The organism is Mycobacterium sp. 852002-51152_SCH6134967 (assembly GCF_001667105.1).
In the GTDB taxonomy this organism is placed as follows: domain Bacteria; phylum Actinomycetota; class Actinomycetes; order Mycobacteriales; family Mycobacteriaceae; genus Mycobacterium; species Mycobacterium neumannii_A.
The window spans coordinates 56,373-171,715 of record NZ_LZIK01000025.1 but is presented as its reverse complement, the minus strand read 5'-3'; the positions used below and the strand labels follow the sequence as shown (position 1 = coordinate 171,715).

Sequence of the window (115,343 nt, the reverse complement as noted above, 5' to 3'; positions counted from 1 at the left end):
ATGTTTCTCGGCACCTACACGCCAAAGCTCGACGACAAGGGGCGGCTCACGCTGCCCGCCAAGTTCCGCGACGCGCTGGCAGGAGGGTTGATGGTCACCAAAAGCCAAGATCACAGCCTTGCCGTCTACCCGCGCGCCGAGTTCGAGAAGCTGGCCCGACGGGCGTCGCAGGCATCGCGTAGCAATCCGGAAGCACGCGCATTCCTGCGAAACCTGGCCGCGGCCACCGACGAACAGCATCCCGACGCACAAGGCCGAATCACGCTGTCGGCCGATCACCGCCGCTACGCGAACCTTTCGAAGGACTGCGTGGTGATCGGATCGGTCGACTACCTGGAAATCTGGGACTCCACCGCATGGCAGGAGTACCAGCAGACCCACGAAGAGAACTTCTCCGCGGCCACCGATGAAGCTCTGCACGACATCATCTGATTCGGCGGTCGACCGGCACAGGCATCCAGCCCGTGCATCGCGGCCTCTGCCCGAACCGGCCCTGGCGTACTTCCCCGACGCCAGGTCCGCGCTCTCGGACAGGGACCCCGGTGCAGGGGCGTGGGACGGAGGCAACGCGATGGAACGGCGCAGCGGCGACCACGGACACGTCCCCGTCCTGCTGGACCGCTGCGTCGAACTCCTCACACCCGCACTGACACGGCGGAGTTCCGACGGTGAGGGCGCGGTGCTCGTCGACGCCACCCTCGGAGCCGGCGGGCATGCGGAGCGCTTCCTGACCGAGCTGCCCGGTCTGCGGCTGATCGGCCTGGATCGCGACCCCAACGCGTTGTGGATCGCCGGCGAGCGCTTGTCGCGGTTCGGCGACCGGGTGATGTTGGTCCGCACGCGATACGACGGCATCGGCAGGGTCCTTGGCGACGACCGCTACTGGGCCAGCCATGCCGATGGAATCCTTTTCGACCTCGGCGTGTCCTCGATGCAGCTCGACCGCACCGAACGCGGCTTCTCTTACGCCGCCGACGCGCCACTGGACATGCGGATGGATCCCGACGCCGAGCTGACGGCCGCCGAGGTGGTGAACACCTACGACCAGAAATCGCTGACCCGGCTTCTGCGCGAATTCGGCGAGGAACGATTCGCGAGCCGGATCGCCGCCCAGCTCATCCGCAGGCGCGCTACCCAGCCGTTCCGCACCACCGGAGAGCTCGTCGAGCTGCTGTACCAGGCGATTCCCGCGTCGGCGCGCCGCACCGGAGGGCACCCGGCGAAGCGCACGTTCCAAGCGCTGCGAATCGCGGTCAACGGCGAATTGGACTCGCTGCGCGACGCGTTGCCTGCGGCGCTGAACGCTCTGGCTCCCGGCGGCCGCATCGTCGTGATGGCCTACCAGTCCCTGGAGGACCGCATCGTCAAGGCGGCCTTCGCCTCCGCAACGGCGTCCAGGACGCCGCCCGGCTTACCGGTGGAACTGCCGGGTCACGAGCCGGAGTTCGTCGCACTGACTCGCGGTGCCGAGCGTGCAGCTCCCGAGGAGATCGAACGGAACCCGCGTAGCGCGCCTGTGCGGCTACGAGCACTGGAGAAGGTGGGGGCACCCAGGTGAACGCCAAGCAGGCCAAGCAGACCAAACAGCGCAAACAGGCCAAACCGGCCAAGCGGGTAAAAGCGGTGCGCAGCGCCGACGAACGGCGGCGCACCGGCGCTCAGCGGCGCTCGGCCGACGCGCAGTCGCGGCGCAAGCCGACCCGCGAGCAGCGACCGCAGCGCTCAGCGCCCCAGACCAACCCCATCCCGCGCCCGACCGGCGCACCGAGCAGGCCCAAGAACGCAAGCCAGGCAAAGGCGCGCGCCAAGGCGCGGAAGGCCAAGGCGCCGAAGGTCGTTCGGACACCATTACGCCAGCGCATCATCGTCAAACTGGCCTCGGTGGAGCTCAGCCCGCGGGCGCTGGTGGCCCGGGTGCCGTTCGTGGTGCTGGTGATCGGCGCGCTGGGAGTGGGCCTGGGCACGACGCTGTGGCTGTCCACCGACGCCGCCGAGCGGTCCTATCAACTGGGTAACGCTCGCGAGACGAATCAGGCTCTGCTGCAACAGAAGGAAGCGCTCGAACGCGATGTGCTCGAGGCGCAGGCCGCCCCGGCGTTGGCAGAAGCCGCACGCGAGCTCGGCATGATCCCGTCCCGCGACACCGCACATCTCGTGCAGGACCCGGCGGGTAACTGGGTGGTGGTCGGCACACCCAAGCCGGCGGAGGGCGTTCCGCCGCCGCCCCTGAACACTCCGCTGCCCGACGCGACGCCGCAGGCGCCGCCACCGGGACCGCGGCCGCCCGCGCCGCGGGTCGTCGATCCCCGCGAGGTCACCGTCCGGATGCCGACGCGTACGGCGCCCACCCCGAATGCGGCCGTGCCTGCGCCCGGCGCCGCGGTGCCGCAGGCGATCCCGGCGGTGCCGCAGGCGCTTCCGGGTCAGCCGCCGGTGCCCGGTGCCGCACCGGGCCCGATGGTCCCGCCCGCGGCGCCGATGGCCCCGACCGACGCGCTGCACATCCCGAACCCGCAGGTGCTGCCCGGCCCCGTGCCCGGCGCCGAACAGTTCAGCCCGGCGGTCGTGCCCCCCGCCGTGGCGCCCCCCGCAGTCGTGCCTCCGGCGGGTCCCGGCGCATGAGCCGCGAGCGTCGGCCCCGCAAGGCCGCACCGGCCGCCGGCCCTCAGGAGCGCTCGGCCAAAGCGCGGCGGACTCGCGCTCCGATCACCGAAACCGGGCTGCGCAGTGCCTCTTTCGTTTTCCGGCATCGAGTGGGTAACGCGGCCATCTTCCTCGTGCTGATCGTCGCGGCGGGGCAGCTGTTCAATCTCCAGGTGCCCCGCGCCGACGGATTGCGGGCCGAGGCGGCCAGCCAGCTCAAGGTCACCGACGTCGACAAGGCCGTTCGCGGTGCGATCGTCGACCGCAACAACGACAAGCTGGCCTTCACCATCGAGGCGCGCGCGCTGACCTTCCAGCCGCAGAAGGTCCGCAAGCAGCTGGAGGAGGCCAGGGCGAAAAGTACCGAGGCGCCCGAACCCGACCGCAGGCTTCGCGACATCGCCGCCGAGGTGGCGTTGCGGCTGAACAACAAGCCGGACTCGGCCACCGTCCTCAAGAAGCTCAAGAGCAACGAGACGTTCGTCTATCTCGCCCGTGCGGTCGATCCCGCCATCGCCGAGACGATCACCAAGAAGTTCCCCGAGGTCGGTTCGGAGCGCCAGGATTTGCGCCAGTATCCGGGCGGCTCGCTGGCGGCCAACATCGTCGGCGGTATCGACTGGGATGGGCACGGCCTGCTGGGACTGGAGGATTCGCTCGATGCCGTGTTGGCGGGCACCGACGGGTCGATCACCTACGACCGCGGGTCCGACGGCGTGGTCATCCCGGGCAGTTACCGCAACCGCCACGACGCGGTCGACGGTTCCACGGTCATGCTGACCATCGACGACGACATCCAGTTCTACGTCCAGCAGCAGGTGCAGCAGGCCAAGAACCTGTCCGGCGCCAAGAACGTCTCTGCGGTCGTCCTCGACGCGAAAACCGCTGAGGTGCTGGCGATGGCGAACGACAACACGTTCGACCCGAGCCAGGACCTCGGCAGGCAGGAACACCGCCAGCTGGGCAACCCCGCGGTGTCCTCGCCATACGAACCGGGTTCGGTCAACAAGATCATCACCGCCGCATCGGTCATCGAGTACGGGCTCTCGCATCCCGACGAGGTGTTGCAGGTCCCGGGGTCGATCCACATGGGCGGGGTCACGGTCGGTGACGCCTGGGAGCACGGGACAATGCCCTACACCACGACGGGCATCTTCGGTAAGTCCTCCAACGTGGGCACGCTGATGCTGGCGCAGCGACTCGGCCCTGAGCGCTTCTTCGAGATGGTCCGCAAGTTCGGCCTCGGGCAGCGCACCGGGGTGGGCCTGCCGGGTGAGAGCGCGGGCCTGGTCCCGCCGATCGACCAGTGGTCGGGCAGCACATTCGCCAACCTGCCCATCGGACAGGGCCTTTCGATGACCCTGCTGCAGATGGCGGGCATGTATCAGACCATCGCCAACGACGGTGTGCGCGTCCCTCCGCGCATCGTCAAGACCACCATCGCTTCCGACGGCACCCGCAGCGACGAGCCGCGCCCCGAGGGCGTTCGGGTGGTGACGCCGGAAACGGCAAAGACCGTGCGGCAGATGTTGCGGGCCACGGTGCAGCGCGACCCGACAGGGGTGCAGCAGGGCACGGGTTCGCAGGCGGCGGTCGAGGGCTACCAGATCTCCGGGAAGACCGGAACCGCACAGCAGATCAACCCGGCCTGTGGCTGCTACTACAGCGACGTCTACTGGATCACGTTCGCAGGCATCGCCACCACCGACGACCCGCGCTACGTCGTGGCCATCATGATGGACCACCCGCAGCGCACGGCCGACGGCCAGCCGGGCACCACGTCGGCGCCGCTGTTCCACAACATCGCCTCCTGGCTGCTGCAGCGCGAGAACGTGCCGCTGTCGCCGGATCCCGACTCGCGGTTGACCCTGGTAGCCGACTGACGAGGGTGCCGACGGCCCCGATATGTCGCAGGAGTCGCCAGGACGACTGGGTACTGTGTCAACGCCATGAACCTGCGACCCAGCCATCCCGCCGGCGCGGCGCTTGCACCGCTGGCCGGGCAGGTCCAGGCGGTGCCCGCGGGCGGTGCCGTACCGGACGTCCGCGTCACCGGCGTCACGTTGCGCAGCGGGGACGTCGAACCGGGTGACCTGTTCGCGGCGCTGCCGGGGGCGTCGTCGCACGGCGCCCGCTACGCCGCCGAGGCGGTCGCTCGCGGTGCGGCAGCGATCCTCACCGACCCCGACGGGCTGGCACTGTTGGGGCCCGATGTGGAGATCCCGGTGGTGGTCCACCCGGATCCGCGGTCGGTGCTGGGCGCGGTGGCCGCCGAGGTGTACGGCCGGCCGTCCGAGCGGCTGCGGGTCATCGGCGTCACCGGCACCTCCGGCAAGACCACCACCACCTATCTGGTGGAGGCCGGGCTGCGCTCGGCGGAGCGGGCGGCGGGACTGGTCGGCACCGTCGGCATCCGGATCGACGGCCGCGATCAGGCCAGCGTCCTCACCACGCCCGAGGCGCCGGACCTGCAGGCGCTGCTCGCGGTGATGGTCGAGCAGGGCGTCGACACCGTCGTGATGGAGGTGTCGAGCCACGCGCTCACCCTCGGCCGCGTCGACGGTGTGCATTTTGCGGTCGGCGGGTTCACCAACCTGTCGCGCGACCATCTCGACTTCCACCCGACGATGCGGGATTACTTCGAGGCCAAGGCGCGACTGTTCGCTCCCGAATCTGCCAACCGCGCAGAGCTTTCCGTGCTCTGCGTCGACGACGACGCAGGCCGGGAGATGGCCAGGCTGGCGCGCGAGCCCGTGACGGTCAGCGCGACCGGCCGGGTCGCCGACTGGACTATCGAGGACATCCGCACGGTCGGCCGCAACGCGCAGGAGTTCTTCGCGGTGGACCCGGCGGGTGTGCACCACCACCTTCAGATCGGGCTTCCCGGCCGCTACAACGTGGCCAACTGCCTGCTCGCGATCGCGCTGCTCGACGCGGTCGGTGTGTCGCCCGAACAGGCCGTACCCGGTCTGCGCACCGCGACGGTGCCCGGGCGGACGGAGCCCGTCGAGTGCGGGCAGGACTTCCTGGCGGTGGTCGACTACGCGCACAAGCCGGGTGCCCTGCAGGCCGTGCTGGAGACGTTGGGCGCTGACACCGACGGCCGACTGGCGGTCGTGTTCGGGGCCGGCGGTAACCGCGATCCCGGCAAGCGGGGCCCGATGGGCCGCGTCGCCGCCGAACTGGCCGATCTGGTGGTGGTGACCGACGACAACCCGCGCGACGAGGACCCTGCCGAGATCCGCGCGGCGATCGTGGCCGGCGCGGTGGGCCGCGCGGAGGTCGTCGAGATCGGTGATCGCCGCGCCGCGATCGAGCACGCCGTGGCGTGGGCGCGACCGGGGGATGTCGTGCTCGTCGCGGGCAAGGGCCACGAGGCAGGGCAGACCGGCGCCGGGCTCACCCGACCTTTCGACGACCGCGAGGAGTTGGCGCGCGCCATCGAGGCACAGGGACCCCTGCCGTGATCGACCTGACGCTGGCCAGGATCGCCGAGATCGTCGGCGGCCGCCTCGCCGACATCTCCGAAGCCGAGGCCGCGACCACCAGGGTCACCGGCACCGTCGAGTTCGACTCGCGGGCCGTCACACCCGGCGGTCTGTTCCTTGCGCTGCCGGGAGCCCGCTCGGACGGGCACGACTTCGCCGCCGCGGCGGTGCAGGCCGGGGCGGCGGCGGTGCTGGCCGCCCGCCCGGTCGGGGTGCCTGCGATCGTCGTCGACCCGACACCGGAGACATCCGACCGCGCGGCAGGCGTGCTCGAACACGACGTCGACGGTTCGGGCGCAGCCGTGCTCATGGCGTTGGCGAAGCTGGCCGGTGCGGTCGCCGCGGAACTCGTCGCAGGCGGGCTCACGATCATCGGGATCACCGGATCGTCGGGTAAGACCTCGACCAAGGACCTGGTCGCCGCGGTGCTGGCCCCGCTCGGTGAGGTGATCGCGCCGCCCGGTTCGTTCAACAACGAACTCGGACATCCGTGGACGGTGCTGCGCGCGACGCGGTCCACCGACTTCCTGGTGTTGGAGATGTCGGCACGGCATCGCGGCAACATTGCCGCGTTGGCCGCGATCGCCCCGCCCTCGATCGCGGTGGTGCTCAACGTGGGCACCGCACACCTGGGTGAATTCGGGTCGCGGGAGGCCATCGCCGAAACCAAATCCGAACTGCCACAAGCGGTCCCATCAACAGGGGCTGTCGTCCTCAACGTCGACGACACCGCGGTGGCGGCGATGGCCGCCAAGACCGCCGCGCGCATCGTTCAGGTGTCGCGCGAGCCGGGCGGGCGCGATGTGGACGTGTGGGCGGAGGGGATCACGCTCGACGAGCTGGCCAGGCCGCGGTTCAGCATGCACACCGGCGCCGGGTTCGTCGACGTCGCGCTGGCCGTCCACGGGGACCACCAGGTGTCCAACGCGCTGTGCGCAGCGGCCGTGGCGCTGGAGTGCGGCGCCTCCCTCGAGCAGGTGGCCACCGCGCTGGCCACCGCCGGTCCCGCGTCCAAACACCGCATGCAGGTCGCCACCCGCAGCGACGGCGTCACCGTCATCAACGACGCCTACAACGCCAACCCGGACTCGATGGTCGCGGGCCTCAAGGCGCTGGCGTGGATGGCCCGCGTGGGCGGGGGCCGGCGCCGCAGTTGGGCGGTGCTCGGCGAGATGGCCGAACTCGGCGACGACGCGATATCCGAGCATGACCGCATCGGCCGGCTGGCCGTGCGCTTAGATGTGTCACGACTCATCGTCGTCGGAACCGGGAGGACTATGAGCGCCATGCACCACGGCGCGGTGATGGAGGGATCGTGGGGGGCTGAGGCCACCATGGTCGCCGACGCCGACGCGGCGCTGGACCTCCTGCGCGCCGAACTGCAGCCGTCCGACGTGGTGCTGGTGAAGGCGTCGAACGCGGCCGGCCTCGGCGCGCTGGCCGAAGCTTTGCTCGATCTTCGGCCCGCCGACGTCCGGGACCCGAACGCATGAGGCAGATCCTCATCGCCGTCGGCATCGCGCTGACGGTCTCGATCCTGCTCACGCCGGTGCTGATCCGGCTGTTCACCCGCCAGGGATTCGGGCACGAGATCCGCGAGGACGGACCGCCCACCCACGCCAAGAAGCGCGGCACCCCCTCGATGGGTGGCGTGGCGATCGTCGCGGGCATCTGGGCCAGCTACCTGGGCACCCACCTCGTCGGCGTCGTGATCGACGGCCGGGGACCGTCGGCTTCGGGCCTGCTCGTGCTGTTTCTGGCCAGCGCCCTGGCTGTCGTTGGATTCGTCGACGACCTGATCAAGATCCGGCGTTCGCGCAACCTGGGGCTCAACAAGACCGCCAAAACAGTCGGCATCCTGACCGCCGCCGTGATCTTCGGCGTGCTGGCGCTGCAGTTCCGCAACGCCGACGGGTTGACGCCGGGCAGCGCCGAACTGTCCTATGTGCGCGAGATCGCCACGGTTACACTGCCGCCCGCACTGTTCGTGTTGTTCTGCATCGTGGTGGTCAGCGCGTGGTCGAACGCGGTGAACTTCACCGACGGGCTGGACGGGCTGGCCGCGGGCGCGATGGCGATGGTGTGCGCGGCCTACGTGCTGATCACGTTCTGGCAGTTCCGCAATGCCTGCGCGACGAGCCCGGGCCTGGGCTGTTACAACGTGCGCGACCCTCTGGACCTGGCGATCATCGCTGCGGCCACCGCGGGCGCCTGCATCGGATTCCTGTGGTGGAACGCCGCGCCCGCCAAGATCTTCATGGGCGACACCGGCTCGCTCGCCCTCGGCGGCATCATCGCCGGGCTGTCGGTGGCCAGCCGGACCGAGATGCTGGCCGTGGTGCTCGGCGCCCTGTTCGTCGCCGAGGTGGTCTCGGTCGTCGTGCAGATTCTGGCGTTCCGCACCACCGGGCGCAGGGTGTTCCGGATGGCGCCGTTCCACCACCACTTCGAGCTGGTGGGGTGGGCCGAGACCACGGTGATCATCCGGTTCTGGTTGCTCACCGCGATCGCCTGCGGGCTCGGCGTCGCGTTGTTCTACAGCGAGTGGCTGACGACCGTCGGTGCCTGACATGACGCATCTCGAGCCGCTGGTCCCCGGCGCCCGGGTGCTGGTGACGGGCGCGGGCCTGACCGGCCGCTCGGTGAGCGCCGTGCTGGAGCCCACCGGCGTGCGGTTGACGATCTGCGACGACGATCCGCTGGCGCTGCAGCGGCTGATCACGCCCGCCAGGGTCGTCACCACCGCCGAGGCCCAGGCCACCATCGGCGATTACGCGCTCGTGATCACCAGTCCCGGGTTCGCGCCGACCGCTCCCGTGCTGGCCGCAGCGGCACAGGCGGGCGTGCCGGTCTGGGGCGACGTGGAACTTGCCTGGCGGTTGGACCGGGCGGGGTGGTTCGGGCCGTCGCGGCGCTGGCTCGTGGTCACCGGGACCAACGGCAAGACGACGACCACATCGATGTTGCACGCGATGCTGGTCGCCGCCGGGCGAAACGCGGTGCTGTGCGGAAACATCGGCAACCCCGTCATCGACGTCCTCACCGAACCGTCCGACCTGCTCGCGGTGGAGCTGTCCAGCTTCCAGCTGCACTGGGCGCCGTCGCTGCGGCCGGATGCTGGCGTGGTGCTCAACGTCGCCGAGGACCACCTCGACTGGCACGGCTCCATGGCCGCCTACGCCGCTGCCAAGGCCCGCGTGCTCAACGGCCGGGTCGCCGTGGTCGGACTCGACGACCCGGTGGCCGCTGGCCTGCTCGACGCGGCGGCCGCCCCGACCCGCGTCGGGTTCCGGCTGGCGGAGCCCGGCCCCGGCGAACTGGGCGTGGTGGACGGCGCGCTGGTGGACAACGCATTCGGCGATCCACCCGAAGGCGGTTGGACGCTGGCCCAGACCGCGTCGGTGCCGGTGGCCGGCCCGGTCGGGGTGCTCAACGCGCTCGGTGCCGCCGCACTGGCCCGCGCAGTCGACGTGCCACCGGCGGCCATCGCCGACGCGCTGGTCGGTTTCCGGGTCGGCAGACACCGCGCCGAGGTGGTCGGCACCGTCGCGGGCGTCACTTACGTCGACGACTCGAAGGCCACTAATCCGCACGCCGCGCGGGCATCGATCGCCGCTTATCCGCGGGTGGTGTGGGTGGCCGGTGGGCTGCTCAAGGGCGCCTCGGTCGACGAGCTGCTCACCTCGATGTCGAATCGGCTGGTCGGAGCGGTGTTGATCGGCCGCGACCGGGCCCTGATCGCCGAGGCGTTATCGCGACACGCCCCGGATGTCCCCGTCATCGAGGTTGTGACGGGGGAGGATTTTGGGGTGCAAGGGACAAATGGGTCGGATGTTAATCCTGTTACTCATGTGATCAGGCTCGAGGGAACGCAATCCGGCGACGCGATCATGGCCGCAGTGGTCGACGCCGCCAGCGGCCTCGCCCGGTCCGGCGACACCGTGCTGCTGGCACCCGCAGGCGCCTCCTTCGACCAGTTCAGCGGCTACAGCCACCGCGGCGATGCGTTCGCCGAAGCCGTGCGCGCACTGACCCGATAGTCGCCGATGACCACCATCCTGACCCGGCTGCGGCTTCGCAGGACGGGCGCCGAAGACAAACCGGCCGAGCCGGTGCCTGCGACCGCCGGGCATCGGACCCGGGTCGGGGCGTGGCTCGGCCGCCCGATGACGTCGTTCCACCTCATCATCGCGGTGGCCGCGCTGCTGACCACGCTGGGTCTGACCATGGTGCTGTCGGCGTCGGGGGTGTACTCCTACGACCAGGACGGCTCGCCGTGGATCGTCTTCGCCAAGCAGGTGTTGTGGACGGTCGTCGGGTTGTTCGGGTTCTACGTCGCGATGCGGATCCCGGTGCAGCTGATGCGGCGCATGGCCTTCTCCAGCTTCGCGCTAACCATCGTGCTGCTGATCCTGGTGCTGATTCCGGGCATCGGCACCGTGGCCAACGGTTCGCGCGGGTGGTTCGTGGTCGCGGGGTTCTCGATGCAGCCTTCCGAGCTGGCCAAGATCGCGTTCGCCATCTGGGGCGCTCATCTGCTGGCCGCGCGCCGCATGGAGCAGGCCTCGCTGCGCGAGATGCTGATCCCGCTGGTGCCTGCCGCATTCGTCGCGCTGGCGCTCATCGTCGCCCAGCCCGACCTGGGGCAGACGGTGTCGCTGGGCATCATCTTGCTTGGCCTGCTCTGGTACGCAGGCCTGCCGCTGCGGGTATTCGTGTCCTCGCTGTTCATGGTCGTGGTGTCGGCCGCGGTGCTGGCGATGGCCGAGGGGTACCGGTCCGCGCGGGTGCAGTCCTGGTTGAACCCCGCCGCAGATACGCAGGGTTCGGGCTATCAGGCCCGCCAGGCACGATTCGCGCTGGCCAACGGCGGTGTGTTCGGCGACGGCCTGGGCCAGGGCGCGGCGAAGTGGAACTACCTGCCCAACGCGCACAACGACTTCATCTTCGCGATCATCGGCGAGGAACTCGGCTTCATCGGGGCCGGTGGCCTGCTGTGCCTGTTCGGGTTGTTCGCCTACACCGGCATGCGCATCGCGCGGCGCTCCGCGGACCCGTTCCTGCGCCTGCTCACCGCCACCGCGACGCTGTGGATCATGGGCCAGGTGTTCATCAACGTCGGCTATGTGGTGGGCCTCCTTCCGGTGACCGGGCTGCAGCTGCCCCTCATCTCGGCAGGTGGAACCTCAACAGCGACAACGCTTCTGATGATCGGCATCATGGCGAGCGCGGCGCGACACGAACCCGAGGCGGTGGCGGCGTTGCGGGCCGGGCGCGACGACCGGGTCAACAGGCTGCTGCGGCTGCCGCTGCCCGCGCCCTACGTGCCGACGCGGACCGAGGCGGTGCGCGACCGGCTCAACAAGCGCGGCTCGGAGCGACCCGGCAAACCCCCGGCGGGAAAGCGCACCCGGGCGCCCAAGCCCGCGGCCAAACAGACGCCCAAGTCCGCCCGCAAACGCCAGACGGCCGGTAAGCCGGCCCGGGCGGCAAGGCATCATGGAGGCGGCCGCGCGGACAGCAGCCGGCGGCGCGCACTGGAAGGTCAGCGTTACGGGTGAACGACACGGGTCCCGTCCCTCGGCGGCCGGGGGACGACCGGGGAGTCTCCGTGGTCCTCGCGGGCGGTGGTACCGCGGGACACGTCGAACCGGCGATGGCGGTGGCCGACGCCCTGACCGAATTGGTGCCCGACGCGCGGATCACCGCTCTGGGCACCGAGCGGGGCCTGGAGACCCGGCTGGTCCCCGAACGCGGCTACCACCTCGAGCTGATCACGCCGGTGCCGCTGCCCCGAAAACTCTCCGGCGACCTCCTGCGCCTGCCCTTGCGGGTGCGGCGGGCGGTGCGCCAGACCCGGGCGCTGCTCGACGAGGTCGAGGCCGACGTGGTGATCGGCTTCGGCGGTTACGTCGCGCTGCCCGCCTATCTGGCCGCGCGCAGCGTGCGCAGAAGCAAGCGCGTGCCGGTGGTGGTGCACGAGGCGAACGCTCGCGCGGGCTGGGCCAACCGGGTCGGTGCCCGTTCGGCGCGACGGGTGCTCTCGGCCGTCGCCGACCCTGGGCTGGGCAGGACCGCCGAGGTGGTCGGGGTTCCGGTGCGCGCGGCGATCACCTCGCTGGACCGCGCGGCGTTGCGGGCCGAGGCGCGCGCCCACTTCGGTTTCGCCCCTGACGCCCGGGTGCTGTTGGTGTTCGGCGGGTCGCAGGGCGCGCAGTCGCTGAACAGGGCCGTTTCGGGAGCCGCCAAAGACCTTGCGGCGGCTGGCATCTCGGTGCTGCACGCCCACGGTCCCAAGAACACCCTCGATCTGCGCGAGCCCGCCGACGGTGACCCGCCGTATGTCCCTGTGCCCTACCTGAACCGGATGGACCTCGCATACGCCGCTGCCGACGTCGCGATGTGCCGGTCCGGGGCGATGACGGTCGCCGAACTGACCGCGGTCGGGTTGCCCGCGGTATACGTTCCGCTGCCGATCGGCAACGGCGAACAACGGCTCAACGCACTTCCCGTCGTCGAGGCCGGGGGTGGGCTGATCGTCGATGACGCCGACCTGTCGCCGGGTTTCGTCGCCGAGACCGTCGTCGAACTGCTCACCGACACCGGCCGATTGCAGACGATGACGGCGGGCGCCGCGCTGGCCGGTCACCGCGACGCGGCACGGCGGGTCGCCGAGATCGCCATCGAGGTGGCTCGAGCCGAACCCCGAAAGGGTATGCGGTGAAACCGAAGTCGTTGCCCGACGAGCTGCAGCGGGTGCACATGGTGGGCATCGGCGGTGCCGGCATGTCGGGGATCGCGCGCATCCTGCTCGACCGCGGCGGGCTGGTGTCGGGTTCTGATGCCAAGGAGTCGCGGGCGGTGGCCGCGTTGCGGGCCCGCGGTGCCGCGATCCGGATCGGACACGACGCCTCCTCGCTGGACCTGTTGCCGGACGGGCCGACCGCCGTCGTCACCACCCACGCCGCCATCCCGAAGACCAATCCAGAACTGGTCGAGGCCCGTCGGCGCGGTATCCCGGTGATCCTGCGGCCGGTGGTCCTGGCCAAGCTGATGGCGGGTCACACCACGCTGATGGTGACCGGCACTCACGGCAAGACCACGACGACGTCAATGCTCATCGTGGCGTTGCAGCACAGCGGGTTCGACCCGTCGTTCGCGGTGGGCGGGGACCTCGGCGAGGCGGGCACCAACGCCCACAACGGCAGCGGCGACGTCTTTGTGGCAGAGGCCGACGAAAGCGACGGCTCACTGCTGGAGTACAGCCCCGACGTCGCGGTGGTGACGAACATCGAGGCCGACCACCTCGACTTCTTCGGAAGCGCCGAAGCTTACGGCGCCGTCTTCGACGACTTCGTCGAACGCCTCAAACCCGGTGGCGCGCTTGTGGTCTGCACCGACGACCCCGGCGCCGCGGGGCTGGCCGAGCGCACCGAGGAGCTGGGCATCCGCGTGCTGCGCTACGGCAGCGACCCGAGCCGAGCGCTGCACGGCACCTTGTTGAACTGGGAGCAGCACGACACCGGGGCGGTGGCGCACATCCAGTTCGCCGACGAACCGCACCCGAGGGTGATGCGCCTCGCGGTGCCGGGACGGCACATGGCGCTCAACGCGATCGGCGCGATGCTCGCCGCGATCGAAGCGGGCGCGCCGGTCGATGCGGTACTCGACGGGCTGGCCGGTTTCGAAGGGGTGCGGCGCCGGTTCGAGTTGGTCGGAGAGGCGAACGGCGTGCGGGTCTTCGACGACTACGCGCACCATCCGACCGAGGTGCGCGCCACGCTCGGCGCGCTGCACACCGTCACCGAGCAGGCCGGTGGTCGTTCGATCGTCGTCTTCCAGCCGCACTTGTATTCGCGCACACAGACATTCGCCCGCGAGTTCGGGCAGGCACTCGACGGTGCCGACGAAGTGTTCGTGCTCGACGTCTACGCCGCCCGCGAGCAGCCGATCGCCGGGGTCAGCGGAGCAAGCATCGTCGAGCACGTCAGCGTGCCGGGAACGTATGTGCCGGACTTCTCGGCGGTCTCAGCGCGGGTGGCCGAGGCCGCCGCACCGGGCGATGTCGTCGTCACGATGGGCGCCGGTGACGTCACGATGCTCGGCCCGGAGATCCTCACCGCGCTGCGCGTCAAGGCCAACCGGAGCACACCGGGGTCGCGATGACCGGGCCGATCGACCGTGACCCGGAGTCCCCGGAGCCCTCGGCGGCACCCGAGCCGGGGGAGGAGGCGCCGCAGCCGCAGGACACGCCGCACGACGCGGAAACGCCGCACGACCCCGAAACACCCGACGAGACACCGGATTTCGAAGGCCCGCGTCGGCGCGCGCGCCGCGAGCGTGAGGAGCGCCGCGCGGCCCAAGCCCGCGCCATGGCGATCGAGCAGGCCCGCAGGGAGGCCAAGCGGCGCGCACTGGGCAAGCCCGCGGACGACACCCGCAAACTGCGCCGGGGAACGGTCCGCGGCCTGAAGGTGCTGATGTGGTCGGCACTGATCAGCGTGATCGTCGTCGGACTCGGACTGCTGCTGTACTTCACCCCGGTCATGGCGGTGCGCAACACGGTGGTCACCGGTGTGGGCGCGGTGACAAAAGAGGAGATCGTCGCGGCCGCCGCCGTCGCGCCGGGCACGCCGCTGCTGCAGGTGAACACCGACAACGTCGCCGAACGGGTGGCCGCGATCCGGCGGATCGCCAGCGCGCGGGTTCAGCGCCAGTATCCGTCCACTCTGCGGATCACTGTCGTCGAGCGAGTTCCGGTGGTGGTCAAGGACTATCCGGACGGACCGCACCTGTTCGACCGCGACGGCGTCGACTTCGCGATCGGCCCGCCGCCGCCGGGGGTGCCCTACCTCGACACCGACACTCCCGGTCCCAACGACGCACCGACCAAGGCGGCGCTGCAGGTGATGACGTCGCTGCGCCCAGAGGTCGCCGCGCAGGTCGCCCGCATCGCGGCGCCCTCGGTCGCGTCCATCACCCTGCAGCTCATCGACGGCAGGGAGGTGGTGTGGGGGACCACCGACCGGACCGAGGAGAAGGCGCTCAAACTCGGGGCGTTGCTCACCCAGCCTGGCAAGACCTACGACGTGTCGAGTCCGGACCTGCCGACCGTGAAGTGAGACCGCGCGCGTCCAACGCCCCGTTGCACGTCCCTCGCGAAGTGGCACGAAAAATTTGTCGCGCGTGTCGGCGCGCCTGCATCGCTAGGTCGCGAGCCCGCCCTACCGTTCTGGTTGCGCGGAACAACTTGACATAACTATAACCCTCTGGTTGAGGTTTAGGGTTTGCCAAGGCTCGGCGTGTCGTCGGACAACTTGGGAGGAAGGGATCGCGATGACCCCCCCACATAACTACCTCGCCGTCATCAAGGTGGTCGGCATCGGTGGCGGTGGAGTAAATGCCGTCAACCGGATGATCGAGCAGGGCCTCAAGGGCGTGGAGTTCATCGCCATCAACACCGACGCACAGGCGTTGTTGATGAGCGACGCCGACGTCAAGCTCGACGTCGGTCGCGATTCCACGCGCGGTCTCGGCGCCGGCGCCGACCCCGAGGTGGGGCGCAAGGCCGCCGAAGACGCCAAGGACGACATCGAGGAGCTGCTGCGCGGCGCCGACATGGTGTTCGTCACGGCCGGCGAGGGCGGCGGCACCGGTACGGGTGGCGCGCCGGTGGTGGCGTCGATCGCGCGCAAGCTCGGCGCGTTGACCGTCGGCGTGGTGACGCGGCCGTTCTCGTTCGAGGGCAAGCGGCGCAGCAACCAGGCCGAGAACGGCATCCAGGCGTTGCGGGAGAGCTGCGACACGCTCATCGTGATCCCCAACGACCGGCTGCTGCAGATGGGCGATGCCGCGGTGTCGCTGATGGACGCGTTCCGCAGCGCCGACGAGGTGCTGCTCAACGGCGTGCAGGGGATCACCGACCTGATCACCACACCCGGCCTGATCAACGTCGACTTCGCCGACGTCAAGGGCGTGATGAGCGGGGCGGGCACCGCGCTGATGGGCATCGGTTCGGCGCGCGGTGACGGCCGTGCGCTCAAGGCCGCCGAGATCGCGATCAACTCGCCGCTGCTGGAGGCCTCGATGGAGGGGGCGCAGGGTGTGCTGCTCTCGGTCGCGGGCGGCAGCGACCTGGGTCTGTTCGAGATCAACGAAGCGGCGTCGCTGGTGCAGGACGCCGCCCACCCCGACGCCAACATCATCTTCGGCACGGTCATCGACGACTCGCTCGGTGACGAGGTGCGGGTCACCGTGATCGCCGCCGGCTTCGACTCCGCCGGTCCGGGACGCAAACCGGTGGTCAGCCCGACCGAGGCGCAGGCCCAGGGCATCACCCCGGGTAAGGCCGGCAAGGTGAGCACATCGCTGTTCGAGCCCGCGGATCCGGCCAGCGTGCCGGTGCACACCAACGGCGCGACGGTCAGTATCGGCGGGGACGATGACGACGACGTCGACGTGCCGCCGTTCATGCGCCACTGATCCGGCAATACTGGCGACCGTGACGGTTCGCATACGGCGCGTGACCACGACACGGGCCGGCGGTGTCTCCGCGCCGCCGTTCGACACCTTCAACCTCGGCGACCACGTCGGCGACGATCCGCAGGCCGTGGCAGCCAACCGCAAACGGCTCGGCGGCGCCATCGGATTGGGCGACGACGCAATCGTGTGGATGAATCAGGTGCACGGGGATCACGTCGCCGTGGTCGACGACGCCACGGGTCGTCCGGTCGAAAAAACTGACGCATTGGTCACCGCCACACCGCGTTTGGCTTTGGCGGTGGTCACCGCCGATTGCGTTCCCGTTTTATTGGGCGACGCGCGCGCCGGAGTGGTGGCCGCCGTGCACGCCGGGCGCGTCGGTGCGCAAAACGGGGTCGTGGCGCGCACCGTCGAGGCGATGCTGTCGCTCGGCGCGCACGCCGAGGACATCTCGGCGTTGCTCGGACCCGCGGCCAGCGGACGCAACTACGAGGTCCCCGAGGCCATGGCCGCCGAGGTCGAGACCGCGCTGCCCGGAAGCCGCACGACGAGCGCGAAGAACACACCCGCGCTGGACCTGCGAGCCGGAATCCACCGGCAATTAACGACTTTGGGTGTCACCGCCATCGATGTCGACCCTCGCTGCACGATCGAGGACCGCAACTTGTTCAGCCATCGGCGCGACGCCCCGACCGGGCGGTTCGCCTCTCTGGTGTGGATGGAGTGAGCGACAACGTGCCGTCCTCCCGCGAAGTCGAGCTGAGCGAAGCGCTGGCGGCCGTGCGCAAACGCCTGGCGGCCGCCGCCGAGGCCGCCGGACGCGATATCACCGACATTGAATTGTTACCGGTAACCAAATTCTTTCCCGCCGACGATGTCATTATTCTTCGCCGTTTGGGTTGTGAGGCTTTCGGCGAATCACGCGAACAGGAAGCGTCGAATAAAGTCCGAGAAATCGCCGCCATTCCCGATGTCGGATCCATTCGCTGGCACATGGTCGGCCGGATACAGCGCAATAAAGCGCGATCCATTGCCGGCTGGGCGTATGCGGCGCACTCGGTCGACACCCGCAAGTTGATCGACGCGCTGAGCCGCGCGGCGTCCGCCGCGCTCGACGAGGGCAGGCGCCACGAACCGCTGCGCGTCTTCATCCAGCTGAGCCTCGACGGGGACGAAAGCCGCGGCGGCGTCGACATCGACGAACCCGATTCGGTCGACGAATTGTGCGCCGCGGCGCACGCCGCATCGGGGTTGGAGTTGGCCGGGCTGATGGCGATCCCTCCGCTCGACGCGGACGCTGATGCGGCGTTCGCACGCGTGAACGCCGAGCTCAGGCGGGTCCAGGCGAACTATTCGCAGCGCCTCAAGCTGTCGGCCGGGATGTCCAACGATCTCGAAGCGGCGGTCAAACACGGCTCGACATGTGTGCGTGTCGGTACCGCGTTATTGGGACAACGTCCTTTACCGTCACCAGAAGTAGTCACTCCAGTCACATCTTCATCACAGACACCAGAGTCCAGGGCATGAGAAGGGTCGAACGATGAGCACACTTCACAAGGTCAAGGCCTACTTCGGTATGGCCCCGATGGACGACTACGACGACGAGTACTACGAGGACGACGACCGCGGCGCCTCACGTGGATATTCGCGCCGTAGTCGAGACGAACATTTCGACGACGACGGGTACGGCCCCGGCCACCGTGGTTACGACGACCGCGACTACGACGATGCGCCGGGCGGTTACCGCGGTTACGAGGACCGCTTCGAGCCGAGACTGCGCGCACCGCGCGAATTCGAGCGCCCCGCACCCCGTTTCGCCCCGATGCGCGGTGCCACCCGCGGCGCGCTGGCCATGGACCCGCGCCGGATGGCCGAACTGTTCGAGGCGGGCAGCCCGCTGGCGAAGATCACCACGCTGCGGCCGAAGGACTACAGCGAGGCCCGCACGATCGGCGAACGGTTCCGCGACGGAACCCCTGTGATCATGGACCTGGTGTCGATGGACAACGCCGATGCCAAGCGCCTCGTCGACTTCGCTGCGGGCCTGGCCTTCGCGCTGAGGGGATCGTTCGACAAGGTGGCCACCAAGGTGTTCCTGCTGTCGCCGGCAGACATCGACGTGACGGCCGAGGAGCGGCGCCGCATTGCCGAGGCGGGCTTCTACTCCTATCAGTAGGTCGTCTCACAGACGGGTAGGCTGGCGTCGCGTGCGGGCTTGAGAGGTCTCGGGCGCGACTTGCCTGTATCAAGCCTGTAGTAAAAGTCACATCTGTGCCCGTAGTGAGGACCGTCGGCGTTGTCGCTCTTTTTCGAGATCCTGGGCTTCGCCCTGTTCGTCTTCTGGCTGCTGCTGATCGCGCGGGTCGTGGTCGAGTTCATCCGGTCGTTCTCCCGGGACTGGCATCCGAAGGGCGCCACCGTGGTGATCCTCGAAATCATCATGACGCTGACCGATCCGCCGGTGAAGCTGCTGCGGCGGCTCATTCCCCAGCTCACGATAGGTGCGGTGCGCTTCGACCTGTCGATCATGGTGCTGCTGCTCGTCGCCTTCATCGGCATGCAACTGGCCTTCGGCGCGGCGGCCTGAGACCGCATCGAGCCAGACGGCACCGGCTCTTCCGGTGAGTGGCAAACGGGCCGTTTGCCGACAAGAAATTGAGCGCTGAAATGGTCACCGCATGTCCGGCCGTGTTTGAAATTCGCTCTTAATTTCATCCACTTCTGCTACGGCCGCGTCTGGTGTGACAGGATGGACGCCAGTTACGTTCCACCCACGCTCTACACTTTGAGACCGGTTGACTGTCCAGACTTCAAGGGGGCGACAATGCCGCTCACACCCGCCGACGTTCACAACGTCGCGTTCAGCAAGCCACCCATTGGCAAGCGCGGCTACAACGAGGATGAGGTTGACGCGTTCCTCGATCTGGTCGAGAACGAGCTGACGCGCCTCATCGAGGAGAACGCGGATCTTCGGCAGCGTGTCGCCGAGCTGGAGCAGGAGTTGGCATCCGCCGGCTCCGGCGGAAGCCAGTCGACACAGGCCATGCCGGTCTACGAGCAGCCCGCGGCCCCCGAGCCCGCTCCGACGCCGCAGCCGGCCTACGAGGCGCCGTCGTCGCAGTCCAGCGAGGACCAGGCGTTGAAGGCGGCCAAGGTGTTGAGCCTGGCCCAGGACACCGCGGACCGGTTGACCAGCACCGCCAAGGCCGAGTCGGAGAAGCTGCTCGCCGATGCGCGGGCGCAGGCCGACGCCCTGGTGAGCGAGGCGCGGCAGACCGCCGAGACCACCGTCGCCGATGCTCGCCAGCGCGCCGACGCGATGCTCGCCGACGCCCAGACCCGGTCCGAGGCGCAGCTTCGCCAGGCGCAGGAGAAGGCCGACGCCCTGCAGGCCGACGCGGAGCGCAAGCACTCCGAGATCATGGGCACCATCAACCAGCAGCGCACCGTGCTGGAGGGCCGCCTCGAACAGTTGCGCACGTTCGAGCGCGAATACCGCACCCGGCTCAAGACCTACCTGGAGTCCCAGCTCGAGGAGCTCGGCCAGCGCGGTTCGGCCGCGCCCGTCGACTCCAGCGCCGGAAACGACGGCGGTGGCTTCAATCAGTTCAACCGGGGAAACAACTGAACCCGCCTTGGCCTAGGGTTGATCAATGCTGATCGTTGCGCTCGTCCTCGCTGTCATCGGCCTCGCGGCACTGGTGACGGCCGTCGTCACCAGCAATGAACTGATCGCCTGGGTCTGTATCGCGGCCAGCGTGATCGGTGTGGTGCTGCTGATCGTCGATGCGGTGCGGGAGCGCTCGGGCCGCAAAGCCGACACCGCCCCCGACGCGCAGACCGATGCCGACCCGGAGTACTACGAGGACTATCCCGACGACGAGACCGTCGCGGAGCAACCCGAATACGCGGGCGAGCCCGGCGCCGACGATGAGACCACGGTCGTCGAACAAGCCGACTCCGGCGAAGACCGCCGCTAATTCCCTTGTGGCCCTTGCTGGTCCGGCTCGCCGGGCGCCAGCAGTTCGCGCACCTCGTCGTCGCTGACCTGATGGAAGTCGACGAACACCTGGCCGACGGCCTCGAATCCCGGCGGCATGCTCGCGCAGACCACGTCGTCGGCTTCCTTGGCTAGCTCCCGGCACGCCGACGGCGGTCCGACCGGGACGGCGACGACGATCCGCGCCGGGTTCTTGGCCCGCACCGCACGCACCGCGGCGAGCATGCTGGCTCCGGTGGCGATCCCGTCGTCGACCAGGATCACCGTCCTGCCCGTCAGCTCGGGAGGCAGGCGGTCGCCGCGATAGGCGTGCTCGCGCCGGTTCAACTCCTCGGTCTCGCGAGCGATCGCGGCCTGCATCGCCTCGTCACCGATGCCCAGGTTGCGCACGAGGTTCTCGTTGATGACGACACCGCCCCCGCTGGCCAGCGCACCCATCGCAAGCTCCTCCCACTGCGGCACACCCAGCTTGCGGACCAGAAAGACGTCAAGGGGAGCCTGCAGCGAGCGGGCCACCTGCGCGGCGACCGGAACGCCGCCGCGCGCGAGGCCCAACACCACCACATCCTGACCGTGGTAGGACGACAACTCGCGGGCCAGAACCTCGCCGGCCTCCCGGCGGTCCTGATACAGGCGTTTGCCGCTTCGGCGGGCGAGCCCGTTCCATCCGTTCATGACTACGACCGTGGATACCCCACCCCGACGCAATCCATCGGCATGATGGCGACGAATATCTCCACATGGGAATCGAATACGAGAGCGTCGTCGAGCACCCGCTCGACGAGGTGTTCGGGTGGTACGCACGACCCGGCGCGATGAGGCGGCTGATCCCGCCGTGGCAGCCGATGAAGGCGATCGCGGAAGCCGAGTCGCTGGCCGACGGGCGCGCGGTGCTCGGGTTGCCGGGTGGTCTGCGCTGGATCGCCCAGCACGACCCGGACCGCTACGACCCGCCGCGCCGCTTCGTCGACGTGCTGTCCTCGGACGGGCCGGCCTCGTGGCCGCCGCGACTGGTCGGCCGGTGGACCCACGTTCACGAGTTCGGCGAGGCCCCCGGCGGCACCCGGGTGTACGACCGCATCGAGGCGCCGGTGCCGGCAGCGGCGCTGCGACCGATGTTCGTCTACCGCCACCGCCAGCTGGCCGACGACCTAGCGGCGCACCGCGACGCCGCCGACGCGGGGCTTGGCCCACTCACCATCGCGGTCAGCGGCGCCACGGGTCTGGTCGGGTCGGCGCTGACGGCGTTCCTGAGCACGGGAGGGCACCGGGTGGTCCGGCTCGTGCGACGGGCGGCGGCGAGCCCGGAAGAGCGGCAGTGGAACCCCGATCGTCCGGATCCCCGGCTGTTGACCGGGGCCGACGCGGTCGTGCACCTGGCGGGCGCGTCGATCGCCGGCCGGTTCACCGACGCCCACAAGGACGCCATCCGCGCCAGCCGTCTCGAACCGACCCGTCGGCTCGCCGAGGCGGCGGCGCGGGACGACGACGGACCGAGAATCTTCGTCAGCGCGTCGGCGGTCGGCATCTACGGTTTCGACCGCGGCGATGCGGCGCTGACCGAGGAAAGCGTGGTCGGCGACGGCTTCCTGGCCGAGGTGGTCCGGGACTGGGAGGCGGCGACGGCCCCGGCCGCCGAGGCGGGGCTGAGGGTCGTCACCGTCCGGACGGGGATCGTGCAGTCCGCGCGCGGGGGCACGCTGCGCCTGATGCGACCGTTGTTCGCCGCCGGCCTCGGTGGCCGGCTGGGCAGCGGCAGGCAGTGGCTGGCGTGGATCGCGCTCGACGACCTGCTCGACGTGTACCTCCGCGCCCTCTACGACGACCGGATGGCCGGTCCCGTCAACGCGGTGGCCCCACATCCGGTGCGCAACGCCGACTACACCAGGACGCTGGCGAGGGTGCTGCATCGTCCCGCCGTCGTGCCCGTTCCGTCGTTCGGGCCGCGACTACTGCTCGGGCCGCAGGGAGCCCGCGAACTCGCCGAAGCCAATCAGCGAGTGCTGCCCGCCGCATTGCAGGCGCTGGGCCACCGCTTCCGTCATCCATCGCTGGACGGTGCGCTCGCTCACGAGCTCGGGCACGGTTGACCGACCACGCGCGTCAGGAAACCGTGTACGAGACGCCGCACCTGGCTGGCCGCGTCGCGTGCGAATGCCGCTGTCTGAGAGCGTAATTCGTCGGGGGTCAGGCCGAGGGCGGCGACCTCGCCGATATCGTCGTCGGCCAGCCACCGGTCCAGCAGCTCGAGGTCGACTTCGGGGTGGAATTGCAGCGCGAGCGTGCGGCCGAGCTGGAACGCCTGGGATGCATTGGCGGTGCGGGCCAGTTCGGTGGCGCCGGGCGGCAGTGTCCAGCGGTCGTAGTGCCATTGGAACCATCGGCCGCCGGGCACCAGTTCCGGATCGGTGGACTCGACGTCATACCAACCGATCTCGGGTGACGGCGACCGTGAGACCGTTCCGCCCAAGCTCTGCGCCAGCAGTTGACCGCCGAAGCAGATGCCGAGGATCGCGATGCCCGCCTCGGCCGCGCGGCGCATCATCGCCATCTCCTCGCCGACCCACGTGCGGCGCAGCGCCTCGTCGTAGACGGGCCAGCGCGCGCCGAGGGGCACGAGGACGTCGTACTGGGTCGGGTCGGGGAACGTGACGTCGCCGGCGGGGGAGTGTGCGCGCTCATGGGGCACCACCTCGAAGGTGTGCACGTCGAAGCCCTCGTCGACGAACGCCTGGCCCAACAGTGCCTCGGTCGCGAGAGGGTCGTTGTAGAGGAACAGGACTCTTGCGGTCACGCGGCCCATTATTTCGCGCGTAGATCCAGCGTCGAGTGGGCATCCCACGGGGTGTCAGTCCTGGCCGAATGGTTCCTCACCGCCGGCGAACGCGGTAACCCCGATTGGGAGCTGCCGGCGTGGAGCGAGGGCAACCACGCCGAGGCTCTGATCCACGGCGCGTCGTACTTCGATCGTCTCGTCACCGAGGTGGAGGCACTCGGCGCCGGCGATCACCTGTTCTTCGCCGACTGGCGCGGTGACGCCGACCAGAGGTTGCGCGACAACGGCCCGACCGTCGCCGAACTGTTCCGCTCAGCCGCCGAGCGCGGCGTGCTCGTCAAAGGTCTGATGTGGCGGTCGTATCCGAATCGCTTGCAGTTCAACGAGGAGCAGAACCGTCACCTGGCCGAGACCATCGAGCGCGCCGGCGGGGAGGTGCTTCTCGATCAGCGGGTGCTGGTGGGCGGATCACATCATCAGCGGCTGGTGCTGCTCCGTCATCCCGAGGAACCGGAGCGTGATGTGGCGTTCATCGGAGGCATCGACCTGTGCCACTCGCGTCGCGACGACGCGTCGCACCGCGGTGACCCGCAGGCGGTGCAGATGTCGAAGCGGTACGGGGAGCGCCCGCCGTGGCACGACGTGCAGCTGCAGGTGCGCGGTCCGGTCATCGGTGCGCTGGACGTCACCTTCCGGGAGCGGTGGACGGCGCGCGCCCCGCTGGATCTGTTCAACCCGCTTGCGTGGCTCCGCGACAGGTTCGGGGGCGAGGAGCAGCGGCGACGCCCGCTACCGCAGCAACCGCCGGACCCGCCGGCCTGCGGACCGCACGCGGTGCAGGTGCTTCGCACCTACGGCGACGCCTTGATCCAGTACGAGTTCGCCAAGGAGGGCGAACGCAGCATCGCACGCGGCTACACGAAGGCGATTCGGCGCGCCAGGAGCCTGATCTATCTGGAGGACCAGTATCTGTGGTCCGAGGAGATCGCCAACCTCTTGGTCGAGGCGTTGACCAACAACCCCGAACTGCAGCTGGTGGCGGTCGTGCCGCGCTACTTCGATCTGGAAGGCGGTCTGGGCCGCCCGCCAACGCTGGTCGGACGTCAACTGGCCCTCGACGCGTGCCGCCGCGCAGCCCCCGACCGGGTGCACGTGTTCGATGTCGAAAACCACCAGGGCACACCGGTTTACGTGCACTCGAAGGTGTGCATCATCGATGACACCTGGGCCTGTATCGGCAGCGACAACTTCAACCGCCGGTCGTGGACGCATGACAGCGAACTGTCGTGCGCGGTGCTCGACGCCGACGACCGGTTCGCGCGCGATCTGCGGCTGCGGTTGCTGCGCGAGCATCTCGACCGGGCCGAGGACGGCAGCGAAGACGAGGGTCTGGTCGATCCGGTCGCCGCTGTCGACGAGATGATCGCGTGCGCACAGATTTTGGAGGAGTGGCATCGGTCGGGCCGCTCCGGGCCGCGACCACCGGGACGGCTGCGACCGCACGAGAGCGAACGGGTCGATCCCCTGACGCGGCTGTGGGCCGAACCCGCCTACCGGGTGATCTTCGACCCCGACGGTCGCTCGTACCGCGACCGGCTGTTGCGGCGGCGACCGTGAACGTCGAGGAGTGGTTCCTGAGCACCGAGGAGCGCGGAAATCCCGCGACGGACCTCCCGGCGTGGTGCGAGGGCAACCGCGTCGAACCGCTCGTGCACGGCTCGACGTATTTCGACCACCTCGCCACCGAGGTGGAGGCGCTCGCGCCGGGCGACTACGTGTTCTTCACCGACTGGCGTGGTGACCCCGACGAGAAGATGCGTGACGACGGTCCGACGGTTCGCGAGTTGTTCTGTCGCGCAGCCGAACGCGGTGTGGTGGTCAAGGGTCTGGTGTGGAGATCGCATCTCGATGAGCTCTCCTACAGCGAGGAGGAGAACCGCCACCTGGGCGAGCACATCGAGAAGGCCGGCGGCGAGGTCTTGTTGGACCAGCGGGTGCGGATCGGTGGTTCGCACCACCAGAAGCTGGTCGTGATCCGCCATCCCGGTACCCCGGAACGCGATGTGGCGTTCGCGGGAGGCATCGACCTGTGTCACTCGCGGCGCGACGACGCGTCGCATCGTGGGGACCCGCAGGCGATCGAGATGTCGCCGCGCTACGGCGACAATCCGCCGTGGCACGACGTGCAGCTGCGGCTGCAGGGCCCTGTCGTCGGCGCGCTGGACATGACGTTTCGCGAACGCTGGAACGACCCCGCGTCCCTGGACATGCTGAACCCGCTGGCCTGGTTGCGGGACAAGTTCAGCGGCGCGGACATGACCGCCGACGCGCTGCCGGAGCAACCGCCGGACCCGCCACCCTGCGGTCCGCACAGCGTGCAGGTGCTGCGGACCTACCCCGACGCCCACTTCACCTACGACTTCGCGCCGCACGGCGAGCGCAGCATCGCCCGCGCGTACAGCAAGGCGGTGCCACGGGCCCGTCGGCTGATTTACCTGGAGGACCAGTACCTGTGGTCCAAGCGGGTGGCCGACCTGTTCGCCGCCGCGCTACGGGCCAACCCCGAGCTGCATCTGGTCGCGGTGGTGCCGCGTTACCCCGATGTCGACGGCCGGCTGGCCCTGCCGCCCAATCAGGTCGGCCGGTGGCAGGCCATCGAGACGTGTCACCGTTCCGCACCGGACCGGGTGCACGTGTTCGACGTCGAGAACCACGAGGGCACACCGGTGTACGTACACGCCAAGGTGTGCGTGATCGACGATGTGTGGGCGTGTTCGGGTAGCGACAACTTCAACCGGAGATCGTGGACCCACGACAGCGAGTTATCCTGTGCGGTACTGGATTCCGATGGCGTATTCGCACGAGACTTCAGGCTCAAGCTGATGCGCGAGCACTTGGACCGCGCCGAGGACGGCAGCGAGGACGGCGGCCTTGCCGATCCGGTCACCGCGGTGTCCGAGATCGTCGAAACAGCAGAGGCGCTGGACGCGTGGTACGCAGGCGGGCGGCGAGGACCGAGACCGCCCGGCCGCTTGCGCCCGCACAAGGCCGAACGACTCGGGCTGCTGACGCGGTTGTGGGCCGAGCCCGTGTACCGGTTCATGTACGACCCGGACGGGCGGTCGTACAGAGACCGGCTGAAGGGACGGCTGTGACCGGGCTTCGCGGGTGAAATCTACGCGTTTGCGCTGATGTTTTGCCGATAGTCGGGCCGCATGCTGGCTAGCATGAGCGCACTCGAGTGGAGCGAACTTGGTGTGAGCGGACTGCCGACCGGAACGGTGACGTTGCTGCTGGCCGACGTCGAGGGGTCGACGCGGTTATGGGAGTCGCAGCCTGAGGAGATGCGGGCGGCGATCCGGCGACTCGACGCGATGCTGGCCGATCTCGTGGTCATGAACAACGGTGCCCGCCCCGTCGAGCAGGGGGAGGGCGACAGCTTCGTCCTGGCCTTCGCACGCGCCAGTGATGCGGTGGCGTGCGCGCTGGCGCTGCAGCAGGCGCCGCTGGCCCCGATCCGGCTGCGCATCGGCGTGCACACCGGCGAGATTCAGTTACGCGACGAGAGCAACTACATCGGGACGACCATTAATCGCACGGCACGGCTACGCGATCTGGCGCACGGCGGCCAAACGGTGCTCACGGGTGCGACCGAATCCATGGTCGTCGACTATCTGCCCGAGGGAGCGTGGCTGAGTGAGCTCGGCTCACACCCGCTACGAGACCTGCCCCGGCCCGAACGCGTTGTGCAGTTGTGTCACCCCGACATCCGCAACGACTTCCCGCCCCTGCGTACGGCCGAGGCCACGCTCCGACACGATCTGCCCGCGCAACTGACACGATTCATCGGACGCCGTAAACAGATCGGTGAGATCGGTGAGCTCCTGACCGGAAACCGGTTGGTGACGCTGACCGGTGCGGGTGGCGTGGGCAAGACGCGTTTGGCCGTGCAGATCGCGGATCGCACCGATCTGCCATCGGTCTGGTATGTGGACCTTGCGCCGATCAGCGACCCGGACCTCGTGCCCGTCGCCGTGCTGCGGGCGCTCGGGGTACCGGATCAGCCGGGTCGGTCGACGATGGACAGCAGCGTCGAGTTCATCGGCGAGCGTGCAGGTCTCGCGGTGCTCGACAACTGCGAACACCTGCTTGAGGTCAGTGCCGAGCTGATCACCACCCTCCTCGAGCGGTGTCCGGCGCTGCGGCTACTGGCCACCAGCCGTGAACCGATCGGCGTCGAGGGTGAGCTCGTCTGGCGGGTGGCTTCGCTGGCGATCGACGACGAGGCGGTCGAGCTGTTCGTCGACCGCGCCCGGCACGTTCAGTCGGATTTCACTCCCACGGACGACGAACTCGCGGTCATCGGCGAGATCTGCCGGCGCCTGGACGGCATGCCGCTGGCGATCGAATTGGCCGCCGCCCGGGTGCGCGCCCTGTCGGTGCGGGAGATCCTCGACGGCCTGCACGACAGGTTCCGTCTGTTGACGGGCGGATCACGAAAAGTGGTGCGCCGCCAGCAGACTCTGAAGGCGTCCGTGGACTGGTCACATCAGATGTTGACCGAACCCGAACGCGTCGTCTTCCGGCGCCTGGCGGCGTTCGCAGGGGACTTCGACCTCGATGCCGCGCAGGCAGTGGCCACGGGCGGAGAAGTCGAGCGCTTCCAGGTGTTGGATCTGCTCATGCTGCTGGTGGACAAATCGCTGGTGCTGGCCGAAAGTTCGAGTGGGCGAGTGCGTTACCGGCTGCTCGAAACGGTCCGGCAGTACGCATTGGATAAGCTCGGCGAGTCCGGCGAAGCCGATACCGTCCGGAGTCGGCACCGGGATCACTACACTTCGATGACGGCAGAGATCGACGCGCCGGGGTGTGCTGATTACGAACGCCTCATCTCACAGGCGGAGATCGAAATCGACAATCTCCGTTCCGCGTTCGCGTGGAGCCTCGAGAGGCAGGATGTCGACGCGGCGCTGCGGTTCGCGAGTTCGCTGCAACCGCTGTGGCTCATGCGTGGGCGAGTGCAGGAAGGGTTGTCCTGGTTCAACGCCGCACTGAACGATCCGGCACTCGACGGAGGGCGCGATGTCGCGGCGCGGCTCAGCGCGGTGGCCGACCGGGCGGTGCTCCACGCGTGGGCGGTCACGGTCGGTGTCACGGAGGATCTCGAGCAGGCCTTGGCCACAGCGCGGGAGCTCGACAACCCCCCCTTGCTGCTTCGGGTTCTGGTGTCGTGCATAGGCGCGGCCGCGTTCGATGCGCAGGCGGCCTATCCGTACATGGACGAAGCTCTCGAGCTGGCACGGCGATTGGACGACCGGTGGCGGCTCTGCCAGATCCTCGGTTGGAGGGCCTTCATTTTCATCCTTCTCGGAGACCCTGTTCCGGCTCGTGCGGCCGGCGAGGAAGGACAGTCGCTGGCCGACGCCATCGGCGACGTGTTCATGTCGCGGATGAATCGTTACTGGGGCCCCGCGATGGCGACCTACCAGATGGGTGACTTGAAGGAGGGCACGGCTCTTCTGCATGCGCTTGCCGCGGAGGCGGATGCATCCGGGGACGTCATCCACGGCTACCTTGCGCGCGTCGGCCTCGCGCATGCTTATGTCTGGCTGGGCGATCCCGCCGCGGGGCGACGCTACGCCGAGGCGGCCATCGAAGCCGCGACTACGCTCGGCCCGTTTCTCGAGCCGTGGGCGTACGCACCGCTGGCTTTCGCCATCCTCGCGGAGGGAGACGTGAAAGCGGCTGCCGACGCGTGCGATTGGGCGTGGCAGCGCATCAACGCGCAGCCCGAAACGGCGATCACGAACGTCATCCCGTCGGCGGAGCTCGAACTCGCCAAAGGTGATCTGCGGGCCGCCAGGGAATATGCCGACACCGACGTGTCGGTGATGCAGGGTTGGCACCTGGCACGTGCCCTGGTGAATCGCACGCGCATCGCCTTGGCGCAGGGTGAACTGGCACAGGCCGATGAAGATGTGCGTCGGGCGCTCGACTGTATGGCCGGTCATCGGTCCTACCAAATCGCGCCGGATACCTTCGAGGTGCTCGGCGAGTTGACTTATGCGGCCTGTGATCACCGCAACTCGGCGCGGTTCCTCGGCGCCGCCGACGCCATGCGCAAACGCATGGGGCTGGTGCGGCTCCGGGTGCACGGCGCGACGTACGCCGCAACGGTGTCGTCGCTCAGGGAGGCCCTCGGCGAGAACGACTTCGAGACCTTGTGGGACGAAGGGACCGCGCTGTCCCTCGAGGAGGCCGTCGCGTATGCACAGCGTGGGCGCGGTGAGCGCAAGCGGCCGTCGAGCGGCTGGGCCTCGTTGACGCCGACCGAGCTCGGTGTGGTCCGGTTGGTCGCCGAGGGGCTCGGCAATAAGGACATCGCCGCACGGCTTTTCGTGTCCCATCGGACGGTGCAGACGCACCTGACCCACGTCTACACCAAGCTGGGACTGGCGTCGCGCGTGCAGCTGGCCCAGGAGGCCGCTCGGCACGCCTAGTATCGCCGTATGACAGTCGTTCTGGTGCACGGCAATCCGGAGACTGATGCGATATGGGGTCCTTTGGTCGACGCGCTCGGCCGCGATGACGTGGTGCGGCTCTCCCCACCCGGCTTCGGCGCACCGCTTCCCGACGATTTCGGAGCGACGTACCTCGACTACCGCGATTGGCTCGAGCGCGAGTTGGAGCGATTCGGCGAACCGGTCGATCTTGTCGGACACGACTGGGGCGGCGGTCACGTCGTCAACGCGGCGATGCACCGCCCCGACCTCCTGCGCACCTGGGCCAGCGACGTCGTGGGGCTGTTCGATGCCGACTACATCTGGCACGACCTCGCCCAGGTGTGGCAGACGCCCGGAGCCGGTGAGGAACTGGTCGAAGCGATGATGGGCGGCTCATTCGAGGATCGGACGGCGCGGATGGCCGAGCTGGGCCTTCCTGCCGATATCGCCGCATCGCTTGCCGAGGCGCAGGGAACCGATATGGGACGAGCGATCCTCGCGCTGTACCGCTCTGCGGCCCAGCCGGTTCTGTCCGAGGCGGGTCGCGAGCTCGAGAAGGCCGCCGCCCGTCCGGGGTTGTCGTTTCTCGCGACGGAGGACACGTACGTGGGCACCCAGGACATGCGCCGGCGGGCGGCGGCGCGAGCGGGCGCGCGCACAGAGGTTCTCGACGGCTTGGGGCACTGGTGGATGGTGCAGGATCCCGCACGCGGAGCCGAGGTGCTCACCCGATTCTGGGAGGCGGCCGGCTGACGGTCGAGAACGTCGTCTCCCTCGGACCGACGTGTCGAACGGCCCGTCGCTGTTGATTTCCTCGTTCCGGGTCAATCTTCGGAGCCAGACGACCCGCATGCTTAGCGTGTAGGGATGACATCAACCGAAAGCGTTCATCCCGCGACGTCGATGCCCGCGTCGCGCAAGGTGTTGTGCGTCGTGTACGCGCTCATCGCCGTGGCCGCGCTCGTCGCGACGTGGACTCAGACCATCGCATACACCGGCAGCGGCGCCGCCTTCTTCGGAACCTTCTGGCAGGACACCAGGGTCAATGCCGCCTCGCGCAATCTCACCGCCGACGCCCTCATGCTCAGTGTGTCCGTTGTCATCCTGATGGTTGTCGAAGCCAGGAAGTACGCCGTGCGATTCGTGTGGCTCTACGTGGTTGGAGGCGTTTTCATCGCCATCAGTGTGGTGGTTCCGCTCTTTCTCATCGCTCGTGAGATTCGGATTGGCGCCTCGGAGCCCCTGCGTCTTCGCCCGCTCGACCTGATACTGCTGGTGGTCGCCGGCATCGGGGCTCTGAGCCTGACCGCCTGGGTCGACATGGGTTGACCTCCTGCGGCAAGGGTCTGGAAGCTCGTAACCCACGCCACATTTGTTTCGGGCACGTTTCCAGCGATTGGAATGGGTCGCGCCAGCCATGTGAGCGGGAGTTGACCTCTCGGTCACGGACGTGCAACGGCTACGGAATGGCCGCCCGACATGGTGATGCGTGTGAAGACTCTGAGCCGCAGCCGCACCATCGACAACTGGGACGCCGAGGACGTCGAGGCCTGGGAATCCGGTGGCAAGAAGATCGCCAAGCGGAACCTGATCTGGTCGATCTTCGCTGAGCACGTCGGATTCTCGGTGTGGTCGATCTGGTCGGTGATGGTGCTGTTCATGCCGCAGGACGTCTACGGCATCGACGCGGCGGGCAAGTTCTACCTCGTCGCCATGCCCACCCTGGTCGGCGCATTCATGCGGATCCCCTACACCATCGCCCCCGCGCGGTTCGGTGGGCGCAACTGGACCATCGTCAGCGCCCTGCTGCTGTTGATCCCCACCGTGCTGACGCTGTGGGTGATGAACAACCCCGGCACGTCCTACACCACCTTCATGGTCGTGGCCGCGGTCGCCGGAGTCGGCGGCGGCAACTTCGCGTCGTCGATGACCAACATCAACGCGTTCTATCCGCAGCGGCTCAAGGGATGGGCGCTCGGCCTGAACGCCGGCGGCGGCAACATCGGGGTACCGGTGATCCAGCTGGTCGGGCTTCTGGTGATCGCCACCGTCAGCAACACCGCACCCGAAATCGTCTGCGCCATCTACCTTGTCCTGATCGCGTTGGCCGCGCTGGGGGCGGCGCTGTTCATGGACAACCTCGGCAATCAGCGGTCGAACCTGGGCGCCATGGCAGAAGCGTTGCGGTTCAAGCACTCCTGGGTGATGAGCTTTCTCTACATCGGCACGTTCGGCTCGTTCATCGGGTTCTCGTTCGCCTTCGGGCAGGTGCTGCAGATAAACTTCCTCGCCGGCGGCGACACCCCCGCGCAGGCTTCGCTGCACGCCGCTCAGATCGCGTTCATCGGCCCGCTTCTGGGTTCGATCTCGCGTCCGTTCGGAGGCAAGCTGTCCGACCGGGTCGGCGGGGGCAGGGTCACCCTCTACACCTTCATCGCGATGATCTTCGCCGCCGGAATCCTGGTGGCGGCCGGCGTTCTCGACGACGGTGTGGCGGGGGCGGCCACCAGCGGGCAGATGGCCGCCTACGTAACCGGTTTCATCCTGCTGTTCGTCTTGTCGGGCATCGGCAACGGCTCGACCTACAAGATGATCCCGTCGATCTTCGAGGCCAAGGCCCAGGGGCGCGACGAATGGAGCCGCGAGGACAAGGCCGCCTGGTCGCGCAGCATGTCCGGCGCGCTGATCGGCTTCGCCGGTGCGGTCGGCGCCCTCGGCGGCGTGTTCATCAACGTCGTCTTGCGCGCGTCGTACGTCAGCGACGCCAAGTCCGCCACCAACGCGTTCTGGGTGTTCCTCGGCTTCTACGTGATCTGCGCGATCGTCACGTGGTTCGTGTTCCTGCGCATGCAGACCTCGCGGGCCGGCGCCGGCGAGCAGGTCGGCCGCGTCGCTTCACCGGTGCCCGCCTGACGCCCATGGTGACTCGGACGGCGTGTTCGTACTGCGGCGTGGGCTGCGGTATCGAGGTGCACACCACCACCGATCGGCAGACCGGTAACCCGGTGATCGCGCGGGTGTCCGGGGACAAGCTGCATCCGGCCAACTTCGGCAGGCTGTGCACCAAGGGCGCCACCCACGCCGACTTGATGCGCGCCGCAGACGGCCGGTTGACCTCGGCGATGCTGCGGCCCAGCCGCGACGAGGAACTGGTCCCCACACCCGTCGACGACGCCGTCGCCGAGGCGGGCCGACGGCTGCGGGAGATCGTCGAGCAGCACGGTCCCGACGCGGTGGCGCTGTACGTGTCGGGCCAGATGTCCATCGAGGCGCAGTACCTCGCGACCAAACTGGCCAAAGGGTTCCTGCGGACGGTCCACATCGAGTCGAACTCACGGCTGTGCATGGCCAGCGCCGGAACCGGCTTCAAACAATCACTGGGTGCCGACGGCCCACCTGGCTCGTACGCCGACTTCGATTGCACCGACCTGTTTTTCGTCATCGGTTCCAACATGGCCGACTGTCATCCCATCCTCTACCTGCGCATGGCCGACCGGCTCAAGGCAGGCGCCAAGCTGATCGTCGTCGACCCCCGCCGCACCACGACCGCCGAACACGCCGACCTGTTCCTGCAGATCAAGCCGGGAACCGATCTCGCGCTGCTGAACGGGCTGCTGCACCTGTTGGTCGAAAACGGCGACATCGACCGCGATTTCATCGACCAGCACACCGAGGGTTGGGAGGCGATGCCGGCGTTCCTCGCCGACTACACACCCGAAAAGGTCGCCCGTATAACGGGCCTGGCGGAGGCCGACATCCGGCTCGCCGCACAGATGATCGCCGACGCGGGGGAGTGGCTGAGCTGCTGGACGATGGGGCTCAACCAGAGCACTCACGGGACCTGGAACACGAACGCGATCTGCAACCTGCATCTGGCCACGGGTGCGATCTGCCGACCGGGCAGCGGACCGATGTCGCTGACGGGACAGCCCAACGCGATGGGCGGACGCGAAATGGGCTATATGGGTCCGGGGCTGCCGGGCCAGCGCTCGGTGACCTCGGCGCAGGACCGCGCATTCGTCGAGAAGCAGTGGGGCGTGGCCCCCGGCACGATCCGTGCGGACGTCGGCCCAGGCACCGTCGACATGTTCCGACAACTCGCCGACGGCGACATCAAAGCATGCTGGATCATCTGCACCAATCCCGTTGCCAGCGTGGCCAACCGGTCGACGGTCATCGACGGGTTACGGGCCGCCGAACTCGTCGTCACCCAGGACACCTACAGCGCGACGGCCACCAACACCTACGCCGACATCGTGCTGCCCGCCGCGATGTGGGCCGAATCCGACGCGGTGATGGTCAATTCCGAACGCAACCTCACGCTGCTGCAGCAGTCGATTCCGGCGCCGGGGCAGGCCAGACCCGACTGGCAGCTGATCTGTCAGGTGGCGAACCACATGGGTTTCGGCGAGCACTTCGCCTACACCTCCAGCGAGCAGATCTTCGACGAGATCCGACAATTCTGGAACCCCAAGACCGGCTACGACATTCGCGGTGCCAGCTACGCGCGCCTGCGGGAAACCCCGCTGCAGTGGCCGTGTCCGCCGGACGACCAGTCTGATCGCCACCCGATCCGCTACGTCAACGACGGCGTCAGCCAGGAGTACTTCGTCGACGAGCGCGGGCAGGCGCCGCGACTGGCCTTCCCGACCCCGTCGCGGCGGGCGATCTTTCACGCCCGCCCGCACATGGACGCGCGGGAACTGCCGGACGACGACTACCCGATGGTGCTCAACACCGGGCGGCTGCAACACCAGTGGCACACCATGACCAAGACGGGACGCGTCGAGTCGCTCAACAAGCTAACCGGCGAGCCGTTCGTCGAGGTGCATCCCGAGGACGCGCTGCGGCTGGGTATCGAGAACGGGCGACCCGTCGAGCTGACGACGCGGCGCGGGGGCGCGGTACTGACCGCCGTCGTCACCGAACGCGTACGGCAGGGAAGCTGTTTCGCGCCGTTCCACTGGAACGACGAGCACGGCCAGAACCTCACCGTCAACGCGTTGACCAACGACGCGGTCGATCCCGACTCGCTGCAGCCCGAGTTCAAGGTGTGCGCGGTCGACCTGCGACCGGTCGCGTCCCCGACGCTCACCGAGCAGGAAACTCTCTACGTGTCAGGCTTTTTCAGCGGACTGGCGGAGGCCGGGGCCGATGTTCCGGTGCTGCCCGATTCGGCGCCCGTGTGCACCGAGGTGCGACAGTGGATCAACGGGCTGCTCGCTGGACAGGCCCAGCGCTCCTCCGAAGAACCGGCCACTCGACCAGAACTCGACGACGGACCGCTCGTGCTGTGGGCCTCGCAGACCGGCAACGCCGAGGACTTCGCCTCGCGGCTGGCTCAGCGTCTCGGCAACGCCCAGTTGGTGAACATGGACGATCTCGCGCCGACCGCCCTCGCGGCGGCTCGTGACGTGCTCGTGGTCACGAGCACCTTCGGTGACGGCGGACCGCCCGACAACGGCGCGAGCTTCTGGCAGCGGCTGCAGTCCTCGGAGGCGACGCCGTTGACTGGCGTGCGATATGCGGTCCTGGGTATCGGTGACCGGTCCTACGACGACTTCTGCGGACACGCCAGGGCCGTCGACACCAGGCTGGCGGACCTCGGCGCCGTCCGGCTGCTCGAACGCGCCGACTGCGAGGCCTACGACGACGAGCGGATGCGACGCTGGGCCGACGATGTCACCGCACTGCTCACCCCCGGCATCGACACGTCGCCGCCCAGGGGTGGCGTCACGACGCTCGCGCGGCCCGCCACCGTCACCGAGCCGTTCACCCGCGCGCGCCCCCTCGTCGTGCCGCTGTCCCGCAACGTGGTGCTCACCGGACCGGCATCGCGAAAAGAAGTGCGGCAGTTCGGTTTCGACATCTCCGAGCATGACGTCACGTATTCCGCGGGCGATTCGCTGGGAGTGTGCGCCACCAACGACCCCGCGACGGTCGACGCGTGGCTGGCGGCCACCGGTATGCCTCCGCAGCACGCCGTCGAGGTCGACGGCGCCGAACAGACCTTGCGCGACGCGCTCATCACGCACTTCGACTTCTGTCGCGTCACTCCCGACTTGGTGCGCTTCATCGCCGAGCACAGCCGCGACGCCAAGGCGCTGCGGGCGCCCAAGGCCAAGCTGGACAAGTGGCTGGCCGGCCGCAACGGGCTCGACCTCGTTCAGGAGTTCGTCGTGCACGCCGATCCTGACGAGTGGCGCGAGGTGCTGGTCCGGTTGACCCCGCGCAGCTATTCGATCTCGTCGAGCCCGCTGGTCAGCCCGCACGAGGTGCAGCTGACGGTGTCGGTGGTGCGCTACCGCGGCGCCGACGGTGGCCGGCGCGGCGGCGTCTGCTCGACCTTCCTGGCCGACCGCGCGTCGTCGGTGCCGGTTTTCGTGCAGCGCTCACCGCACTTCCGCCCGCCGGAGGACGGCTCGGTGCCGATGATCATGGTGGGTCCCGGCACGGGCGTCGCACCGTTTCGCGGCTTCCTGCAGGAGCGACGGGCCCTCGGCCACCGGGGCCGCAACTGGTTGTTCTTCGGTGAGCAGCACCGCGCTCAGAACTACTACTACCGCGACGATTTCGAGGACATGGCCCGCGACGGCCTGCTCGACCGATTGGACCTCGCGTTCTCCCGCGACCAGGCCTCGCGGGTGTACGTCCAGCACCGGATGCTCGACCGGGGTGACGAGCTGTGGCGCTGGCTCGACGACGGCGCGCACTTCTACGTCTGCGGCGACGCCACCCGCATGGCCAAGGACGTCGACACCGCTTTGACCACGATCATCGAGCGGCACGGCGGGATGTCGCACGAACAGGCCCACGACTACAAACGCGAACTGGTCGCGGCCAAGCGCTACGTGCGCGACGTGTACTGAGTCATCTCAGCGGTCCGGGGATCGCGAAAACTGGATGGGTGACCGGCGTTACGCGGATAATGACGAGTCGTGAATCGCTGTATTCATGCTGTGGCTATGAGTGCTGCCGTGATGACCGCAGCGGCGTTACTGGGAACGGCTTGCGGCACAACGACTCAGAAGCCCCCCGACGCTTTCACGGTGGCGGGCATGCAAGTCGCCGATGGACCCTCGGGGTTGAGGGCTGGGGCGCCCGAGCCCTCGCGCACGGTGGCCAACACCGACGGCGGACCAATCGACATGCTCGCGCTTCAATCCGTCAGCGACGTCGAGGACTACTGGAAGGGTGCTTTCACCGATGCGTTTTCCGCGAGGTTCAGCCCCGTCCGCAAGCTTCTGTCATGGGATGCCGACCGTCCCGACAAGACCACGTTCTGCGGTGAGGCCACCTCGGGTTTGGTCAACGCCGCATTCTGCCCGCCGGACAGCTCGATCGGCTGGGACCGCGGCGTGCTGCTGCCGTCGCTTCGTGAGTCCTACGGCGAGATGGCGGTGGCCATGGTGCTGGCCCACGAGTACGGCCACTCCGTGCAATACCAGGCCGAACTGAACCGACCCAACACACCGACGCTGATCGCCGAGCAGCAGGCCGACTGTTTCGCGGGATCCTATATGCGGTGGGTGGCCGAGGGGAATTCGCGCCGCTTCAAGTTGTCCACCGGCGACGGGCTCAATGCCCTTCTCGCCAGTGTGATTTCGTTTCGAGACCCGCTGTTCAAGCGCAACGGGGCGCGCTCGGGCGGCGGCGAACACGGGTCGGCTTTCGAGCGAGTCTCGGCATTCCAGTTCGGATTCGCCGATGGACCAGAGACATGTAAGGGGATCGACGTGGAAGAGGTTCGCCAGCGACGTGGCGACCTCCCAGTGGCGCTGCAGCGCGGTGAGACCGGCAACTGGCCGGTTTCGCAGAATTCCGTGAAGTCCGTCATCGCAGCGATGAACAAATTGTTCGAGCCTGCCAGTCCGCCACGGCTCACCTTCGATCCGGCCGCGGCGAAAAGGTGCCCCGACGCCCGGCCGACACCACCTGCTTCGTTCTGCCCGGCAACCAACACCATCGCGGTCGATCTCGCGGCGCTCAAGAAACTGGGCGCCACCAGCGAGGGTCCGACCGGGCTGACCGGTGACAACACCGCCTATTCGGTGTTGATATCGCGGTATGCGTTGGCCCTGCAGCAGGAGTTCGGAATACCCCTGGACACCGCCGAGACCGGTTTGCGGACGGCCTGCCTGACCGGTGTCGCCACGAGGAAGCTCAGTCAACAGGTGAACACACCCGACGGAAACACCGTCGCCTTGACGGCAGGCGACCTAGACGAAGCCGTCGCCGGCCTGCTCACGAACGGCTTAGCAGCCAGTGACGCCAACGGAGAGTCCGCGCCTGCAGGCTTTGCTCGCATCGACGCGTTCCGCACCGGCGTGCTGAGCGATCAGGACCACTGTCTAGAACGGTTCCCCTGACCGACCGTCGACACCGGTCTCCATGGCCGCTTCAAGCTGATCAGTCTCATGATCAGTCTGGCCCCAATCTCAAACATTGACCGCGGCACGGGCTTAGACTTGACCGGCTCGACGCATCTTCTGGGGAGGGCGTTTTCGCGTTCCCGTCGTGGGTGATCCGGACGTGGGCCGTACGCCGCGTCCGTAACGTGCCTGGTCGAAACCAGAGGGGATTGGCAGCGATGAAAGCATTTGTCATGAAAGAAATCGGCGCTGTCGGCTTCATGGAAAAGCCGGTGCCCACGCCAGGCCCCAACGACGCGATTGTGCAGACCCGTGCAGCGCTAATCTGTACATCTGACTCACACACTGTCAGCGGCGGCGTGGGCCCGCGAAAAAACTTGACGCTCGGCCACGAGGCGGTCGGCGTCGTCTCCGAGATCGGAAGTGCCGTAGAGAACTTTCGCCCCGGCGATCGGGTACTCGTCGGTGCGATCACTCCGAATTGGGGAGATCTCGCCTCACAAGGTGGGCACTCATCACAATCTGGAGCTCCACTCGGCGGCTGGAAGTTCTCGAACACGAAGGATGGAGTCTTCGCCGAGTACTTTCACGTCAACGAGGCCGACGCCAACATGGCGAAGATCCCCGACACCATCTCCGATGAGACTGCGGTCTATTGCGCCGACATGCTCTCCACCGGGTTCATGGGTGCCGAACACGGCAACATCCCCATCGGAGGCACGGTGGCGGTTCTCGCCCAAGGGCCGGTGGGCCTGATGGCAACCGCCGGCGCCCGGCTGCGCGGGGCCGGACTCGTGATCGGAGTGGAATCGGTTGCCAGCCGCCAGCAATTGGCGCGCGAATACGGTGCCGACGCGATCGTGGACTTCTCCACCGAGGACGCGGCGGACCGGATCACGGAGTTGACCGACGGTCAGGGAGTCGACACCGCTATCGAGGCACTCGGCTCCGACGCCACCTTCCAGACCGCGGTCAAGGTCACCAAGCCCGGCGGGACGATTTCCAACATCGGCTACTTCGGCGATGGCGAATTCGTACACATCCCCCGCGTCGAATGGGGGGTCGGAATGGCGGACAAGACGATCGTGACAGGACTCTGCCCCGGCGGCCGGCTGCGTATGGAGCGACTACTGCGCGTGCTCGAGGCCAAGCGCCTCGACCCGACACTGATGACCACCCACAGATTTCATTTCGACGACATGGACCGAGCGTTCGAGGTCGCCGACAAGAAGCTCGAGGATGTGGTGAAGGTGCTAATCACCTTCTGAATACGCGACGATGACTGACATCGATCCCGGTTTGGGCCCGGCGTGACCGCCCACTTGCGACGGTGGCGTCGTTCCCGTGGGGCGCCCGGCCCCCTCGACCGGCTGGTGAGCGCGACACCGGAATCCCGAGACCGCATCGTCGACGCAGCCCGAGCACTCAGCATTGTGGTCGTCACGCTCTGGCATTGGACGCTTTCGGTCACCCATCGCACCGCTGACGGCGCTCTCGCGATGCCCAACCCGATTCACGCCGTGCCCGGTGGCTGGTTGGCCACCTGGGTGCTGCAAGTCATGCCGTTGTTCTTTCTGGTCGGTGGTTATGCGAACCTCGTCGGCTGGCAGCGCGCGAGGGCGAACGGAGTTTCCGGTTCACGGTTCGTCGTGGACCGGCTTCGCCGGTTGTTGGCGCCCACCGCGGTGTGGGCCGCGGTGTGGCTCGCCGGGGAGGCGATCGCCGCGATGCTTCCGGGACCACATCGCTGGATGTGGGAATGGTTCCCCGGTTACCTGGTGCCGCTGTGGTTCCTCGGCGTATACGGCCTGTTGATCGCTACCGTCCCGGTCACCGCGACCCTGCACGCCCGTTTCGGTTCCCGCGTCCTAGTGATGTTCGTCGGGCTGATCGCGGTCGGCAGCGTGCTCGGCCGCGGCGCAGGTTTGACCTGGGCCGAGTGGATGACCGTCCCTCTGGTGTGGTTGTTCTGCCACCAACTCGGCTTCGCCTGGCGGAGCTGGCAGCTCGGAACCAGGCCGGTGGCTCAGCGGCTGGCCGTTGCCGGGGCAGGCCTGCTGACGCTGGTGGTGCTGACGATGTTCGCCGGCTACCCACGATCAATGGTCGCCACGGTCGGTGAGACCGAGTCGAACATCTTCCCGACCAACGCCGCCATCGCGGCGCTCGCCGTTTTCCAGCTCGGACTGGTAGCGCTCATCACGCCGTCAGCCGCGCGCGTGTTGCGCCGACCCCGGGTGTGGAAGCCGGTGGTGGCGCTCAACGTGGTGGCGATCACCGTGTTCCTGTGGCACATGACCGCATACCTCGTCGTGGTGTGGGTCTACGAAGGCCTGGGCCACACGCTCCCTGTGGAGCCGACCGCCGACTGGTGGGCGCAGCGATGGCTCTGGCTGCTGGCACCGCTTGCCGTCCTCATGGTGTTGATCGCGGTGTTCGCCCCGGTCGAGACCAGGACCCGCAGGCCGCGCTCAAAGCCGAGCCGAGCCGGTGATTGACGATCGGCAAGCACCCTCCGGTGAGCCAATTCGATTGAGGGCCATGAAAGCATGGCCGCAGCGATTGAGTGTCCGAGGGGGGACTTGTCCGTCTACGACACGGGTCGTGGTCTGGCGATTGGGGCGCTGACCGCTTCGGTCAAGCACCGGTCCACCTTTTTCGCTCAATCGCGACGCCGAGGAGCTCGCCCATCGGGCGGCCAGCCGTCGGTACCGGACTCAAGCGGAATATTCAGAGATCGAAGCAGGATCGAAAAGAGCCGCCAATTGGCGATTGCTCCGACAAGTTCGACCAAAACCGCGTGATCGCTATTGAACGCCTTCTGGCACCCAGCCCAGTTTTCCTCGGAGATGACCCCGTCGCGTACCACATCATCGGTCGCTGCGAGGACCGCACGCTCGACTGGCCCGAGGCTTTCGGAATTCTGCCAGTCGCGCACCGCGAGGAGATCACGCTCAGGCACGCCGAGCAGTGTGGCGATTCGCCAATGTTGAGTCCATTCGTATTCGGAGCCAGTGATCCAGCCGATGCGCAAGATGACCAGCTCGCGTAGCCGCGCGTCAAGGGAACCGCGGAAGAGTAACGCGTCCAGCAGCCCATACAGCGCAACCGCCACACGCGGCTGATGAAGTGCCACGCGGAATACCGACAGCTCTGCCAACTCTTCGGGCAACCCACATTCGGCAGCTCGCAGCTGGGCCTGCTCACGGTCGAGCATCGGTACGCGTTCCGCCATGGTCACGGGTGGCCCTCTCTGTTGAACCTCTGCACCGCCGTTAGGGCGTGGGCAAAAAGACGTTGTGGAGCGCCCCACTTGATCGGGCACTTTCATCTGCAAGCGAAGTGAGCAGCTGTGCGAGCCCAGCGAATCCGGTTGATTCTCTGGTGATCCGGTCGAACGGCCAGCGGCCCATGGCGAGAATCTCGAGGGCTGCCCGGTAGGCGGGATACTCCACGCCGAGTGCGCCTACGACGTGTAATTCTTTATAGACCAACAAGTCTGGTTCAAACCGGGGCGCGCCGCCTCCTCCGCGGGTGCCGGCCACCACAATTGTGCCGCCGGGCCTGGCAAGGCCGACGGCATCGGCGAACGCGGAGGGTGCTTTGGCGGTGACGTCGACGACCACGTCGGCAAGCCGTCCGCCTGTCTCACGCTGAAGCGCGGTCGCTGCATCGTCCTGCGATACATCGATGGGCAGGTCGACACCGAATGATCTGGCGATGGCCAGTCGTTGTTAGTCGCGTGGGCCGACGCCGGTCATCGCGACGAACGCGGCTCCCGCCTCTTTGGCCGCCACCGCCGCACAGATTCCGCGGATGCCGGGCCCCAGGATCGCTACGACGTCCCCGGCCTTGGTGTCGGGAAGAGTCGCCCCCCATTGGATACCGGCCCCGAGAGGGTTGAACAACGTGGCGAGAACGGGGTCCATGTCTTCGGCAATCGGGAGCAGCATCGCGTCCCACGGAAGCTCCACATGGGTGGCGTATCCGCCCCATAAGCCCGCGCCGATCTCCACGTCGACGAACCCGAACATGGTGGCGATGCCGTTCACCGCGCACCGCCGGTATTCGCCGCGGCGGCACTCGGGGCAGTCTCGGCAGGACCGGAACACCTCAACGGCCACGCGCTGGCCGGCTTGTACACCCCAGCGTTGGCCGGCCGCAGCGCCGACATGTTCGACGATGCCGACGATTTCGTGCCCTGGAACGAATGAGAAGCCGGCAGGCAGGTGTCCGGTGAATTGTTCGTGATCTGTTCCGCACAGACCGCATGCTTCAACTCGCAGGATCGCACCCCGGTCGCCGACGTCGGGGATGATCATCTGGCGCCGCTGCAGACTCCGCGGTCCGGTCAGCACCATCGCCTCGGCGATCATGGAAGCTCGAATCCGGTGAACGACCCTGTGTTTCGGAGGCACACCGTTTTACCTACATACATTTCCCCGCCCATCGCCTCGGCAATCTGCGGATCGTCGCTGCGTGCGACGACTCTTCGCCCGTCGGACAGGTGCGCGATGATCGGAGTCCATCGAGGTTGCCCGTCTCGGTCGTAGACGACGGTGTATCCGTCCACTGTCGCGCAACCGGTCGCCTCGTCGACGCCTGCGACACCCAACCTCGATGAATCGATCTGAGCTTGCTCGACCGCCGTGTCGAGCAGTCGCCACCCGGTTGGTGGCGGGGTGGCCGACCACAGACCGACCGAATGCTTCGTCGAATACCACCCGAGGCCGGTGACGAGTCCGACATCGGTTGGGTCGCGTCTACACCGTCGGACCATCTCAACGATCGAGTGGCTGACGTAATTGTTTCCGGGACCGCCGTGATACGGCAGGCCTCCGGTTACTGTGAGGCCTCTGTCGTCGAGGGGGTCCAAGTCGAGAGCCTCGGCAGTCATCTCAATTGCCGACGGGAAGCAGGAGTAGAGATCGAACCACCGGATGTCGTCGATGGTCAACCGCCCCGCATTGAGAGCCTTCCGTGCCGCTACCTCGATACCCGATGAGCGACTGAGGTCCGGCCGTTCCACGGGGAAGTACACGTCGTTGCAAGTCGCTGCTGACCAGGGAAAGACCCAACGATCGCGCGCGACGCCCAATTCGTCCGCCACCTCGGCCGCCATGAGAATGAAGGCGGCAGCCATGTCGACGGACATGATGCTGTTGAGCAACTTGGGATAGGGCAAGCAGACCATGCGGTTTTCCGCGGTGACTTCGCTGAGTTCGGTGGCACTTCGTGCGCGTGGGAACCAGGCCTGTTCCGGATGGCGTGCCGCCTCGGCTGTGAACGGTGCCATCAGCGTGCCCAGCCACTCCCGTTGAGCATCGAAGTCGCGGCCGTGGCGCGCGGCGATCGCGGACTCGAAGATGGGATACACCTCGTGCGGCCAACTCAGACCCACCGACAATTCGGCTTGACTCAGCCCGGGGCGGGCGTCGCCCAGGGATTCGTCGCCGGAGCGGGGTGGGGGCGGCGAGTCGAGAAGTGCCCTGCCCTGAAGCTTGCGTGCGGAATGCCCGCTCTCCGCCCCGACGACCAGGACGACATCTGCACGGCCTTCGCGTATTTCGCCACCCAACACCTCGACGAGATACTGCGGGGTGTTTCCGCCGACGGGACAGCTGATGCGGCGGGCGGGACTGATGTGCATCGCTTCGGCGATCCTGCTGGCGGGATTGTCGCGCGGTATGACCAGGATGCCGGGAGTCGCGACGGTGTCGATGCGCCGCTCGACCGGGCGACCTGCGTCTTTGACCGCGCGGCGTGCGGCTTCTACCGCCAAGTCGATCGGGTCCACGAAGTCGTTCCCGCGATGGGTAACTTCGCCCACGCCGACGACAACCGGGGTACGCGCTTCTACCAACATCGGCATCGGCATCCGCTCAGGGCCACGGGGCTGACTTGAGACATAACTGCGATGGTGTCATGTGCGTGGGCAAGTCACAATGGTGTGCGCGCGCGGCATACTGGCTGTGTGTCGACGAGGTTGTTGAGATGGGGCGCCGCCGCGCCGACAGATCGTGGGTCCGCTCGCGACCGGTTGCTCGATGCTGCCGAGCGGTGCCTCGAGAGTTGCGGTGTGGTGGGCACGACTATGGAGGACATCGGCAGAACAGCGGGTGTGTCCAGGGCAACGGTGTATCGCTACTTCCCCAGTCGGGAGGCGGTGATGTCGGGCGTCATCATTCGCGCCGCCGAGCGCTATCTCGACCGCATCAGCCCGCGGATCGCGGCGCACGCCGACCTGGGCTCCGCGCTCGTCGACTTCGTGGAATACACGGTTGAGGCCGCGCGCCGCGAAGAGATCATCGGATTGTTGTTCGGCAGCGACGAGGAACTAGCCGGCGTGGGTCTCGCGGCGGGGACCTCGACGTCCCTCTTCGAAATCGTCACCGAATTTCTGCGTCCCATCTTCACCAGACACTGGAGTTGCGTGGAACCGGGCGTCTCCGTCGACGACGCCGCCGAGTGGGTTGTCCGCACGATACTGAGCCTGCTGACTGTTCGAGGGCCGCGGGAGCGCAGTCGTGACGGACTCCGGGCGTTTCTGTCGAGGTTTCTCCTTCCGGCGATCCTGGCGGGTGACCACGCTCGACCGATGTGACATCTATGGAGTAATGTCTCGACGGCAGATGAGGTAGGAGGGCCTGTGCAATTCACCACGTTCAACGAACAGGTCGCTGAGCAACTCAAGAGCGCAGCAGAAACCACGGGCGGGTTGGCCGGTTACCTCGGCTTCCGTCACACCGAATTCGCTGCGGGACGGCTCGTCGCGGAGATGGACGCACGCGACGACCTGAAGACGCCGTTCGGCAACCTGCATGGGGGCTGCTTATCGGCCATGGTCGACCACTGCCTCGGCGTGGTGTTTTATCCCGTGATTCCACTGGGATCTTGGGTCGCGACAACGGAGTTCAAACTGAATCTGCTTCGTCCGGTCTCCAGCGGCACCTGTGTAGCCACAGCTGAGATCATCGCGCTGGGCAGAACCAGCGGGGTGGCGCGGATCGACATCTGCAACGACGGCAGAGCGGTGTGTGCGGCCCAGGGAACCGTCACCGTCGTCGCACCGAAGACGAGCTCCTGATGTCGGCAAAGAGAACAGGCGATTCGTCGGCTCCTGTGGTCGAGCGCGTGCCCACGGCAGACGGGCTGGCGCTGGCCGTCGACCTCTACCACTGTGACGCACCGCGGGCGGTCGTGTTGCTCCTTCACGGCGGCGGTCAAAGCCGACACGCCTGGGACGTCACCGCCCAACGCCTGCACCAGCGGGGATACACGGTGGCCGCGTACGACACCAGGGGACACGGGGACAGCGACTGGGACCCCGACGGACGCTACGACATGGACCGGCTGGGGTCCGACCTATTGGCCGTGCGCTCATACGCCGATTCCGGCCGCCCCGTCGCCGCGATCGGCGCATCTCTGGGCGGGTTGACCATTCTCGGAACACACTTGCTCGCCCCGCCGGATCTATGGCAGGCCGTCGTGCTGGTTGACGTCACTCCGAGAATGGAGATGGACGGCGCCCGACGAGTCGTAGCGTTCATGTCGGCACACCCCGAAGGTTTCGACAGCCTAGAGTCGGCCGCTGACGTGATCGCCGCCTACAACCCGCACCGCCCTCGCCCCGAAAACCTCGACGGGCTCCGAAAAGTCCTCGCCCGTCGCGAAGACGGTCGCTGGTCCTGGCGATGGGATCCAGCCTTCGTGACGTCGAATTTCCAGTTCCTGCAGGGTGATCCAGACGAGGGCGCTGAGTACTTCGAGATGATGAGCGCCTTCCTTCTCGATGGTGCGCGGCAGGTGTCCGCGCCAACGCTGCTGGTCCGGGGCCTACTATCTGACATCGTCTCCGAAGAGACAGTAAGGCATTTCCTGACCGTCGTTCCGCACGCGCAAACCGTTGACGTGTCGGGCGCGGGACACATGATTGCCGGCGACAACAACGACGCATTCTCGACGGCGGTCGTCGAATTCCTCGACAGGACCATATGAACCCTGCTGTCGGTTGACTGCCCATGTAGGGCTGGCGCCTATCCTGCTCCTATGCCAACTGAACCAGTGCGGGTGTCTTTCCGCCGGCATGTGCGCGAAAAGGTTTTGAGGGCGACACGAGAACTCGCCATCGAGAAGGGCTGGGATCAGGTCCGGATGAGCGAGGTTGCCGAATCGGTCGGCGTCTCCCGCCCGACGTTGTACAAAGAGTTCGGCGACAAACAGGGGCTCGGCGACGCGCTTGTGGTGTCGGAGGGCCAGCGCTTTATGGAAGGCATTCTTGCCGTCCTTGCCGAACACGTGGGCGACGTGCGGGGCGGCATCACCGCAGCGGTGCAATTCACCCTCTGTGAAGCAGAAGACAGCCCGCTCCTCAAGGCAGTTCTGACGTCCAACGCTTCGGGGAATGATCGCGGTGGCTCGTCGTCTACTGGAGTCCTACCTCTTCTGCCGACGTCGGCTTCCCTGCTTCAGCTCTGCTCCGCGGCTCTGATCACGTGGTTTAACGACCACTTCGACGATCTCGATCCCGAAGACGTTGAGGAGGTCGCAGATGTTCTGGTGCGACTGACAGTGAGTCATGTTGTACTCCCCGCCGCGGACATCGCCACCACCGGTGAGCGGATCTCCCGCGTAGCACTCAGGTACCTGGGAGTTGTCCACAGTTTGTAGCCAGCAAGCTCTCGTGTCAGATCGAGCCGGCGAGGAGCTCTGAGCGGTCAACTCGGAGCTGCTGGCTGATGGCCCGCTTACTGGACATGAAATCGCGAGGACGATTGACGCAGTCGGCGGCGATGAGTTCGCCCTCGCGGAAGTAGAAGCAGCTGAAGTCACGGTCACGCGACGGGTCACCACTGAGCAACAGTTCGTCGTATCCGGCGTTGAGACCGGCAATCTGGAGTTTGAGATCGTACTGGTCGGACCAGAACCACGGAAGCGCAGCGATTGCGCTGTGTTTTCCGCAGATTGTCGCCGCAGCGATCTTGGCCTGCTCGCCGGCGCTCGATACGGATTCCAAACGAATACGCGAGCCGTATCGAGCCATGGTGTGGCTCGTGCAGTCGCCGGCGGCCACGATGTCGGGGTCGCTGGTGCGGGCCTGGTCGTCGATCACGATGCCGTTGTCGACGGATAATCCTGCGGCCGAGGCGAGCTCGGTGTTCGGCACCACACCGACGCCGACGATGACCAAGTCGGCGGGGATCGATTCGCCGTCAGCCAGCACGACCTCCTGCACCCCACCGTTACCGGAGAAGGCTTCGACGAGGGCGTGTGTTCGGATCTCCACTCCCTCGCCGCGGTGGATTCGCGTGTAAAACGCGGAAACCTCCGGCGCGGTGACCCTTTCGAGTACACGCTCGGTTGCCTCGAGGACGGTGACGTTCATGCCGAGCGAACACAGCGAGGCCGCCGTTTCCAACCCGATGTAACCGCCGCCCACGATCACAACCCTCCGACCCGGTGTGGCGGCGGCACGGATCAACTCGACGTCTGCAGCGGTACGCAGGTAGTGAATTCCGGGAAGATCCACCCCTGGTGTGGGGAGTCGTCTGGCCCTTGCGCCGGTGCACAACGCGAGCTTGGTGTACGTCAGCGTGTCGCCGGTGCTCAGAGACACACGCTTGGCACTCCGGTGGATCGCCTCCACGGTCGCATTCAAGAGTCGAATGTGCTGCTTTTCGTAGAAATCAGCGCCGCGAATCAGGAGGTCGTCGAGGCCGTTCTTGCCGGCCAGGTATCCCTTCGACAACGGAGGCCGGTGGTAGGGCAGTCCCCCCTCGTCGCCGATGAGCACGACCTCCCCAGACCACCCCTCCCTTCGAAGATTAGCTGCCAACTGCGCGCCGGCGTGGCTCGCGCCGACGATCACCGCTCGTTCGGGAGTCATGCACTCGGCCTGGGAGTGAGGCGAACCATCAGCTTGCTGATACCCCTGACGAAATTCGATTGCACATACTCGGGTTCGCCGACCACCTCGATGTTCTCAAAGCGAGGGAGCAATTCCTCCCACAGGATTCGAAGCTGCAACTCAGCAAGTCGGTTTCCCATGCACCTGTGCACGCCGAACCCGAACGAGATGTGATTGCGGGCGTTGCTCCTATCGATGATCAACTCATCGGCCCGCTCGAAGACACGCTCATCGCGGTTACCAGAGGCGTACCACATCACGACCTTGTCGCCCTTGCGGATGAATTGCCCGTTCAACATGATGTCTTTTTTCGCGACTCGGCGCATGTACGCCAACGGGGTCTGCCAGCGAATGATCTCGGACACCATGTTGGGAATCAGGTCAGGGTTCGCCTTCAACTTCTCGAACTGATCGGGGAACTGGTTCAAGGCGAGAACCCCTCCGCTCATCGAGTTGCGAGTCGTGTCGTTTCCCCCGACGATCAGCAATACCAAATTGCCGAGGAATTCCATCGGGCGGTCGATGAGATCCTTAGTGTCCTCGTTGGCCTGCAGCATCGTGATCAGATCGAAGCCCGGTCGCTCCCCGTTGGCGGTACGGGCCGCCTTGTCATGCCAGAGAGCGCTGAGCCCCTTCGCCATGTCGACCATGCCACGAAACACTCTGTCGTTGTCGGAAGGACCGCCATTGGCTTGCTCCATGGAGGTGGCGAGGTCCGACCATTCCACGAGCTTGTGCCGCTGCTCGTACGGGAAGTCCAGCAGGGTCGCGAGCATGCGCGCTGTCAGTTCGATGGAGACGTGGTGCACCCAATTGAACGGCTGATCCACCGGTAGATCGTCCAGCACTTCCTGGACACGCGAGCGGATCAGCCCCTCCATCTCGCGCAGGTTCTTCGGCGCGACAACCCCTTGGACGGAAGCGCGCTGCAAGTCGTGTTGTGGCGGATCCATCGCGATGAACATGGCGATGTCCATAAAACGAGGCGGTCTCCCGATGATGATGAACGGCTCTGCGGAGAAAGCCTCGTGGTTCTTGTCGACGGCGATGATGTCCGCGTGGCGGGTCACCGACCAGAACGGGCCGAACGGACTGCGAGCCTGGTAATGCACCGGCGCCTCGTTGCGCACGCGTTCGAAGTAGGACTTCCAGCGGCCTTGGCGGTAGAGGAACGGGTTGCTGAGATCGATGTCGGCGATATCGACGTCCTCGACCGGAGGAATGGGCGTCTCGGTGAAGATCTTCTTACCATTGGTTCCGGTTACCCACCGACGTGTCTTGTCGTAGAGGTGTGCGCCGCGGATTTGCAGCTCCAGAGGCACGGCAGACTGGGCTTTGGCGGCCACTGCCGCGGGAATACTCATTATTGTTTCCTCCAAATCCATGACGTTGTTTCAGAGCTGGAACTCAGGTAGCTCGACCGTCAAGCCATCCCATGCCTCGGAGGCGGCCATCTGGCAGGACAGCCTCGACGTCCGCTGACGCTCGGGGTTCATCGCGAGCATCTCCTCTTCGTTGGCGCCGCAGAGTCCCACCGTGTCCGACCACTCGGGAGCGACGATCACGTGGCATGTTCCGCATGCGGCTTCCCCTCCGCAATCGCCGTCGATGCCGGGCACCGCGTTATTGACCGCAATCTGCATCAAGGACTGCCCTTCGGCCAAGGGGGCTTCGTACTTCTCGCCGTCATGAGAGACGAAGGTGACGACTGCCATGATTAACTCTCCTCAATCTGGAACTTCTCTTTTTAGTGTTGTCGCGCGTGACCAGCGTCGCTAGACTCGCAGGAGTCAAAGAGTTGTGTTTTTAGCTCACGCGCAGGGAGGCACGTGAAACTCGACGACTCGGGTATGCCAGCGCTGGCTTTCCTGCAGATGCTGGACAGTGAGGCGCTGGGGCATGACGCCAGCATTGCGCTGCGCAGCATCATGGTTCGCGAGCACGTCACCGAGTCGATGTTGGTGGGCCGCGACGCGCAGGTCCCCTTACGGTGGTTCAGGGAGATATATTCCGATTTCGATTGTGATCAGGGAACCCGTCTGGGTTTCGCGTTCGCTGAACACGCCAAACTGACGTCCTTTGGGGCACTCAGTGTTCCCTTGGTCAGCGCGGGCTCGGTAGCCGAGGTTGTCGAGTTGCTTGCTTATCTGCCGGTGATCACCACAGCCCTCAGCCCGTCGTTCCATTCGACGGAACGCGGCCTCACGATCGGGCTCACCGGTCGCACCGGTGACGCGGGCCTGAACTGCCTGGCCGTCACCTACGGTGGGCTGGCGCTGTTGCGTCTGCTCGACATGCTCGCGGGTGCCGTACCGAATATTGAACTGCATCTGAGTCATTCAGCGCCGGAGTCGTGGGTTCTTCATGACGAAGTGTTGGCGGGTCGGATCTTCTTCGACGCCCCCAGCTCGTTCGTCCACGTTCCCGCGGCTACGCTGGAGGAGGTCTGTCGATTCTCCGATCCTGTGGCGTACCGGATTGCCGTCACCGATTTGCAGCGAACTCTCGATCAACGACGTGACACGTCGGTCTCCGAAAAAGTAAGGGACCTGCTCGAGAAAGATCCCGGAAAAACGAACATCAGCCGGACGGCGGGCGAGCTCTCGATATCCCCGAGCACGTTGAAGCGGCGCCTGCGCGAAGAGGGGACCACCTTTCGAGAATTACGTCAGTCGTTCTTGCAGGAGCGAGCAATTCTGCGAATTCTCGACAGATCGGTGTCTGTAAGCGAGATCGCGGCAGAACTCGGGTACGCGGACCTCACGAACTTCACACATGCGTTCAAACGGTGGACCGGTCGGTCACCGCGCCACTTCAGAAAAACGCGCGACTGAGCGCGCAAAGTTCCGCCCGGGCGCGTGCCGGGCGTCCACCGGAACCAGCGGGCTTCGCGATCGGCCTCATCTGTCACCTGGACATCGTCGAGAAACGACACGATCGGCGCGGGTTTCGGTCATCGCAGCACCCTCTTGGGAAGAGGCGCAACGACATCCAGAGAATCCATACCGCGCTGGCGGCGGGTGCGGGCCGGGGGTGACGCGGACCCCCTAGTCACGCTATGCTAACCGTCGTTCACGTCGGGACCGGCGTTGAACGCGTGGTCGGAAGGAGTCCGGATGCCACACGACCAGCCGGCCATCATCGGTGCCGCCGAAGTCGCTCCAGGAAGAAACGTTCCGTACACCTCCACTGAATTGCATGTGCGCGCCGCGGTCGCGGCTCTCGCCGACGCAGGGGTGGTCCCAGACGAGGTCGACGGTCTCGTGTGCGCCGGGCCGATGACGAACGAGGGTTCGATCTTCCTGTCCGAGGACCTCATGGACTATCTCGGGCTGCACAACCTGAAACTTCAGATGACCTGTCAGCTTGGCGGCGGGACCCATCTGGCCATGACGCGCATGGCGAGTAACGTCATCGCCCGGGGCGAGGCCGAGACGGTGCTGGTCGTGTCGGCGGGCAAGTTTCCACCGATCCGCGATGGCGGGCGCGAACTGATGGCGCTGGTGTGTGACCACGCGTTCGAGATGCCCTACGGACCCTCCGTGCCGGCGCTGTACGGTTTGATCGCGCAGGCCTGGATGCACGAGACGGGACAGGGCAAGGCGGACATCGCCGAGGTCACCGCGTCGCAGGACCGGTGGGCCGCGCTGAATCCCGCGGCGATCGCGCACCGCTCACAACGCCTGACTGTGGAGGACGTGCTGGCGTCCCGCCCGATCGCCGGGCCGTTCCACTTCTACCACTGCTCGATTCCCTGCGAGGGCGGTGGCGCGCTCGTGCTGGGCTCGGCCCGCCGGGCTCGCGCGGGCAAACACCGGCCGGTACACCTGCTCGGGTTTGGAGAGGGTCACACCCACGGTTTTCTGACCTCGCTGGCCCGCCCGGGTCGTACCGGGGCCGCCCGTTCGGGTCCGATGGCCTTCGAGCGCTCCGGACGGGCGCCGGCCGACATCGACATCGCCTTGCTCTACGACGCCTTCGCCTCAAACCCGGCGATGATCCTGGAGGAGGCGGGCTTCGTGAAGCCCGGCGGGGCAGGCGATTTCTACCGTGACGGCCGCGCCGATCCGGGGGGCGACCTTCCGGTGAACACCGACGGCGGCCTGATCCGGTTCGGGCACACCGGGACCTCCTCTGGCATTTCGCAGATCCTCGAGGGTTATTGGCAGTTGTCCCGGTCGCGCCGAGGGCCGTCAGGTCTTCGGGGCGGACACCGCGTTCGTGCACAGCTACGGCTCGATGCTGTGCAGTCACGTCAGCATGGTGATGGAGGGAGCGTCATGACCGCAGCTTCGAGTTCCCTCGACGGTCTGCACGATCCTGAGGCGCTGCCGCCGCTGACCGATGTCAACCGTCCCTACTTCGCAGCAGCGGCCCGCGGCGTACTCGTCTTCCAGCGGTGCGCGAACGGCCACCCGTTCCTCTACCCGCGGCTGGTGTGTCCCGTCTGCCATGACGGTGAGTTGGCCTGGGAGACCGCGGCGGGTACTGGTGAGATCGTCAGTTTCGCGCCGGTGTACCGCCCCCCGTGGGACTCGTTCCCGCGCAGCGAGCCGTACGTCGTCGTGCTCGTTCGTCTGGACGAGGGGCCGCAGTTGTTGGCCAGTCTCGAGGGCGTGGCCCCCGATGAAGTTGCGATCGGCGCAAGAGTGCGCGCAGTGTTCGAGCGGGTGAACGAGGACCTTGGGCTGGTCCGATTCAGGCCGGCGGCGTCGTGAGCACGTACGGGGTCTCGGTGCTCGGCGCGGACTTGGCCACCCTTGTCGAGACCGCCGAGGCTACCGACCTCGCCGGCTTCGACGCCGCCTGGGCCTCGGAGTTCTACTCGCGCTCCGGCTCGATCTCGATGGCCGCGATGGCCGCGCGCACAAAGCGCTGCCGCATCGGGTCGTCGATCCTGTATGGCGTCGGGCGCAGCCCGCTCGTGCTCGCCACCGAGGCGCGTGACCTCGACGAGCTTTCAGGCGGGCGCGTCGTGCTCGGGCTCGGCAACGGCACACGCCGCATGATGAGCGACTGGCACGGCGTGGAGGACACCTCCGCTCCCGCTCTGCGCATGGAGGAGCTGGTCCCGCTCGTGCGTCGGATCTGGAACCTGCACGAGGGCCCCGTGCGCCATGAGGGTCGCTTCTATCGGATGAATCTCGTCCCGACCGGCGACGTCGCGCCGCCGCAGCGGGCCATCCCGATCATCACCGCGGGCGTGCGTCCGCGGATGTGCGAGGTGGCAGGGCGCGTCGCCGACGGGTTGGCCGGTCATCCGCTATTCACCACGACCTACGTCGAGGAGGTCGCCCGCCCAGCCGTCGTGCGCGGTGCGGAGCGGGCCGGACGCGATCCCGCCGACATTGAGATCGTCTCGATGGTCATCTGCGCGGTGCACGACGACCCACAGATCGCACGCCGTGAGGCCGCGCAGCAGATCGCGTTCTACTCCTCGGTGAAGACCTACGAACACGTTCTCGATGTGAGCGGCTTCGCCAGGCAGGGGGCGGCGATTCGCGACGCGTTCGCGCGGCGTGACCTGCCGGCCATGTTCGCAGCCGTCACCGACGACATGATCGACGCGATGGCGGTGGCCGGCACCGCCGCCGAGGTCCGAGAAGGGCTGCGCCGCTACGAGGGCGTGCTGGACCACATCGTTCTCTACTCACCCTCGATCGGCCTCGCGCCCGAGCGCATCGCCGAGAACCTAGGCAGCCTCATTCGCGATTGTGCACCGGCCTTCGCCGGCGGGAAAGGTGACCAGAGTGGCTGACGCATCGCTCATCGGGACGCAACTCGGGAGCACCACATTTCCCGTCGACCGGTCCAAAGTGCGCGAGTTCGCGCTGTCCCTCGACGACCACGACCCGATCTACCAGGACGCCGCAGCGGCCCGCGCCGCCGGCTTCGGCGCGATCCCCGCTCCGCCGACCTTCGTCGTCTCCTCGGCTCACTGGCGCGCCGACGACGACATGTTCGGCGCCCTCGGGCTCGACCTGCGACGCGTACTGCACGGTGAGTGCGGCTGGGAGTATTTCGCGCCGGTGGTCGTCGGCGACGAGCTCACCGAGACGCGTCGGGTGTCGAACGTGACCAGCCGCGAGGGCAAGCGCGGCGGCACCATGACAATCGTGACGATCGAGACCGACTTCACCAACCAGCGCGACGAACTCGTCGTGCGCCAGACCGACGTCTTGATCGAAACCGGAGGCTCCACCCAATGACGACATCCCCCGCGCCGGTGGCGTTGGCCGCCGGCGACGAGATGCCGAGCTCACAGTTCGGCCCGCTGACGCGCTCGCACATCGTCCGCTACGCCGGGTCCGGCGGCGACTTCAACCCGATCCACCATGACGAGGAGTTCGCCCGCGCGGCCGGCATGCCCGGTGTGTTCGGTATGGGACTGCTGCACGGCGGTGTGCTCGCCCAGCGGCTGACCGCCTGGGTGGGGCTGGCCAACATCCGCTCGTTCCGCATCCGGTTCACCGGTCAGGTATGGCCCGGTGACCTGCTCAGCTTCGGCGGCAGGGTCACCGGCGTGCGCGAGGCCGGAGGGCAGCAGGTGGCAGACCTCGAACTCGTGGTCACGCGCCAGTCCGGCGAACCCGCGATAAAGGGGAGCGCCGTCGTGCAGGTGGCCCGGTGAGCGCGCCAACGAGCGACGTCACCGGCCTCGGGATGACATTCGGGACCTTCGACGAAGGCCGGGCGTGGGTCGGTCATCGCTCCGAACCGCGGCGTGCGTGGTTCCCGATCGACCGCTCGATGGTGTTGTACTACTGCTCGCTCGTCGAGGACGCGAACCCCCGTTACTGGGAGGGTGAGGACTGCCCGCCCGGGCTGCTGATGAGCCTCGGCTTCGCGCCGCAGTGGGTGCCCGGGTACCTAGCGCGTGCCGACATGATGTTCGCGCTCAGCGTCCCGTTGCCGGGCCACCACATCATCAACGCCTCGACGACGACGGAGTTCGAACGCCGGCCCCGGGTAGGCGATCACGTGTCGATCGTGGAGGAGATCGCCTCGATCTCCGAGCCGAAGACGACGCGGGTGGGCACCGGCGTGTTCATCACCACGGTGAGTACGTTCTCCGACCAGCACGGTGAGGTCATCGGCCGCAACACCAACGTGCTCTTCCGATACGACACCGCCGATAGTGAAGGCGCATCATGAACGGATCCACCGAGCACAGCATGGTCCGCTTCCCCGTGCGGTTCGAGGACATCGCCGTCGGCGACACCCTGACGCCCGTCTCGATCGAGATCAGCTACAAGCGCATCTGCATGAACGCGGCTTCGACATGGGACTGGTTCCCCGGTCACCACGACCCCGACTACGCGCGCAGCCAGGGCCAGCGCACAATCTACCTGTCAACCCTCTTCTTCCATGGCTTCATCGACCGCGGCCTCAACGAATGGGCCGGACCCGACGCGCTCATCCGGCGCCGCAGAATCTCAATGATCCGGTCGATCTACCCGGGCCAGACCGCGACCCTGAGCGGCAAGGTCGTGGCCAAACGCGACGATGGCGGACGGCGCCTCGTCGACCTCGAGTTGCTCGTCTCGAGCGAAGATGGTCCGTGCGTGCCGAGTGAAGCCACCGTTGAGCTGGCCGACCCGTTTGTCGAGGTGCCGGGGTGAACTGCCACTCACATGCGAGACGACGGTGAGGGACGGAGGCTCGGTGGCCGAGCAACCGATTCGCTACGAGGTCGTCGACAGCGTGGCCTGGCTGACGATCAACCGGCCCGAGGCGCGCAACGCGCTGAACAACGCTGTGCGCACGGGGCTTATCGACGCGGTACTCCGCTTCAATGACGACGACGCGGCGAAGGTGCTCGTCCTCACCGGCGTGGGCGATAAGGCGTTCTGCGCCGGCGGGGACTTGAAGGAGATGGCGCAGAACGCGCTCAAGGTGCCCCCGAAGGACTTCGCTCCGCAGTTCGGCCGCAACATCGATGTCGCGAAGCCGACGATCGCGGCCGTCAACGGTGTCGCGTTCGCCGGGGGCTTCCTGCTCGCGCAGCAGTGCGACCTGGTCGTGGCCGCCGAACACGCGACCTTCGCCGTCAGCGAGGTCAAGGTCGGCCGCGGTTCGCCGTGGGCGACACCCCTGTCGTGGCTGGTGCCCCCGCGCGTTGCCATGCAAATCCTGCTGACCGGCGACCCGATCACCGCCGCGCGCGCCCACCAGGTCGGCTTGGTCAATGAGGTGGTGCCGGCCGATCAGTTACGCGAGCGTACCCAGCAGTTGGCGCTCAGCATCGCCGCGAACGCACCGCTGTCCGTGCTCGCGTCCAAGCGCACCGTGTACCTCTCGGCGCAGCACCACCTCGCCGCCGCGTACGACCTGGCCGACGAGATATGGGAGCCGGTCTATCTGAGCGACGACGCGCAGGAAGGCCCGGCGGCGTTCCGCGAGAAGCGCGCGCCGCAGTGGAAGGGACACTGACATGGCGGTGAGCATGCAGTCGGTTATCACCGACATCGAAGCGGAGACGGCAGCCCTACGCGGATTGGTCGCGCCGCTGACCGAAGGTCCGCGCGGCTGGGACGCGCCGACTCCGGCCGTGGGCTGGACGATCCGCGACCAGATCAGCCATCTGGCGTTCTTCGACGACGTCGCGGTGCGCTCGGCCACCGACCCCGACGGGTTCAGCAGCGACTACCTGCCGATGATGGCCGACGGAGCCATCTCACCCGACGTCATCGCCGAGCGCTACCGTCAAATGCCGGCTGCCGACCTGCTCGCGTGGTTCGACACGTCGCGTGCCGCCCTCGTTGCGGCGTTCGCGGACATTGACCCGGCGACCCGCCTGCCGTGGTTCGGGCCGCCGATGAGCGCGGTCTCGTCGCTGACAGCGCGACTCATGGAGACCTGGGCGCACGGCCAGGACGTCGTCGACGCGCTCGGCGCGACCCGCGAGGCCACGGCACGGCTGCGTCACGTGGCCCACATCGGGGTGGGTGCACGCGCGTTCAGCTACCTGGCCAACGGTCTGGACCTGCCCGCGGACCCGGTACGCGTTGAGCTGACCGCTCCGGACGGCAGCGTCTGGACGTGGGGGCCAGCCGACGCGGCCAACCGCGTGAGCGGGCCGGCGCTCGACTTTTGCCTGTTGGTCACCCAACGCCGCCACCGCGACGACACCGCTTTGGTCGCCGACGGCCCGCTGGCCGACCAGTGGCTCGCGATCGCCCAGGCCTTCGCGGGGCCCCCTGGCGGCGGGCGCGTGGCGGGCCAGTTTGCAGGGCGTCAGCGGTGAGCGTCCCGGTCCGCATCGGCAACTGCTCCGGCTTTTACGGCGACCGCATCGCCGCAGCCCGCGAGATGGTCGAGGGCGGACCGATCGACGTCCTGTGCGGTGACTATCTGGCCGAGCTGACCATGCTCATCCTGGCCAAGGCCCAGGCCAAAGACCCGTCCGGCGGGTACGCGCGGACTTTCCTCACCCAAATGGAACAGGTGCTGGGCACCTGTCTCGATCATGGCATCAAGGTCGTCGCGAACGCGGGCGGGCTGAATCCCGCCGGCTTGGCCGCCGCGTTGCGCGAGCTGTCCGCCCGTCTCGGCCTCACCGCGCGCGTCGCTCACGTCGAGGGCGACGACCTACGTGGCGACCTCCACGCAATCACGCCGCCCGTCGGCGACATCAAACCGGTATCGGCCAACGCGTACCTCGGCGCCTGGGGCATCACCGAGGCGCTGCGTTCGGGCGCCGACGTCGTCGTGACCGGCCGGGTCACCGACGCATCCCTGGTCGTCGGTCCAGCCGCCTGGTGGCACGCCTGGGCACCCGCCGACTGGGATCGGCTCGCGGGCGCGGTCGTCGCCGGGCACGTGATCGAGTGCGGCCCTCAGGCGACGGGCGGCAACTACGCGTTCCTGGACGAGATCACGGACCGCCGCTACCCGGGGTTTCCGATCGCCGAGGTCGCCGAGGACGGCTCTTCGGTGATCACGAAGCATCCCGGCACCGGGGGACTGGTCTCAGTCGGCACGGTCACCGCCCAGCTGCTCTACGAGACCGCTGAACCTGCCTACCTCGGCCCCGACGTCGTCGCCCACTTCGACACCATCCGGCTGGCTCAACAGGGTGAGCACCGCGTCGCGATCAGCGGTACGAAAGGCAGTCCGCCGCCGGACACGTTGAAGGTGGCGTTGAATGAGGTGGGCGGCTTCCGTAACACAATGACCATGGTGCTCACCGGCCTCGACATCGGGGCCAAGGCGGCTTTCGCCGAACAGCAGCTCTTCGACGTTCTCGGCGGACGCGACGCCTTCGACGAAGTCGACGTGAGGCTGTTGCGTTTCGACGTCTCCGACGCACCGACGAACGAGCAAGCCTGCGCGCACCTGCGTGTGACGGTGAAGGACGCCGACCCGCGCAAGGTGGGCCGAGCCTTCTCCGGGGGGGGGGTCATGGAGATCGCCCTGGCTGGTTTCGCCGGCTTCCACACCACCACGCCACCGTCCTCGGAGACCGCCTTCGGCGTCTACCGGCCGGCCTACGTAGCGCGGTCGGCCCTCACGCACGTACTCGTCGACGCCGACGGCACACGGCACGAGATCCCCGACCCGCCGACCGGTGCCGTCCCGCCGGCTAGGATCGCCGCGCTCGCGAAGCTGCCAGTGCCGTCCGGGCCGACACGTCGCGCGCCGCTCGGGTCGGTACTCGGCGCGCGGTCCGGAGACAAGGGCGGCAACGCTAACCTCGGCCTGTGGGCACGGGATGACCCTGGGTACGCGTGGGCGCGTGACTACCTCAGCGTCGAGCGGCTGCGCACTCTGCTCGGGCCGGAGACGGCGCACCTGCCCATGGAGCGCTTCGAACTGCCGAACCTGCGCGCCCTCAACGTGGTGGTGCACGGCTTGCTCGGTGACGGGGTGGCCTCCTCGACCCGGCTGGACGCACAGGCCAAGGGGCTCGGGGAATACGTGCGGTCCCGCATGGTGGACATTCCCCAGTCGCTGCTCGACACACACTAAATCCGGTGCGGGGCGCCGTCTACCTGCTGTGTAACCGCGCGGCTGAACAGCGCCGCAACGGCCGCGGCGGCCAGCATCGCCTCAATCGTCGCGTCGTCCAGCGACGCCGGCATGTACGCGGACGCGTTGAGCAATGACAGCACGGCGGCGACCAGGCCCTGTGCGCGCTCACGGTCCAGATCGCCCCGTGCTCGTACGAGTGCCTCGACCCAAAAGGACTCGTAGCTGTGCTGTCGGCGTCGCAGGGCACGGGTCGCCAGCGGCGACAGCGAGCGGTGCTCGCGGGCGTAGACGGCCAACAGGCCGCGTCGTCGCGCGCCGAAGGCCGCGTGCAGGTCGACAAGGGCGTGCAGGACCTCCGTCGGTGTGCCGGCCGTGGTGGCGCGCCGGGCGCCGGCCAGCAGCTCAGTCATGGCGGCGTCGCATAACTCGCGAAGGATCGCGTCCTTGTTCTGAAAGTGCCGGTAGACGGCCGGCCCGCTCACCCCTGCTGCGGCACCGATGTCGTCGATGCCCACGGCGTGAAAGCCTTGCCGCGCGAACAGGTCGGCGGCGGCCTCGAGGAGCAGTTTGCGGCGCAAACCGGCCACTTTCAGGCCTCCTGTCGATTTGTGGTTACGTTGTTCGCCGTCCGATCCGCTGGGCTGGGATCCTACCGACGCTGGGGTTGCCTGCGTCGGCACCCGCCGCACCGAATCGAGGGAGGTGAACGAAACCGCTAGCCCCCGCCGATGCTGTCGATCCTTTTCTCAGTTCATGATTTAGGGGCCCTGCTCCGAACCCGCGATGTGCAGCGGCACGACTCAGCGCAAAACGACTCCGCCCTCGATGCCCGTGAACTGCGCGCGCAGCTCGGTCTTGAGCAGCTTGCCGGTGGCGTTGCGCGGCAGTTCGGCGACGAAGTGCACGTCACGCGGACACTTGAAGTGTGCCAGCCGCTCCCGGCACCACGCCACGATCTCCTCGGCGCTCGGCGCCTGCGTCGCCGGGTCGGCAACCACGACCGCGACGACGCGTTCGCCCCACTTCGCGTCCTTACCGCCGATCACGGCGGCGTCGAACACCGCCGGGTGGCGGAAGAGGACCTGCTCGACCTCGATCGGGTAGACGTTCTCGCCGCCGGAGATGATCATGTCCTTCTTGCGGTCGACGAGGGTGATGAAGCCCTCCGCGTCCATGCGCCCGAGATCGCCCGTGTGGAACCAGCCCCCGCGCAACGCCTCGGCGCTCGAATCGGCCTTCATCCAGTAGCCGGTGAACACATTCGGACCGCGCACGATCAGTTCGCCCACGGTGTCGGTCGCGACGTCGCGGTCGTCGTCGTCGACGATGCGGGCGTCGACATGCATCGCGACGCGGCCGATCGACCCGGCCCGCGTGCTGATGTTCTCGGCGTCGAGGACGGTCACCAGGGGAGCGGTCTCGGTCATGCCGAAGCCCTCGGTGAAGGGCACGCCTCGCTCGCGCATGAAGTCGATGACCGTGAGGGGGACGGGCGACCCGCCGCCCATGGCGAAACGCAGCGCAGACAGGTTGAAGGAGTCGAAGTCGGACACCTGTGTGAGAGCGGTCCACATGGCCGGCACCATGAACTGAACCGTGACGTGGTGGTCGGCCATCGCCTGCAGCGTAGCTCGCGGCTCGAAGGACGGCATGATGACGCTGGTGCCGCCGACGTAGAGCAGCGGCAGGGTGTGTACTCCCAGCCCGCCGATGTGGAACAACGGCGCCACCGCGACGGTGACGTCCTCGCCCCGCAGGCCGATGTCGGTGCCGAGGACGTTGATCGCGTTCCATAGCAGGTTGTCGTGGGTGAGGATCGCGCCCTTGGGTCGGCCCGTCGTCCCCGACGTGTACATGATGAACGCGGGGTCGCTGCCGTCGACGTCACCGTTGAGCGGTTCGGGCGCGGCGCCCGAGACGACGTCTTCGTAGCCGAGCTCGCCCGGCGCCGGCGCCCCACCGGCGCGTACGACATGGCGCACGCGGACTCCGGACTCGGTGACGGCGCTCTTGGCCTGCGCGGCGAACGGCTCGTGGAAGACCAGAACATCGGCGCCTGAGTCGGCCAGGATGTAGCCGATCTCGGGTCCGGCAAGGCGCACGTTGAGCGGAACTGCAAGTGCGCCGATTTTGGCGCAGCCCAGCAGCACCTGGATGAACTCGGTCGAATTGACCAGCAGCATCGCGACCCGATCGCCCTTGCGCACGCCGAGGGCGATGAGTGCGGCGGCGACCTGGTTGGTGCGCCGATCGAGGTCGGCGTAGGTGATGTGCGCGCCGTTGCTGATCAACGCGGTGCGCCCGCCGTTGAGGAAGGCGCGCCGGGTCACCCACTGACCGATGCCGAGTTGCATGCGATTCCCTTTCCGTCCGCGGCGACTCAGTAGGACGCGGGCAGTTTCAGGCTGTGCTGCGCCACGAAGTTGAGGATCATTTCGCGGCTGATCGGCGCGGTGCGCATGAGCCGGGCCGGACCCCACAACGTGGCGAGGCCGTACTCGGTGGCCATGCCGTTGCCGCCGTGGGTCTGAATCGCCTGGTCGAGCGCCAGGATGCCCGCCTCGGCTGCGGCATATTTCGCCATGTTCGACGCCTCACCCGACCCCGGATCGCCGGCGTCGTGCAGGGCGGCGGCACGCTGGGTCATCAACCGGGCCAGCTCGACCTGGATCTTGGCGTGGGCGAGGGGGTGCGATACGCCCTGGTGCGAGCCGATCGGCGCTCCCCACACGTGGCGGTTGCGGGCGTAATCGGCGGCTTTATCCAGCGCGTAACGGCCGATGCCGTTGCCGAGCGCTGCCCCCATGATTCGCTCCGGGTTCAGGCCCATGAAGACCTGGCGCAGGCCCTCGTTCTCCGTGCCGATAAGGTTGGCGGCCGGCACGCGGACGTCATCGAAGAATAGAGTGAACTGCTTCTCTGGAGTGACCGCCTGGACCGGGATGAGTGACTTGGTGAGCCCGGGGACATCGGTGGGCACGACGAGCAGGCTGAGTAGTCCGCGACCACTGTCGTTGGTAGACGTTCGGGTGACGACCAGGATCGCTTCGGCTTCGTCGACACCGGAGATGTAGTACTTGGTGCCGTTGATGACCCAGTCGTCGCCGTCGCGTTTCGCGGTCGTGGAGATGTTGTGCGAGTTCGAGCCCGCGTCCGGCTCGGTGATTGCGAATGCCATGATCGTCTCGCCGCTGGCGATGCCCGGCAGCCACTGCTGCTTGAGTTCCTCACTGCCGAATGCCTGGATGATCGTGCCGCAGATGGTTGGCGAGACGACGGTCATCAGCAGCGGGCAGCCCGCCGCGGCGAGCTCCTCACCGACGATCTGCATGTCGTAGATGCCGCCGCCGCCGCCGCCGTACTGCTCGGAAAGGTTCACCCCGAGGAAGCCCTGTTTGCCCACGGCCTGCCACAGCTCGGTGCTCTTCGCGCCGGCCAGCGATTTTTCCAGGTAGTACTCGTGTCCGAAGTCCTTGGCGATCTCGGCGACCGCCTTGCGCAGGTCCTGACGTTCCTCTGTCTCGTGCAATTCCATGACACTCCTCACATCGGTATCGACGCGCCACCGATCGGGAGCGCGCCGGGTTCATTAGAGCTCGGTGGCGTCCGACGCCACTTCACCGCCGTCCACCGCCTCGACCACGGCGAGGACGTCACCGCTCGAGACCTGATGGCCGACCTGGACCGGCAGGGCGCTCAGCACCCCGTCGATCGGGCTCGCGACGGTGTGCTCCATCTTCATCGCCTCCAGGACGACAAGGGTTTGGCCCGCCGAGACCGTCTCGCCCTCGGCGACCGGTAGTCGGATCACCGAGCCCGGCATCGGCGCGGTGAGCGACCCGGGCGGGTTGAGAGTGCTCGGGTCGACGAAGCGTGGCGCCAGCCGCAGGGCGGAGTAGCCGGCGACCGAGTCGAGGTGGGCAACATCGCCGTCGAGGACGACATCATAAGTGCGGCGCACCCCGTCGACGCGCAGCACCACCCGCTCGCTACTGCCCTCGACAACCTCGACGTCGGCCAACGGCTCGTCGTCGACCTGCAGGCAGGTCCCTGTCGAACCTAACGTGTACCCGACGCGCACTTCGCGCCCACCCTGGGTCTGCCAGGTCGTGGTCTGCGGCTGCGAAGGGTTGTTGCGCCAGCCGGCGGGCAACGTGGCCTGCAGAGTTGCGACGGCACGCCGCGCGGCCACCCCGGCCACGGTCGCCGCGACGGCGTGCAGGCGCTCGGACTGCGTGTCTGGGAGGGCAGCGCCGAGTTGGGCGACGTCGTGTCGGTCAAGGAACCCAGTGTCGGTGCCCCGCCCGGCGAACTCGTCATGGCGCAGGACGCGAACAAGCAGGTTGCGATTGGTGGTCACGCCGTGAATACGGGCGCCGGCCAGCGCCGCCGAGAGGCTGGCAAGTGCCTCGTCGCGCGTTGGTGCCCACGCGATGACCTTGGCCAGCAGCGAATCGTAGTAATGACTGATGACCGAACCGGCACGAAAACCCGAGTCAACCCGCACGCCGGCAAGCGCCGGGACATCCAAGGTGCGCAGGGTGCCGGTACAGGGCCGGTAGTCATCGGCCGGATCCTCGGCGCACAGACGGGCCTCGACCGCGTGACCGCGAATTCGCGGGTTGTGCATCTCCTCAGGCAGCGGGCGGCCCATGGCTACGAGCAGCTGGGCACGCACCAGGTCGAGGCCGGTGATCAGCTCGGTAACCGGGTGCTCGACCTGCAGCCGGGTGTTCATCTCGAGGAAGGCGAAGGAGTCGGCTTTGCCATCCTGAGCGGCGTCGTAGACGAACTCGACCGTCCCGGCGCCTACGTAGCCGACGGCGCGCGCGGCGGCGATGGCGGCCTCGCTCATCCGAGCGCGCAACGCGTCGTCGACGACCGGTGACGGCGCCTCCTCGATCACCTTCTGGTGTCGACGCTGCACGGAGCACTCGCGCTCGAACAGAGAGACGACGTTTCCGTGCGTGTCGGCCATGATCTGGATCTCGACGTGGCGTGGGCGCTGGACGTAACGCTCGAGGAAGACGGTGCCGTCGGCGAACGCGGCGGCGGCCTCACGCGAAGCGGAGGTGACCGCTTCGTCGAGCTCGTCCGGCGACGCGACAATGCGCATGCCTCGGCCACCGCCGCCGGCGCTGGCCTTGACCAGCACGGGGTAGCCGACGTCGGCGGCCAGCTTCGCCAGCTGCTCGGCCGATAGCCCCGTCGTGTCGCCACCGGGCAGCACAGGCACCCCCGCGTCGGACATCGTCTTCTTGGCCTGCAGCTTCGAGCCCATCGCGTCGATCGCCCCGGGCGGCGGACCGATGAAGACGAGGTCGGCGGCGGCACAGGCGCGCGCGAACCCGGCGTTTTCCGAAAGGAAGCCGTAGCCGGGGTGTACTGCGTCCGCGCCGGTGAGCGAGGCAGCGGCGATGATCCGGTGGATGTCGAGGTAGGTCTCAGCGGCAGACGAGCCGGGAAGGTGCACGGCCTCGTCGGCGTCGGCGACGTGCCACGCGTCGGCGTCGGCGTCGGAATAGACCGCGACGGTGGCGATGCCGAGATCGCGGCAAGTGCGGAACACCCGCCGCGCGATCTCGCCACGGTTGGCGACCAGGACCTTGCGGATCTTGGGCATCGCCATCACATCCGGAACACGCCGTAGCCACGCTGGCCACGGACCTCGCCGTTGTGGATCACCGACAGGCAGAACCCGAGAACGGTCCGCGTATCGCGGGGATCGATGATCCCGTCGTCGTAAAGTCGGCCGCTGTTGGCCAGTGCGACGGATTCGCGCTCGATCTGTTCCTCGACGGCGGCGCGCATCTGGGCGTCGGCCTCCTCGTCGAAGGGCAGCCCGCGGTCGGCGGCGGACTCGCGCGCCACGATGGACAGCACTCCGGCCAGTTGCGCCGGACCCATCACGGCCGACTTCGAGTTAGGCCAAGCGAATAGGAAACGCGGCGAGTACGATCGCCCGCACATGCCGTAGTTCCCGGCACCGTAGGACGCACCCATGGTGATGGTCACGTGGGGGACCGTGCTGTTGGATACGGCGTTGATCATCTTGGCGCCGTCCTTGATGATGCCGCCCTGTTCGTACTCGGCACCGACCATGAAACCGGTGGTGTTCTGCAGGAAGATGAGGGGGGTGTCGATCTGATTTGCCAGTTGGATGAACTGCGAACCTTTCTCGGCCTCCTCACTGAACAGGATGCCCCGTGCGTTGGCGAGGATGCCGACTGGGAAGCCGTGGATCGAGGCCCAGCCGGTGACGAGTGACGTGCCGTAGAGAGGTTTGAACTCGTCGAAGGCCGAGCCGTCGACCACTCGGGCGATGACGTCGCGGGGGTCGAAGGGCACCTTCGGATCGACCGACGCGATGCCGAGCAGCTGATCGGGGTCGTGCACCGGTGGGTGCGGCGGCGTGGTGGGTCCGGGGCCGTTCTTCCGCCAGTTGAGCCGCGCCATGATGCGACGGCCGATGCGGATCGCATCCTGCTCGTCCTCGGCCATGTAATCGGCCAGCCCCGAGGTGCGGGCGTGCATGTCGGCGCCGCCGAGCGACTCGTCATCGGAGACCTCGCCCGTGGCCATCTTGACCAGCGGCGGACCCCCGAGGAACACCTTGGAACGGTTGCGAACCATCACGACGTAGTCGCACATGCCCGGGACGTACGCACCTCCAGCGGTGGAGTTGCCGAAGACCAAGGCCAGTGTCGGCAGCCCCGCTGCGCTGTGCTGTGTCAAGTCGTGGAACAGCTGTCCGCCGGGCACGAAGATGTCTGCCTGTGTGGGCAGGTCGGCGCCGCCAGACTCGACGATGTTGATGATGGGCAGTCGGTTCTCCCGCGCGATGGCCATGCCGCGGAACACCTTGCGGAAGGTATAGGGGTTCGATGCGCCGCCGCGGACGGTGGGGTCGTGGGCGATGATCATCGACTCGATGCCCTCGACTACGCCGATGCCGACCACCACGCTACCGCCGACGGGGAACTTACTGCCCCAGGCGGCGAAGGGACATAGTTCGAGGAACGCCGTGTCGGGGTCGAGCATCAGCTCGATGCGCTCGCGGACGAGCAGCTTGCCCCGCTTGCGGTGGCGCGCAACGTATTTCGCGCCTCCGCCGCCGTTGACCAGCGCCAGTTGCTCCACGATGGTGTGGAGTTGCGCGCTCAGTCCTTCGCGGTTCTTGAGATACCCGGGCGCGGTGTCGTCGACCCGGTCGGGCAAGACCTGTACCAAAATTTTCCCTCCGGGCGAGCATCGACGTCATCTGCTAGGCGCTGATGTTAGCCGCAATTAACATCAGGTGACAACGGCGGCAGGGCTTGCGTCAGATTTGTTTCCCGCGCCGCGATTCCGTCGAAGCGCGATGGATCGAAGCGGTGCGCTTCGCTGCAGATCGAGCGATCAAAGGAATTGACTGCGGGCGCGACGGCACACACAGGGCCCTTGCTAGGTCGTATCGAGTTCCTCGTCCGGCGCGCGTGGAGTCTACGGTCGCGATCTCGGGTGAACGCCAGCAGTGATTATCAGCGTCGCGCCATGCGCCTCAGCCAACCGAGTCGTATATAAATCCGGGTCGGTCAGAATCTATCGGGTCTCGTCAACTGCGGCCAGCCGCGGAGCGGCCTGATCAGGCGCCTGCCCGAGGGTATATAGGCCGAGACTGCCGAGAAAACCCGCACAGTGCTCGATAAGCATTTCAGTCGAGAGGTTCAGTTGTCCGTCTATCCAGCGACGGAGTATCTCGAACAGGCCCCCGACACCGTAGGTGGCGGCGAGATCTGCGACTTGAAGCACCTCGCTGGGTATATCGAGGTGCAAGCGGGCCTCTCTGAGCACCAGCTCCGCAAAATCGGTCATCAGCTCGCTTCGCAGCTGCCGAAGGAGGGGTTCTGCGCCCGATTCGACAAACAGTATGCGGGCCATGCTGGGATCGTTCTCGATCACCTGAACCAGGGCCTTGATCGGAGCGTAAGCGAGTTCTTGAGGAGCAACCGTGTCGTCCGGAATGGCGCTGGTTATCACCGCCTGGAAGGTGGCGGAGATCTTGGCAAATACCGCGCGCAAGAGTGCGTCTCGGTCGCGAAACTGCTGGTAGAAGTACCGGCTCGTCACTCCTGACTTCGCACACACGGCGGTCACGGTGCACGCGGTAGCTCCGTGGGTGCCCATGATTGAGACCGCGGCATCAATCAACATCACGCGGCGCTGCGCATCGCGTTGAGCTGCGGACAGCCCGCCATAAACACGTGCTGGACTCATGTCCTACAGTCTGGCAGTCTTATCTGACAAGGCATAAAGTCAGATCCAACTTCGAGGAAGGACCTCCAGTGTCGGAAGATCAAGCCCGGACCAGGACCCGCGTGCTGCCAAAACCCAGGCGTGTTCGTTTTCCGATGCCGACCTCCACGAAGCGGCAACACTTCGTGGATGGCGACCTGGTGATGAGCCATTTCATCTCGGTGCTTTCTGCGACGTTCCCGGAAGGCGAGGATTTCTTCATCCGATCGGTCAGGAACTTCCAGAGCTCCATCGACGATCCCCAATTGGATACAGCGGTCAAGGGTTTCATCGGACAAGAGGCCACACATCGACACCAGCATCGTCTCCTCAACGAGCGACTCCAGGTCATGGGGTATCCGACGGCGCGAATCGACCGTCATGTCGCACGCCTGATCAAGCGATTGGAACGGCGCTTTTCGCCGGAAATGCGGCTGTCCATGACCTCCGCGTTGGAGCACTACACCGCTACGCTGGCAGAAATCATTCTTACCAGCGAAGACGCCCAGAAGCTCATCGGACAGACAGAGGTTCGACCGATTCTGCTGTGGCATGCCTTCGAGGAGTCGGAGCACAAAGCGGTTGCCTTCGATGTCTATCGGCTCGTGGGAGGAACCGAGCGCACCCGTGTACGCGGCATGCGGATCGCTTCAGTAATTCTGTTCGGCGAACTCATTCTGCAGACTGCCCTGTCCATGGCCGCTGACAAAGCCTCATATAACCCGGTCACGTTGGTGCGCAGTCTGTACCGCTTCAGTCGCACCCCGATGTTCACCGCCGATGCGCTGCGGCGTTTCCGTTCCTACAATCGCCCGGGTTTCCATCCTGATGATTGGGACAGCGCCGCGGTCCTGGAGCATTGGAGCAAAGAACTGTTCGACCAAGACGGTTCACAGCGAGTTATCGCTTCGTCGGGATAGCAAAGATGCGGAAGTGCGGCGACGCAGGAGCACCGTTCCTGCGTCGCTCCTTCCGAACAGGGTGCGACGCGTCGGTCGACTCACGGATTCGGTGCTCGGTGGCCGGTGAAGGTGGCGGTCGGACCCGCAAATGCGGTTCGCAGCGATCGCCACGGGGCTGGCTGGCCCTGTTGTGAGCCTCGATCAGTCGCTGATGACATAGCGTTGAGCCAGGGTTTCAGCAAGTCTGCTGGTGTGCGCGACCACTTCTTTCTCGGTCACCGCAAGCAAACCGGAGTGCCAGGCGGTGATGACTTCGACGAATCCCCCGACAGCGATCAGGGTGTCCATGCGAAGGGCTATCTCGTCGGCATCTTGTCGGAGGTGTGGCCGGCTTGCCTCAACGACCAACTGCGTTGCTTCCTGTAGCGCCACGGCGCGGCGGTCTTGTAGCGGTGAGCTACCGACATGCTGAGCGAGGAGGATGCGTGCCCGGCCGGGATCGCGTGCGATCCGGTCGACCACGATGGTGATCGCCGCGGTGATGGTTTCGATCGGCGGCCGATTCGCACGCTCGTTGAAGAGCGCGGCGACCTCGCCGAGCATGTCATTGCGGACGCCATCCCACGCAGCAACGAGCAGCTCATCGCGCGTCTTGAAGCCCTCGTAGAAGTATCGATCGTTCAGCCCTGTGCGGGCGCATACGCCGCGCATAGTGACCGCGGCCCAACCGCTCTCACTCCAAATCTCGGTTGCGGCCTCGATCAATTGCTGCCGTCGCTCGGCACGACGCTCGGCCCCGGTCCGACCACCCCAGCGCTTGTTTCTCGACCGCACCTCTCCATCTTGACAAGGTGCTCGTTCCACCACCAAACTGGTGGCATGCGACACCAATGGTGGCTGGTGCCCCCAGATGAGAGTTTCCCCACAGCAGACGTCCATGTCGCGACCCGAAAGGCAGACGGATGAGATTGCTGCCCTTCGGCGGCGCACCAGGCAGAACGCACCGCGCCGATGCAGTCGTCACGGGCGCAGGAAGCGGTATCGGCCGCGCATTCGCCGTGGAGCTTGCGCGCCGAGGTGGACGCGTGGTGTGCGCCGACAAAGATCCCGTCACTGCAAAAGAGTCGGCAGAGTTGGTGAGGCAGGCTGGCGGCGAGGGCTTCGACATCGCATGCGATGTCACCGATCTTGAGCAGGTCCGCAACCTCGCTGATGTGAGCGAAGACTGGTTCGAGAAGGCTGCGAGCCTCGTCATCAACAACGCCGGAATCGGTGCGGGCGGCAACCGCATCGGCGCGACGTCGATCGAGGACTGGAACGCGGCGATTTCTGTCAACCTCTGGGGCGTTATCTACGGCTGCGAGACTTTTGTGCCTCGGCTCCGCAGCAATGGGCATGGCGGAGTCATCAATGTGGCGTCGGCAGCGAGCTTTGGCTCGGCCCCTCGGATGGCGGCTTACAACGTGAGCAAGGCCGGGGTGCTCGCTCTGTCGGAGACATTGGCGGCCGAACTGAGCGGTACTGACATCAACGTCACAGTGCTTTGCCCCACCTTCGTGAAGACGAACATCGTCAACAATCCTCAAATCGACGAGGCGGCTGCAAGACTCGCGGCCAACCTGATGAAATGGACCGGCATTTCGCCACAGCACGTTGCTCGAACGACGTTGAACGCGCACGATCGCGGACAAATTTATGTAGTACCCCAACTCGATGCCAAAGTCTTGTGGCAACTCAAGAGAGCCCTACCCGGCCCCTTTACTCGCACGCTGGGCCTCGTGGAGCGCATGGCCTCATGGAACGATTCAGCCGAGTAGAGGAGCAGGGAAAATGGCTTTCGCATACAGTGACATGCTCGAGACAATCAAAAACAAGCAATGGGCTCTTGCCGATATCGATTGGAACGCCCCTGGCGCGGAACTGATCACCGATGAACAGCGTCCCAAACTCAAGCAATTCATGTCCGACGTGGTGTGGATTGAGCATGTTGGAGCACGTGCCTTCGCCGCGATGGCTCCAAAGGCGCCATTCGAAGCGCTCGGAGACATTTACCGTTACTTTCACGCCGAGGAGCAGCGTCACGCCAATGCCGAACTTGCCTTGATGCGTCGCTGGGGCATGCTCGAGGAAGGCGAGAAACCGGTCCCGAACAAGAATATTCGGCTGGTCATCGAATGGCTGGACCGTTATGCGGAAGCCCTGCCCCTGACCGTCATCGGGGCCGCGATTCCGGCACTGGAGACTGCGCTCGATGGAGCGCTGCTGAAGTTTCTCCTCGATGAGGTTGACGACCCTGTGTGCGGGGAGGTGTTCAACAAGGTCAACAGCGACGAATCAAGGCATCTCGCGGTTGGCTTCCAGGTCTTGAATGACCTGGGCGCCAGCCCGATGCGAATCCACGCCATTCAAACTGCGGGTGCTCTTGTCGACCCGCGAATTCTCACCGGCGCTTTGCTGTATATCCCGCTCCTGACGCGCATGTTGATGAATCTCAACGCTATGGGTCTGTCCGAGGAGAAGTTATACAACGCAGTGACGCGGTATGCCAATGTCGGCGATCGCAGTGAGCATACGCGGAGGGTGCCCGGCTATCACATCTTGAAGGCGCACATGTCGTCGTCCATCAAGCGGTCCCAGCCTCTGCACTTCGTGTCTCAGCGCCTTGGCAATGCGATCGATGTTTTCCCTGTTCAGATTTTCGGTCGGCCGCCATCCTGGACGGACGAACTGACCTACGAACCGGTTGCCAAATGACAGGCACCACGACGACGTTGATCGTCGGCGCCGGGTTCGCAGGTATCGGTGCGGCGATCAGACTGCTTCAAGAGGGCACGGATGACTTGGTCATCCTGGAACGGTCAGATCGCGTCGGAGGCACCTGGCGAGACAATACTTATCCCGGTGCGGCCTGCGATATTCCCTCGCTTCTCTACTCCTACTCGTTCGAGCCGAATCCGGGCTGGACTCGTACCTACTCGGGGAGCGCTGAGATCCTCGAATATATCGACGATATGGTCGCCAAGTACGATCTTGCCCGGTTCATCCAGTTTGATACCGACGTGACTGCCTTGGAATTCGATGAGAGTGCCGGCATCTGGATGGCCGACACGGCAGATGGAAAGCGGTATCACACCCGGTCAGTTGTGATGGCCAGTGGACCACTTGCCAACGCCAGCTTTCCCGATATTCGGGGTATTGACTCGTACGGTGGAAAAAAGATCCACAGCGCTCGATGGGACCATGGCTACGATCTCGGCGGTAAGAGGGTTGCAGTCATCGGGACAGGCGCGAGCGCGGTTCAGATCATTCCCGAGCTCGTAAAGTCGGCTGCCTCGGTCAAAGTCTTCCAGAGAACGCCCGGCTGGGTGTTGCCCAGGGTGAACTTCAGGCATCCGGCCTGGGCGCGTTCGACCTTCACACACCTGCCGGTGAGCGAACAAGCGCTCCGCGACGCGTGGTTTTGGGCCCACGAAGTGATGGCAGTGGGTATGGTCTGGAACACCGCCGCGACGTCCGCGATACAGCTGGCGGCCAAGGCTCATCTCCGTCGGCAGGTGAAAGACTCCTGGTTGAGACGTCAGTTGACGCCCCATTTCAGGCCTGGATGCAAGCGCATGCTCATGACCAGTGATTATTACCCTGCGCTACAGGCGGATAACTGCAAGCTGATCAGCTGGCCGATCGCCACATTGTCACCCAACGGTGTTCGGACCGCCGACGGTGTCGAGCACGAAGTGGACTGTATCGTATTTGCCACTGGCTTCGATGTGGCCAAACGTGGCACCCCGTTCCCGATTAGCGGCCTCGGCGGTCGGAAGCTCGGCGATGAATGGTCTCAGGGGACATTTGCCTTCAAGAGCGTGAGCGTGGCCGGGTATCCGAACTTATTCTTCACTTTCGGACCGAATTCGGGGCCAGGCCACAACTCGGCGCTCGTATATATGGAGGCTGCAATTGACTATATAGTCAAGGCGATCAAGCTCCTTCAGCAAAATGACATCGGCACTTTGGATGTGAGGGAGGATCGTCAGGACCGCTATCACTCCGAAATTCAGCGCCGCCTTCGACGAACGACTTGGAATTCGGGGTGCAGCAGTTGGTATTTGACCGAGGACGGCTACAACGGCACGATGTACCCAGGTTTCGCGACCCAGTTTATGAGAGAACTATCCCGCTTGGATCCTCATGATTACGTGATAACCCGGCGCGACGATACACACGTCGAGCTGACGCAATCACTCTGAATACAAGTTTGCAAGGCTGACCGTCAGAACGGTGAAATACAGGAATGGATCGCAAGTCCGACCGTAATTACGAGATAATTATCATAGGAGCTGGATTTTCCGGCATCGGGTCTGGCATTAGCTTGATGAAGGCGGGATTTACCGACTTCTTGATGGTTGATGACGCCGATGGCGTAGGTGGTACGTGGCACTGGAACACCTACCCGGGTATCGCTGTCGATATACCGTCGTTCAGTTATCAATTCTCATACGAAATGCGGCCCTCTTGGTCGCGCACGTACGCCCACGGCAATGAGCTCAAAGCCTATGCCGAGCGATGTGTTGAAAAGTATCGGCTCTGGGACCATATTCGTTTCAACACAACCATTACCGAGGCTTGTTTCGACGAGAACGCAACACGGTGGCATTTGACCAGTGCCAATGGTGAGGAGTTCACGGCACGCTTCGTGATAAATTGCTCCGGCGTTCTCAGTCGGCCAAAGTGGCCTGAAATCAAGGGGGTGCGAGATTTCGCCGGCGTTACGCTCCACACGGCTAGATGGGACAATGCCAAAGATCTCAGCGGGAAGAGGGTTGCAGTAATCGGTACCGGTGCATCGGCGGTGCAACTGATACCCGAAGTCGCAAAGAAAGCAGAGAGTCTGACGGTATTTCAGCGAACTCCAATTTATTGTCTGCCGAAGCCAGACTTCCCCATACCGACGTGGGGTGGAAGGCTTCTACATTTCCTGCCGGGGGCACAATTGGCGACCCGGACCGCCAGCCAGGCGTTCGTGGAAATCACTTTCCCAATCGCCGCTCACTTTCATACGGTGATACCGTTCGCCGATGTCATGGAGAGCGCCGCAAAGCGGTACATGCGGCGTGAGGTCCATGACCCGACGACGAGAGAACAACTCATTCCGCGCTACTCGTTGGGCTGTAAACGACCCAGCTTCCACAATTCCTATCTCGCAACCTACAACCGGTCCAACGTTTCGCTCGAGACGAGCGGCATAACCCATATCGACCATGCATCCGTCCATACTCGAGACGGCAAAGCTCATCCCATTGACGTCTTGATCCTGGCCACCGGCTTCAAAGTGATGGAGTCGGGCAACATGCCTACTTACGTATTGAAGGGACGCGGCGGGCTGGAGCAGGCTACATGGTGGGGCGAGCATCGACTGCAGGCCTTCGAAGGGGTGAGCGTCCCGGGATTTCCGAATCATTTCAACATCTTCGGCCCGTACGGCTACAACGGTTCCTCGTACTTCACGCTCATCGAGGCGCAGAGTCGGCACATCGTCCGGTGTCTTCGTCGCGCGCGGGCGCTGGGTGCTAACTGGGTGGAGGTCAAGAAGGAGGCGAACGACCGTTATTTCGCCGAAGTGCTAAGGCGGCGTCACAGACAGGTTTTCTGGCAGCCGAGCTGTTCCAGTGCCAACAGCTACTACTTCGACAGGCACGGTGACGTTCCACTCCGTCCATCAACGACTCTGGAGACCTATTGGCGGAGCCGCACCTTTCGCCTCTCGGACTACCGATTCGAGAATCGGCCCGAAGAGGTGTGTCCCCGGTGACCAGAATGGATGCCCCTGACTGGCAGCCCAGTCTTGCCAGTCATCTCGTCGCGATGTCCTCGCGAACCACGCTGCGGCCACTGGCGCAGCTGATGCCATCAAACGCCTACGGACTTGCGGTGATGGATCGCGTGCTTCGAACAGCGCTCGTAGCCTCACGGCCTCGGCGCGGCGTCACAGTGCGCAAGGTTGACACTGTATTCGCCGGAGGCCCGGTTCGTGGGGACTGGATCACCACGCCTGCCATTAATCCGCATGCCAACCCTTTGCTGTACATCCACGGCGGCGCCTATTCTATGTGCTCGCCGGAGACGCACCGCGGTCTTCTTGGTGAACTCGCCTCGGCGAGCGGGCGCCCCATCTTCGCAGTGAAGTATCGTCTTGCCCCGCGGTATCCCTATCCCGCAGCCGCGGACGATGCGCTGAATGCGTATCGCTGGCTTACCAGCGGAGGGTCCCCGGGTTCTTGTCAGCGCACCGTCGCGGTTGCCGGCGATTCAGCGGGCGGTCAGCTCACGATGGCCACGGCCTTGGGCGCTCGTGCAGTTGGATTGCCGCTCCCTGATGCGATGCTGCTGATGTCTCCCGTCCTGGATCTCAGGTGCGAACTTGCCAGAGCGCGTGAACTTCGCCGCCGGGATCCTTTTGCCTCCGCTCAATCAGCGGCGCGCGCTCTTGACCTCTACGTAGGTGGCGCAGATCGCGGAGATCCGCGCCTCAGCGTGCTTGACGCGGACCTCACCTCGATGCCGCCGATCCTCATTCAGGTGGGCGGGAGAGAAATGTTGATCGATGACTCGCGCCGTCTCGCCGAGCGACTTCAATCAGCTGGATCCCACGTCGACATCCAGGTATACCGGGGACAGATCCATGTATTCCAGGCTATGTTCCGGATTCTTCCCGAAGCCCGAGACGCGATTCATCGAGCGGGACGCTTCCTTGAAGCCTCGGAAGTCAGGTGAAAGTGTCCGAACAGGCAATGCTCCTACACCTACACCACCTCGACCGCCGCAGCGTGAAGTCAGTCGTCTCTGCCTCATGAGCAGCAACTTCGCGACGGCCTGTCGCGCGTACGATCCGTCGATCGTGATCATCGGGGCCGGCTTCGCCGGGGTTGCGATGGCCCACCGGCTGAAGAAGGACGGGTTCACGAACTTCACGATCCTGGAAAAGGCTGCAGACATCGGGGGTGTTTGGCGTGACAACACCTATCCGGGAGCGGCCTGCGACGTGCCGTCAGCGTTGTACTCACTCTCGTACAAGCCCAATCCTCGTTGGTCACGGCGATATGCCGAGCAGCCCGAGATACTCAAGTACCTCCAACAACTCGTGGAGAGTGGCGGACTGGCCGCGCATCTGCGTACCCAGACCGAAGTTGTCGCAATGACCTTCGATGACCAGCCAGGGCGTTGGACCCTGGTTACGAACTCGAACGAGACAATAACCTGCGATGTCGTCGTCTCGGCCGTGGGTCAGCTCTCCTTGCCCCACGTACCCGTTATTGCCGACGCAGACACCTTCCAGGGGCCGCGCTTTCATTCGGCGCGTTGGGACCGATCGGTTTCGCTTCGCGGCAAGCAAGTAGCCGTCATCGGCACAGGAGCTAGTGCCATCCAATTCGTGCCACACATCGCCCAGGAGGCGGAGCATGTCACGCTATATCAGCGCACGGCTCCGTGGATCTTGCCGAAGTGGGACAGCAGGTATGGAGTCCTTCACGACAGGGTGAGCGAGTTATTGCCGATGGCGCTGCGCCTCGAGCGTTTCGCGGTATGGCTAATTTTCGAGTTGCTCGCTGTGACGCTAGTCGACGCGAAGCCCCTCTCACGCGTCCTCGGTGCGATCGCGCGCCGCCACCTACATCGGCAGGTTGCTAGCCCATCTTTGCGCGAGCAATTGATGCCTTCGGACGCGCCAGGGTGCAAGCGAGTGCTGTTCTCGAATGATTACTATCCAGCAATCGCGAGTGATCGCGTGTCGTTGGTGCCGAAGGCTATCGCAGAGCTCTGCGACAACGGTGTCAAGACCGTGGATGGAAAGTTTCGTCCTGCAGATGTCGTGATCTACGGAACCGGGTTTCGCGCCACCGATTTTCTCGCCCCGATGTCCGTGCGCGGCTCTCGCGGAGTCTCCTTGGCCGAGGGTTGGAAGACCCAGGCGTACGCATATCTGGGCATCACTGTCCCCATGTTCCCGAACCTGTTCCTGCTTTATGGTCCCAACACGAATGTGGGCTCGGGGTCGATCCTCTACATGATCGAGTCACAAGTCCGTCACATCGCAACGCTCATCAAAGCCGTGGCTGCTCATCCGGGTCATGCGATCGATGTCAGGGCGGAGAGCGCGCAACGCTACAACACGCGCTTGAGAAGGCGACTACGGAGGTCGGTGTGGGCGCTGTGTGCGAGCTGGTATCGAACCTCGAGCGGGGAAATCCCGACGAACTGGCCGGGGCCTACCTTGGTTTATCGACTCCTTACCCGGAAGCCGCACAGCGGCGATTACGTCTTGAGAAACGTCGGGCGTCTAAAGGTCGGAGACCCTGCAGAACCGAGCCTGGCCGACTAAGGGCACGAGACGCGCACTTAACCGCTAGGCCAATAATGTCTAGATATTGACATCAATGGCATCTTTGTAAAGACTGGTGGACGCCGTCAAAGCGGCCCAGCGTCCAGGAGGAACCATGACGAATCACCTTCTCGCACCTGCGCACCACGTGAAGGAGCGGTTGTCCTCTGTGATCATGGTCCCCGCGCCTCACGCCGTCGACGACAGATGGCGTCGATGGAGCCGGGACTGGCCGGTTCGTGAACTGGCACCGGCACCCGCGGGCAGTGGATTGAAAGCCGTCCGGGGGGATGCCGGACTGCCCTTCGTAGGTCACACGCTCGACTACATCCGATTCGGCTCGGATTTCAGTCGAGAGCGCTACGACCGTCTGGGTTCGGTGTCGTGGATGGGCGCGTTCGGCACCAAGATGGTGGTCATCGCCGGCCCTGACGCCACTCGAGAGGCGTTCACGAGCGAAGCGAAGGCATTCTCTCAGGATGGCTGGTCCTTCCTGATCGACGCCTTCTTCCATCGCGGTTTGATGCTCATGAGCTTCGACGAGCACTTGATGCACCGGCGCATCATGCAGGAGGCGTTTACGCGTCCGCGCCTGACCGGATACGTCGAACAGGTAACGCCATGCGTTCGCTCGGCAGTGCCTGCGTGGCCGGTGGGCCCGTCGGTTCGAATCTACCCACTGTTGAAGGAACTCACCCTCGACATCGCTACCGACGTCTTCATGGGCGGCCGCGGCAAGGACGAGAGCGATGCTGTCAACAAGGCGTTCGTCGCTACGGTCCGGGCGGCGAGTTCCCTTGTGCGTGCTCCGCTTCCGGGAACCAGATTCCGCGCTGGTGTGCAAGGGCGGCGCGTTTTGGAGGACTACTTCTTCCGGCATCTGCCGGCCGCGCGAGCCGGTGAAACGGAGGATCTGTTCGCTGCTCTCTGTCAAGCCACGACCGAAGACGGGGAGCGGTTTTCCGACGAGGATGTGGTGAATCACATGATCTTCTTGATGATGGCGGCCCACGACACCTCGACGATCACCACCACAGCGGTCACCTATTTCCTTGCCAAGTATCCGCAGTGGCAGGAGGCTGCGGCTGCGGAAGCCGCGGCCATCGGTGACGGGTTGCCGGACATCGAGGCCCTGGAGAAGATGACGGTCATCGACCTCGTGATCAAGGAAGCGCTCAGACTGCTTGCACCTGTTCCGCTGGTGATGCGCAAGACGGTTCGAGATGTCGCCATCGATGGATATCACATCCCCTCGAACACGTTATGCGCTATAACGCCTGCCGTAAATCACTTCGATCGAACGATCTGGAGTGATCCGGGGCGGTTCGATCCCTCACGTTTCGACGAGCCTCGGCGCGAAGACCAACACCACCGATTCGCCTGGGTTCCGTTCGGAGGTGGAGCGCACAAGTGCATCGGCATGCAATTCGGGACGCTCGAGGTCAAAGCAATCCTGCACAGGATGCTGCGTTCGCTCACCTGGACGGTGCCGGAGAACTATCACGTCCGATGGGACAACACCTCCCTGCCCATTCCGGTGGACGGACTTCCGTTGCAGTTGAAGCGCCGATGACCGTCGACCACAGGCCCTACCTCGAACCCACGGAGTTTCTTGACTGGCAACAAGATTCGGTACGTGACTTCGTGTCATCGACGATCCGTGATGCCTGCGGCGACACCGAGAAGGCCATCGCCATCTTCACCGCGGTCCGTGACTCCATTTGGTACGACCCCTACACGGTGACCGACAACCCGCACGCGTATCGCGCCAGCACCGTCGCGACCGCAGAACGGGCCTACTGCGTCCCGAAGGCCGTGCTCTTGACTGCAGCGTGCCGAGCGGCGGGAATCCCGGCGCGGCTGGGGTTCGCCGACGTCCGAAACCACCTCCAGACCAAGGCATTGCGCGAGCGGATGGGTGGTAGCGACGTTTTCGTCTACCACGGCTACAGTCTCATGTTCCTCAACGGTGCGTGGGTAAAGGCCACCCCGGCGTTCAATCGCGAGCTGTGCGCACGCTTCGGTGTCTCGCCGATCGAGTTCGACGGCCGTAGCGACGCGCTACTCCATGGTTTCACCGCTGACGGCACCCAGCACATGGAGTATCTGCGCGACCGGGGAGCCTACGACGATCTACCCCTAGCAGACATCCTGCAAGCACTGAGAACGCATTACGGCACATTCATCGATCAGCCGAACAGCCGTCCCGACCTCTTCGCCTGAAAGGGCACTACACGATGCAAAGCACAATGCAAAATGTTCCGCTCACGGTGTCGGCGATCGTCCAGCATGCGGCAGCCATACACGGTGACAGCGAGGTCGTCACTCCGACCGGAAATGGATATCGGAGAACGCCTTACCGCATTGTGCTGGCGCGAGTGGCTCGCCTTGCCAATGCGCTGCGCAGTCTTGGCGTCACGGCAGACCAACGCGTGGCCACCTTCCAGTGGAGCAACCAGGAACATCTGGAGGCCTACTGTGCGATTCCCTCCATGGGCGCGGTCCTGCACACGCTCAACATTCGTTTGGCCCCAGAGCAACTGGCGTACATCGCCAACCACGCGAGCGATCAGATCGTCCTAGTCGACGCTTCGGTTGCCCCGTTGTTGGCGCGCGCGCTCCCAGCGATGGCGTCGGTGCACACCGTCATCGTCACCGGAGAGGGCGACCTTGCCCCGCTACAGGGATGCGGGAAGACCGTTCTGCGTTACGAGGAAGTGCTTGCCGGCCAAGAAGAATCATTCGACTGGCCTGAGCTCGACGAGCTGTCCGCCGCGGCCATGTGTTATACGAGCGGTACCACCGGAGATCCCAAAGGCGTCGTCTACAGCCACCGTTCGACGTACCTTCACTCCCTGACCGCCTGCACAGCTAACGCTTTGTCAGTCAGCGAGGCCGACCGTCTGCTGGCCATCGTCCCAATGTTTCACGCCAATGCGTGGGGGCTTATTTACGCAGCGTTGATGTCCGGTGCGGATCTGGTACTGCCTGACCGGTATCTCCAAGCCGAACCGTTGGTGTCGATCATCGAAGACACCAGACCGACCTTGGCCGGTGCAGTGCCGACGATCTGGAACGATGTCGACCGATATCTGGATTCGCACCCTGAGCGGGACATTTCTTCGTTACGGCTGGTCGCGTGCGGGGGGTCTGCTGTTCCGCTTTCGTTGATGCGGGCATTCGAAGAGAAGTACGACGTGCCCATTGTGCAGGCCTGGGGTATGACCGAAACCTCTCCGTTGGCGACCGTTGCACGTCCGCCTCACAGAGCCGACGCGACGCGGCGCTGGGAGCTGCGCGCATCCCAGGGCCGGCCGATCTGCGGTGTCGAAATCCGGTTGCGGGACGACGACGGGAAAGACGTGCCGTGGGACGGGCAATCAGTTGGGGAGATCCAGGCGCGCGGTCCCTGGATCACCGGGTCCTATTTCGGAGACAACGATACGGAGAAGTTCGACGAAGGATGGCTGCGTACCGGTGATGTGGGCAAGATCGAGGCCGAGGGCTATCTGACACTGACCGACCGCTCGAAAGACGTCATCAAGTCAGGTGGCGAATGGATCTCCTCGGTGGAGCTGGAAAACACGCTGATCGGCCACCCTGCCGTGTACGAAGCGGCGGTAGTCGGCGTCGCGGACGATAAATGGCAGGAAAGGCCGTTGGCGCTTGTCGTCGTCCACCCCGGAACCGATGTTGACATTGACCAACTCCGATCGTTCCTTGCGGACAAAGTCGCCAAATGGTGGATTCCCGAGCGATGGAGCTTCGTGTCCGATATTCCGAGAACGAGCGTCGGAAAGTACGACAAAAAGGCCATCCGTGCGCGCCACTCTGCCGGCGAATACCTCATCGAAATCGAAACGTCATAACGTCAAATCCCTGAAATTCCAACTGTCGGAAGGTAATCATGTCCTCACCAATCTCTCCCTGGATGAATGCCGAATTACTCGAGCTTCGTGACCTCGCTGCGAAGTTCTTCTCGGCCGAATTGGCGCCGCATGCGAACCGCTTTGCAGACCAGCACCACGTCGACCGAGAACTGTGGAACCGAGCAGGCGAGCTGGGCCTGCTCTGCATGTCTATACCTGAGGAATACGGCGGAGGCGGTGGCACTTTCGCGCACGAAGCGGTCGTGCTTGAAGAGCAGGCCCGCATAGGTGACAGCTCATGGGGCGCGGGACTGCACAGCGGAATCGTCGCCCACTACATCCTGCAGTACGCGACTGAAGAGCTGCGCGCGCAGTGGCTTCCCAAGATGGCGTCCGGTGAAATGATCGGGGCGATCGCCATGACAGAACCGGGGACCGGGTCCGATCTGCAGAGCGTCAAGACAAAAGCCCTCCTGGACGGTGACGAGTACGTGATCACCGGCTCCAAGACTTTCATCACCAACGGCCAACAGGCCGACCTCATCATCGTTGTTGCCAAGACAGATCCGAGCCAGGGCGCTGCGGGCATCTCTTTGATCGTTGTCGAGGCTGACCGGGCGGGATTCCGGCGCGGCAAGGTTCTCGACAAAATCGGCCAGCGCGGCCAGGACACCTCCGAGTTGTTCTTCGATGAAGTGAGAGTTCCGCGCTCGCATCTACTGGGCCAGTCTGAGGGACAGGGCTTCATTCAGCTGATGACGCAGCTGCCACAAGAGCGACTCATCGTCGCGGTGGGGGCTGTCGCAGCGATGGAACTTGCCCTGGAGCAGACGCTCAAGTACACCCGTGAGCGGGAGGCGTTCGGTCGGCCTGTCTTTGGCTTTCAGAACACTAAGTTCACGCTGGCTGAAGCCGCGACAGAAACGCGCATCGCACGAGTGTTCCTCGACTACTGCATCGACCTGCACCTTGCGGGTCAACTCGACGTGCAGACCGTCGCCATGGCGAAGTGGTGGACCACTGAGCGAGCGATGAAGGTACTCGATGACTGTATGCAGCTTCACGGCGGATATGGCTACATGACCGAGTACCCCATCTCGAGGTTGTGGGTGGATCAGCGCGTGCAAAAAATCTATGCCGGCACGAACGAGGTGATGAAGGAAATCATCTCGCGTTCCCTATGACTCAGAGGAGTTGCCGCCCGCACGTTAGTCATCTAGAGGAGGAGGACTGATGGCATCGATGGTGGTGCCGTATCGCCACGACATGGGCGGCCACTGCGGATCGGGGGCTCTTCGGGATTTGACCGAATGGGCCGGGATCCGTTGGGGTGATGACACCCCGGACGAAGGCATCGTGTTTGCTCTCGGCGGGGCCCTCGACTTCTCGTATGTTCGCTCGGCCCACCTACGTCCACCGATCTACCTCGTTGGACGCAGCGCGGACCTCGAAGACGAATACTTGACCCGGTTGGGCGCGCGCTTCGAGTGTCGTTCGACAGACGACCCCGATCTCGGGTGGAAATGGGTGACCGAACAGATCGATGCCGGTACGCCGGTCATGGTGTGGACTGACATCGCCGAATTGCCCTATCTGAGAACGCGTCTGAGTATGAGCCGGCACGATGTCGTGATCGTAGGGTACGACGACGACGAGGAACTCGCCTTCGTGGTCGATAACGATCGCGATACACCTCAAGCCGTGCCTTACGAGAATCTACGGAAGGCGCGGGCATCGACGGGATTTCCCGTCCCCACGCGGCACACCACCTACGTAGTCGAGTGGCCCGGCGCGGCACCAGATCTCGGCAATGCTGCCCGGTCGGCCTTCCGTAGGTCCGCGGACGCGATGCAGGGTTCGTGTGTGAGCGCGCCGATCACCGAGGACTCCGATTGTGAAATTCAGGTGCGTGGGCTACCAGGGGTATCGACTTTTGTGGAGGATCTCAAGCGGTGGCCGAAGATCTTTGACGACGACACCCTCGACGGAGCCTTGTTTGCGCTGAGCGCCTTCATCGAAAAAGCCGGAACCGGAGGCGGTCTGTTCCGAGATCTGCAAGCACGTGGATGTCGGCGCGTCGCTGAAGAGTTGAGTTTCGAACCTGCGTTTAAAGCAGCGGAGGCTGCAAAGACCGCATCTGAGTTGTGGACCGCGGTTGCGCACGCCGCTTATGACCGCGGTGCAGATCCGCACCGAAGAGCGAGCGGCGCCGCGTCCGTGGCTGCGCAATTGCCGACAGCCGAACGTCGACTCGCGGAGGCGCTGAGGGAGGCAGGAGATCTACTCCTATGAGTTCTGATTGCTTCGGAGCAAGCCGAACTGGTTGCGACCCAGCAGATTTATTTGAGCGCTTTGAATTGTGTCATAAGAAGGGAGAATCACGATGGCTGTCTTCGCTGATGCGGAAGAGGTTTACCGCTACCTCGCCGGCATCTTTCGACGAGGTTTGGAGAACGAAGACCTTGCGAACAGACTTGCCGGGTCCGGGGTGGTGTTACGGATCCACTACACCGATCCGGATGCGGTACTAACCGTGGATATGCCGGAGAAGGTCGTAGAGACCGGCGCGGACAGTGGCGTTACACCGAATGTCGAATTGTTCATGTCCGCGGATACCGGCAACAGGTTCTGGTTGGGGAAGGTGAACTTGACCATGGCGATGGCGAAAGGAACTGTACGAGCGAAAGGTCCTGTCACCAAACTGATCAAGCTCATACCGCAGGCAAAGAACCTCTTTCCGGAATACCGGGCAATCCTTGAGGCCGACAAGCGTCACGACCTGCTCAATGTGTGATGTCGGTGCGGTACCGCGCCCGGGCACGGGTGAGCGGCGCGGGCCTCTGGGCGATGTGCCCGGAGATCATCCAGGACAGTTCGCGCGACCACCGTGCGCGGTCGGGATAACTACTCGAGAAGCGTAATTCGATAGAAGGGACTTCAACATGAAGACACGTGCGGCTGTTTTGTGGGGCTTGGAGCAGAAGTGGGAGGTCGAAGAAGTCGATTTGGATCCGCCAGGTCCCGGGGAGGTCCTCGTGCGGCTGGCGGCCACCGGCTTGTGCCATTCCGACGAACATCTGGTGACCGGCGACCTCCCGATCCCATTGCCGGTAGTGGGGGGTCATGAGGGTGCTGGCACAGTCGTGGAGTGCGGCGAAGGGGTTGAGGAACTGTCCGAAGGTGATTCTGTCATCTTGACCTTCCTTCCCTCGTGTGGGCGCTGCTCGTACTGCGCGCGCGGCATGGGCAATCTCTGTGAGTTGGGAGCGGCGCTCATGATGGGACCGCAGATCGACGGCACCTATCGCTTTCACGCACGAGGCGAGGACGTCGGGCAGATGTGTTTGCTCGGGACGTTTTCCGAGTACACAGTGGTGCCGCAGGCGTCCGTGGTCAAGATTGACGGCGGAATCCCCCTGGATCGGGCAGCCTTGATCGGTTGCGGCGTCACGACCGGTTACGGATCTGCGGTGCGGACTGGGGAGGTGCGCGCCGGGGACACCGTCGTGGTAGTGGGAGCGGGCGGAATCGGAATGAATGCGTTTCAGGGCGCGCGAATCGCGGGAGCGCTGGCGATTGTGGCGGTCGATCCGGTGAAGTTCAAGCGAGAGCAAGCGAGCGGGTTCGGTGCGACGCACACCGCGGCCTCGATGGATGAAGCTTGGTCGCTGGTCAGCGATATGACGCTGGGCAAGCTGGCTGATGTCTGCATCCTCACCACCGATGTGGCTGAGGCCTCCTACACCGCGGAAGCGCTGGCCTTGGTCGGAAAGCGCGGGCGCGTCGTGGTCACGGCCATCGGGCACCCCGACGACTCATCGATCTCAGGATCACTGCTTGAAATGACGCTTTACGAGAAGCAGATTCGTGGCGCTTTGTATGGCTCATCCAATGCGCCGCACGATATTCCGCGACTGGTCGAGCTGTACTCCGCTGGGTTGTTGAAGCTCGATGAATTGGTCACCCGCGAATACTCCCTCGACCAAATCAATGAGGGCTACGAGGATATGCGTTCAGGAAAAAACATCCGAGGGCTGGTCCGGTTCTGAAGAGCATCATGCCCACTGCTGGTCTTCATGTCCTTGCGTCGCTGCAGATCATGCGGCCGGGCCGCTTGGGTGGTTGGCGTCGCGTCCTTCTTTCCCGTCGTGAGGACGGCAAGCATCAGACACCTCATAGATCATTTATCAAATTCTCTGGAGGCTGAGATGACGGACGCTGGCACGACCACGGCAAGCGGGGATGGGGCTGCTCGTTTCGCTATCGCCCCGGAGGTGTGGACCACGCCGGAGCGACGAGCGCTGAGCCAAATGGCGCGGTCTTTCGTGGAACGTGAAATCGCGCCGAAGCTAGCGGAATGGGAGCACGTGGGTGAGATTCCGCGCGACCTGCATCTCAATGCTGCCGAGGTGGGGCTTCTCGGAATCGGGTTCCCGGAAGAAGTCGGCGGCAGCGGCGGCAATGCGATTGACTCTGCACTGGTCACTGAGGCCATCCTGGCCGCAGGCGGGTCCACTGGCGTCTGCGCCGCCTTGTTCACCCATGGCATTGCCCTTCCCCACATTGCCGCCAATGGCTCCGACGCCCTGATTGAACGATATGTCCGTCCGACGCTCGCAGGAAAGATGATCGGCTCGCTGGGCGTTACCGAGCCTGGGGCAGGTTCAGATGTCGCGAATTTGCGCACACGCGCAGTGCGCGACGGCGACACCTACGTGGTCAACGGAGCAAAGACGTTCATCACCAGCGGAGTTCGGGCGGACTTCGTTACTACGGCGGTACGCACCGGCGGACCGGGTTACGGTGGAGTTTCATTGCTCGTGATCGACAAGAATTCGCCTGGATTCGAAGTGTCCCGCCGGTTGGACAAGATGGGATGGCGATGTAGCGACACCGCCGAGTTGTCTTTCGTCGACGTTCGCGTACCGGCTGAGAACCTGGTGGGGGCAGCAAACAGCGGGTTTTTGCAGATCATGCAGCAATTTCAGGCTGAACGGCTCGGCATCGCCGTCCAGGCGTACGCGACGGCGGGTCGGGCTCTCGATCTCGCCAAGAGTTGGGCGCGGGAGCGTGAAACGTTCGGTAGACCCTTGACGGGGCGCCAGGTCATTCGCCATAAGCTCGCGGAGATGGCTCGACAGGTCGACGTGGCGTGCACCTATACCCGTGCGGTCATGCAGAGGTGGCTAGCGGGGGAGGATGTCGTTGCCGAGGTGTCGATGGCCAAGAACACCGCTGTGTATGCGTGCGACTACGTGGTCAATGAGGCGGTTCAGATCTTTGGTGGGATGGGCTACATGCGTGAGTCTGAGATCGAGAGACACTACCGAGACTGCCGGATTCTCGGAATAGGCGGCGGCACCAACGAAATCATGAATGAGATCATTGCCAAACGTATCGGACTCTAGTTCTTGATACCAGTAAAGAAAGTTCTCACATCGCAGGTCAACGACGGTCAGGCGGCTGTTGGTCCAGCCTGCCGCTCGCGGCGTCTCGATGCGGCGAGGAGCGAGGGCAGCTGCGCTTCGTCGTGATGCCAGAGCTGTGGTGGCCTGCGACTTAGTTCCGGCGCCGGTCGTGGGTGCATGTGTGCGTGGCGGCGGACGGAGGGCGAAGCGCAGGGAGCGGCGCGGACGGGAGCGCCAGCGTACGGGAGCAGAGCGAGCGTAGCGAAGCCTGCAGGTAGCCGCCGTTCCTCGCAGATCCTGGCCTCCAGGATCTACGTCATAAGCTGCGAGGGGGCTGCGTCATGGTGCTGTGGCTCGTAAGCTGGCGGCTGTGAGCGGGGTTCTGACGCAGCGTGCACGGCGCGAGACCGAGACGCGGCTGGCTGAGCAGCCGCGGCGGTTGGCGCATGTCCGGGGCGTCGCGGCGACTGCCGAGCGGTTGAGTCGGCGTTTCGATCCCCAGACAGCGGACTGTCTGGTCGCAGCGGCGTGGCTGCACGATATCGGTTACGCATCGTCGTTGCGCCGGACCGGGTTTCATCCGCTCGATGGAGCGGAGTACGTGCGAGCGGCCGGCTTCGGGGAGCTGGCCGCCTCCTTGGTGGCCTTTCATACCGGAGCGCACGCGGAGGCTGCCGAGCGGGGCTTGTCAGGCTTATCCGCGTTCAGTGATCCGCCCAGCGATTTCCTTGATGTGCTGACTTTTTGCGATCTGACGACCGGACCTGACGGGGCGCCGATATCACCGCGCGATCGGTTACGCGACGTGCTGTCGCGTTATGGATCCGAGGACCCGGTGCACCGGGCGGTCGACGCGGGCCGCGACGAATTGTTGGCGGCCGTCCGGCGAGTACGCGACTGGCTATAAACCCAGCCGGTTAGCCGAGGTAGGGGCCGTCGCGGTGTTGCAGGTAGTGCTCGATGCGCAGCCTCATCGACGGATGCATATCCAGGTTAGGGATCTCGTCGGGTGCAGTCCAGGCGATGTCCGTGCTTTCGTGGTCGATGGCAAGGGTGCCGCCGAGCACCGTGGTGGTGAACAGGAGCGAGAATTGCTGGCGGACTTCGCCATCGGTGAACGCGACCACGTGGCGGGGATTGGTGTAGACACCGACCAGACCCGTGACTTTGACGTCAAGCCCGGTTTCCTCTTTGACTTCCCGCACGGCGGTGTCGGCGATAGTTTCGCCGATGTCGTGGCCGCCGCCCGGTAGCGCCCACAGGGTGTTGTCGCGGCGTTTGATCAGCAGAATGCGACCGTGTTCGTCGGTGACGATGGCCGAGGCCGACGGAACGACACTGTTGGGCGCCGGGGCGTTGGGGTCGTTGTAGTAGTCGGTGCGCATCGGGGTCAGCCTTTCGAGGTCAGCGGTCTGGCATGGTCCCAGACCTGGGTGAAAGCGTCTTCAAGGGTGGCCCAGAGCCGTGGCTCGTGGTGACGTGACAGAACCAGCACAGGGTTGTTGCGCCCGGCTGAGCCGTAGATGTGGAAGTTGACGATCATGGCGTCATCGACCCGAAAGATCGACGTGTAGAGCGCGGTGTCGTGGGTGCGGATGTCCAGCCCCGGGGTGCCGGCGTGAGGGGCGAGCAGTTCCACGGACGTGCGGCAGCGGGCGATGACGGCCTCGCCGATCCCTTCCTCCTCGCCGCGCAGGATCGTGGTGGGGGTGTCGGGGTCCCCGACGAGAAACCGCACCGTCACACCGCGGGCGGCGGCGGCGAGCAGGGTGTCGAGGAATCCGTCGAGGGTGTCGAACAGGAACGTGGCCGCCAGGACGAGGATGTCGATGCCGGTGGTGGCGTCGGCGAAATGCTGCTGCCACATGGTGATGGGTAGCTGGGTGCGGCTGGCATACAGGGTCGCGGTGAACGGCCCACCCGCAGACGCTGTTGCCACTGCGCTCGCGGTGGAGGGTGGGTACTGGTTGGGCCACAGGTCATGCGGGGTGCAGTCGAGCACCTCGCTGGCTCTGTGGGCGTTGTGTTCGCGAATTCTGTAGTCGCTATCGGCCAGCCAGCGTCGCACCGACTTGATATCGACACCCACCGCGGTGGCGAACCGCTGCGAGGACAGACCTTTGGCGTGTAGCCGCTGCACGAGGCGATCGTTGGGAGTGATGGCGGCCTCGGTGCCGTCCTGCTCGTCCATCGTGCCAGCGCACATCTTCCCGTGTCGTCCGTATCCATCCCTCAGCGCGTGGTGTCTAGTTTGCCATGCGACTGCCGCCACCCGGCGGCGATAGTGCCGGTGTGATGTCCGTGGGTATGTCCGGGCCGTGTCCGAAATGCCCGTGGATGTGTCGGAAATGTCGGCATATGTCTCTCGCAACGTCCGTGATGTCCACGTGAACTGAGTCCAGCGCCGGACCGGCGTCAACAGCTCACGAAAGGACCAGTAGGACAATGCGTTTGAGAATCGATACGTCTGGGACTCGTTTTATCGTCACCCGCGCTCCTGAGCCACGGCTGAACTTCGAAACCGGCGCCCCGAAAGTCGACACCGCCACCGGGATGCCGATGTACGCCACCCAGGTCCTCGCGCTGGATGACTCCGGCGGCGAAGTGCTCATTGTCACTGTGGCAGGAGACCCCAAAGTGACAGTCACGCAGCCTGTTTCGGTAGTTGGTCTGGTGGCCATCCCGTGGGCCCAAGGTGATCGCAGCGGGGTGGCGTTCCGTGCTGATGCCCTCACCGCCGCCACCGCCAGTGGTGCTGCGCCGAGTGAGCAGACACGCCCGCAGAAGTAACAACCCCCAAGCGGGTGTGGGGTGCGGTGAGCAGATCATCGCACCCCGCCACCCCGACACCCCGGGCATTGCTGTTGACCACACGCTCACGGAGGGCATCTCTCATGACATCGAACAAGAAGAACACCACCAACAGTGGATCAGGCGATGACGACTGGTTCGGAGAACTGGTCATGTCGCTGTTCACCGCATCCGGGTATGTGCTGTGGTGGGCGGTGCTGTTCCCGGCGATCAGCGTGCCCATCATCGCCAGCCTCGTCCTTGCTATCAGCCACGGCCCACGCGTGGGCCTGATCTGCGCGATCGTGTGCAGTGCCGGGTATGCGGGCTGGGCCTGGCTCCAACCGGGGTCATTTCGCGCCTGGGTGACCGAACCGGTACGGCGGCGCTGGCTCACGTGGTCGCGCTACACCCGCACCTGGGAATCGACCTGCACCTTGCACGGCCTGACCGCCACCCTCGGCGGACGCACTCTCACTCCCACCCTGCGCACGGTGACGATCGGTAAAACCACCGATGTGCTCGTGGTGCGGATCGTCACCGGCCAGTCCGTGGCAGATTGGCATAAACAGTCCGACGCGCTGGCCGCCGCGTGGCGCGCCGGCCGCATCAGCATCACCGCCATCTCGCCCGGCGAACTGCGCATCACGTTAATGCGCGCAGACGTGCTGGCTGAACCGATCGCCCTGCCCATGCCAACCCCGGCCACCCCGGTCGATCTGGTGTCGGTGCGGGTCGGGATCACCGAAACGCGACATTGGTGGCAGGTGCCGCTGCTCGGTCACCACGTGCTGATCGCCGGGGCAACCGGCGCAGGCAAAGGCTCAGTGCTGTGGTCGTTGATCGCCGGCATTGCCCCCGCGGTGAAGACCGGGCTGGTCCGGTTGTGTGTCATCGACCCCAAAGGCGGCATGGAACTCGGTGCCGGAGCACCCCTGTTCACCGTGTTCACCCACGACGCCACCGACACCACCCTGGAGTTGCTACGCCAGCTCGTCACGGTGATGCACGCCCGGGCGAATCGTCTGCGCGGCCACACCCGCCTACACACCCCCACGACGTCGGAGCCGTTGTTCGTTGCGGTGATCGATGAGATCGCCGCACTGACCGCATACGTGACCGACCGCAAGGTCCGCACCGAAGTCGAACAACTCCTGGGCCTGCTGCTCTCCCAAGGCCGCGCAGTCGGCATCAGCGTGGTCGCCGCGGTCCAAGACCCGGCCAAAGACACCCTGCCGGTACGGCAGCTGTTCACGGTGCGGATCGGGTTGCGGCTGACCGAAGCCACCCAAACCACCATGGTCCTCGGCCAAGGGGCGCGCGATGCCGGGGCAGAATGCGACCGCATCCCCGACACCACCCCCGGGGTGGGCTACATGATGGTTGACGGCACCGCCCACGCCCAGCGGGTGCGGGCCTTTCACGTCACCGACCACGACATTACCGCCCTGGCCAGCCGGTTCCGCCGAACCGCGAGGCGACCGAACAAGCCCCACCAGCCACACAACACCGATACCGGCCACACCGCGAGTGAGGGCAGCGGTGAATAGCTCCACGACATCGGCGCAGCTTGTCCTACCGGGTGTTCCGGATACAGCTGACACCGCCCGGGTGGTCGAGCAGATGGTGCGGCGCGCCGCCTCGATGGGATACGAATCCTGGTGGCGACGAGCAGAATCCGTCGGATTCTGCGCCCACCCCATCCAGCTGATCGGTGCCGATGAGTACGGGCGTCAGCGGGTGGTATGGACGCGCTGCAACAACCGTCGCGCCCACATCTGCCCCTCCTGCTCGGATCTCTACGCCCGCGACACCTGGCAACTCGTGCACGCCGGTGCCGCTGGCGGTCACCACGGCATGCCCACCACGGTGGCCGATCATCCGCAAGTGTTTGTCACTCTCACCGCACCGAGCTTCGGGGCCGTCCACACCGCCACGAAGTCACGGGAGAAGGCAGCGCAGGTGTGCCGCGACCAGCACCGGGTCGGCGGCTACCGACGCTGCCCGCATGGAAAACAATTGTGGTGCAGCATGTCCCATGATCATGGCGACGAGCGGGTCGGCCAGCCGCTGTGTCCGGAGTGCTACGACTATGCCGGGCATGTGCTGTTCACGTGGCACCTGCCCGAACTGTGGCGACGCTTCACCATCACCCTGCGGCGCGCCCTACGCAAAAGCCTGAAAGCCGCCGGAGTTGACCCGGATACGGTGCGAGTGAGCTTCATCAAGATCGTCGAACTGCAAGCCCGCGCTATCCCACACATCCACGCACTGATCCGCCTGGATCCCCACGACGACCTTGACCGCCCCGGGTGGGAATCACCTATCGGTGCAGTCGAACTCGCTAAGGTCATCCAGTACGCCATCCGCACCGTCACACTCACCGTCAACGACCCGACAGCCGATGGCGGTGGGCAGACGATACGGTTCGGCACACAGATCGACACCCAACCGCTAACCGCATCGGTGGATCCGCCGCCAAATGAGCACAATTCAGGCTCAAGCCGGTCCATGTCTAGCCGGCTGGTGGCGCGCTATCTCGCCAAGTATGTCACCAAATCCTTGGCAGCCCTCGGAATCAGCGCACGCCGCCTATCTACGGAAGCCATACCCGACCTGGACGTGTCCGAGCATGTGCGGACCATCCTGACCACCATCAGCGATCTCGCGGACAAAGGACTGTCCGGCATCGGGCGGTGGTTGCACACCCTCGGATTCCGCGGCCACATCACCAGCAAATCCCGCCGTTATTCGACTACCATGACCGTGCTGCGCGAACAGCGCGCCATTTGGACGCGTCAGGAAAGCTCGAAAAGCACTGCATACCAATACGATCCCGACTGTGACTTCGCCGGTGGCGATGATCTGGTGGCGTGGGAGTTTGACCGTGCCGGCCCCGGCAGCCTCGGCGATCGCAGTCTCGTCTATTCCGCGGCCCTCCAACGTATTCACATCCGCCGCATCGGACTAGTGGAAGCCCGTCGCCACACACGCAGCCAGCATTGGGATCCACCAGGGGCAAGCGATGGCTGAACGATGCCCAACCCCACATGCTCGCTCCGAATGTGACGCTCGAATTAATGCACCGAGCATGTCAGAGGGAGGTGTTCAAATTGACCTGCCGAACCGGAATCGGCTTCCGCGCGAGGCCAACCGCGCGCTGGTAAACGTCATACTGGCTGTGCGGGACCGGACCCGCGGATCACGAAGGGAAGTGGCATGAGCCTCAGGTTCGCTTTCTATGGCCGAGTGAGTACCGAGGACGCTCAAGATCCCGAGGCGAGCCGCAGCTGGCAGAAACGTCGTGCCATCGATCTGATCACTCCGCATGGCGGAGTCCTCGCTGTCGACTACTTCGATATAGGTCAAAGCCGTTCGCTTCCCTGGAAACGCAGACCGGAGGCTTCACGTCTGCTTGCAGATGTCACTTCTCGTGACCGTGGCTTCGATGCCGTGGTGATCGGGGAACCTGCTCGCGCGTTCTACGGACCGCAATTTGCGCTCACTTTCCCGGTGCTCACGCACTACGGGGTTGGCCTATGGGTGCCTGAAGTCGGCGGAGCGGTTGATCCCGGATCCGAGGCACACGACCTCGTGATGACGCTCTTCGGCGGTATGAGCAAGGGAGAACGCGCACGAATCCAGATGCGCGTCCGTACCGCGATGTCGGCACTCGCGCAGGACACAACCAGATACCTCGGCGGTCGCCCACCGTACGGGTATCGACTCGTCGATGCCGGCCCGCATCCCAACCCTGCCAAGGCAAGTCTTGGGCAGCGGCTCCATCGTCTCGAACCCGACCCCGCGACATGTTCGGTCGTCGAGCGGATCTACCGCATGTACGCCGATGGTGCTGGCTTGCGCTTCATCGCACAGCAGCTCACCGACGATGGAGTGCCATCACCAAGCCAATATGACCCGGAGCGGAACCGGCACCGTGATCCGCGCGGATGGTCCCATTCGGCGATCCGCGCAATCCTCGACAACCCGGCGTACCGCGGTATTCGTGTGTGGGGCAAGCAGGAGAAATACGAGGTCTTGGTCAACCCCGACGATGTCGCTGCCGGGTACGAGACTCGCATGCGGTGGCGTGACGAGGTCGACTGGATCGCACCTGACCGGCGAACGCACGAAGCGCTGATCACTGACGAGCTGGCGCGGGCTGTCCGACTTCGGATGCAGGCGCGGCGGGGTCCGGGTCTTGTGTGTAGCAGAGAATCGACGGTGCCATATGCGCTGCGCGGGCTGCTGTTCTGTGCCGCATGTGGACGCCGCATGCAGGGCGCCGCCCGGCCGGGGAAGCAAACAACGCGGATCCTCTACCGTTGTGAGTTCGGCAAGTCACGTTCTGTACCTGTGGACCTGAGTGATCATCCGCGCACCGTCTATCTCCGCGAAGACGCAGTGACAGCGCGACTCGACGAATGGATCGCCACTCTGGCCGATCCAGAAGACCTCGCACGCGGGCAAGACGTGGACCCGGCGGCCGGACCTGGCTACGCCGCCTTGCAGCGCCAGCTGAGCGAGGCGAATGCCAAAGTGGCTGCCTTGATCACCGCCGTGGAGTCTGGCGTGGCCGTTGAGGATCTAACTGCTGCGTTGCGTCAACGTACCGCCGAGCGCGACGAGCTGAGGGCACGCGTTGAGCGAGTGGCGCGGCCCCGCGCCATGTGTGCCGCCGAGATCAGTGAGTTAGTTAAGGAGTTAGGCGGACTGTCGGTCATCCTCGGCGCGGCAACCGGAGCTGAGCGCGCCGAGGTGTACGCAAGCTTGGGCCTGCGTCTCGACTACGACCCGCATCTTCGGCGAGTCACGGCGACTGCCGACCTGAGTCGTGTCGCCGGATGTGTCCGAGGGGGGACTTGAACCCCCACGCCCGTTAATAGGGCACTAGCACCTCAAGCTAGCGCGTCTGCCATTCCGCCACTCGGACTCGTTGTGGGCAGCTAAGGCTATCGGATCACCGAGGCGTGACCCAAACCCAGCCGCCAGGTCAATGGTACGAATGGTGACTGTGACTGGTCCCGTCAACGCCGAAGCGGAGGTCGTCGACCTCGTCAGCGCGCTCATCCGGTTCGACACGTCCAACACCGGCGATCCGGCCACCACCATGGGTGAGGCCGAATGCGCGCGCTGGGTCGCCGAACAGCTCGAAGAGGTCGGCTATGCGACCGAATACGTGGAGGCCGGCGCGCCGGGCAGAGGCAACGTGTTCGCCCGGCTCGAGGGCGCCGACAGCTCGCGCGGGGCGCTGCTGCTGCACGGCCACCTCGACGTGGTGCCCGCCGAGGCGTCCGACTGGAGCGTGCACCCATTCTCCGGCGCGGTCGAGAACGACTACGTGTGGGGACGCGGCGCGGTCGACATGAAGGACATGTGCGGCATGATGATCGCGATCGCGCGGCACTTCAAGCGCGCGGGCATCACCCCGCCGCGCGACCTGATCTTCGCGTTCCTGTCCGACGAGGAGGCCGGCGGTAAGTTCGGCTCGCACTGGCTGGTCAAGAACCGGCCCGACCTGTTCGCCGGGGTCACCGAGGCGGTCGGCGAGGTCGGCGGCTTCTCGTTGACCGTGCCACGCAAGGACGGCGGCGAGCGGCGCCTCTACCTGGTCGAGACGGCCGAGAAGTCGATGAATTGGATGAAGCTGACCGCACGGAGCCACGCCGGCCACGGCTCGATGATCCACGACAGCAACTCGGTGACCGCGGTGGCCGAGGCGGTGGCCAAGCTCGGCCGCCACGAGTTCCCGCTGGTGATGACCGACGCCGTCAGCCAGTTCCTGCAGGCGGTCACCGAGGAGACCGGCTATTCGTTCGACGTCGACTCGCCCGATCTGGCCGGCGCGATCGCCAAGCTGGGCCCGATCGCTCGCGTGGTCGGCGCCACCCTGCGCGATACCGCCAATCCGACCATGCTCAAGGCCGGGTACAAGGCCAACGTCATCCCGGCCTCGGCCGAAGCGGTCGTGGACTGCCGGATCCTGCCGGGGCGCCAGGCGGCCTTCGAACGCGAGGTCGACGAGCTGATCGGCCCGAACGTCACCCGCGAGTGGGTCACCGAACTGCCGTCCTACGAGACCACCTTCGACGGCGACCTGGTCGACGCGATGAACGGAGCGATCCTGTCCGTGGACCCCGACGCCCGCATCGTGCCGTACATGCTTTCCGGCGGGACGGACGCAAAAGCGTTTGCGCAGTTAGGGATTCGATGCTTCGGGTTCGCTCCGCTGCAGTTGCCGCCCGACCTCGACTTCACCGCGTTGTTCCACGGCGTCGACGAACGGGTACCCGTTGACGCGTTGAAGTTCGGTACCCAGGTCCTCGAGCACTTCCTGTTGCACTGCTGATCGACGAAAGGACGAGTCATGGCGTTTGACTACAACCCCTACGAGTTCCTCCCCGAGTTGCCCGCGTTCACGGTGTCCTCGGACACCTTCAATGACGGCGACGCGCTGGGCAACGACCAGGTCAGCGGCATCATGGGCGCCGGCGGCAACGACGTCTCGCCGCACCTGACGTGGTCGGGCTTTCCTGAGGAGACCCGCAGCTTCGCGGTCACGGTCTACGACCCCGACGCCCCGACCGCGTCGGGCTTCTGGCACTGGGCGGTGGCCAACCTGCCCGCCACCGTCACCGAACTGCCCGAGGGCGTAGGTGACGGCAGCGGCCTGCCCGGCAATGCGCTCACGCTGCGCAACGACGCCGGCCTCAAGCGTTTCATCGGCGCCGCCCCGCCGCCCGGACACGGCCCACACCGCTACATCGTCGCCGTGCACGCGGTCGACGTCGAAAAGCTGGACCTGCCCGAGGATGCGACCCCGGCGTACCTGGGATTCAACCTGTTTCAGCACGCGATCGCGCGGGCGCTGATCCACGGCACCTACGAACAGAAGTAGCCGAACCGCGAAATCCGCTCTGCGCGCTCTGATTTCCCGCACGACGGGGATTTCCTGCACGACGGGGATTTCCTGCGCGACGGGGATGACCTGCACCACTGGCTTTTCCTGGGAACTGACGTATGGTCGCAGGTGAGTGATTGCCACTTCTGCTTAAGGAGCGACAATGGCTGACAAGAAACCCGGTAGAAGCCTGAAGAAGGCTGAACGGTCCCTCAAGGACCGGCGCGCTGAGAAGCGTCAGCGCGAAGCCGAGGCGGGTGAGTTCATCCGCAAGCGCAAGCGCGCAAGCTAGGCCGCAGAACCCACCGCTTCGGCCAGTGAGCCGAAGCCCCCCTCGTGAAGGCGGCGGGCGATTCCATCGTGGATGCCTTTGGCCCACAGCCCGCCGCCGTACACGAATCCGGTGTAGCCCTGCAGAAGTGAGGCTCCGGAGATGATCCGGTCCCAAGCGTCGTCGGCGGTTTCGATGCCGCCGACACTGATCAGCGCCAGCCTGCCCCCGACCCGGCGATATAGCCTGCGCAGCACCTCGACCGACCGCGTGGCCACCGGCCGCCCAGAGATGCCGCCCGGTCCCAGTTCGTCGAGGCCTGGGGTGGCCAACCCGTCACGCGACACCGTCGTATTAGTGGCGACGATGCCTGCCAGACCGAGATCGACTGCCAGATCGGCGATTTCGTCTACGTCCTCGTCGGACAGGTCCGGTGCGATCTTCACCAGCACCGGCGTCGACGTCTCCGCGAGCACCGCGGTCAGGATCGGGCGCAACGACGAAACCGCCTGCAGGTCGCGCAGCCCCGGCGTGTTCGGTGAGCTGACGTTGACCACTACGAACGAGGCGAGCGGTCCCAGCAGGCGCGCCGACGACGCGTAATCCTGCACCGCCTCCTCCGGCGGCGTGATCTTCGTCTTGCCGATGTTCACCCCGATCGGGACATCCGGAACGCGCCGGGCCAGCCTCACCGCGAGTTCACCCGCGCCGTGGTTGTTGAACCCCATCCGGTTCAACAGCGCACGGTCGTCGGGCAGCCGGAACATCCGCGGTTTCGGATTGCCGGGCTGGGCTTGGGCGGTCACGGTGCCCACCTCGGCGTACCCGAAGCCGAGTGCGCCCCACGTGTGCAGTCCGCTGCCGTTCTTGTCGAACCCGGCGGCCAGGCCCAGCGGTCCGGGGAACCGGACGCCGAACACCGTGCTGGCCAGTATCGGATCGCGGGGTCCCAACCACCGCCTCAACGCGCGTCTGGTCCACGGGGGATAGGTGACGGCCCGCAGCACCGCGAACACCCACGTGTGAATCCGTTCGGGCGCAACGAGAAACAGCGCCCGCCGCAGCGCGCCGTACATCATCGTTTCACTGTGCGGGCTGCCCTGGGGTATCCATCCGGCTCGCTGCGGTCTTCTTGCGGCGCAGCAACACCCGTCGTGAACCGTCGGTGTAGAGCCTGACGCGGGTGAGTTCCCAACCGCGGTATTCGGCTTCGATCGACAACCGGGTCGAGGCGCTGACTCGCGTGACGTCCGGCGGCAACCGCAGCGGAATCCATTCGTAGTCGTCTGAGAGGTCTGATTTGACGGCGTCCTCCCAGGCCGCCGGCATCCGTCCGCGGTGAAGTGCGCTCATGCGTGCGCTCTCGCCGCGTCGACGATCACCTGCACACCCGCTCCCGATCCGGACACCACATACAGCGTGCCAGAGGATTCGTCGAATGCCAGGGAGTTCGGTTGCTGCACGGTTCGATATCGCACCTTCTCGACGGGAATGCCGGTGGCCAGATCGTAGCCAACGACCTCGTTCGCTGCAGTCTGCGACACCCAGGCCAACGTCGACGACCCGGCAAGGCCGTAGGGGGCGTCGCGCACCGGGTACCGCTGACGCAGGATCAGCGGATCGGTGCCGAAGACCAGGAGTCCCTCGCCGCGGGTGTCGGCCACCAGCACCCGACCGGCCGGGTCGGCGACCATCGTCGTCGCACCCTCGCCCGCCCGCAGCGCCTGCGCCTGCTCCTCGCCGTTCTCGGTGAGCGCCGTCACCGACGTCTGGGCGCGATCCAGTACCACGGCCGTATTCCCTTGTGTGACAAGCACATCGACACGGGCAAAGATCTTCAGCGTAGCGGCTACGGCGGTATCTGAGCCCAACGTGTAGACGGCGCCGTCGGCGCTCCCGAGCACCAGTCGGCCGTCCGCGCGCCGCGCGATCGCGGTGAAGTCGGTGTCGGGCAGGCCCTCGACCTCGACCTTGGTCGCGGTGCGACCGGCGACGTCGATCCGGTGGTAGCCGCCGCGCGTCGCCGCGTAGACCTGGCCGTCGCCGTCACCCGTCATCGCCGTTGCGGGACTGGACAACGACACCGTCGCCGCGTCCTCGCCGCCGGTGGAATACACCGTGACCTGCGATCGGTCCGCCGGATCGGGCGCCAGCACCACCAGTGAGCCGCTTTCCGCGTCGACGATCGCCGCCTGCGCATCGGCACCCAGCGGCCACACGACGCCGTCGGGCCGGCTGGCCACCGGTGGGGACACCGCGGCTTGCGCGGGAGCGATGGTGGCGGGAGCGTCGGTGCTTTCCGATGAGCAGCCGCCGACCAGCACAAATGCCGGCACGATAGCCAGCGCCGCCACGATCCGGCGAATCGGCTGATTCGATGTGTTTACCACGGGCGCCAAGGGGTAGCTCTCGGTCGTGCGTACGGTTAAGCGACTGAACGGCCAGTCTAGGCAGACAACTGCGCGTCGGCTTTCGTCCGCTCGCCGTGCCCTCCCAATTAGCGGCCGCGTCAACGGTATGGTGCGATCATGACCCTCGCCACGGACCGTGCGACCGGCGCCGGTGAGTTTGTCATCGAGGACATGACCACCGGCCTGTATGCCAGCGGCTTCGGCCAGGTGGGCGACGGCCGCAGCTTCTCGTTCCATGTCGAGCGCCAGATGCTGGTGGTCGAGATCTACCGCCCGCGGTTGGCGGGACCGGTCCCGCACGAGGAGGACGTGGTCGCGGTGTCCAGCCGCAAGCTGACCGACATCGACCTCACCGACCGACGCAGCGTGGGCGCGGCGGTGCGTGATCTCGTCGCGTCCGCAGAGCCGGTGGCGCGGACCGGTCGCTAACACCCGCCCACGGTACGGTCGTCGTCGTGACGGACGTGCCGGCGATGTCGTGGGTGCAGGTCGTCGTCCTCGCGATTGTGCAGGGGCTGACCGAGTTCCTGCCCGTCAGCTCCTCAGGGCACCTGGCGATCACGTCGCGCGTGTTCTTCGCCGACGACGCCGGGGCGTCGTTCACCGCCGTCACCCAGTTGGGCACCGAGTTCGCTGTCCTGCTCTACTTCGCCAAGGACATCGGGCGCATCGTCAAGGCCTGGTTCAACGGCTTGTTCGTCACCGCGCACCGCAACGCCGACTACTGGTTGGGTTGGTATGTGATCGTCGGGACCATCCCCATCGCCGTCCTCGGGCTGCTGTTCAAGGACCAGATCCGCACCGGCGCACGCAATCTGTGGGCGATCGCGATCGCGCTGATCGTGTTCTCGGCCGTCATCGCCGCCGCCGAGTACTTCGGCCGCCAGGCGCGCACCGTCGAACAGCTGACGTGGAAGGACAGCATCATCGTGGGCTTCGCGCAGTGCCTGGCTCTGCTGCCCGGTGTGTCCCGTTCCGGCGCGACGATCAGCGCCGGGCTCTTCCTCGGTCTCAACCGCGAGCTGGCGGCCCGGTTCGGTTTTCTTCTGGCCATCCCCGCGGTGTTCGCCTCCGGGTTGTTCTCGCTTCCCGACGCGTTCCATCCCGTCGGAGAGGGGATGAGCGCGACCGGCCCGCAGTTGCTGGTGGCCACGGTGATCGCGTTCGTGGTCGGTTTCGCCGCAGTGGCCTGGTTCCTGCGGTTCCTGGTCAGGCACAGCATGTACTGGTTCGTCGGGTATCGCGTCATGCTGGGCACCGTGGTGCTGATCTTGTTGGGGACGGGTGTGGTGGCAGCGACATGACGGTGATCCTGTTGCGGCACGGCCGCTCGACGTCCAACACCGCGCACACGCTGGCGGGCCGGTCCGAGGGCGTCGACCTCGACGACAAGGGGCGCGAACAGGCGCATGCGGTTACAACCCGCATCGGTTCGCTGCCGATCCGCGCGATCGTGCGCTCGCCGCTGTTGCGCTGCGAACGAACCGTGGAACCGCTGGCCGCAGCGCTGGGCCTGACGCCGATCGTCGACGACCGGATCTCGGAGGTCGACTACGGGGCCTGGACCGGGCGCAAGATCGCTGACTTGGTCTCCGAGCCGTTGTGGGCGGTGGTGCAGCAGCAGCCCAGCGCCGCGGTGTTCCCCGACGGGGAGGGACTGGCCCACGTGCAGGCCCGCGCGGTGGCCGCGATCCGCGAGCACGACCGTCGACTCGCCGAGGAGCACGAGGGCGACGTGCTGTGGGTCGCCTGCACTCACGGCGATGTGATCAAAGCCATCGTCGCCGACGCGCTCGGCACCCATCTCGACAGCTTTCAACGGATCACCGCCGACCCGGCGTCGATGAGCGTGATCCGTTACACGGCGGTGCGGCCGTTCGTGATCCACGTCAACCACACTGGTGACCAACTCACGTCGGGGCTGGCGCCCAAACCCGCGAAAAGCGACGCGGAAGACGGCGAGGTGCCGCCGGAGGATGCCGTCGTCGGCGGGTCCACCGGCTAGTCGCAATTACGGCTGACGAGCCCCAACCGGTATTTTGGGAAGTGCCATGGCCCGCGCAATCCACGTCTTCCGCACACCCGACCGATTCGTGGCCGGGACCGTCGGCCAACCCGGCAATCGCACGTTCTACTTGCAGGCCGTCCACGACAAGCGCGTCGTGTCGGTGGTTCTGGAGAAGCAGCAGGTCGCCGTGCTCGCCGAACGGATTGCCGCACTGCTGCTCGAGATCAATCGCCGGTTCGGAACGCCGATTCCGCCCGACACCGGTGAGGTCGAGGATCTCAGCCCGCTGATCACTCCGGTCGACGCGGAGTTCCGCGTGGGCACGATGGGACTGGGCTGGGACTCCGAAGCCCAGACGGTCGTCGTCGAACTGCTGGCGGTGTCGGAAACCGAATTCGACGCGTCGGTGGTGCTCGACGACGCAGAGGAGGGCCCCGACGCGGTCCGTGTGTTCCTCACACCGGAATCCGCGCGCGAGTTCGCGACGCGCTCCAACCGGGTGATCTCGGCAGGCCGCCCGCCCTGTCCTCTCTGTGACGAACCGCTGGACCCCGAAGGCCACATCTGCGTGCGCACCAACGGCTATCGGCGCGGCGCCTTCGCCGAGTCCGACGATGACGTCGACATCTGACGGCGGGGCCGATGCGGTCCGCGAAGAGGTGTTGCGGCGCGGTGAACTGACCGTCATCGGGCGCATCCGATCGGCCAGCAACGCGACCTTCTTGTGCGAGGCGAATCTCGGGCAGCACCAAGTCCATTGCGTCTACAAGCCGGTGGCGGGCGAGGCGCCGCTGTGGGACTTCCCCGACGGCACGCTGGCCGGTCGTGAGCGCGGGGCCTATCTGGTGTCGGCCGCGTTGGGATGGAATGTCGTGCCCTACACCATTATTCGTGAGGGGCCGGCGGGTATGGGCATGGTGCAGCTGTGGGTGGACCAGCCGGGCGATGAGGTCGACGACGAACGACCGGACGGGCCGGATCTGGTGGATCTGCTTCCCGCGGGCCGCATTCCGCCGGGCTTTCTGCCGATCCTGCAGGCCTACGACTACGCGGGCGACGAGGTCACCCTGGTACACGCCGACGACGACCGGTTGCGTCGGATGGCGGTGTTCGACGTACTGGTCAACAACGCCGACCGCAAGGGCGGACACATCCTGTCCGGCGTTGACGGTCGGGTGTACGGCGTCGACCACGGGGTGACCCTGCATAGCCAGGACAAGCTGCGCACCGTGCTGTGGGGTTGGGCCGGTAAACCCGTCGACGATCAGACGCTGGAATCGGTGGCGGCGCTGCGCGATCAGCTGCGCAACGGGTTAGGCGACGAACTGTGCGCCCTCATCACCGAGCGCGAGATCGCCGCGTTGCTCTCCAGAACCGTTGCGCTGCTGACCGATCCGGTGATGCCCACACCCGATCGGCATCGCCCGATCCCGTGGCCGGCGTTCTGAGCGATGACCCTGACTGATGCGGCGTTGGCCGCCGAGGTGGCCGCCGAGGCGGGCGAGATGCTGCTGAAGGTCCGCGAGGAAGTGGGTTTCTACGACCCGTACGACCTCGGCGACACCGGCGACAAGCTGGCCAACCGGCTGATCCTCGAGCGGCTTCGCGCTGAGCGGCCCGACGACAAGGTGCTCTCCGAAGAAGCGGTCGACGATCTGTCGCGCGTCGACGCCGACCGGGTGTGGATCGTCGACCCGGTCGACGGCACCCACGAGTACTCGATGCCGCGGCGCACGGACTGGGCGGTGCACATCGCGCTGTGGCGACGCGACGGCGGGCCGAACGGGCGCATCACCGACGCCGCGGTCGCGCTACCCGCGCGCAACGAGGTCTACCGCACCGACACCGTCATCCCGCCGCCGCCCCGCGCCGACGGCCCCATCCTGATCACGGCCAGCTCCAACCGGCCGCCGCCGGTGCTGTGGTGGTTGCGCGACCGGATGGACATCCAGCTGGTGCGCATCGGGTCCGCGGGCGCCAAGGCGATGGCGGTGGTGCGCGGTGACGTCGACGCCTACCTGCACGCCGGCGGACAGTGGGAGTGGGATTCGGCCGCGCCCGCCGGTGTGGTGCAGGCCGCGGGTCTGCACGCGTCGCGCATCGACGGCTCGGAGCTGGTCTACAACCGGCGCGACCCCTATCTGCCCGACCTGCTGATGTGCCGGCCCGAGCTCAGCGAGGCGCTGCTCAAGGAGATCCTTTCGGCGTATCGGAGCCGCTGGAGGGACTGACCGGGAATGAAACGGCCGCCCGCGATGTCAGTCAGATCGATGCCTAGAGTCGAGACTATGAATTCGTGGCCGGCTCCCGTCGTCCCGGCGCTGCCGGGCCGGGGACCGCAGCTGCGTCTCTACGACAGCGCCGACCGGCAGGTTCGTCCCGTCAGTGCTGGCGAAACGGCCACGATGTACGTCTGCGGCATCACGCCCTACGACGCGACCCACCTCGGCCACGCGGCCACCTACCTCGCCTTCGACCTCGTGCACCGCATCTGGCTGGACGCCGGACATCGGGTGCACTACGTGCAGAACATCACCGACGTCGACGACCCGCTGTTCGAACGCGCGCAGCGCGACGGCATCGACTGGCGCGAACTCGCCGACCGCGAGACCCGGCTGTTCAGCGAGGACATGGCCGCGCTGCGGGTGCTGCCGCCGCACGACTACGTCGCGGCCACCGAGGCCATCGCCGAGGTCATCGAGGTGGTGGAGAAGCTGTTGGCCTCGGGTGCCGCCTACATCGTCGACGACGCCGAGTATCCCGACGTGTACTTCCGCGCCGACGCCACCGCACAGTTCGGTTACGAGTCCGGCTACGACCGCGACACCATGGCCCGGTTGTTCGCCGAACGCGGCGGCGACCCGGAGCGACCGGGGAAGGGCGACGAACTCGACGCGCTGCTGTGGCAGGCGCAACGGCCGGGGGAGCCGAGTTGGCCGTCGCCGTTCGGGCCGGGCCGCCCGGGATGGCACGTCGAATGTGCGGCCATCGCCCTGAGCCGCATCGGCACCGATCTCGATATTCAGGGCGGCGGCAGCGACCTGATTTTCCCGCACCACGAGTTCTCCGCCGCGCACGCCGAATCCGTCACCGGCGAGCGCAGATTCGCGCGTCACTACGTGCACGCCGGCATGATCGGCTGGGACGGCCACAAGATGAGCAAGAGCCGCGGGAACCTGGTGCTGGTCTCGCGGCTGCGCGCCGAGGGCGTCGACCCCGCAGCGATCCGGCTCGGGTTGTTCGCCGGTCACTACCGTGCCGACCGGTACTGGAGCGACGCGGTGCTGGCCGAGGCGATCGAGCGGCTGGGTCGTTGGCGTGCGGCGGTCGCGCTGCCCGGCGCGCCGGATGCGACCGATGTCGTGCAGCGGGTTCGCCGGTACCTCGCCGACGATCTGGACACCACGAAAGCGCTTGTGGCGCTGGACGGTTGGACCACCGACGCCCTGAGCTACGGCGGCCACGACCCCGAGGCGGGGCACACGGTGGCGACCGCCGTCGACGCCTTGCTGGGCATTCGGTTGTAACCCCGTTGCGGCGAGTGTGCGCGTCTGTCGACGACACGCCGCTGGTTTCCCAGCCATTTGTGCACTCTCGCGGCGCGCTGAACGTGTGTCGAACGCCGCCGCCGGCGCGGTACCTTAGCCGCCATGAGTTCACTGAACGGCAAAGTCGCGTTGATCACCGGCGGGGCGAACGGCATCGGCGAGGAGGTGGCCCGGCGGCTGCACCACAAGGGCGCCAAGCTCGTGCTGACCGACCTCGACGCCGACCGGTTGGCCCAGGTCGCTGCCCGGTTCGGCGAGGACGGGGTGGTGACAGCGGTCGCCGACGTGCGCGACCTGGCGGCGATGGAGGCGGCGGTCGCCAAGGGGGTCGAACGGTTCGGCGGCATCGACATCGTGATGGCCAACGCCGGCATCGCGACTTACGGGTCGGTGCTCGGGGTCGACCCGCAGGCGTTCCAGACGATCATGGACGTCAACGTCGTCGGCGTGTTCCACACCGTGCGCGCTGCGCTGCCCTCGGTGATCGACCGGCGCGGCTACGTCCTGGTGGTGTCGTCGGCGGCCGCCTACGCCGCCTCGGCCGGCATGGCTCCCTATGACGCCTCGAAGGCGGCCGCCGAGCATTTCGCCAACGCGCTGCGCCTGGAGGTCGCGCACCACGGTGTCGACGTCGGGTCGGCGCACATGCTGTGGATCGACACGCCGCTGGTCCGGGAGAGTCGCTCGGACCTGCCGAGCGCGCGCAAGATGCTCGACTCTCTGCCCGGGCCGCTGGGCAAGACCACCTCGGTGGACAAGTGCGGTGAGCTGTTCGTCGCTGGCATCGAGGCCCGCAAGCGGCAGATCAACTGCCCGCGGTTCGTCGGCCTGATGCGCTGGCTCAAGCCGCTGCTGGCGTCGCGGCTGGGGGAACGGGCCACGCTCAAGACGGTGCCCGACCTGCTGCCGAAGATGGACGCCGAGGTCGCCGCGTTGGGCCGGTCGATGAGCGCGCGCACCGAGGCGCTGGAAAAGCACTAACCCTCCCTGCCGCGAGCGACCGTGTCTGTACCGCGACAGGCCGCACTTTGCCGTGCAAAAGTGGTCGCTCGCGCGGGGTGAAGCCCCTCAGCCCCTGAAGCCCGGGCCGCGGCGCCGCAGGTAGCGCTCGAACTCGGCGGCCAGCGCGTCGCCGTCGATCTTGCCGAGCGCCTCGGTCATGTCCACCTCGGCGTCGCCGCGTTCCTCCAGCGACTGGACGTACTCGGCGATCTCGTCGTCCTCGGCGGTCATCTCCGAAACCGCCTGCTCCCACTCCTCGGCGGCGGTCGGCAGGTCGGCCAGCGGCACCTCGATGTCGAGCACGTCCTCGACGCGGCGCAGCAGGGCCACCGTCGCCTTCGGGTTCGGCGGCTGGGAAACGTAGTGGGGCACCGCGGCCCAGAACGTCACCGCGGGGATCCCGGCCTGCACACACGCGTCCTGGAACACGCCCGCGATGCCGGTCGGGCCTTCGTACCGCGTCTCCTCCAGCCCGAACACCGCCGCGGAATCCGACGAGTAGGCCGCGCCCGACACCGGCACCGGCCTGGTGTGGGGCGTATCGGCCAGCAGGGCGCCGAGGATGACGACGGTCTGCACGTTGAGCTTGTCGGCGATCGCCAACAGCTCCGAGCAGAACGTGCGCCAGCGCATGTTGGGCTCGACGCCGTGCATCAGCACGATGTCACGGTCGGAACCCGGGGGACGGCAGTGCGAAATCCGCATCGACGGCCACACCAGTTCCCGCGTGACCCCGTCGACCTGCCTGATCACCGGCCGATTCACCTGGTAGTCGTAGTAGGCCTCGTCGTCGATCTCGACGATCGTCTCGGCTTCCCAGATCGCGTCGAGGTGCTCCACCGCATCGCTGGCCGCGTCGCCGGCGTCGTTCCAGCCCTCGAACGCTGCGACGACGATGGTGTCGTTCAGTTCGGGCAGGTCGGGCGGTCTCAAACCGCTCGCATCCGACAAGGTCACAACGCCAGCGTAAGCCCTCTGAGGCGGGTAGGAGCGCCATCGCCACACGTGCTGACTTGATTCGCCCACTACCCTGGATTCGTGGCTGATGTGAAGGACCGCGCGTACATCACCGATTTGCTCGACGCCCTCGTAATCGGTGGCCGCGCGATGTGCACCCGGCTGCCAGCCAAGACGAAATACGCTCGGCTGCAATCTGGTTAATCATGGTGTCGACGACAGTGCCGACAAGATCCGCCAGCGTTCGCTCATGGGCGCGCGTCGCCGTGCGGGTCGGACCGATCGCCACGTCGAGGCGGGCGTCCGAGAATCGTTTGGATGACAACGTAGACTTTGCCTGTCGAGAGGCGTTGCAACGGATTCCGGTCTTCACCGTTATCCGCCACGCTCGGCAGACTCAAGGACGCCTTTCCCTAGGGAAGGAGCGCGCATGACTGCCGTTGAGTCGAACACTCTCACGCCGAACATCCGCCCCGACTGCACCGACGAACTGACCGCGACACTGGGTCAGCGGATCATGGTGATCGACGGCGCGATGGGCACGGCGATCCAGCGGGACCGGCCCGACGAGGCCGGATACCGCGGCGAACGGTTCAAGGACTGGCCGAGCGACGTCCAGGGCAACAACGACCTGCTCAACCTGACCCAGCCGCAGATCATCGAGGCGATTCACCGCGAATACCTCGACGCCGGCGCCGACATCATCGAGACCAACACGTTCAACGCGAACGCGATCTCGCTCTCCGACTACGGCATGGAAGAGCTCAGCTACGAGGTGAACTACGCCGGTGCGGCGCTGGCGCGGAAGGCCTGCGACGAGGTCGGCACCGGTGACCGGCCCCGCTACGTCGCCGGAGCTCTGGGACCGACCACGCGGACCGCCTCGATCTCGCCGGACGTCAACGATCCCGGCGCCCGCAACATCACCTACGACCGGTTGGTCGACGCCTACCTCGAAGCCGCCAACGGCCTGGTCGACGGTGGTGCCGACATCATCCTGGTCGAGACGATCTTCGACACGCTCAACGCCAAGGCCGCCGTGTTCGCGATCGAGACGCTGTTCGAGGAACGCGGCCGCCGCTGGCCCGTCGTCATCTCGGGCACCATCACCGACGCTTCCGGGCGGACGCTGTCCGGCCAGGTCACCGAGGCGTTCTGGAACTCGGTCAGGCACGCCAGGCCGCTCGCGATCGGCCTCAACTGCGCGCTCGGTGCACCGGAGATGAGGCCTTACATCGCCGAGATGTCGCGAATCGCGGACACGTTCGTCTCCTGCTACCCGAACGCCGGGCTGCCCAACGCGTTCGCCGAGTACGACGAAACCCCCGAGCGTCAGGCCGGCTACGTCGCCGACTTCGCCGAGGCGGGCTTCGTCAACCTGGTCGGTGGATGCTGTGGAACGACGCCCGCGCACATCGCCAAGATCGCCGAAGCCGTCGAGGGCAAGCCACCGCGCCAGGTGCCCGAGATCCCGGTGGCCACCCGGCTGTCGGGCCTGGAGCCGCTCAACATCGACGACGACACCTTGTTCGTCAACATCGGTGAGCGCACCAACATCACCGGCTCGGCCCGGTTCCGCAACCTCATCAAGGCCGAGGACTACGACACCGCGCTGTCGGTGGCCCTGCAGCAGGTGGAGGTCGGTGCGCAGGTCATCGACATCAACATGGACGAGGGCATGATCGACGGCGTCGCCGCGATGGACCGGTTCACCCGGCTGATCGCGTCCGAACCCGACATCAGCCGCGTGCCGGTGATGATCGACTCCTCCAAGTGGGAGGTCATCGAGGCCGGCCTGAAGAACGTGCAGGGCAAGCCGATCGTCAACTCGATCTCCCTGAAGGAGGGCGAGGAGAAGTTCATCCGCGAGGCTCGGTTGTGCCGCAAGTACGGCGCCGCCGTCGTCGTGATGGCCTTCGACGAGGAGGGGCAGGCCGACAACCTGGAGCGCCGCAAGGAGATCTGCGGTCGCGCCTACCGGGTCCTGACCGAAGAGGTCGGCTTCCCCGCCGAGGACATCATCTTCGACCCGAACTGCTTCGCGCTGGCCACCGGCATCGAGGAGCATGCGACCTACGGGATCGACTTCATCGAGGCGTGCGCCTGGATCAAGGAGAACCTGCCCGGGGTGCACCTCTCCGGCGGCATCTCGAACGTGTCGTTCTCGTTCCGCGGCAACAACCCGGTCCGCGAGGCGATCCACGCGGTATTCCTCTTCCACGCCATCAAGGCGGGCCTGGACATGGGCATCGTCAACGCAGGCGCGCTGGTGCCCTACGACTCGATCGACGCCGAACTACGGGAGCGCATCGAGGACGTCGTGCTGAACCGTCGCGAGGATGCGGCCGAACGGCTGCTCGAGATCGCCGAGCGGTTCAACACCAAGGACAAGGCCGACGACCCGGCGGCAGCGGAGTGGCGGTCCCTACCGGTCCGCGAGCGGATCACGCACGCGCTGGTCAAGGGCATCGACGCCCACGTCGAGGACGACACCGAGGAACTGCGGGTCGAGATCGCCGACGCGGGCGGGCGACCGATCGAGGTGATCGAGGGTCCACTGATGGACGGTATGAACGTCGTCGGCGACCTGTTCGGCTCAGGCAAGATGTTTTTGCCCCAGGTCGTGAAGTCGGCCCGGGTGATGAAGAAGGCCGTCGCATACCTGCTTCCGTTCATCGAGGCGGAGAAGGAGGAGGCCGGCACGACGGGTTCCAAAGACACCAACGGCACGATCGTGATGGCGACCGTCAAGGGCGACGTCCACGACATCGGCAAGAACATCGTCGGGGTTGTCCTGCAGTGCAACAACTTCGAAGTGATCGACCTCGGGGTGATGGTGCCCGCGCAGAAGATCCTGGACGCGGTGAAGGAGCACGACGCCGACATCGTCGGGCTGTCCGGCCTGATCACCCCGTCGCTGGACGAGATGTCCAACTTCGCCGTCGAGATGGAACGCGCAGGGCTGGAGATCCCGCTGCTCATCGGCGGTGCGACCACCTCGCGGGCGCACACGGCGGTGAAGATCTCGCCGCGCCGCAGCGGTCCGGTGGTCTGGGTCAAGGACGCGTCCCGCTCGGTTCCGGTGGCCGCCGCGCTGCTCGACGACAAACAGCGGCCGGGACTGCTGGAGGCCACCGAGAAGGACTACGCATCCCTGCGCGAGCGGCACGCCCAGAAGAACGACCGGCCGATGCTGACCCTGGAGAAGGCCCGCGCGAACCGGACGCCGATCGACTGGGACGGCTACACGCCGCCGGTGCCCGCTCAGGGGCTCGGCGTGCGCGAGTTCGTTGACTACGACCTCGCCGAATTGCGCGAGTACATCGACTGGCAGCCGTTCTTCAACGCCTGGGAGATGAAGGGCCGATTCCCCGACATCCTCAACAACCCGGCCACGGGGGAGGCCGCCCGCAAGCTCTACGACGACGCGCAGGAGATGCTCGACACGGCGATCAAGGAGAAATGGCTGACCGCGAACGGGGTGATCGGTTTCTTCGCGGCCAACGCCGTCGGTGACGACGTCGAGGTCTACACCGACGACACCCGCACCGAGGTGCTGACCACACTGCACAACCTGCGCCAGCAGGGCGAGCACCGCGAGGGCATCCCGAACCGGTCGCTCGGCGACTTCGTCGCACCCAAAGACACCGGTCTGGCCGATTACGTCGGCGGTTTCGCCGTCACCGCGGGGCTCGGCAGCCAGGACAAGATCATGGAGTTCAAGGCGGCGCTGGACGATTACAGCGCCATCCTGCTCGAGTCGGTCGCCGACCGGCTCGCCGAGGCGTTCGCCGAACGGATGCACCAACGGGTCCGCAAGGAGTTCTGGGGATACCAGCCCGACGAGCAGCTGGACAACGACGCGCTCATCGGCGAGAAATACGTGGGCATCCGTCCCGCGCCCGGTTATCCGGCATGCCCGGAGCACACCGAGAAGGCGACGCTGTTCAACCTGCTGGACGTCACGAAGCGCACCGGCATCGAGCTGACCGATTCGATGGCGATGTGGCCGGGGGCCGCGGTCAGCGGCTGGTACTTCTCGCACCCGCAGTCCCAGTACTTCGTGGTCGGCCGGTTGGCCCAGGACCAGGTCGCCGACTACGCCAAGCGCAAGGGTTGGACGCTGAAGGAGGCCGAGCGCTGGCTCGCGCCCAACCTCGGCTACAACCCGGAGGACTGAATGGGGGCGGTGCTGCGCGCCGTCCTCTTCGATATGGATGGCACCCTTGTCGATTCGGAAAAGCTGTGGGACGTCTCGTTGGGGGCGCTCTACGCCGAACTCGGGGGCGAGCTGACCCCACAGGTGCGCGAGGCGCTGGTCGGCGGCTCGGCCGAGGACACCATTCGGACCGTGTACACCGACCTCGGCCTCGACCAGGATCCGCGCGCGATGGCCGAATCGAACCGATGGCTGCACGCCTACACCGCCGAGCTGTTCGACGGCGGCCTGGAGTGGTGTGACGGTGCGGAAGAATTGCTCGATGAGCTTGCCGCAGAAGAAATCCCGATGGCACTCGTCACTAACACCCTGCGTGCTTTGACTGACAAGGCACTGAACAGCATTGGTGCGCACTACTTTTCGGTGTCCGTCTGCGGTGACGAGGTTACCCGCGGCAAACCCGCACCCGACGTATACGAACGCGCGGCCGCACTGCTGGGTTTCGATCCGGTGGCGTGTCTGGCGGTCGAAGACTCCGTCACCGGCTCGGCGGCCGCCGAACGTGCCGGATGCCCGGTGCTGGTGGTGCCCAACGACGTAGCGGTACCCAGCGGGCCACGTCGACACCACGTTTCCTCGCTCGCCGGGTTGCGTGCCGCGGACCTTCGCCGGGTCCATTCCGAACTGGTGAACAGGCCGGGAGAACGCACCGCCTGAGCACCGGTCTGTGATTGAATGTGACGTCCATCACGCGCTGTGGAAAGGTCTCACATGACTCACGGACCCGCAGGTGACTCCTCGACAGCTGTGGATTACGAGGAGTCCGAGCACAGCGGCCGCGTCGTTCTCATCGCGTCCGTCGCCGCGCTCGGCGGCCTTCTGTTCGGCTATGACAGCGCGGTCATCAACGGCGCGGTCGCGGCGGTCGAGGACCACTTCCAGATCAGCAAGGCGGTGACGGGCGTGGCCGTTGCGGCGGCCCTGATCGGCGCCGCGATGGGTGCGCTCGCCGGCGGTCGGCTAGCCGACAAGATCGGCCGGCTGTCGGTGATGAAGATTGCCGCGCTGCTGTTCTTCATCAGCGCGTTCGGCACCGGCCTGGCGACCAACATCTGGATGTTCACGATTTTCCGCATCGTGGGTGGCATCGGCGTCGGCGTGGCTTCGGTCATCGCACCGGCCTACATCGCCGAAACCTCGCCGCCGCGGATCCGCGGCAGGTTGGGCTCGTTGCAGCAGCTGGCCATCGTCTCTGGCATTTTCATCTCGCTGGCGATCGATGCACTGCTGGCCCGCCTGGCGGGCGGGTCGCGCGAGGAACTCTGGCTGGGGATGGCGGCCTGGCGGTGGATGTTCCTCGTGATGGCGGTGCCCGCCGTGGTCTACGGCGTTCTGGCGTTCACAATCCCCGAATCACCACGTTATCTCGTTGCCAGGTACCGGATTCCGGAGGCGCGGCGGGTGCTGACGAAGCTGCTGGGGGAGAAGAACCTCGAGCTGACGATCACGCGCATCAAGGAATCGCTGAAGTCGGAGAAACCGCCGTCGTGGCGCGATCTGCGTAAGCCGACCGGAGGGCTCTACGGCATCGTCTGGGTGGGCGTGCTGCTGTCGGTGTTTCAGCAGTTCGTCGGCATCAACGTGATCTTCTACTACTCGAACGTGCTGTGGGAGGCCGTCGGCTTCGGGGAGCAGCAGGCGTTCCTGATCACCGTGATCACGTCGGTGACCAACATCGTGACCACGCTCATCGCGATCGCGCTGATCGACAAGGTCGGACGCAAGCCGTTGTTGTTGATCGGGTCGACGGGTATGGCCATCACCCTCGGCACGATGGCGGTCATCTTCGGCACGGCGCCGGTGGTCGACGGGCAGCCGAGCCTGGACGGCATCGCCGGTCCGATTGCACTGGTCGCCGCGAACCTCTTTGTGGTGTCGTTCGGCATGTCGTGGGGCCCGGTGGTCTGGGTGCTGCTCGGCGAGATGTTCCCGAACCGCATCCGCGGCGCCGCGCTGGGTCTGGCCGCCGCAGCGCAGTGGCTCGCCAACTGTGCGATCACCGCGTCGTTCCCCGCACTCGGTGACTTCTCGCTCGGCATCGCCTACGGCTTCTACGCGATCTGCGCGGTGCTGTCGTTGCTGTTCGTGTGGAAGTTCGTCGCCGAGACCAAGGGCAAACACCTCGAGGACATGGGCAACGAGGTCGCTTCGCAGCAGGAAACCGTCTGAGCGGCATCGACGAGTCGGTCGACGTCCTCGTCGCCGGCTCTGCCGGGGCACTGGCCGGAGCCTATACCGCTGCGCGGGAAGGACTCTCGGTCGCGATCGTGGAGGCGAGCGACCGGTTCGGCGGCACCTTCGCCTACTCCGGGGGCGGCGGCATGTGGTATCCGTGCAACGCGGTGCTCACCCGCGCCGGATGCGACGACACGATCTCCGACGCGCTGCATTACTACCGCGAGGTCGTCGGCGACCGCACACCCGCGGCTCTTCAGGAGACCTACGTCCGCGGCGGTGCCGCCCTGATCGACTACCTCGAACGCGACGAGCACTTCGCGTTCAAGATCCTGCCGTGGCCTGACTACTACAGTTCGGCGGCCGGCGCCCGCACCGACGGCATGCGCCACATCGTCTCCAAGGCCGTGCCCGACGAGCGTCTCGGCCGGTTCGCGGGCCTGGTTCGTGGGCCGCTGGACCATGAGCGCCTCGGGGCGCCGCAGCCCGATCTGCTCACCGGCGGGCGGGCGCTGGTCGGACGGTTTCTGTGGGCTATGGCCGACAACCCGGCGGTGACGGCGCATCTGTCCACGAGCCTGGTCGAGTTGGTCGTCGAGGGAGGTCGCGTGGTCGGAGCGGTCGTGGAGCACCACGGCGAGCGCCGCACGATCACGGCGCGGCGCGGCGTGCTGCTCGCCACGGGTGGTTTCGAACAGAACCCCGACATGCGGGCCGAATTCGGCGTCCCGGGAAGCGCCCGCGACACCATGGGCGCCCCGGCCAACACGGGATTGGCCCATCGGGCGGCGATTGCCGTCGGGGCCGACGTGGACCTGATGGACCAGGCGTGGTGGTCGCCGGGGCTGATCCATCCGGACGGCCGCGCCGCGTTCGCGCTGTGCTTCACCGGCGGCATCTTCGTCGACCGTTCCGGCCGCCGCTTCGCCAACGAGTCGGCGGCCTACGACCGGTTGGGCCGCGCGATCCTGCGCGCGATGCGCGACGGCACGGTCGGGTCGCGGTACTGGATGGTCTACGACAGCCGAACCGGCGAACAACCGCCCGTGATGGCCACCAACGTCTCCTTCTCCCCGACTGAACAGTACTTCGCCGAGGGTCTGTGGGTGCAGGCCGACACCCTGGCCGCACTCGCCGATCAGATCGATGTTCCGGCAACGCAATTGGAAGACACCGTGCGCCGTTTCAACGAGTTCGCGGCGCGCGGTGTCGACGAGGACTTCGGTCGCGGCCGCGAATCGTTCGACCGGGCCTTCACCGGCGGCGCGTCGCCGCTGGTGCCGATCGACACCCCGCCCTACCGCGCGGCGGCGTTCGGCATATCCGACCTCGGCACCAAGGGCGGGCTACGCACCGACACCGATGCCCGCGTCCTGGACACCTCCGACCGGCCCATCGCGGGTCTGTATGCGGCGGGGAACACGATGGCGGCCGTCTCGGGGGAGACCTACCCCGGTGGAGGAAACCCGATCGGGGCGTCGCTGTTGTTCAGCCACCGCGCCGCACTGCACATGGCGCGTACGTGACCGGGGTCGGGCAAACCGGCGTGACCCGACGGGTGCGAGCGTGACACAATCGCGTGCCGTGAAGACCTTCGACGCCCTGTTCGCTGAGCTCAGCGAACGCGCCCGGACCCGCCCCGCCGGTAGCGGCACCGTCGCCGCACTGGACGGCGGCGTGCACGGGATCGGCAAGAAGATCCTCGAGGAAGCCGGCGAGGTGTGGCTGGCGGCCGAACACGAGAGCGATGACGCGCTCACCGAAGAGATCAGCCAGCTCCTGTACTGGACGCAGGTGCTGATGATCGCTCGCGGACTCACCCTCGACGACGTCTACCGGAAGCTGTGAATCGCATGCTTCGTGTCGCCGTCCCCAACAAGGGCACACTCTCCGAACCCGCCAGCGAGGTCCTGTCCGAAGCCGGTTACCGTCGCCGCACCGACCAAAAAGACCTGACGGTCATCGACCCGGCCAACAACGTCGAGTTCTTCTTCCTGCGGCCCAAAGACATTGCGATCTATGTCGGCTCGGGGCAACTCGACTTCGGAATTACCGGCCGCGATCTGGCCGCCGAATCGGATGCGCCGGTGCGGGAGCGGTTGGCGCTGGGCTTCGGCTCGTCGTCGTTCCGGTATGCGGCCCCGGCCGGGCGCGATTGGCGGGTCGAGGATCTCGCGGGAAAGCGGATCGCGACCGCGTTCCCCAACCTGGTGCGAAAAGACCTGGCCGCGCACGGCATCGAGGCGACGGTGATCCGGCTCGACGGCGCGGTGGAGATCTCCGTGCAGCTCGGCGTCGCCGACGCGATCGCCGATGTGGTGGGCTCCGGACGAACACTGGGACTGCACAACCTGGTGGCGTTCGGAGATTCCCTGTGTGACTCCGAGGCGGTGCTGATCGAGCGGGACGGCGCGCCGGACAGCCCCACCGGTGCCCAGCTGGTGGCCCGTGTGCAGGGCGTGGTTCGCGGCCAGCAGTACCTGATGCTCGATTACGATTGCCCGCGCAGCGTTCTCGACCGTGCGGTCGCGGTGACCCCCGGCCTGGAGTCGCCGACGATCGCTCCGCTCGCCGACCCGGCGTGGGCGGCGGTGCGCGCTCTGGTGCCCCGCCGCGACGTCAATAAGATCATGGACGAACTCGCCGCCATCGGCGCCAAGGCGATTCTGGCTTCTGACATCCGATTCTGTCGCCTGTGATTCAGCGCGAACCCTTCCGGCCTGCGTGTTAGCGTCCGGAGGTCCATAACACCGGCCGGAGGTCGCCATGACGCAGGTCCTGATTCTGGTACTCGCACTGCTGATCGGCGTCATCGCCGGCCTGCGCGCACTCACCGCACCGGCGGTGGTCTCCTGGGGCGCGCTGCTGGGGTGGATCGACGTGGACGGGAAATGGTCGGAGTGGATGGCGCATCCGATCACCGTCACCGTGTTGACCATCTTCCTGCTCGTCGAGCTGGTCACCGATCAGCTGCCGAAAACCCCCAGCCGTAAGACGACTCCCCAGTTCGCGACGCGTCTCATCACGGGCGCCTTCGCCGGCGCGGTGATCGGCAGTGCGTACTTCCACACGTTCAGTGCGCTCGGCGC

At 66.0% G+C, this 115,343-nt stretch carries 103 protein-coding genes, 1 tRNA gene and 2 pseudogenes (1 of these 106 only partly in view); 84 read left to right on the top strand and 22 right to left on the bottom strand.

Annotation, left to right across the window (positions count from 1 at the left end; all coding sequences use genetic code 11):
• The 19 genes from mraZ to A5790_RS08850 all read left to right on the top strand — a co-directional run bounded on the left by mraZ (window position 1) and on the right by A5790_RS08850 (window position 20,593).
• A complete protein-coding gene (gene mraZ, locus A5790_RS08940; RefSeq protein ID WP_059098924.1) occupies window positions 1-432 on the top strand; it encodes a division/cell wall cluster transcriptional repressor MraZ in 432 nt (143 codons plus the stop codon).
• The gene (gene rsmH / locus A5790_RS08935) at window positions 407-1,558 is read left to right on the top strand and encodes a 16S rRNA (cytosine(1402)-N(4))-methyltransferase RsmH (protein ID WP_197696746.1); all 1,152 of its coding nucleotides are present in this window, start codon (window positions 407-409) and stop codon (window positions 1,556-1,558) included. The genes mraZ and rsmH overlap by 26 nt, the downstream gene beginning before the upstream one ends.
• Entirely contained in the window at window positions 1,555-2,622 is a 1,068-nt protein-coding gene (locus A5790_RS08930; RefSeq protein WP_066842739.1) for a hypothetical protein, read from the top strand. Before rsmH ends, A5790_RS08930 begins: the two co-directional genes overlap by 4 nt.
• Window positions 2,619-4,526 carry a penicillin-binding protein 2 gene (locus A5790_RS08925; RefSeq protein WP_066842737.1) on the top strand — a complete coding sequence of 636 codons (1,908 nt, stop codon included), beginning with the start codon at window positions 2,619-2,621 and terminating at the stop codon, window positions 4,524-4,526. Before A5790_RS08930 ends, A5790_RS08925 begins: the two co-directional genes overlap by 4 nt.
• Before the next feature lie 66 nt (window positions 4,527-4,592).
• Entirely contained in the window at window positions 4,593-6,110 is a 1,518-nt protein-coding gene (locus tag A5790_RS08920; RefSeq protein ID WP_066842735.1) for a UDP-N-acetylmuramoyl-L-alanyl-D-glutamate--2,6-diaminopimelate ligase, read from the top strand.
• Window positions 6,107-7,624 (top strand): UDP-N-acetylmuramoyl-tripeptide--D-alanyl-D-alanine ligase, encoded by a 1,518-nt coding sequence (gene murF / locus A5790_RS08915; RefSeq protein WP_066842733.1) that lies wholly within the window; start codon window positions 6,107-6,109, stop codon window positions 7,622-7,624. Before A5790_RS08920 ends, murF begins: the two co-directional genes overlap by 4 nt.
• Window positions 7,621-8,700: a phospho-N-acetylmuramoyl-pentapeptide-transferase gene (mraY, locus tag A5790_RS08910; RefSeq protein WP_064393994.1), complete on the top strand. Its 1,080-nt coding sequence runs from the start codon at window positions 7,621-7,623 to the stop codon at window positions 8,698-8,700. The genes murF and mraY overlap by 4 nt, the downstream gene beginning before the upstream one ends.
• Window positions 8,693-10,171 (top strand): UDP-N-acetylmuramoyl-L-alanine--D-glutamate ligase, encoded by a 1,479-nt coding sequence (gene murD, locus A5790_RS08905; protein ID WP_197696745.1) that lies wholly within the window; start codon window positions 8,693-8,695, stop codon window positions 10,169-10,171. The genes mraY and murD overlap by 8 nt, the downstream gene beginning before the upstream one ends.
• A 15-nt stretch (window positions 10,172-10,186) precedes the next feature.
• Window positions 10,187-11,692 carry a putative lipid II flippase FtsW gene (gene ftsW, locus A5790_RS08900; protein WP_197696751.1) on the top strand — a complete coding sequence of 502 codons (1,506 nt, stop codon included), beginning with the start codon at window positions 10,187-10,189 and terminating at the stop codon, window positions 11,690-11,692.
• A complete protein-coding gene (murG, locus tag A5790_RS08895; protein ID WP_066842727.1) occupies window positions 11,689-12,855 on the top strand; it encodes an undecaprenyldiphospho-muramoylpentapeptide beta-N-acetylglucosaminyltransferase in 1,167 nt (388 codons plus the stop codon). The genes ftsW and murG overlap by 4 nt, the downstream gene beginning before the upstream one ends.
• Before the next feature lie 38 nt (window positions 12,856-12,893).
• The gene (gene murC, locus A5790_RS08890; RefSeq protein WP_066842860.1) at window positions 12,894-14,297 is read left to right on the top strand and encodes a UDP-N-acetylmuramate--L-alanine ligase; all 1,404 of its coding nucleotides are present in this window, start codon (window positions 12,894-12,896) and stop codon (window positions 14,295-14,297) included.
• Entirely contained in the window at window positions 14,294-15,253 is a 960-nt protein-coding gene (locus A5790_RS08885) for a cell division protein FtsQ/DivIB (RefSeq protein WP_066842726.1), read from the top strand. The genes murC and A5790_RS08885 overlap by 4 nt, the downstream gene beginning before the upstream one ends.
• Before the next feature lie 214 nt (window positions 15,254-15,467).
• Window positions 15,468-16,613, top strand: coding sequence for a cell division protein FtsZ (gene ftsZ / locus A5790_RS08880; RefSeq protein WP_066842724.1), 1,146 nt, complete (start codon window positions 15,468-15,470; stop codon window positions 16,611-16,613).
• Between the two features lie 19 nt (window positions 16,614-16,632).
• The gene (gene pgeF / locus A5790_RS08875) at window positions 16,633-17,340 is read left to right on the top strand and encodes a peptidoglycan editing factor PgeF (RefSeq protein WP_082961635.1); all 708 of its coding nucleotides are present in this window, start codon (window positions 16,633-16,635) and stop codon (window positions 17,338-17,340) included.
• Window positions 17,341-17,348: 8 nt separating this feature from the next.
• Window positions 17,349-18,140 (top strand): YggS family pyridoxal phosphate-dependent enzyme, encoded by a 792-nt coding sequence (locus tag A5790_RS08870; protein ID WP_066842858.1) that lies wholly within the window; start codon window positions 17,349-17,351, stop codon window positions 18,138-18,140.
• A 13-nt stretch (window positions 18,141-18,153) separates the two neighbouring features.
• Entirely contained in the window at window positions 18,154-18,789 is a 636-nt protein-coding gene (locus A5790_RS08865; protein WP_066842717.1) for a cell division protein SepF, read from the top strand.
• A gap of 120 nt (window positions 18,790-18,909) precedes the next feature.
• Window positions 18,910-19,200 carry a YggT family protein gene (locus A5790_RS08860; protein WP_064349985.1) on the top strand — a complete coding sequence of 97 codons (291 nt, stop codon included), beginning with the start codon at window positions 18,910-18,912 and terminating at the stop codon, window positions 19,198-19,200.
• Between the two features lie 237 nt (window positions 19,201-19,437).
• Window positions 19,438-20,241: a DivIVA domain-containing protein gene (locus A5790_RS08855; RefSeq protein WP_066842716.1), complete on the top strand. Its 804-nt coding sequence runs from the start codon at window positions 19,438-19,440 to the stop codon at window positions 20,239-20,241.
• A 25-nt stretch (window positions 20,242-20,266) separates the two neighbouring features.
• The gene (locus tag A5790_RS08850; RefSeq protein WP_066842714.1) at window positions 20,267-20,593 is read left to right on the top strand and encodes a hypothetical protein; all 327 of its coding nucleotides are present in this window, start codon (window positions 20,267-20,269) and stop codon (window positions 20,591-20,593) included.
• Here A5790_RS08850 and A5790_RS08845 read toward each other — a convergent pair.
• Window positions 20,590-21,288: a phosphoribosyltransferase gene (locus tag A5790_RS08845; protein WP_066842712.1), complete on the bottom strand. Its 699-nt coding sequence runs from the start codon at window positions 21,286-21,288 to the stop codon at window positions 20,590-20,592. The two genes, A5790_RS08850 and A5790_RS08845, sit on opposite strands and share 4 nt — an antisense overlap.
• A gap of 65 nt (window positions 21,289-21,353) precedes the next feature.
• On the opposite strand from A5790_RS08845, the gene A5790_RS08840 reads away from it, so the two are divergent.
• Complete coding sequence (locus tag A5790_RS08840) at window positions 21,354-22,703, top strand: TIGR01777 family oxidoreductase (protein ID WP_066842711.1); 1,350 nt, start codon at window positions 21,354-21,356, stop codon at window positions 22,701-22,703.
• Here the strand turns inward: A5790_RS08840 and A5790_RS08835 are convergent.
• Window positions 22,682-23,416: a type 1 glutamine amidotransferase gene (locus A5790_RS08835; RefSeq protein WP_066842705.1), complete on the bottom strand. Its 735-nt coding sequence runs from the start codon at window positions 23,414-23,416 to the stop codon at window positions 22,682-22,684. The genes A5790_RS08840 and A5790_RS08835 overlap by 22 nt on opposite strands.
• 42 nt (window positions 23,417-23,458) lie before the next feature.
• Here A5790_RS08835 and A5790_RS08830 point away from each other — a divergent pair, with 42 nt between their 5' ends.
• The 10 genes from A5790_RS08830 to A5790_RS08785 all read left to right on the top strand — a co-directional run bounded on the left by A5790_RS08830 (window position 23,459) and on the right by A5790_RS08785 (window position 40,762).
• Complete coding sequence (locus tag A5790_RS08830; RefSeq protein ID WP_066842704.1) at window positions 23,459-25,006, top strand: phospholipase D-like domain-containing protein; 1,548 nt, start codon at window positions 23,459-23,461, stop codon at window positions 25,004-25,006.
• The gene (locus tag A5790_RS08825; RefSeq protein ID WP_066842702.1) at window positions 25,003-26,544 is read left to right on the top strand and encodes a phospholipase D-like domain-containing protein; all 1,542 of its coding nucleotides are present in this window, start codon (window positions 25,003-25,005) and stop codon (window positions 26,542-26,544) included. The genes A5790_RS08830 and A5790_RS08825 overlap by 4 nt, the downstream gene beginning before the upstream one ends.
• Window positions 26,545-26,616: 72 nt before the next feature.
• Window positions 26,617-29,889 (top strand): LuxR C-terminal-related transcriptional regulator, encoded by a 3,273-nt coding sequence (locus tag A5790_RS08820; protein WP_231987650.1) that lies wholly within the window; start codon window positions 26,617-26,619, stop codon window positions 29,887-29,889.
• 9 nt (window positions 29,890-29,898) lie between these two features.
• Complete coding sequence (locus tag A5790_RS08815) at window positions 29,899-30,645, top strand: alpha/beta fold hydrolase (protein WP_066842698.1); 747 nt, start codon at window positions 29,899-29,901, stop codon at window positions 30,643-30,645.
• A 114-nt stretch (window positions 30,646-30,759) separates the two neighbouring features.
• Window positions 30,760-31,221, top strand: coding sequence for a DUF2834 domain-containing protein (locus A5790_RS08810; protein WP_066842696.1), 462 nt, complete (start codon window positions 30,760-30,762; stop codon window positions 31,219-31,221).
• 156 nt (window positions 31,222-31,377) lie between these two features.
• Window positions 31,378-32,805, top strand: a complete 1,428-nt coding sequence (locus A5790_RS08805) for a NarK/NasA family nitrate transporter (RefSeq protein WP_082961640.1) — start codon at window positions 31,378-31,380, stop codon at window positions 32,803-32,805.
• Between the two features lie 5 nt (window positions 32,806-32,810).
• Window positions 32,811-36,761: a bifunctional nitrate reductase/sulfite reductase flavoprotein subunit alpha gene (locus tag A5790_RS08800; protein ID WP_197696744.1), complete on the top strand. Its 3,951-nt coding sequence runs from the start codon at window positions 32,811-32,813 to the stop codon at window positions 36,759-36,761.
• Window positions 36,762-36,857: 96 nt separating this feature from the next.
• Complete coding sequence (locus A5790_RS08795; protein WP_066842692.1) at window positions 36,858-38,261, top strand: neutral zinc metallopeptidase; 1,404 nt, start codon at window positions 36,858-36,860, stop codon at window positions 38,259-38,261.
• 221 nt (window positions 38,262-38,482) lie between these two features.
• Window positions 38,483-39,532 carry an NAD(P)-dependent alcohol dehydrogenase gene (locus A5790_RS08790; RefSeq protein WP_066842690.1) on the top strand — a complete coding sequence of 350 codons (1,050 nt, stop codon included), beginning with the start codon at window positions 38,483-38,485 and terminating at the stop codon, window positions 39,530-39,532.
• A gap of 105 nt (window positions 39,533-39,637) precedes the next feature.
• Entirely contained in the window at window positions 39,638-40,762 is a 1,125-nt protein-coding gene (locus A5790_RS08785; RefSeq protein WP_197696743.1) for an acyltransferase, read from the top strand.
• Between the two features lie 164 nt (window positions 40,763-40,926).
• Here the strand turns inward: A5790_RS08785 and A5790_RS08780 are convergent, their stop codons facing one another.
• The 3 genes and pseudogenes from A5790_RS08780 to A5790_RS08770 all read right to left on the bottom strand — a co-directional run bounded on the left by A5790_RS08780 (window position 40,927) and on the right by A5790_RS08770 (window position 44,130).
• Window positions 40,927-41,505, bottom strand: coding sequence for a carboxymuconolactone decarboxylase family protein (locus A5790_RS08780; RefSeq protein ID WP_005086626.1), 579 nt, complete (start codon window positions 41,503-41,505; stop codon window positions 40,927-40,929).
• Window positions 41,506-41,539: 34 nt separating this feature from the next.
• Window positions 41,540-42,640: pseudogene (locus A5790_RS08775) on the bottom strand (zinc-binding dehydrogenase).
• Complete coding sequence (locus tag A5790_RS08770; RefSeq protein WP_005110545.1) at window positions 42,637-44,130, bottom strand: acetyl-CoA acetyltransferase; 1,494 nt, start codon at window positions 44,128-44,130, stop codon at window positions 42,637-42,639. Before A5790_RS08770 ends, A5790_RS08775 begins: the two are co-directional and overlap by 4 nt.
• Window positions 44,131-44,214: 84 nt before the next feature.
• On the opposite strand from A5790_RS08770, the gene A5790_RS08765 reads away from it, so the two are divergent.
• The 4 genes from A5790_RS08765 to A5790_RS08750 all read left to right on the top strand — a co-directional run bounded on the left by A5790_RS08765 (window position 44,215) and on the right by A5790_RS08750 (window position 46,934).
• Window positions 44,215-44,868 carry a TetR/AcrR family transcriptional regulator gene (locus A5790_RS08765; RefSeq protein WP_369816234.1) on the top strand — a complete coding sequence of 218 codons (654 nt, stop codon included), beginning with the start codon at window positions 44,215-44,217 and terminating at the stop codon, window positions 44,866-44,868.
• A 45-nt stretch (window positions 44,869-44,913) separates the two neighbouring features.
• Window positions 44,914-45,351: a PaaI family thioesterase gene (locus A5790_RS08760; protein WP_005086620.1), complete on the top strand. Its 438-nt coding sequence runs from the start codon at window positions 44,914-44,916 to the stop codon at window positions 45,349-45,351.
• Window positions 45,351-46,262 carry an alpha/beta fold hydrolase gene (locus A5790_RS08755; protein ID WP_005086619.1) on the top strand — a complete coding sequence of 304 codons (912 nt, stop codon included), beginning with the start codon at window positions 45,351-45,353 and terminating at the stop codon, window positions 46,260-46,262. Before A5790_RS08760 ends, A5790_RS08755 begins: the two co-directional genes overlap by 1 nt.
• A 90-nt stretch (window positions 46,263-46,352) precedes the next feature.
• Window positions 46,353-46,934: a TetR/AcrR family transcriptional regulator gene (locus A5790_RS08750; protein ID WP_005116470.1), complete on the top strand. Its 582-nt coding sequence runs from the start codon at window positions 46,353-46,355 to the stop codon at window positions 46,932-46,934.
• 16 nt (window positions 46,935-46,950) lie between these two features.
• Here A5790_RS08750 and A5790_RS08745 read toward each other — a convergent pair whose 3' ends face one another.
• From A5790_RS08745 to A5790_RS08735, 3 genes are read right to left on the bottom strand one after another with little or no spacing between them, the layout of a single operon-like run.
• Complete coding sequence (locus A5790_RS08745; RefSeq protein ID WP_005086617.1) at window positions 46,951-48,150, bottom strand: NAD(P)/FAD-dependent oxidoreductase; 1,200 nt, start codon at window positions 48,148-48,150, stop codon at window positions 46,951-46,953.
• Entirely contained in the window at window positions 48,147-49,535 is a 1,389-nt protein-coding gene (locus tag A5790_RS08740) for a cytochrome P450 (RefSeq protein WP_005086616.1), read from the bottom strand. Before A5790_RS08740 ends, A5790_RS08745 begins: the two co-directional genes overlap by 4 nt.
• A gap of 30 nt (window positions 49,536-49,565) precedes the next feature.
• Entirely contained in the window at window positions 49,566-49,886 is a 321-nt protein-coding gene (locus tag A5790_RS08735) for a 2Fe-2S iron-sulfur cluster-binding protein (protein ID WP_005086615.1), read from the bottom strand.
• Between the two features lie 114 nt (window positions 49,887-50,000).
• Between A5790_RS08735 and A5790_RS08730 the strand changes: the two genes are divergently transcribed.
• From A5790_RS08730 to A5790_RS08680, 11 genes and pseudogenes are all read left to right on the top strand, one after another.
• Window positions 50,001-51,005 carry an AraC family transcriptional regulator gene (locus A5790_RS08730; RefSeq protein WP_005086614.1) on the top strand — a complete coding sequence of 335 codons (1,005 nt, stop codon included), beginning with the start codon at window positions 50,001-50,003 and terminating at the stop codon, window positions 51,003-51,005.
• Between the two features lie 282 nt (window positions 51,006-51,287).
• Window positions 51,288-52,455 (top strand): annotated as a pseudogene (locus tag A5790_RS26490) (thiolase family protein).
• On the top strand, window positions 52,452-52,889 hold the full coding sequence (locus A5790_RS08720) for a Zn-ribbon domain-containing OB-fold protein (RefSeq protein WP_005061010.1): 438 nt from the start codon (window positions 52,452-52,454) through the stop codon (window positions 52,887-52,889). The pseudogene A5790_RS26490 and the gene A5790_RS08720 overlap by 4 nt, the downstream one beginning before the upstream one ends.
• On the top strand, window positions 52,886-53,929 hold the full coding sequence (locus A5790_RS08715; protein WP_005086613.1) for an LLM class flavin-dependent oxidoreductase: 1,044 nt from the start codon (window positions 52,886-52,888) through the stop codon (window positions 53,927-53,929). The genes A5790_RS08720 and A5790_RS08715 overlap by 4 nt, the downstream gene beginning before the upstream one ends.
• Complete coding sequence (locus A5790_RS08710) at window positions 53,922-54,380, top strand: MaoC family dehydratase N-terminal domain-containing protein (RefSeq protein WP_005086612.1); 459 nt, start codon at window positions 53,922-53,924, stop codon at window positions 54,378-54,380. The genes A5790_RS08715 and A5790_RS08710 overlap by 8 nt, the downstream gene beginning before the upstream one ends.
• Window positions 54,377-54,802 carry a dihydroxy-acid dehydratase gene (locus tag A5790_RS08705; RefSeq protein WP_005086611.1) on the top strand — a complete coding sequence of 142 codons (426 nt, stop codon included), beginning with the start codon at window positions 54,377-54,379 and terminating at the stop codon, window positions 54,800-54,802. Before A5790_RS08710 ends, A5790_RS08705 begins: the two co-directional genes overlap by 4 nt.
• A gap of 32 nt (window positions 54,803-54,834) precedes the next feature.
• The gene (locus A5790_RS08700; RefSeq protein ID WP_005115562.1) at window positions 54,835-55,326 is read left to right on the top strand and encodes a MaoC family dehydratase N-terminal domain-containing protein; all 492 of its coding nucleotides are present in this window, start codon (window positions 54,835-54,837) and stop codon (window positions 55,324-55,326) included.
• On the top strand, window positions 55,323-55,793 hold the full coding sequence (locus tag A5790_RS08695) for a MaoC/PaaZ C-terminal domain-containing protein (protein ID WP_005086609.1): 471 nt from the start codon (window positions 55,323-55,325) through the stop codon (window positions 55,791-55,793). Before A5790_RS08700 ends, A5790_RS08695 begins: the two co-directional genes overlap by 4 nt.
• Before the next feature lie 43 nt (window positions 55,794-55,836).
• Window positions 55,837-56,604: an enoyl-CoA hydratase/isomerase family protein gene (locus tag A5790_RS08690; protein ID WP_005086608.1), complete on the top strand. Its 768-nt coding sequence runs from the start codon at window positions 55,837-55,839 to the stop codon at window positions 56,602-56,604.
• A 1-nt stretch (window position 56,605) separates the two neighbouring features.
• A complete protein-coding gene (locus A5790_RS08685) occupies window positions 56,606-57,418 on the top strand; it encodes a TIGR03084 family metal-binding protein (protein WP_005116473.1) in 813 nt (270 codons plus the stop codon).
• Window positions 57,415-59,142: an acyclic terpene utilization AtuA family protein gene (locus A5790_RS08680; RefSeq protein WP_005119331.1), complete on the top strand. Its 1,728-nt coding sequence runs from the start codon at window positions 57,415-57,417 to the stop codon at window positions 59,140-59,142. Before A5790_RS08685 ends, A5790_RS08680 begins: the two co-directional genes overlap by 4 nt.
• On the opposite strand, the gene A5790_RS08675 is transcribed toward A5790_RS08680, so the two are convergent.
• The 6 genes from A5790_RS08675 to A5790_RS08650 all read right to left on the bottom strand — a co-directional run bounded on the left by A5790_RS08675 (window position 59,139) and on the right by A5790_RS08650 (window position 67,401).
• Window positions 59,139-59,732, bottom strand: coding sequence for a TetR/AcrR family transcriptional regulator (locus A5790_RS08675; RefSeq protein ID WP_005086604.1), 594 nt, complete (start codon window positions 59,730-59,732; stop codon window positions 59,139-59,141). The genes A5790_RS08680 and A5790_RS08675 overlap by 4 nt on opposite strands.
• A 213-nt stretch (window positions 59,733-59,945) precedes the next feature.
• Window positions 59,946-61,499: a long-chain fatty acid--CoA ligase gene (locus A5790_RS08670; RefSeq protein WP_005086603.1), complete on the bottom strand. Its 1,554-nt coding sequence runs from the start codon at window positions 61,497-61,499 to the stop codon at window positions 59,946-59,948.
• Between the two features lie 26 nt (window positions 61,500-61,525).
• A complete protein-coding gene (locus A5790_RS08665) occupies window positions 61,526-62,680 on the bottom strand; it encodes an acyl-CoA dehydrogenase family protein (protein WP_005086601.1) in 1,155 nt (384 codons plus the stop codon).
• A 54-nt stretch (window positions 62,681-62,734) separates the two neighbouring features.
• On the bottom strand, window positions 62,735-64,768 hold the full coding sequence (locus A5790_RS08660) for a biotin carboxylase N-terminal domain-containing protein (RefSeq protein ID WP_005116476.1): 2,034 nt from the start codon (window positions 64,766-64,768) through the stop codon (window positions 62,735-62,737).
• Window positions 64,769-64,773: 5 nt separating this feature from the next.
• On the bottom strand, window positions 64,774-66,375 hold the full coding sequence (locus A5790_RS08655; protein ID WP_005086599.1) for an acyl-CoA carboxylase subunit beta: 1,602 nt from the start codon (window positions 66,373-66,375) through the stop codon (window positions 64,774-64,776).
• A gap of 351 nt (window positions 66,376-66,726) precedes the next feature.
• Window positions 66,727-67,401, bottom strand: a complete 675-nt coding sequence (locus A5790_RS08650; RefSeq protein WP_005086598.1) for a TetR/AcrR family transcriptional regulator — start codon at window positions 67,399-67,401, stop codon at window positions 66,727-66,729.
• Window positions 67,402-67,469: 68 nt separating this feature from the next.
• Here A5790_RS08650 and A5790_RS08645 point away from each other — a divergent pair, with 68 nt between their 5' ends.
• Window positions 67,470-68,339: a metal-dependent hydrolase gene (locus A5790_RS08645; protein WP_005086597.1), complete on the top strand. Its 870-nt coding sequence runs from the start codon at window positions 67,470-67,472 to the stop codon at window positions 68,337-68,339.
• 183 nt (window positions 68,340-68,522) lie between these two features.
• On the opposite strand, the gene A5790_RS08640 is transcribed toward A5790_RS08645, so the two are convergent.
• Window positions 68,523-69,086 (bottom strand): TetR/AcrR family transcriptional regulator, encoded by a 564-nt coding sequence (locus A5790_RS08640; RefSeq protein ID WP_005131302.1) that lies wholly within the window; start codon window positions 69,084-69,086, stop codon window positions 68,523-68,525.
• A 197-nt stretch (window positions 69,087-69,283) separates the two neighbouring features.
• Between A5790_RS08640 and A5790_RS08635 the strand changes: the two genes are divergently transcribed.
• The 15 genes from A5790_RS08635 (at window position 69,284) to A5790_RS08565 (ending at window position 86,879) form a co-directional block, all read left to right on the top strand.
• Window positions 69,284-70,138 carry an SDR family NAD(P)-dependent oxidoreductase gene (locus tag A5790_RS08635; protein WP_005086595.1) on the top strand — a complete coding sequence of 285 codons (855 nt, stop codon included), beginning with the start codon at window positions 69,284-69,286 and terminating at the stop codon, window positions 70,136-70,138.
• A 13-nt stretch (window positions 70,139-70,151) separates the two neighbouring features.
• Window positions 70,152-71,075, top strand: a complete 924-nt coding sequence (locus A5790_RS08630) for a hypothetical protein (protein WP_005086594.1) — start codon at window positions 70,152-70,154, stop codon at window positions 71,073-71,075.
• Window positions 71,072-72,565 (top strand): NAD(P)/FAD-dependent oxidoreductase, encoded by a 1,494-nt coding sequence (locus tag A5790_RS08625; RefSeq protein ID WP_005086592.1) that lies wholly within the window; start codon window positions 71,072-71,074, stop codon window positions 72,563-72,565. The genes A5790_RS08630 and A5790_RS08625 overlap by 4 nt, the downstream gene beginning before the upstream one ends.
• 44 nt (window positions 72,566-72,609) lie before the next feature.
• On the top strand, window positions 72,610-74,127 hold the full coding sequence (locus A5790_RS08620) for an NAD(P)/FAD-dependent oxidoreductase (protein ID WP_005086591.1): 1,518 nt from the start codon (window positions 72,610-72,612) through the stop codon (window positions 74,125-74,127).
• Entirely contained in the window at window positions 74,124-75,089 is a 966-nt protein-coding gene (locus A5790_RS08615) for an alpha/beta hydrolase (RefSeq protein WP_016895701.1), read from the top strand. Before A5790_RS08620 ends, A5790_RS08615 begins: the two co-directional genes overlap by 4 nt.
• A 76-nt stretch (window positions 75,090-75,165) precedes the next feature.
• Window positions 75,166-76,695 carry an NAD(P)/FAD-dependent oxidoreductase gene (locus A5790_RS08610; protein WP_005086589.1) on the top strand — a complete coding sequence of 510 codons (1,530 nt, stop codon included), beginning with the start codon at window positions 75,166-75,168 and terminating at the stop codon, window positions 76,693-76,695.
• Window positions 76,696-76,810: 115 nt separating this feature from the next.
• Window positions 76,811-78,268 (top strand): cytochrome P450, encoded by a 1,458-nt coding sequence (locus A5790_RS08605; protein ID WP_005086587.1) that lies wholly within the window; start codon window positions 76,811-76,813, stop codon window positions 78,266-78,268.
• Window positions 78,265-78,918 (top strand): transglutaminase family protein, encoded by a 654-nt coding sequence (locus A5790_RS08600; protein ID WP_005086585.1) that lies wholly within the window; start codon window positions 78,265-78,267, stop codon window positions 78,916-78,918. Before A5790_RS08605 ends, A5790_RS08600 begins: the two co-directional genes overlap by 4 nt.
• A gap of 26 nt (window positions 78,919-78,944) precedes the next feature.
• Window positions 78,945-80,564 carry a fatty acid--CoA ligase gene (locus tag A5790_RS08595; RefSeq protein WP_005118169.1) on the top strand — a complete coding sequence of 540 codons (1,620 nt, stop codon included), beginning with the start codon at window positions 78,945-78,947 and terminating at the stop codon, window positions 80,562-80,564.
• Between the two features lie 38 nt (window positions 80,565-80,602).
• Window positions 80,603-81,748, top strand: a complete 1,146-nt coding sequence (locus A5790_RS08590) for an acyl-CoA dehydrogenase family protein (protein WP_005086582.1) — start codon at window positions 80,603-80,605, stop codon at window positions 81,746-81,748.
• A gap of 49 nt (window positions 81,749-81,797) precedes the next feature.
• On the top strand, window positions 81,798-82,856 hold the full coding sequence (locus tag A5790_RS08585) for a BtrH N-terminal domain-containing protein (RefSeq protein WP_005086581.1): 1,059 nt from the start codon (window positions 81,798-81,800) through the stop codon (window positions 82,854-82,856).
• Window positions 82,857-82,947: 91 nt separating this feature from the next.
• Window positions 82,948-83,358, top strand: a complete 411-nt coding sequence (locus A5790_RS08580; RefSeq protein ID WP_005086579.1) for an SCP2 sterol-binding domain-containing protein — start codon at window positions 82,948-82,950, stop codon at window positions 83,356-83,358.
• Between the two features lie 148 nt (window positions 83,359-83,506).
• A complete protein-coding gene (locus A5790_RS08575; protein ID WP_066842688.1) occupies window positions 83,507-84,613 on the top strand; it encodes an NDMA-dependent alcohol dehydrogenase in 1,107 nt (368 codons plus the stop codon).
• Window positions 84,614-84,772: 159 nt separating this feature from the next.
• Complete coding sequence (locus A5790_RS08570) at window positions 84,773-85,972, top strand: acyl-CoA dehydrogenase family protein (RefSeq protein WP_005086577.1); 1,200 nt, start codon at window positions 84,773-84,775, stop codon at window positions 85,970-85,972.
• Between the two features lie 370 nt (window positions 85,973-86,342).
• Window positions 86,343-86,879 carry an HD domain-containing protein gene (locus A5790_RS08565; protein ID WP_005116484.1) on the top strand — a complete coding sequence of 179 codons (537 nt, stop codon included), beginning with the start codon at window positions 86,343-86,345 and terminating at the stop codon, window positions 86,877-86,879.
• 10 nt (window positions 86,880-86,889) lie between these two features.
• Here the strand turns inward: A5790_RS08565 and A5790_RS08560 are convergent, their stop codons facing one another.
• A complete protein-coding gene (locus tag A5790_RS08560; RefSeq protein WP_005086575.1) occupies window positions 86,890-87,357 on the bottom strand; it encodes an NUDIX hydrolase in 468 nt (155 codons plus the stop codon).
• Between the two features lie 5 nt (window positions 87,358-87,362).
• Window positions 87,363-88,163, bottom strand: a complete 801-nt coding sequence (locus tag A5790_RS08555; RefSeq protein ID WP_005086574.1) for a hypothetical protein — start codon at window positions 88,161-88,163, stop codon at window positions 87,363-87,365.
• 254 nt (window positions 88,164-88,417) lie between these two features.
• On the opposite strand from A5790_RS08555, the gene A5790_RS08550 reads away from it, so the two are divergent.
• The 4 genes from A5790_RS08550 (at window position 88,418) to A5790_RS26385 (ending at window position 93,628) form a co-directional block, all read left to right on the top strand.
• Entirely contained in the window at window positions 88,418-88,762 is a 345-nt protein-coding gene (locus A5790_RS08550) for a hypothetical protein (protein WP_005086573.1), read from the top strand.
• Between the two features lie 104 nt (window positions 88,763-88,866).
• Entirely contained in the window at window positions 88,867-90,312 is a 1,446-nt protein-coding gene (locus tag A5790_RS08545) for an FtsK/SpoIIIE domain-containing protein (RefSeq protein ID WP_005086572.1), read from the top strand.
• A complete protein-coding gene (locus tag A5790_RS08540; RefSeq protein ID WP_005086571.1) occupies window positions 90,305-91,795 on the top strand; it encodes a replication initiator in 1,491 nt (496 codons plus the stop codon). Before A5790_RS08545 ends, A5790_RS08540 begins: the two co-directional genes overlap by 8 nt.
• A gap of 186 nt (window positions 91,796-91,981) precedes the next feature.
• A complete protein-coding gene (locus A5790_RS26385) occupies window positions 91,982-93,628 on the top strand; it encodes a recombinase family protein (protein ID WP_005086570.1) in 1,647 nt (548 codons plus the stop codon).
• Here the strand turns inward: A5790_RS26385 and A5790_RS08535 are convergent.
• Window positions 93,610-93,695 (bottom strand) — tRNA-Leu (locus A5790_RS08535). The two genes, A5790_RS26385 and A5790_RS08535, sit on opposite strands and share 19 nt — an antisense overlap.
• A 72-nt stretch (window positions 93,696-93,767) precedes the next feature.
• Here A5790_RS08535 and A5790_RS08530 point away from each other — a divergent pair.
• From A5790_RS08530 to A5790_RS26380, 3 genes are all read left to right on the top strand, one after another.
• Window positions 93,768-95,111 (top strand): M20/M25/M40 family metallo-hydrolase, encoded by a 1,344-nt coding sequence (locus A5790_RS08530; RefSeq protein WP_066842687.1) that lies wholly within the window; start codon window positions 93,768-93,770, stop codon window positions 95,109-95,111.
• An 18-nt stretch (window positions 95,112-95,129) separates the two neighbouring features.
• Complete coding sequence (locus A5790_RS08525) at window positions 95,130-95,660, top strand: YbhB/YbcL family Raf kinase inhibitor-like protein (protein ID WP_066842686.1); 531 nt, start codon at window positions 95,130-95,132, stop codon at window positions 95,658-95,660.
• A gap of 166 nt (window positions 95,661-95,826) precedes the next feature.
• Entirely contained in the window at window positions 95,827-95,955 is a 129-nt protein-coding gene (locus tag A5790_RS26380; RefSeq protein ID WP_255361514.1) for a hypothetical protein, read from the top strand.
• On the opposite strand, the gene A5790_RS08520 is transcribed toward A5790_RS26380, so the two are convergent.
• The 3 genes from A5790_RS08520 to A5790_RS08510 are packed head-to-tail and all read right to left on the bottom strand — an operon-like array spanning window position 95,952 to window position 98,273.
• On the bottom strand, window positions 95,952-97,010 hold the full coding sequence (locus A5790_RS08520; RefSeq protein WP_197696750.1) for a quinone-dependent dihydroorotate dehydrogenase: 1,059 nt from the start codon (window positions 97,008-97,010) through the stop codon (window positions 95,952-95,954). The two genes, A5790_RS26380 and A5790_RS08520, sit on opposite strands and share 4 nt — an antisense overlap.
• A gap of 7 nt (window positions 97,011-97,017) precedes the next feature.
• Window positions 97,018-97,287 (bottom strand): DUF5703 family protein, encoded by a 270-nt coding sequence (locus tag A5790_RS08515; protein WP_066842684.1) that lies wholly within the window; start codon window positions 97,285-97,287, stop codon window positions 97,018-97,020.
• Window positions 97,284-98,273 carry a hypothetical protein gene (locus A5790_RS08510; protein WP_231987655.1) on the bottom strand — a complete coding sequence of 330 codons (990 nt, stop codon included), beginning with the start codon at window positions 98,271-98,273 and terminating at the stop codon, window positions 97,284-97,286. The genes A5790_RS08515 and A5790_RS08510 overlap by 4 nt, the downstream gene beginning before the upstream one ends.
• A gap of 189 nt (window positions 98,274-98,462) precedes the next feature.
• Here A5790_RS08510 and A5790_RS08505 point away from each other — a divergent pair, with 189 nt between their 5' ends.
• The 8 genes from A5790_RS08505 (at window position 98,463) to A5790_RS08470 (ending at window position 104,882) form a co-directional block, all read left to right on the top strand.
• Window positions 98,463-98,774: a hypothetical protein gene (locus A5790_RS08505; RefSeq protein WP_064393972.1), complete on the top strand. Its 312-nt coding sequence runs from the start codon at window positions 98,463-98,465 to the stop codon at window positions 98,772-98,774.
• Between the two features lie 44 nt (window positions 98,775-98,818).
• Entirely contained in the window at window positions 98,819-99,649 is an 831-nt protein-coding gene (locus A5790_RS08500) for an undecaprenyl-diphosphate phosphatase (protein WP_064404503.1), read from the top strand.
• Window positions 99,646-100,350 (top strand): histidine phosphatase family protein, encoded by a 705-nt coding sequence (locus A5790_RS08495; protein ID WP_066842679.1) that lies wholly within the window; start codon window positions 99,646-99,648, stop codon window positions 100,348-100,350. Before A5790_RS08500 ends, A5790_RS08495 begins: the two co-directional genes overlap by 4 nt.
• Window positions 100,351-100,396: 46 nt before the next feature.
• Complete coding sequence (locus A5790_RS08490; protein WP_066842677.1) at window positions 100,397-100,984, top strand: DUF3090 domain-containing protein; 588 nt, start codon at window positions 100,397-100,399, stop codon at window positions 100,982-100,984.
• On the top strand, window positions 100,968-101,801 hold the full coding sequence (locus A5790_RS08485) for an SCO1664 family protein (RefSeq protein WP_156656334.1): 834 nt from the start codon (window positions 100,968-100,970) through the stop codon (window positions 101,799-101,801). Before A5790_RS08490 ends, A5790_RS08485 begins: the two co-directional genes overlap by 17 nt.
• Window positions 101,802-101,804: 3 nt before the next feature.
• On the top strand, window positions 101,805-102,584 hold the full coding sequence (locus A5790_RS08480; protein WP_066842675.1) for a 3'(2'),5'-bisphosphate nucleotidase CysQ: 780 nt from the start codon (window positions 101,805-101,807) through the stop codon (window positions 102,582-102,584).
• Between the two features lie 57 nt (window positions 102,585-102,641).
• Window positions 102,642-103,880 carry a cysteine--1-D-myo-inosityl 2-amino-2-deoxy-alpha-D-glucopyranoside ligase gene (gene mshC / locus A5790_RS08475; RefSeq protein WP_066842673.1) on the top strand — a complete coding sequence of 413 codons (1,239 nt, stop codon included), beginning with the start codon at window positions 102,642-102,644 and terminating at the stop codon, window positions 103,878-103,880.
• A gap of 123 nt (window positions 103,881-104,003) precedes the next feature.
• Window positions 104,004-104,882, top strand: a complete 879-nt coding sequence (locus tag A5790_RS08470; RefSeq protein ID WP_066842670.1) for an SDR family oxidoreductase — start codon at window positions 104,004-104,006, stop codon at window positions 104,880-104,882.
• 87 nt (window positions 104,883-104,969) lie between these two features.
• Here A5790_RS08470 and A5790_RS08465 read toward each other — a convergent pair whose 3' ends face one another.
• Entirely contained in the window at window positions 104,970-105,836 is an 867-nt protein-coding gene (locus A5790_RS08465; protein ID WP_197696749.1) for a PAC2 family protein, read from the bottom strand.
• A 105-nt stretch (window positions 105,837-105,941) separates the two neighbouring features.
• On the opposite strand from A5790_RS08465, the gene A5790_RS26375 reads away from it, so the two are divergent.
• The 8 genes from A5790_RS26375 to A5790_RS08430 form a co-directional block, all read left to right on the top strand.
• On the top strand, window positions 105,942-106,064 hold the full coding sequence (locus A5790_RS26375; protein WP_255361513.1) for a hypothetical protein: 123 nt from the start codon (window positions 105,942-105,944) through the stop codon (window positions 106,062-106,064).
• 226 nt (window positions 106,065-106,290) lie between these two features.
• Window positions 106,291-110,040: a methionine synthase gene (gene metH / locus A5790_RS08460; protein WP_066842666.1), complete on the top strand. Its 3,750-nt coding sequence runs from the start codon at window positions 106,291-106,293 to the stop codon at window positions 110,038-110,040.
• A 12-nt stretch (window positions 110,041-110,052) separates the two neighbouring features.
• Window positions 110,053-110,736, top strand: a complete 684-nt coding sequence (locus tag A5790_RS08455) for an HAD family phosphatase (protein WP_066842850.1) — start codon at window positions 110,053-110,055, stop codon at window positions 110,734-110,736.
• Window positions 110,737-110,790: 54 nt separating this feature from the next.
• Window positions 110,791-112,248, top strand: coding sequence for a sugar porter family MFS transporter (locus A5790_RS08450; protein ID WP_066842664.1), 1,458 nt, complete (start codon window positions 110,791-110,793; stop codon window positions 112,246-112,248).
• On the top strand, window positions 112,245-113,780 hold the full coding sequence (locus tag A5790_RS08445) for an FAD-binding protein (RefSeq protein ID WP_066842848.1): 1,536 nt from the start codon (window positions 112,245-112,247) through the stop codon (window positions 113,778-113,780). Before A5790_RS08450 ends, A5790_RS08445 begins: the two co-directional genes overlap by 4 nt.
• A 40-nt stretch (window positions 113,781-113,820) precedes the next feature.
• Window positions 113,821-114,102, top strand: coding sequence for a phosphoribosyl-ATP diphosphatase (locus A5790_RS08440; RefSeq protein ID WP_064393961.1), 282 nt, complete (start codon window positions 113,821-113,823; stop codon window positions 114,100-114,102).
• A 5-nt stretch (window positions 114,103-114,107) separates the two neighbouring features.
• Window positions 114,108-114,953, top strand: a complete 846-nt coding sequence (hisG, locus tag A5790_RS08435) for an ATP phosphoribosyltransferase (protein ID WP_066842846.1) — start codon at window positions 114,108-114,110, stop codon at window positions 114,951-114,953.
• A gap of 67 nt (window positions 114,954-115,020) precedes the next feature.
• On the top strand, window positions 115,021-115,343 hold the 5' portion of the coding sequence (locus A5790_RS08430) for a DUF4126 family protein (protein WP_066842662.1). It continues 160 nt past the right edge of the window; only the first 323 of its 483 coding nucleotides appear in the window; it begins with the start codon at window positions 115,021-115,023; the stop codon falls past the right edge of the window.

Excerpts from the sequence above, each read along its gene's own strand:
- mraZ (WP_059098924.1), top strand. The coding sequence starts at position 1 with ATGTTTCTCGGCACCTACACGCCAAAGCTCGACGACAAGGGGCGGCTC.
- rsmH (WP_197696746.1), top strand. The coding sequence starts at position 407 with ATGAAGCTCTGCACGACATCATCTGATTCGGCGGTCGACCGGCACAGG.
- A5790_RS08925 (WP_066842737.1), top strand. The coding sequence starts at position 2,619 with ATGAGCCGCGAGCGTCGGCCCCGCAAGGCCGCACCGGCCGCCGGCCCT.
- A5790_RS08920 (WP_066842735.1), top strand. The coding sequence starts at position 4,593 with ATGAACCTGCGACCCAGCCATCCCGCCGGCGCGGCGCTTGCACCGCTG.
- mraY (WP_064393994.1), top strand. The coding sequence starts at position 7,621 with ATGAGGCAGATCCTCATCGCCGTCGGCATCGCGCTGACGGTCTCGATC.
- murC (WP_066842860.1), top strand. The coding sequence starts at position 12,894 with ATGGTGGGCATCGGCGGTGCCGGCATGTCGGGGATCGCGCGCATCCTG.
- A5790_RS08885 (WP_066842726.1), top strand. The coding sequence starts at position 14,294 with ATGACCGGGCCGATCGACCGTGACCCGGAGTCCCCGGAGCCCTCGGCG.
- ftsZ (WP_066842724.1), top strand. The coding sequence starts at position 15,468 with ATGACCCCCCCACATAACTACCTCGCCGTCATCAAGGTGGTCGGCATC.
- A5790_RS08865 (WP_066842717.1), top strand. The coding sequence starts at position 18,154 with ATGAGCACACTTCACAAGGTCAAGGCCTACTTCGGTATGGCCCCGATG.
- A5790_RS08855 (WP_066842716.1), top strand. The coding sequence starts at position 19,438 with ATGCCGCTCACACCCGCCGACGTTCACAACGTCGCGTTCAGCAAGCCA.
- A5790_RS08850 (WP_066842714.1), top strand. The coding sequence starts at position 20,267 with ATGCTGATCGTTGCGCTCGTCCTCGCTGTCATCGGCCTCGCGGCACTG.
- A5790_RS08845 (WP_066842712.1), bottom strand. The coding sequence starts at position 21,288 with ATGAACGGATGGAACGGGCTCGCCCGCCGAAGCGGCAAACGCCTGTAT.
- A5790_RS08840 (WP_066842711.1), top strand. The coding sequence starts at position 21,354 with ATGGGAATCGAATACGAGAGCGTCGTCGAGCACCCGCTCGACGAGGTG.
- A5790_RS08835 (WP_066842705.1), bottom strand. The coding sequence starts at position 23,416 with ATGGGCCGCGTGACCGCAAGAGTCCTGTTCCTCTACAACGACCCTCTC.
- A5790_RS08820 (WP_231987650.1), top strand. The coding sequence starts at position 26,617 with ATGAGCGCACTCGAGTGGAGCGAACTTGGTGTGAGCGGACTGCCGACC.
- A5790_RS08815 (WP_066842698.1), top strand. The coding sequence starts at position 29,899 with ATGACAGTCGTTCTGGTGCACGGCAATCCGGAGACTGATGCGATATGG.
- A5790_RS08810 (WP_066842696.1), top strand. The coding sequence starts at position 30,760 with ATGACATCAACCGAAAGCGTTCATCCCGCGACGTCGATGCCCGCGTCG.
- A5790_RS08805 (WP_082961640.1), top strand. The coding sequence starts at position 31,378 with ATGCGTGTGAAGACTCTGAGCCGCAGCCGCACCATCGACAACTGGGAC.
- A5790_RS08800 (WP_197696744.1), top strand. The coding sequence starts at position 32,811 with ATGGTGACTCGGACGGCGTGTTCGTACTGCGGCGTGGGCTGCGGTATC.
- A5790_RS08795 (WP_066842692.1), top strand. The coding sequence starts at position 36,858 with ATGAGTGCTGCCGTGATGACCGCAGCGGCGTTACTGGGAACGGCTTGC.
- A5790_RS08790 (WP_066842690.1), top strand. The coding sequence starts at position 38,483 with ATGAAAGCATTTGTCATGAAAGAAATCGGCGCTGTCGGCTTCATGGAA.
- A5790_RS08770 (WP_005110545.1), bottom strand. The coding sequence starts at position 44,130 with ATGTTGGTAGAAGCGCGTACCCCGGTTGTCGTCGGCGTGGGCGAAGTT.
- A5790_RS08755 (WP_005086619.1), top strand. The coding sequence starts at position 45,351 with ATGTCGGCAAAGAGAACAGGCGATTCGTCGGCTCCTGTGGTCGAGCGC.
- A5790_RS08745 (WP_005086617.1), bottom strand. The coding sequence starts at position 48,150 with ATGACTCCCGAACGAGCGGTGATCGTCGGCGCGAGCCACGCCGGCGCG.
- A5790_RS08740 (WP_005086616.1), bottom strand. The coding sequence starts at position 49,535 with ATGAGTATTCCCGCGGCAGTGGCCGCCAAAGCCCAGTCTGCCGTGCCT.
- A5790_RS08735 (WP_005086615.1), bottom strand. The coding sequence starts at position 49,886 with ATGGCAGTCGTCACCTTCGTCTCTCATGACGGCGAGAAGTACGAAGCC.
- A5790_RS08720 (WP_005061010.1), top strand. The coding sequence starts at position 52,452 with ATGACCGCAGCTTCGAGTTCCCTCGACGGTCTGCACGATCCTGAGGCG.
- A5790_RS08705 (WP_005086611.1), top strand. The coding sequence starts at position 54,377 with ATGACGACATCCCCCGCGCCGGTGGCGTTGGCCGCCGGCGACGAGATG.
- A5790_RS08700 (WP_005115562.1), top strand. The coding sequence starts at position 54,835 with ATGACATTCGGGACCTTCGACGAAGGCCGGGCGTGGGTCGGTCATCGC.
- A5790_RS08695 (WP_005086609.1), top strand. The coding sequence starts at position 55,323 with ATGAACGGATCCACCGAGCACAGCATGGTCCGCTTCCCCGTGCGGTTC.
- A5790_RS08685 (WP_005116473.1), top strand. The coding sequence starts at position 56,606 with ATGGCGGTGAGCATGCAGTCGGTTATCACCGACATCGAAGCGGAGACG.
- A5790_RS08670 (WP_005086603.1), bottom strand. The coding sequence starts at position 61,499 with ATGCAACTCGGCATCGGTCAGTGGGTGACCCGGCGCGCCTTCCTCAAC.
- A5790_RS08665 (WP_005086601.1), bottom strand. The coding sequence starts at position 62,680 with ATGGAATTGCACGAGACAGAGGAACGTCAGGACCTGCGCAAGGCGGTC.
- A5790_RS08660 (WP_005116476.1), bottom strand. The coding sequence starts at position 64,768 with ATGCCCAAGATCCGCAAGGTCCTGGTCGCCAACCGTGGCGAGATCGCG.
- A5790_RS08650 (WP_005086598.1), bottom strand. The coding sequence starts at position 67,401 with ATGAGTCCAGCACGTGTTTATGGCGGGCTGTCCGCAGCTCAACGCGAT.
- A5790_RS08635 (WP_005086595.1), top strand. The coding sequence starts at position 69,284 with ATGAGATTGCTGCCCTTCGGCGGCGCACCAGGCAGAACGCACCGCGCC.
- A5790_RS08630 (WP_005086594.1), top strand. The coding sequence starts at position 70,152 with ATGGCTTTCGCATACAGTGACATGCTCGAGACAATCAAAAACAAGCAA.
- A5790_RS08625 (WP_005086592.1), top strand. The coding sequence starts at position 71,072 with ATGACAGGCACCACGACGACGTTGATCGTCGGCGCCGGGTTCGCAGGT.
- A5790_RS08620 (WP_005086591.1), top strand. The coding sequence starts at position 72,610 with ATGGATCGCAAGTCCGACCGTAATTACGAGATAATTATCATAGGAGCT.
- A5790_RS08610 (WP_005086589.1), top strand. The coding sequence starts at position 75,166 with ATGAGCAGCAACTTCGCGACGGCCTGTCGCGCGTACGATCCGTCGATC.
- A5790_RS08605 (WP_005086587.1), top strand. The coding sequence starts at position 76,811 with ATGACGAATCACCTTCTCGCACCTGCGCACCACGTGAAGGAGCGGTTG.
- A5790_RS08600 (WP_005086585.1), top strand. The coding sequence starts at position 78,265 with ATGACCGTCGACCACAGGCCCTACCTCGAACCCACGGAGTTTCTTGAC.
- A5790_RS08595 (WP_005118169.1), top strand. The coding sequence starts at position 78,945 with ATGCAAAATGTTCCGCTCACGGTGTCGGCGATCGTCCAGCATGCGGCA.
- A5790_RS08590 (WP_005086582.1), top strand. The coding sequence starts at position 80,603 with ATGTCCTCACCAATCTCTCCCTGGATGAATGCCGAATTACTCGAGCTT.
- A5790_RS08585 (WP_005086581.1), top strand. The coding sequence starts at position 81,798 with ATGGCATCGATGGTGGTGCCGTATCGCCACGACATGGGCGGCCACTGC.
- A5790_RS08580 (WP_005086579.1), top strand. The coding sequence starts at position 82,948 with ATGGCTGTCTTCGCTGATGCGGAAGAGGTTTACCGCTACCTCGCCGGC.
- A5790_RS08575 (WP_066842688.1), top strand. The coding sequence starts at position 83,507 with ATGAAGACACGTGCGGCTGTTTTGTGGGGCTTGGAGCAGAAGTGGGAG.
- A5790_RS08570 (WP_005086577.1), top strand. The coding sequence starts at position 84,773 with ATGACGGACGCTGGCACGACCACGGCAAGCGGGGATGGGGCTGCTCGT.
- A5790_RS08560 (WP_005086575.1), bottom strand. The coding sequence starts at position 87,357 with ATGCGCACCGACTACTACAACGACCCCAACGCCCCGGCGCCCAACAGT.
- A5790_RS08555 (WP_005086574.1), bottom strand. The coding sequence starts at position 88,163 with ATGGACGAGCAGGACGGCACCGAGGCCGCCATCACTCCCAACGATCGC.
- A5790_RS08550 (WP_005086573.1), top strand. The coding sequence starts at position 88,418 with ATGCGTTTGAGAATCGATACGTCTGGGACTCGTTTTATCGTCACCCGC.
- A5790_RS08545 (WP_005086572.1), top strand. The coding sequence starts at position 88,867 with ATGACATCGAACAAGAAGAACACCACCAACAGTGGATCAGGCGATGAC.
- A5790_RS26385 (WP_005086570.1), top strand. The coding sequence starts at position 91,982 with ATGAGCCTCAGGTTCGCTTTCTATGGCCGAGTGAGTACCGAGGACGCT.
- A5790_RS08530 (WP_066842687.1), top strand. The coding sequence starts at position 93,768 with ATGGTGACTGTGACTGGTCCCGTCAACGCCGAAGCGGAGGTCGTCGAC.
- A5790_RS08525 (WP_066842686.1), top strand. The coding sequence starts at position 95,130 with ATGGCGTTTGACTACAACCCCTACGAGTTCCTCCCCGAGTTGCCCGCG.
- A5790_RS26380 (WP_255361514.1), top strand. The coding sequence starts at position 95,827 with ATGGCTGACAAGAAACCCGGTAGAAGCCTGAAGAAGGCTGAACGGTCC.
- A5790_RS08520 (WP_197696750.1), bottom strand. The coding sequence starts at position 97,010 with ATGTACGGCGCGCTGCGGCGGGCGCTGTTTCTCGTTGCGCCCGAACGG.
- A5790_RS08515 (WP_066842684.1), bottom strand. The coding sequence starts at position 97,287 with ATGAGCGCACTTCACCGCGGACGGATGCCGGCGGCCTGGGAGGACGCC.
- A5790_RS08505 (WP_064393972.1), top strand. The coding sequence starts at position 98,463 with ATGACCCTCGCCACGGACCGTGCGACCGGCGCCGGTGAGTTTGTCATC.
- A5790_RS08500 (WP_064404503.1), top strand. The coding sequence starts at position 98,819 with ATGTCGTGGGTGCAGGTCGTCGTCCTCGCGATTGTGCAGGGGCTGACC.
- A5790_RS08495 (WP_066842679.1), top strand. The coding sequence starts at position 99,646 with ATGACGGTGATCCTGTTGCGGCACGGCCGCTCGACGTCCAACACCGCG.
- A5790_RS08490 (WP_066842677.1), top strand. The coding sequence starts at position 100,397 with ATGGCCCGCGCAATCCACGTCTTCCGCACACCCGACCGATTCGTGGCC.
- A5790_RS08485 (WP_156656334.1), top strand. The coding sequence starts at position 100,968 with ATGACGTCGACATCTGACGGCGGGGCCGATGCGGTCCGCGAAGAGGTG.
- A5790_RS08480 (WP_066842675.1), top strand. The coding sequence starts at position 101,805 with ATGACCCTGACTGATGCGGCGTTGGCCGCCGAGGTGGCCGCCGAGGCG.
- mshC (WP_066842673.1), top strand. The coding sequence starts at position 102,642 with ATGAATTCGTGGCCGGCTCCCGTCGTCCCGGCGCTGCCGGGCCGGGGA.
- A5790_RS08470 (WP_066842670.1), top strand. The coding sequence starts at position 104,004 with ATGAGTTCACTGAACGGCAAAGTCGCGTTGATCACCGGCGGGGCGAAC.
- metH (WP_066842666.1), top strand. The coding sequence starts at position 106,291 with ATGACTGCCGTTGAGTCGAACACTCTCACGCCGAACATCCGCCCCGAC.
- A5790_RS08450 (WP_066842664.1), top strand. The coding sequence starts at position 110,791 with ATGACTCACGGACCCGCAGGTGACTCCTCGACAGCTGTGGATTACGAG.
- hisG (WP_066842846.1), top strand. The coding sequence starts at position 114,108 with ATGCTTCGTGTCGCCGTCCCCAACAAGGGCACACTCTCCGAACCCGCC.